104 protein-coding genes, 3 tRNA genes and 2 pseudogenes (1 of these 109 running past the window's edge) are annotated in these 115,343 nt (G+C 69.2%); 49 read left to right on the plus strand and 60 right to left on the minus strand.

Annotated elements, in window-relative coordinates; genetic code table 11:
* Positions 1–308, plus strand: a pseudogene (locus MB1_RS26000) (hypothetical protein); the annotation flags it as partial.
* A 106-nt stretch (positions 309–414) separates the two neighbouring features.
* Here MB1_RS26000 and MB1_RS08300 read toward each other — a convergent pair.
* Positions 415–1,653, minus strand: coding sequence for a PucR family transcriptional regulator (locus MB1_RS08300; RefSeq protein WP_066905696.1), 1,239 nt, complete (start codon positions 1,651–1,653; stop codon positions 415–417).
* Positions 1,654–3,210: 1,557 nt separating this feature from the next.
* On the opposite strand from MB1_RS08300, the gene MB1_RS08305 reads away from it, so the two are divergent.
* Positions 3,211–3,561 (plus strand): HIT domain-containing protein, encoded by a 351-nt coding sequence (locus tag MB1_RS08305; RefSeq protein WP_218000209.1) that lies wholly within the window; start codon positions 3,211–3,213, stop codon positions 3,559–3,561.
* A 51-nt stretch (positions 3,562–3,612) separates the two neighbouring features.
* Here MB1_RS08305 and MB1_RS08310 read toward each other — a convergent pair whose 3' ends face one another.
* Positions 3,613–3,960 carry a hypothetical protein gene (locus tag MB1_RS08310; protein ID WP_066905700.1) on the minus strand — a complete coding sequence of 116 codons (348 nt, stop codon included), beginning with the start codon at positions 3,958–3,960 and terminating at the stop codon, positions 3,613–3,615.
* Between the two features lie 77 nt (positions 3,961–4,037).
* Positions 4,038–4,712 carry a TetR/AcrR family transcriptional regulator gene (locus tag MB1_RS08315; RefSeq protein WP_066905702.1) on the minus strand — a complete coding sequence of 225 codons (675 nt, stop codon included), beginning with the start codon at positions 4,710–4,712 and terminating at the stop codon, positions 4,038–4,040.
* 85 nt (positions 4,713–4,797) lie between these two features.
* Between MB1_RS08315 and MB1_RS08320 the strand changes: the two genes are divergently transcribed.
* Positions 4,798–6,243, plus strand: a complete 1,446-nt coding sequence (locus tag MB1_RS08320) for a DHA2 family efflux MFS transporter permease subunit (protein WP_066905704.1) — start codon at positions 4,798–4,800, stop codon at positions 6,241–6,243.
* A gap of 26 nt (positions 6,244–6,269) precedes the next feature.
* On the opposite strand, the gene MB1_RS08325 is transcribed toward MB1_RS08320, so the two are convergent.
* Genes MB1_RS08325 through dprE1 form a run of 4 tightly spaced genes read right to left on the minus strand, consistent with a single transcriptional unit; the run spans position 6,270 to position 13,803 of the window.
* Complete coding sequence (locus MB1_RS08325) at positions 6,270–9,587, minus strand: arabinosyltransferase domain-containing protein (RefSeq protein WP_066905706.1); 3,318 nt, start codon at positions 9,585–9,587, stop codon at positions 6,270–6,272.
* An 18-nt stretch (positions 9,588–9,605) separates the two neighbouring features.
* Positions 9,606–11,567 carry an arabinofuranosyltransferase gene (locus MB1_RS08330; RefSeq protein ID WP_439646931.1) on the minus strand — a complete coding sequence of 654 codons (1,962 nt, stop codon included), beginning with the start codon at positions 11,565–11,567 and terminating at the stop codon, positions 9,606–9,608.
* 33 nt (positions 11,568–11,600) lie between these two features.
* Entirely contained in the window at positions 11,601–12,362 is a 762-nt protein-coding gene (gene dprE2 / locus MB1_RS08335; RefSeq protein WP_066905708.1) for a decaprenylphospho-beta-D-erythro-pentofuranosid-2-ulose 2-reductase, read from the minus strand.
* A 25-nt stretch (positions 12,363–12,387) separates the two neighbouring features.
* Positions 12,388–13,803: a decaprenylphosphoryl-beta-D-ribose oxidase gene (dprE1, locus tag MB1_RS08340; RefSeq protein ID WP_084351330.1), complete on the minus strand. Its 1,416-nt coding sequence runs from the start codon at positions 13,801–13,803 to the stop codon at positions 12,388–12,390.
* Positions 13,804–14,138: 335 nt separating this feature from the next.
* Between dprE1 and MB1_RS08345 the strand changes: the two genes are divergently transcribed.
* The gene (locus MB1_RS08345; protein WP_084351235.1) at positions 14,139–15,209 is read left to right on the plus strand and encodes an alpha/beta hydrolase; all 1,071 of its coding nucleotides are present in this window, start codon (positions 14,139–14,141) and stop codon (positions 15,207–15,209) included.
* A gap of 132 nt (positions 15,210–15,341) precedes the next feature.
* On the opposite strand, the gene MB1_RS08350 is transcribed toward MB1_RS08345, so the two are convergent.
* The 14 genes from MB1_RS08350 to MB1_RS08415 form a co-directional block, all read right to left on the minus strand.
* Positions 15,342–16,319 (minus strand): ornithine cyclodeaminase family protein, encoded by a 978-nt coding sequence (locus MB1_RS08350; protein WP_066906238.1) that lies wholly within the window; start codon positions 16,317–16,319, stop codon positions 15,342–15,344.
* Entirely contained in the window at positions 16,316–16,951 is a 636-nt protein-coding gene (locus MB1_RS08355; RefSeq protein ID WP_245650103.1) for a GntR family transcriptional regulator, read from the minus strand. The genes MB1_RS08350 and MB1_RS08355 overlap by 4 nt, the downstream gene beginning before the upstream one ends.
* 135 nt (positions 16,952–17,086) lie before the next feature.
* Positions 17,087–17,920 carry a class I SAM-dependent methyltransferase gene (locus tag MB1_RS08360; protein WP_157083970.1) on the minus strand — a complete coding sequence of 278 codons (834 nt, stop codon included), beginning with the start codon at positions 17,918–17,920 and terminating at the stop codon, positions 17,087–17,089.
* Positions 17,921–17,949: 29 nt separating this feature from the next.
* Complete coding sequence (locus MB1_RS26005; protein ID WP_084351237.1) at positions 17,950–18,717, minus strand: class I SAM-dependent methyltransferase; 768 nt, start codon at positions 18,715–18,717, stop codon at positions 17,950–17,952.
* Positions 18,714–20,018 carry an MFS transporter gene (locus MB1_RS26010; protein ID WP_066905717.1) on the minus strand — a complete coding sequence of 435 codons (1,305 nt, stop codon included), beginning with the start codon at positions 20,016–20,018 and terminating at the stop codon, positions 18,714–18,716. The genes MB1_RS26005 and MB1_RS26010 overlap by 4 nt, the downstream gene beginning before the upstream one ends.
* Entirely contained in the window at positions 20,015–22,468 is a 2,454-nt protein-coding gene (locus MB1_RS26515) for an ATP-grasp domain-containing protein (RefSeq protein WP_084351239.1), read from the minus strand. Before MB1_RS26515 ends, MB1_RS26010 begins: the two co-directional genes overlap by 4 nt.
* Positions 22,465–23,661: an aminotransferase class V-fold PLP-dependent enzyme gene (locus tag MB1_RS08380; RefSeq protein ID WP_245650104.1), complete on the minus strand. Its 1,197-nt coding sequence runs from the start codon at positions 23,659–23,661 to the stop codon at positions 22,465–22,467. The genes MB1_RS26515 and MB1_RS08380 overlap by 4 nt, the downstream gene beginning before the upstream one ends.
* 66 nt (positions 23,662–23,727) lie before the next feature.
* On the minus strand, positions 23,728–25,068 hold the full coding sequence (locus MB1_RS08385) for a pyridoxal-phosphate dependent enzyme (protein WP_066905721.1): 1,341 nt from the start codon (positions 25,066–25,068) through the stop codon (positions 23,728–23,730).
* A 1-nt stretch (position 25,069) separates the two neighbouring features.
* Positions 25,070–26,590 (minus strand): type III PLP-dependent enzyme domain-containing protein, encoded by a 1,521-nt coding sequence (locus MB1_RS08390; protein WP_066905723.1) that lies wholly within the window; start codon positions 26,588–26,590, stop codon positions 25,070–25,072.
* The gene (locus MB1_RS08395; RefSeq protein ID WP_066905725.1) at positions 26,587–28,161 is read right to left on the minus strand and encodes an ATP-binding cassette domain-containing protein; all 1,575 of its coding nucleotides are present in this window, start codon (positions 28,159–28,161) and stop codon (positions 26,587–26,589) included. Before MB1_RS08395 ends, MB1_RS08390 begins: the two co-directional genes overlap by 4 nt.
* Complete coding sequence (locus tag MB1_RS08400; RefSeq protein ID WP_066905728.1) at positions 28,158–29,036, minus strand: ABC transporter permease; 879 nt, start codon at positions 29,034–29,036, stop codon at positions 28,158–28,160. The genes MB1_RS08395 and MB1_RS08400 overlap by 4 nt, the downstream gene beginning before the upstream one ends.
* Positions 29,033–30,004: an ABC transporter permease gene (locus tag MB1_RS08405; RefSeq protein ID WP_245650105.1), complete on the minus strand. Its 972-nt coding sequence runs from the start codon at positions 30,002–30,004 to the stop codon at positions 29,033–29,035. The genes MB1_RS08400 and MB1_RS08405 overlap by 4 nt, the downstream gene beginning before the upstream one ends.
* Positions 30,001–31,692, minus strand: a complete 1,692-nt coding sequence (locus MB1_RS08410) for an ABC transporter family substrate-binding protein (RefSeq protein ID WP_066905730.1) — start codon at positions 31,690–31,692, stop codon at positions 30,001–30,003. Before MB1_RS08410 ends, MB1_RS08405 begins: the two co-directional genes overlap by 4 nt.
* A gap of 258 nt (positions 31,693–31,950) precedes the next feature.
* On the minus strand, positions 31,951–33,189 hold the full coding sequence (locus tag MB1_RS08415; protein WP_066905732.1) for a PQQ-dependent sugar dehydrogenase: 1,239 nt from the start codon (positions 33,187–33,189) through the stop codon (positions 31,951–31,953).
* A gap of 84 nt (positions 33,190–33,273) precedes the next feature.
* On the opposite strand from MB1_RS08415, the gene MB1_RS08420 reads away from it, so the two are divergent.
* On the plus strand, positions 33,274–33,717 hold the full coding sequence (locus MB1_RS08420) for a GtrA family protein (protein ID WP_066905734.1): 444 nt from the start codon (positions 33,274–33,276) through the stop codon (positions 33,715–33,717).
* 67 nt (positions 33,718–33,784) lie between these two features.
* Here MB1_RS08420 and MB1_RS08425 read toward each other — a convergent pair whose 3' ends face one another.
* Together MB1_RS08425 and MB1_RS08430 are read right to left on the minus strand one after the other, a co-directional pair.
* Positions 33,785–34,204, minus strand: coding sequence for a hypothetical protein (locus MB1_RS08425; RefSeq protein WP_066905736.1), 420 nt, complete (start codon positions 34,202–34,204; stop codon positions 33,785–33,787).
* Between the two features lie 150 nt (positions 34,205–34,354).
* Positions 34,355–34,942, minus strand: a complete 588-nt coding sequence (locus tag MB1_RS08430; protein WP_066905738.1) for a dTDP-4-dehydrorhamnose 3,5-epimerase family protein — start codon at positions 34,940–34,942, stop codon at positions 34,355–34,357.
* A 50-nt stretch (positions 34,943–34,992) separates the two neighbouring features.
* Between MB1_RS08430 and rfbB the strand changes: the two genes are divergently transcribed.
* The 3 genes and pseudogenes from rfbB to MB1_RS26790 all read left to right on the plus strand — a co-directional run bounded on the left by rfbB (position 34,993) and on the right by MB1_RS26790 (position 37,596).
* Positions 34,993–35,997 (plus strand): dTDP-glucose 4,6-dehydratase, encoded by a 1,005-nt coding sequence (gene rfbB, locus MB1_RS08435; RefSeq protein WP_066905740.1) that lies wholly within the window; start codon positions 34,993–34,995, stop codon positions 35,995–35,997.
* A 244-nt stretch (positions 35,998–36,241) separates the two neighbouring features.
* Positions 36,242–36,712: pseudogene (locus MB1_RS26785) on the plus strand (DUF222 domain-containing protein); the annotation flags it as partial.
* A gap of 137 nt (positions 36,713–36,849) precedes the next feature.
* A complete protein-coding gene (locus MB1_RS26790; RefSeq protein WP_281189928.1) occupies positions 36,850–37,596 on the plus strand; it encodes an HNH endonuclease signature motif containing protein in 747 nt (248 codons plus the stop codon).
* Between the two features lie 72 nt (positions 37,597–37,668).
* On the opposite strand, the gene MB1_RS27065 is transcribed toward MB1_RS26790, so the two are convergent.
* Positions 37,669–37,851, minus strand: a complete 183-nt coding sequence (locus tag MB1_RS27065; RefSeq protein WP_084351243.1) for a DUF8730 family Cys-rich protein — start codon at positions 37,849–37,851, stop codon at positions 37,669–37,671.
* Between the two features lie 21 nt (positions 37,852–37,872).
* Complete coding sequence (locus tag MB1_RS08450; protein ID WP_066906242.1) at positions 37,873–38,250, minus strand: carboxymuconolactone decarboxylase family protein; 378 nt, start codon at positions 38,248–38,250, stop codon at positions 37,873–37,875.
* Positions 38,251–38,388: 138 nt separating this feature from the next.
* Between MB1_RS08450 and MB1_RS08455 the strand changes: the two genes are divergently transcribed.
* From MB1_RS08455 to MB1_RS08480, 6 genes are all read left to right on the plus strand, one after another.
* Entirely contained in the window at positions 38,389–38,631 is a 243-nt protein-coding gene (locus MB1_RS08455; RefSeq protein ID WP_439646932.1) for a metal-sensitive transcriptional regulator, read from the plus strand.
* Positions 38,632–38,653: 22 nt separating this feature from the next.
* Positions 38,654–39,886, plus strand: a complete 1,233-nt coding sequence (locus MB1_RS08460; protein ID WP_218000210.1) for a TerD family protein — start codon at positions 38,654–38,656, stop codon at positions 39,884–39,886.
* A gap of 91 nt (positions 39,887–39,977) precedes the next feature.
* Positions 39,978–41,207, plus strand: coding sequence for a COG4705 family protein (locus tag MB1_RS08465; RefSeq protein ID WP_066905749.1), 1,230 nt, complete (start codon positions 39,978–39,980; stop codon positions 41,205–41,207).
* Positions 41,204–41,917: a phosphatase PAP2 family protein gene (locus tag MB1_RS08470; protein WP_066905751.1), complete on the plus strand. Its 714-nt coding sequence runs from the start codon at positions 41,204–41,206 to the stop codon at positions 41,915–41,917. Before MB1_RS08465 ends, MB1_RS08470 begins: the two co-directional genes overlap by 4 nt.
* Before the next feature lie 125 nt (positions 41,918–42,042).
* The gene (locus MB1_RS08475; protein WP_084351245.1) at positions 42,043–43,515 is read left to right on the plus strand and encodes a sensor histidine kinase; all 1,473 of its coding nucleotides are present in this window, start codon (positions 42,043–42,045) and stop codon (positions 43,513–43,515) included.
* Between the two features lie 157 nt (positions 43,516–43,672).
* Entirely contained in the window at positions 43,673–44,932 is a 1,260-nt protein-coding gene (locus MB1_RS08480) for an MFS transporter (protein ID WP_066905753.1), read from the plus strand.
* 26 nt (positions 44,933–44,958) lie between these two features.
* Here the strand turns inward: MB1_RS08480 and MB1_RS08485 are convergent, their stop codons facing one another.
* Positions 44,959–45,636, minus strand: a complete 678-nt coding sequence (locus MB1_RS08485; protein WP_066905755.1) for a response regulator transcription factor — start codon at positions 45,634–45,636, stop codon at positions 44,959–44,961.
* A gap of 149 nt (positions 45,637–45,785) precedes the next feature.
* On the opposite strand from MB1_RS08485, the gene MB1_RS08490 reads away from it, so the two are divergent.
* Complete coding sequence (locus MB1_RS08490) at positions 45,786–46,151, plus strand: ArsR/SmtB family transcription factor (RefSeq protein ID WP_066905757.1); 366 nt, start codon at positions 45,786–45,788, stop codon at positions 46,149–46,151.
* Positions 46,148–46,639 (plus strand): SRPBCC family protein, encoded by a 492-nt coding sequence (locus MB1_RS08495; RefSeq protein WP_066905759.1) that lies wholly within the window; start codon positions 46,148–46,150, stop codon positions 46,637–46,639. The genes MB1_RS08490 and MB1_RS08495 overlap by 4 nt, the downstream gene beginning before the upstream one ends.
* A 39-nt stretch (positions 46,640–46,678) precedes the next feature.
* Here the strand turns inward: MB1_RS08495 and MB1_RS08500 are convergent, their stop codons facing one another.
* On the minus strand, positions 46,679–48,328 hold the full coding sequence (locus MB1_RS08500; RefSeq protein WP_066905761.1) for a DUF2142 domain-containing protein: 1,650 nt from the start codon (positions 48,326–48,328) through the stop codon (positions 46,679–46,681).
* Complete coding sequence (locus tag MB1_RS08505) at positions 48,325–49,521, minus strand: glycosyltransferase (RefSeq protein WP_084351247.1); 1,197 nt, start codon at positions 49,519–49,521, stop codon at positions 48,325–48,327. Before MB1_RS08505 ends, MB1_RS08500 begins: the two co-directional genes overlap by 4 nt.
* Before the next feature lie 191 nt (positions 49,522–49,712).
* Between MB1_RS08505 and MB1_RS08510 the strand changes: the two genes are divergently transcribed.
* The 5 genes from MB1_RS08510 to MB1_RS08530 all read left to right on the plus strand — a co-directional run bounded on the left by MB1_RS08510 (position 49,713) and on the right by MB1_RS08530 (position 55,740).
* Positions 49,713–50,306, plus strand: a complete 594-nt coding sequence (locus MB1_RS08510) for a GtrA family protein (RefSeq protein WP_084351249.1) — start codon at positions 49,713–49,715, stop codon at positions 50,304–50,306.
* Complete coding sequence (locus MB1_RS08515; protein WP_066905763.1) at positions 50,303–52,159, plus strand: glycosyltransferase; 1,857 nt, start codon at positions 50,303–50,305, stop codon at positions 52,157–52,159. Before MB1_RS08510 ends, MB1_RS08515 begins: the two co-directional genes overlap by 4 nt.
* Before the next feature lie 46 nt (positions 52,160–52,205).
* Positions 52,206–53,681, plus strand: a complete 1,476-nt coding sequence (locus tag MB1_RS08520; protein ID WP_066905765.1) for a glycosyltransferase family 39 protein — start codon at positions 52,206–52,208, stop codon at positions 53,679–53,681.
* Positions 53,682–53,840: 159 nt separating this feature from the next.
* Positions 53,841–54,617: a hypothetical protein gene (locus MB1_RS08525; protein ID WP_066905767.1), complete on the plus strand. Its 777-nt coding sequence runs from the start codon at positions 53,841–53,843 to the stop codon at positions 54,615–54,617.
* 19 nt (positions 54,618–54,636) lie between these two features.
* Complete coding sequence (locus MB1_RS08530; RefSeq protein ID WP_066905769.1) at positions 54,637–55,740, plus strand: hypothetical protein; 1,104 nt, start codon at positions 54,637–54,639, stop codon at positions 55,738–55,740.
* Positions 55,741–56,010: 270 nt separating this feature from the next.
* Here the strand turns inward: MB1_RS08530 and glfT1 are convergent, their stop codons facing one another.
* The 4 genes from glfT1 to MB1_RS08550 form a co-directional block, all read right to left on the minus strand.
* Positions 56,011–56,928, minus strand: a complete 918-nt coding sequence (gene glfT1, locus MB1_RS08535) for a galactofuranosyltransferase GlfT1 (RefSeq protein WP_066905771.1) — start codon at positions 56,926–56,928, stop codon at positions 56,011–56,013.
* Positions 56,925–57,746 (minus strand): galactan export ABC transporter ATP-binding subunit Wzt/RfbE, encoded by an 822-nt coding sequence (wzt, locus tag MB1_RS08540; RefSeq protein WP_066905773.1) that lies wholly within the window; start codon positions 57,744–57,746, stop codon positions 56,925–56,927. Before wzt ends, glfT1 begins: the two co-directional genes overlap by 4 nt.
* Positions 57,747–57,780: 34 nt before the next feature.
* On the minus strand, positions 57,781–58,635 hold the full coding sequence (gene wzm, locus MB1_RS08545) for a galactan export ABC transporter permease subunit Wzm/RfbD (protein ID WP_066906248.1): 855 nt from the start codon (positions 58,633–58,635) through the stop codon (positions 57,781–57,783).
* A 123-nt stretch (positions 58,636–58,758) separates the two neighbouring features.
* Positions 58,759–59,367: a bacterial proteasome activator family protein gene (locus MB1_RS08550; RefSeq protein WP_066906250.1), complete on the minus strand. Its 609-nt coding sequence runs from the start codon at positions 59,365–59,367 to the stop codon at positions 58,759–58,761.
* Positions 59,368–59,683: 316 nt separating this feature from the next.
* Here MB1_RS08550 and MB1_RS08555 point away from each other — a divergent pair, with 316 nt between their 5' ends.
* The 5 genes from MB1_RS08555 (at position 59,684) to MB1_RS08575 (ending at position 63,040) form a co-directional block, all read left to right on the plus strand.
* Complete coding sequence (locus MB1_RS08555) at positions 59,684–60,895, plus strand: cysteine desulfurase-like protein (RefSeq protein WP_066905775.1); 1,212 nt, start codon at positions 59,684–59,686, stop codon at positions 60,893–60,895.
* A 116-nt stretch (positions 60,896–61,011) separates the two neighbouring features.
* Entirely contained in the window at positions 61,012–61,503 is a 492-nt protein-coding gene (locus MB1_RS08560) for a MarR family winged helix-turn-helix transcriptional regulator (RefSeq protein ID WP_066905777.1), read from the plus strand.
* A gap of 34 nt (positions 61,504–61,537) precedes the next feature.
* Positions 61,538–61,622: transfer RNA gene (locus MB1_RS08565), tRNA-Ser, on the plus strand.
* 174 nt (positions 61,623–61,796) lie between these two features.
* Positions 61,797–62,438, plus strand: coding sequence for a hypothetical protein (locus MB1_RS26190; protein ID WP_174531941.1), 642 nt, complete (start codon positions 61,797–61,799; stop codon positions 62,436–62,438).
* A complete protein-coding gene (locus MB1_RS08575) occupies positions 62,435–63,040 on the plus strand; it encodes a hypothetical protein (RefSeq protein WP_157083972.1) in 606 nt (201 codons plus the stop codon). Before MB1_RS26190 ends, MB1_RS08575 begins: the two co-directional genes overlap by 4 nt.
* A 31-nt stretch (positions 63,041–63,071) precedes the next feature.
* Here MB1_RS08575 and MB1_RS08580 read toward each other — a convergent pair whose 3' ends face one another.
* Positions 63,072–65,111, minus strand: coding sequence for an ATP-dependent helicase (locus MB1_RS08580; RefSeq protein WP_066905781.1), 2,040 nt, complete (start codon positions 65,109–65,111; stop codon positions 63,072–63,074).
* 101 nt (positions 65,112–65,212) lie between these two features.
* The gene (locus tag MB1_RS08585) at positions 65,213–65,722 is read right to left on the minus strand and encodes a thermonuclease family protein (RefSeq protein ID WP_157083973.1); all 510 of its coding nucleotides are present in this window, start codon (positions 65,720–65,722) and stop codon (positions 65,213–65,215) included.
* Between the two features lie 137 nt (positions 65,723–65,859).
* Between MB1_RS08585 and MB1_RS08590 the strand changes: the two genes are divergently transcribed.
* The 5 genes from MB1_RS08590 (at position 65,860) to MB1_RS08610 (ending at position 72,357) form a co-directional block, all read left to right on the plus strand.
* Complete coding sequence (locus MB1_RS08590) at positions 65,860–66,633, plus strand: enoyl-CoA hydratase-related protein (RefSeq protein ID WP_066905783.1); 774 nt, start codon at positions 65,860–65,862, stop codon at positions 66,631–66,633.
* Between the two features lie 177 nt (positions 66,634–66,810).
* The gene (locus tag MB1_RS08595) at positions 66,811–67,737 is read left to right on the plus strand and encodes a cytochrome c oxidase assembly protein (protein ID WP_066906254.1); all 927 of its coding nucleotides are present in this window, start codon (positions 66,811–66,813) and stop codon (positions 67,735–67,737) included.
* Positions 67,734–69,197 carry an FtsW/RodA/SpoVE family cell cycle protein gene (locus MB1_RS08600; protein WP_066905785.1) on the plus strand — a complete coding sequence of 488 codons (1,464 nt, stop codon included), beginning with the start codon at positions 67,734–67,736 and terminating at the stop codon, positions 69,195–69,197. The genes MB1_RS08595 and MB1_RS08600 overlap by 4 nt, the downstream gene beginning before the upstream one ends.
* A complete protein-coding gene (locus MB1_RS08605; RefSeq protein WP_066905787.1) occupies positions 69,194–70,810 on the plus strand; it encodes an LCP family protein in 1,617 nt (538 codons plus the stop codon). Before MB1_RS08600 ends, MB1_RS08605 begins: the two co-directional genes overlap by 4 nt.
* A 134-nt stretch (positions 70,811–70,944) precedes the next feature.
* A complete protein-coding gene (locus tag MB1_RS08610; protein WP_066905789.1) occupies positions 70,945–72,357 on the plus strand; it encodes an NAD(P)/FAD-dependent oxidoreductase in 1,413 nt (470 codons plus the stop codon).
* 60 nt (positions 72,358–72,417) lie between these two features.
* On the opposite strand, the gene MB1_RS08615 is transcribed toward MB1_RS08610, so the two are convergent.
* Positions 72,418–74,577 carry a putative bifunctional diguanylate cyclase/phosphodiesterase gene (locus MB1_RS08615; RefSeq protein ID WP_169801625.1) on the minus strand — a complete coding sequence of 720 codons (2,160 nt, stop codon included), beginning with the start codon at positions 74,575–74,577 and terminating at the stop codon, positions 72,418–72,420.
* A 611-nt stretch (positions 74,578–75,188) separates the two neighbouring features.
* On the minus strand, positions 75,189–76,364 hold the full coding sequence (locus tag MB1_RS08620) for a PucR family transcriptional regulator (RefSeq protein ID WP_245650106.1): 1,176 nt from the start codon (positions 76,362–76,364) through the stop codon (positions 75,189–75,191).
* A 111-nt stretch (positions 76,365–76,475) separates the two neighbouring features.
* On the opposite strand from MB1_RS08620, the gene MB1_RS08625 reads away from it, so the two are divergent.
* The 3 genes from MB1_RS08625 to MB1_RS08635 all read left to right on the plus strand — a co-directional run bounded on the left by MB1_RS08625 (position 76,476) and on the right by MB1_RS08635 (position 79,415).
* Entirely contained in the window at positions 76,476–77,594 is a 1,119-nt protein-coding gene (locus MB1_RS08625; RefSeq protein ID WP_066905795.1) for a ferredoxin reductase, read from the plus strand.
* A gap of 64 nt (positions 77,595–77,658) precedes the next feature.
* Positions 77,659–78,930, plus strand: a complete 1,272-nt coding sequence (locus tag MB1_RS08630; RefSeq protein WP_066905797.1) for a fatty acid desaturase family protein — start codon at positions 77,659–77,661, stop codon at positions 78,928–78,930.
* 140 nt (positions 78,931–79,070) lie between these two features.
* Entirely contained in the window at positions 79,071–79,415 is a 345-nt protein-coding gene (locus tag MB1_RS08635; RefSeq protein WP_066905799.1) for a hypothetical protein, read from the plus strand.
* 55 nt (positions 79,416–79,470) lie between these two features.
* On the opposite strand, the gene MB1_RS08640 is transcribed toward MB1_RS08635, so the two are convergent.
* From MB1_RS08640 to MB1_RS08650, 3 genes are all read right to left on the minus strand, one after another.
* Positions 79,471–80,616 (minus strand): metallophosphoesterase, encoded by a 1,146-nt coding sequence (locus MB1_RS08640; RefSeq protein WP_066905801.1) that lies wholly within the window; start codon positions 80,614–80,616, stop codon positions 79,471–79,473.
* A 108-nt stretch (positions 80,617–80,724) separates the two neighbouring features.
* Positions 80,725–81,819: a WD40 repeat domain-containing protein gene (locus MB1_RS08645; RefSeq protein WP_157083974.1), complete on the minus strand. Its 1,095-nt coding sequence runs from the start codon at positions 81,817–81,819 to the stop codon at positions 80,725–80,727.
* Positions 81,820–81,865: 46 nt separating this feature from the next.
* Positions 81,866–82,948: an alpha/beta fold hydrolase gene (locus MB1_RS08650; RefSeq protein ID WP_066905805.1), complete on the minus strand. Its 1,083-nt coding sequence runs from the start codon at positions 82,946–82,948 to the stop codon at positions 81,866–81,868.
* A gap of 133 nt (positions 82,949–83,081) precedes the next feature.
* On the opposite strand from MB1_RS08650, the gene MB1_RS08655 reads away from it, so the two are divergent.
* Positions 83,082–84,599 (plus strand): APC family permease, encoded by a 1,518-nt coding sequence (locus tag MB1_RS08655; protein ID WP_066905807.1) that lies wholly within the window; start codon positions 83,082–83,084, stop codon positions 84,597–84,599.
* A 1-nt stretch (position 84,600) separates the two neighbouring features.
* On the opposite strand, the gene MB1_RS08660 is transcribed toward MB1_RS08655, so the two are convergent.
* The gene (locus MB1_RS08660; RefSeq protein ID WP_066905809.1) at positions 84,601–85,956 is read right to left on the minus strand and encodes a serine hydrolase domain-containing protein; all 1,356 of its coding nucleotides are present in this window, start codon (positions 85,954–85,956) and stop codon (positions 84,601–84,603) included.
* 224 nt (positions 85,957–86,180) lie between these two features.
* Between MB1_RS08660 and ygiD the strand changes: the two genes are divergently transcribed.
* The 4 genes from ygiD to upp all read left to right on the plus strand — a co-directional run bounded on the left by ygiD (position 86,181) and on the right by upp (position 90,377).
* A complete protein-coding gene (ygiD, locus tag MB1_RS08665; protein ID WP_066906256.1) occupies positions 86,181–86,960 on the plus strand; it encodes a 4,5-DOPA-extradiol-dioxygenase in 780 nt (259 codons plus the stop codon).
* A gap of 129 nt (positions 86,961–87,089) precedes the next feature.
* Complete coding sequence (locus MB1_RS08670; RefSeq protein ID WP_084351257.1) at positions 87,090–88,346, plus strand: GTP cyclohydrolase II; 1,257 nt, start codon at positions 87,090–87,092, stop codon at positions 88,344–88,346.
* Positions 88,347–88,471: 125 nt separating this feature from the next.
* Positions 88,472–89,686, plus strand: a complete 1,215-nt coding sequence (locus MB1_RS08675; RefSeq protein ID WP_066906258.1) for a URC4/urg3 family protein — start codon at positions 88,472–88,474, stop codon at positions 89,684–89,686.
* A 52-nt stretch (positions 89,687–89,738) separates the two neighbouring features.
* Positions 89,739–90,377, plus strand: a complete 639-nt coding sequence (upp, locus tag MB1_RS08680; RefSeq protein WP_066905813.1) for a uracil phosphoribosyltransferase — start codon at positions 89,739–89,741, stop codon at positions 90,375–90,377.
* 12 nt (positions 90,378–90,389) lie between these two features.
* Here upp and MB1_RS08685 read toward each other — a convergent pair whose 3' ends face one another.
* The 8 genes from MB1_RS08685 to hisC form a co-directional block, all read right to left on the minus strand.
* Positions 90,390–91,184 carry a MerR family transcriptional regulator gene (locus MB1_RS08685; protein WP_066905815.1) on the minus strand — a complete coding sequence of 265 codons (795 nt, stop codon included), beginning with the start codon at positions 91,182–91,184 and terminating at the stop codon, positions 90,390–90,392.
* A 173-nt stretch (positions 91,185–91,357) separates the two neighbouring features.
* Positions 91,358–91,747 carry a hypothetical protein gene (locus MB1_RS08690; protein ID WP_245650108.1) on the minus strand — a complete coding sequence of 130 codons (390 nt, stop codon included), beginning with the start codon at positions 91,745–91,747 and terminating at the stop codon, positions 91,358–91,360.
* Between the two features lie 183 nt (positions 91,748–91,930).
* Positions 91,931–92,266, minus strand: a complete 336-nt coding sequence (locus MB1_RS08695) for a hypothetical protein (protein WP_066905819.1) — start codon at positions 92,264–92,266, stop codon at positions 91,931–91,933.
* An 89-nt stretch (positions 92,267–92,355) separates the two neighbouring features.
* Positions 92,356–93,291 (minus strand): hypothetical protein, encoded by a 936-nt coding sequence (locus MB1_RS08700; protein WP_066905821.1) that lies wholly within the window; start codon positions 93,289–93,291, stop codon positions 92,356–92,358.
* Between the two features lie 36 nt (positions 93,292–93,327).
* Positions 93,328–95,007 (minus strand): PH domain-containing protein, encoded by a 1,680-nt coding sequence (locus tag MB1_RS08705; RefSeq protein WP_066905823.1) that lies wholly within the window; start codon positions 95,005–95,007, stop codon positions 93,328–93,330.
* Positions 95,004–95,495, minus strand: coding sequence for a PH domain-containing protein (locus tag MB1_RS08710; protein ID WP_066905825.1), 492 nt, complete (start codon positions 95,493–95,495; stop codon positions 95,004–95,006). Before MB1_RS08710 ends, MB1_RS08705 begins: the two co-directional genes overlap by 4 nt.
* Positions 95,496–95,670: 175 nt before the next feature.
* Positions 95,671–95,940 (minus strand): hypothetical protein, encoded by a 270-nt coding sequence (locus tag MB1_RS08715; protein WP_066905827.1) that lies wholly within the window; start codon positions 95,938–95,940, stop codon positions 95,671–95,673.
* A 290-nt stretch (positions 95,941–96,230) separates the two neighbouring features.
* Positions 96,231–97,301 carry a histidinol-phosphate transaminase gene (hisC, locus tag MB1_RS08720; RefSeq protein ID WP_066905829.1) on the minus strand — a complete coding sequence of 357 codons (1,071 nt, stop codon included), beginning with the start codon at positions 97,299–97,301 and terminating at the stop codon, positions 96,231–96,233.
* Positions 97,302–97,452: 151 nt separating this feature from the next.
* On the opposite strand from hisC, the gene MB1_RS08725 reads away from it, so the two are divergent.
* The 4 genes from MB1_RS08725 to MB1_RS08740 all read left to right on the plus strand — a co-directional run bounded on the left by MB1_RS08725 (position 97,453) and on the right by MB1_RS08740 (position 100,919).
* Positions 97,453–98,154, plus strand: coding sequence for a dienelactone hydrolase family protein (locus MB1_RS08725; RefSeq protein WP_066905832.1), 702 nt, complete (start codon positions 97,453–97,455; stop codon positions 98,152–98,154).
* A gap of 124 nt (positions 98,155–98,278) precedes the next feature.
* Positions 98,279–98,369: transfer RNA gene (locus tag MB1_RS08730), tRNA-Ser, on the plus strand.
* Between the two features lie 56 nt (positions 98,370–98,425).
* Positions 98,426–98,498: transfer RNA gene (locus tag MB1_RS08735), tRNA-Arg, on the plus strand.
* A 462-nt stretch (positions 98,499–98,960) separates the two neighbouring features.
* A complete protein-coding gene (locus MB1_RS08740; RefSeq protein WP_066905833.1) occupies positions 98,961–100,919 on the plus strand; it encodes a 3-oxoacyl-[acyl-carrier-protein] synthase III C-terminal domain-containing protein in 1,959 nt (652 codons plus the stop codon).
* Between the two features lie 81 nt (positions 100,920–101,000).
* Here MB1_RS08740 and MB1_RS08745 read toward each other — a convergent pair whose 3' ends face one another.
* From MB1_RS08745 to MB1_RS08765, 5 genes are all read right to left on the minus strand, one after another.
* Positions 101,001–101,987, minus strand: coding sequence for an ABC transporter substrate-binding protein (locus MB1_RS08745; RefSeq protein ID WP_245650109.1), 987 nt, complete (start codon positions 101,985–101,987; stop codon positions 101,001–101,003).
* Positions 101,988–102,035: 48 nt separating this feature from the next.
* A complete protein-coding gene (locus MB1_RS08750; RefSeq protein ID WP_066905835.1) occupies positions 102,036–102,908 on the minus strand; it encodes an ABC transporter ATP-binding protein in 873 nt (290 codons plus the stop codon).
* The gene (locus tag MB1_RS08755) at positions 102,905–104,020 is read right to left on the minus strand and encodes a FecCD family ABC transporter permease (protein WP_084351259.1); all 1,116 of its coding nucleotides are present in this window, start codon (positions 104,018–104,020) and stop codon (positions 102,905–102,907) included. The genes MB1_RS08750 and MB1_RS08755 overlap by 4 nt, the downstream gene beginning before the upstream one ends.
* Entirely contained in the window at positions 104,017–105,048 is a 1,032-nt protein-coding gene (locus MB1_RS08760) for a FecCD family ABC transporter permease (RefSeq protein ID WP_066905837.1), read from the minus strand. The genes MB1_RS08755 and MB1_RS08760 overlap by 4 nt, the downstream gene beginning before the upstream one ends.
* Positions 105,049–105,269: 221 nt before the next feature.
* The gene (locus MB1_RS08765; RefSeq protein ID WP_066905839.1) at positions 105,270–105,665 is read right to left on the minus strand and encodes an MmcQ/YjbR family DNA-binding protein; all 396 of its coding nucleotides are present in this window, start codon (positions 105,663–105,665) and stop codon (positions 105,270–105,272) included.
* A 67-nt stretch (positions 105,666–105,732) separates the two neighbouring features.
* On the opposite strand from MB1_RS08765, the gene MB1_RS08770 reads away from it, so the two are divergent.
* From MB1_RS08770 to MB1_RS08780, 3 genes are all read left to right on the plus strand, one after another.
* Entirely contained in the window at positions 105,733–106,110 is a 378-nt protein-coding gene (locus MB1_RS08770; RefSeq protein WP_066906265.1) for a RidA family protein, read from the plus strand.
* Positions 106,111–106,331: 221 nt separating this feature from the next.
* Entirely contained in the window at positions 106,332–106,904 is a 573-nt protein-coding gene (locus MB1_RS08775) for a GNAT family N-acetyltransferase (protein WP_169801626.1), read from the plus strand.
* Positions 106,892–107,824, plus strand: a complete 933-nt coding sequence (locus MB1_RS08780; RefSeq protein ID WP_066905843.1) for a nicotianamine synthase family protein — start codon at positions 106,892–106,894, stop codon at positions 107,822–107,824. The genes MB1_RS08775 and MB1_RS08780 overlap by 13 nt, the downstream gene beginning before the upstream one ends.
* Here MB1_RS08780 and MB1_RS08785 read toward each other — a convergent pair.
* From MB1_RS08785 to MB1_RS08800, 4 genes are all read right to left on the minus strand, one after another.
* The gene (locus tag MB1_RS08785) at positions 107,796–109,037 is read right to left on the minus strand and encodes an amidohydrolase family protein (protein ID WP_218000211.1); all 1,242 of its coding nucleotides are present in this window, start codon (positions 109,035–109,037) and stop codon (positions 107,796–107,798) included. The genes MB1_RS08780 and MB1_RS08785 overlap by 29 nt on opposite strands.
* 77 nt (positions 109,038–109,114) lie before the next feature.
* Positions 109,115–109,483: a DUF427 domain-containing protein gene (locus MB1_RS08790; protein ID WP_066905849.1), complete on the minus strand. Its 369-nt coding sequence runs from the start codon at positions 109,481–109,483 to the stop codon at positions 109,115–109,117.
* A 114-nt stretch (positions 109,484–109,597) separates the two neighbouring features.
* Positions 109,598–110,068, minus strand: coding sequence for an anthrone oxygenase family protein (locus MB1_RS08795; RefSeq protein WP_066905851.1), 471 nt, complete (start codon positions 110,066–110,068; stop codon positions 109,598–109,600).
* Positions 110,065–110,880: a Rossmann-fold NAD(P)-binding domain-containing protein gene (locus tag MB1_RS08800; RefSeq protein WP_066905853.1), complete on the minus strand. Its 816-nt coding sequence runs from the start codon at positions 110,878–110,880 to the stop codon at positions 110,065–110,067. Before MB1_RS08800 ends, MB1_RS08795 begins: the two co-directional genes overlap by 4 nt.
* A 172-nt stretch (positions 110,881–111,052) precedes the next feature.
* Here MB1_RS08800 and MB1_RS08805 point away from each other — a divergent pair, with 172 nt between their 5' ends.
* Positions 111,053–112,009, plus strand: a complete 957-nt coding sequence (locus MB1_RS08805; RefSeq protein WP_066905855.1) for an AraC family transcriptional regulator — start codon at positions 111,053–111,055, stop codon at positions 112,007–112,009.
* A gap of 29 nt (positions 112,010–112,038) precedes the next feature.
* Here MB1_RS08805 and MB1_RS26300 read toward each other — a convergent pair whose 3' ends face one another.
* The 3 genes from MB1_RS26300 to MB1_RS08815 are packed head-to-tail and all read right to left on the minus strand — an operon-like array spanning position 112,039 to position 113,373.
* Positions 112,039–112,197: an NUDIX hydrolase gene (locus MB1_RS26300; protein ID WP_218000212.1), complete on the minus strand. Its 159-nt coding sequence runs from the start codon at positions 112,195–112,197 to the stop codon at positions 112,039–112,041.
* Positions 112,197–112,505, minus strand: a complete 309-nt coding sequence (locus tag MB1_RS08810) for an NUDIX domain-containing protein (RefSeq protein WP_218000213.1) — start codon at positions 112,503–112,505, stop codon at positions 112,197–112,199. Before MB1_RS08810 ends, MB1_RS26300 begins: the two co-directional genes overlap by 1 nt.
* 16 nt (positions 112,506–112,521) lie before the next feature.
* On the minus strand, positions 112,522–113,373 hold the full coding sequence (locus MB1_RS08815; RefSeq protein WP_066905857.1) for a TIGR03621 family F420-dependent LLM class oxidoreductase: 852 nt from the start codon (positions 113,371–113,373) through the stop codon (positions 112,522–112,524).
* 102 nt (positions 113,374–113,475) lie between these two features.
* Between MB1_RS08815 and MB1_RS08820 the strand changes: the two genes are divergently transcribed.
* Together MB1_RS08820 and MB1_RS08825 are read left to right on the plus strand one after the other, a co-directional pair.
* Positions 113,476–114,720, plus strand: a complete 1,245-nt coding sequence (locus tag MB1_RS08820) for an allantoate amidohydrolase (RefSeq protein WP_066905859.1) — start codon at positions 113,476–113,478, stop codon at positions 114,718–114,720.
* Positions 114,717–115,343, plus strand: partial view of a formimidoylglutamate deiminase gene (locus tag MB1_RS08825; protein WP_066905861.1) — the 5' portion only. The gene runs 768 nt beyond the window's last position; the window shows 627 of its 1,395 coding nt (coding positions 1–627); the start codon lies at positions 114,717–114,719; its stop codon lies beyond the right edge, outside the window. Before MB1_RS08820 ends, MB1_RS08825 begins: the two co-directional genes overlap by 4 nt.

Consider the following 115,343-nt stretch of genomic DNA (forward strand, 5'->3'; position numbering starts at 1 on the left):
CCCGGCCGTTCCCGGCCCAGCCGGTCCCGGCCCGGCCCGCACCCGCGCGGCCGACCGCGCAGCCGGTGGCCGCCGGCGCGGCGGCGCCCACGCACCTGGATTACCCCACCGAGATCGCGCCCCCGACGGATCCCTTCCGCGCCGCGGACGCCCCGCCGACGGTGCTGCTCAACATCCCGCTTCCGGACGGCCTGGTCGATCCGTGGAATCCGCTCGACGCCACCAGCGAGTTCACCGGCAGCTTCCCGGCGATCGCGCTGCCGGCCGAGCCCGCCGAGGACGAGCAGCAGTTCCGCCCGCGCCGCTGACAACGACCGGGACCCGGACCATCCCGGCGGTCGCGCGCCCGTCGACCGGCGGCCCGACCGTCCCGCAGCCGCGGTCCCGCAATCCTCGTGGCCCCGACGGTCCCGGCTAGGACTCGGATGCCGGGGTGAGGCCGGAGACGATCAGCGCCGCGTGCAGCGTGGCCAGGTCCTGCGGTTTGGTCACGCTGAGCCCGGTGAGTTCACCGATCCGCTTGAGTCGGTTGTCGAGGCTGTTCGCATGCAGGTGGAGCTGCCGCGCCGAGCGCTGCCGGTGCAGGTCGTTCTGGATATGCACGCGGAGCGTATGCACCAGCTCGGGGTGCGGCCGGAGCGGTTCGAGGACTTCGACGAGGTGGTCGCGCCCCGGTCCGGGCTGCATGAGTTGGAATGCGAGCGCGAGGTCGCGAAAGCGGTAGAGGCCCGGCGGCCGCTCGAGTCGCTGCGCCACGTCGATCAGCTCATGAGCCTGGGCGACCGCCCGCGGCAGATCCTCCGTCCGCGCTTCGACGAATGCGGCGACTATGTCGACTCTCGCCTCCGCTGTCATTCGGTCGATGATCACCCGTAGCCATTCGAAGGATCGGGTGCCCGGGATCAGGACGATGCCGCCGTACAGACCCACCAGGCTCATCACGTCGGTGTCCTCGATCTCGTCGAGGACCAACTGAACCCTGCGCTGGGTTCGGCGCAGCACGTAGTCCCGCTCGGGCCCCTCGGCCGATGGCACGTCCTGGCTGCTGATCGCGAGGGCCAGCAGCGTGTAGGACTCGGCCACGTAAATACCGCTCAAACGCGCGGTCGACGACACGGGATGGCCGCCGACCAGCGCGGTAACGGCAGCCTGTTCCGCGATCCGCTGCGATCGTTGCGCGGTCCGGTACTCCTCCACATAGGCGGCACCGATGGTCTCCGTGACCGCACTGAGCAGGTCGATCAGCGTATCGATTATCCCGGCGAGGTCGGACGCACCATGCTCGCCGCTCATGTCGATGAGGACCCTGCTGGCGATTCGAAAACCCTCGAATACCCCTCCGATCACCGACAGAACGGGTACTCCCTCGCGGGCCCAATGATCTGCCGAACGTCGCAACTCCGCGTAGGCCTCGTCGGCCTCACCATCGGCCACGAGGGTGGCAACCGCAGCCTTCATCGACGCTTCCACGATCCGCTGACTGTCGCGTTCGAGCCGACCCGCCCGCGCATAGTCGTTGGACCGCAGGACTGCTTCGACATGCTCGAACAGGGCGGCCGACAGCGGCCCCGCGTCCCGGAAGAACGGGAGGATCTGCTCGCCGGTCCAGGAATCCTCGACGGGGTCCCGGTCGACCTCCGGATTCTCCTCCATGCAAACACCTTTCGCGCTGAGGCGCCAAACCCAACCGACCGGCACGATACTGCGACTTGCGGTTACAGGATATCAAGTCATCTCGGCCGTATAACAGGCGGATAATGTAGGCAGTGCCCAATTTGGGCTTCTCCACATCCGTCCGGACCGACCGTGCAGGTCGAATGTCGATCCGAGCACCGATCCGAATCGGGTGACACAGATTACCGAACGAGTTCCTATTCGAACGTCGAACACCGCTGCCCGGCACGGTGTTTGTGAAATCGACCGATTGATCACACCTCGGCGGAAATGCTTATGCGACGCCCAGATCGAGGCAATCAATTCTCGGTCGGAATACTTCAGTAATGCCACCTGATCACACACGGATCACGGGACCGAATTACGCGAATTGCGGCCGAATAGTAGCCCATTCCCTCGTCACGCCACCGTGAATGTCGTCGGTCGACGTCACGCACGCCTGTCACGGAACCACCGCGTCTCATGTCGTCGAGTGCCGTTGCGCGCATGGGATCCCTGAGCCACCAACCGCCGACGCCCACCTCGACCGGGGCCCGGTCCTGCCGGTGCCGATCGCGCGCCGGGCACCAGACTCCGCCACCCGGGCAATCGAAACGATCCCACAATCAGTGGCACAGCCGAACCGCTCATCGGCACGCAGACCCGTTTCCAGTTCCATCCGGTCCCGGCGCACCGCCATCCCGGATCCTCCGCCGGCACCACCACACGATCCCTGGTGATACCGAGGAAGACCGTGTCACCACAGGGCGGCGTCATCAGCAGGTCCTCGCCGGCTCGGGACGAAACGGCGAGAACATTCATCGCCCCCTCCCTCGACGTACCGGGACAACACCGCATCGAGCCATAGCGGGTGTTCGCAGCCGCGATATCGCGCGCGCAGGCCGGCGAACACGGCTGCCCGATTTCCCACGCTTTTCACGGCGCCGACACCGCCGGGGCCGGACCGGTGATGTTCGCATTCGACCGGACCGGAGGTGCCGATGGAATCGACCAGCATCTCGTGGTCGCCGTTCGGCCTGCCCCCGCTCGCACGTGCTCGGCCCCGACCATGTCCACCCCTGCGATATGCCATAACGTGCGGCCACGAACGCCGTCGCCGCCGAAACCGTTGCCCGGCAGGGTGTGCCATCATCGCCGAACTGCGCCGACCACGTTCCATCGCCCGCCGTGCCACCGAATGCCACCGCCACGTTCGCGTCGTCCACCGAACCTGCCGAGCTCCGGAGCGCCTACGCTCACCGCTCCTCCCCACCCGGAATCGCTGCCGCATCGAAACGGGATCAGCTCTTCCGCAGGCACCATGAGACCATGCCGCGAACCGGTTCCAGGTGTACCGGACTGCACTCTGGTATGACTCACTGCTGCCCCGACAGCCCTGCTGTGACCGGTCACTCGAATCCGCAGCGGAGAACATCCGGAATGGAATCCGGTTCCATAAGGACGCGACGGCATATGCCTGGAATGCGACTTCGCGCCCGGTCTTCCGACAACGTCGGCAGCCCCTCCGTCACGGGCGCCGCGGGGTAGATTGCCGGTGTGGACACCAGCGACGACTGCCTCTTCTGCCGGTTCACGACCGGCGATCTCGCCCCCGACGTGGTTGCCGAATCCGAACTCAGCCTGGCATTTCGCGATATCAACCCGCAGGCGCCGACACACGTCCTGGTGATTCCCCGGCGGCACGTACCGAATGCGGTCGCACTCGCGCGGGCCGACGCCGGGGAAATCGCCGACCTGTTCGATCTCGCCGGGAAGGTCGCCGACGCCGAAGGGCTCGGCGGCCATTACCGCACGGTCTTCAACACCGGTTCCGGAGCCCAGCAAACGGTATTCCATGCCCACCTGCACGTCCTGGGTGGACGCGAATTCACCTGGCCACCGGGCTGACCGGAAAACCCCGCCGAACCACCCGGCAGCGTTACCCCGCCGGGGGAACGATCAGATCCACTCCCCGAGCGGGAACGGCGGCAGCGCCCGCACGCCGGCCATCGCCAGGTTGCACAACGGGTCGGTCAGGAACGCCAGCGGCGTCGTGCCCCCGCTGGTGCACACGAAGTTGCCCAGCTTGTCGTAGTTGGAGCAGACCCCGCGGTAGCACCACGACAGCTCATCCTCGGACGGCTGCACCGGGCACGCTCCCGCGTCGAGGTCGCGGCACGGCCGCTCGTCGACCACCGGTGTCGGCGCCACCGGCTGAGCGCCCGCGGACATCGGCGCGACCAGCAGTCCGGCGCCGGCGATGCCCAGAGCCAGGGCACAGCGTGCGATCGCGGTACGTAGAGCCATCGGTTCCCCCCGAAGGTAGAGATCGGTCGGGCGCCCCCCACTGCGCGGCACCCGGTTGAATCGAACCCTACCGGTCGTCAGGGTATGACCGCGCCGATGTGGTTGGTTCCGGCCGCATCCGGGCGGTCGGACCGGCGGTCGGGCTCCGCCGCATAGGCGGCCAGAAAGGTCTCGACGCCGGCGTCGACCGCCGCCCGCAGCCGCTGCTCGTCGACATCGCTGCTCCCCAGCCCGGTCAACTCGCCCAACTCGGCGCCGATCAGCGCGATGAACTGGCGCGCGGCCACCTGCGGGTTCACCACTCGCAGGAAGCCGGCGTTGCCGAGCATCGCCAGCCGGCCGGCGAGCGTATCGGTGATCGGGCCGCCGCTGCGCTCCCACACCCAGGCGAACAGGCCGGGGTCGCGGCCCACCTCGGCGGAGATCAGTCGGCTCAGGTGCCGATTGCAGTCGCTGCGCTGGCATTCCGTCAGCTCCCAGCCGAGGGCGTAGAGCCCGTCCCGCCACCGATCCGGCGCGAGGTCGAGGCGCCGAATCGCCACGTGGGAGCCGGCATTCAGCCGTTCGGCGGAGTCGGCCACCGACTCGCGGAAGAGCTGTTCCTTGCTGCCGAAGTGGCTGTACACCGTCGGCTTCGAAACCCCGGCGGCGGCGGCGATCGCGTCGATACTGGCCCGCTCGTAGCCGTCGCGGCCGAAGACCGGAGCGGCCGCGGCCAGGATCTGTTCCCGCTTGCTCGCACGTCCTGCCACCGGGCAACTCTACCCCGAGTGGACCGCGAGCCTTATCGAGCCGAACCCTTGCCTTTACTTTACGGTGTAGTTTAGTTTCTTGCCCATGTCAGTAAGCAATGCGGCCGCTCCGAACGACCGCCTCACCCGACGTCATCTGGTTGTCATTGCCGCCCTGGGGATCTCGGCCTTTCTGGCCGTCCTCGACGGCACCCTGGTCACCGTCGCCCTCGACTCGCTCACCACCACTTTCGCCACCACCTTCGACGTCGTCGTCTGGGTGACGGTGGGATACCTGCTCGCCGCGGCGGCCGTGCTGCCCACGCTGACCTGGCTGACCGCCCGCTTCGGGCCGCGACGGGTCTTCCTCGGCGGGCTCGTCCTGTTCATCCTCACCTCCGCGGTGGTCGGATTCGCGCCGTCGATCGGCTGGCTGATCGCCCTGCGCGTCCTGCAGGGCGCGGCCGGCGGCCTGCTCGAACCGGCGTCGATCACCCTGACCGCCTCGGTGGCGCCGCGGTCGCGGATCGGCACCGTGATGGGGCTGTTCTCGCTGATCATCAACATCGCCCCGGTGGTCGGACCGGTGCTCGGCGCCTATCTGGTCACCGCGGCGGACTGGCCGTGGCTGTTCTGGGCGAAGATCCCCCTGGGCCTGATCGCGCTGATCCTGGTGTACCGCTTCCTGCCGGAGGACGAGGCGAACGAGCCCGGCTCGCCGGCCGCGGGCCGCCCCGACACCGGCGCGGTACCCGACGTCCTCGGGATCGTCGCCCTGTCCACCGGCGTCCTGGCGGTGCTGTTCGCGGTCAACCGGGTGGGCAGCTTCCCGCCGGCGGCGATCGTGGCCCTCGCGGCCGGCGGCGTGCTGGTCCTGGCCGGCTATACCCGCCGCACGCTGCGCAGCAGCGATCCGAAGGTGGCGCCGCCCTTCGATGTTCGACTGCTGCGCTACCGCGCGTACACCACGAGCCTGGCGATCATGAGCGTCACCGGCGTCACCATGTACGGCCTGCTCACCCAGCTTCCGCTGCTCGCCGAGCGGGGGTATGGCCTGACCGGGACCGCGACCGGCGCGCTGGTCACCGCCTTCGGGATCGGCCTGCTGATCGTGATGCCGATCGCCAGCCGCGTCAGCGACACCATCGGTCCGCGGCCCCTGGTCACCACCGGGGCGGTCGGGTTGACCGCGGTCATGGCGGCGCTCACGGTGCTGATCTCCGGCCAAGCGGCGCCGCTGCCGGTGGTCGTGGTGGCGCTCATCGCGGCCGGGATGAGCCTCGGGGCGATCGCCTCACCGACCTTCGGCAACGTCTACCGCACCCTGCCGGTCGAGGCGGCGGCGCAGGGCACCACCGGGCTGTTCATCTGCGTGCAGTTGGCGGCCTCGGTGGGGGTCCTCGCCGTCGGCTTCCTCGACGACGGCGGCTCGGCGGTCCTCTTCGGCATCCTTGCGGTCCTGGCGGCGATCGCCGCGGGGCTGTCCCGCCTGCTGCCCGGTCGACCGGAACGATCCGGCCGACCGGAGCAGGGGGAGACCACCGCCGGTTGAGCAGCGCCGGTTCAGCAGCCGCCGGGTCAGTAGCGCCGGATCTGTCCCGGAGTCCACCAGCCCCAACGGGTTTCCTCGGAGGTCACCGGTACCGCCGGGGTCGCGGGGTAGTAGGGCACATAGCGCTCGAGCGAACCCCAGTCCCGACCCCAGTCGTTGCGCAGATAGGTCGGCACGGTGACCGCCTCGCTGAGCATCTCGGCCCACCCCAGCGGACCGCCGTTGTCATTGGACTGCCAGGTATCGGTCGAGGACACCGCCAACGGGCGGTCCGGCAGGATCCGGTATTCGGGAACCTCGGCGATGCCGTACCGATGGTCGAAGGGCCGCTGGCAGGGGAACTGCAGGCCGACCGCCCAGTCGAGCAGGATCGGCTGATCGCTGCCGAGATAGTCCTGCAGGCTCTCGACGTACGGCACCCGCGGCGGGGTGAACGCCAGCCACTGGTCGCCGGTGAGGTTCGGATCGTTGGCGACGATCCGCACGACGTCGGCATCCGGGGCGATATCGGCGATCGGGACGCGCAGGTTCCGCCAGCTCGGCGCCGGGCCGATATCACGCGGCAGATAGTCGCCCTGCACGGTGACATCGCCGTTGGGCTCGCGCTTGCCGTATTCGAGCATCAACGACTGCCCGTAGGTCGACGCCCCGGTGTCGTCGATCGACCAGATCCGCCCGGCGGCGGTGATGACGATCAGCGGTCGATCGTCACTGCGCGGCGGCAGGGAATACCAACTCGAGGTCGCCTTGGCGGGCTCCTGCACCCCGCTCTGGTAGGAGCCGATCACCGGGGTACGGGCCGGATCGAGACCGAACGGCAGGCGGGCGGTGCTGCCGTTGATGCCGACCGCGCCGGTGCCTCCGGAGGTGCCGGCAGACTGTCCCTCGGCGATCGTCGGACCGACACTCTGCTGTTCGGTATTGCCCATCCCCGGGTCGACCGCGATGGCGTCGGCGGCCAGATCGGTCGCGATGCCGTTGGGCGAGAAGTTGACCGGGCCGGCGCCACCCAGGGGGCCGGTCGTCGGATCCGGCGGGTTGGCCGGGTCGAGGATCGGTACCAGGGCGCCCGAGTTCGGGTCCGGTTCGACCAGCACGTCGTAGGCCAGCCCGCACGGCCGGCCGAGCACGGCATCGATATTGCCGCGGGCGATCGAATAGGCCGGGTACTGCGATACCGCGCCCTTGAGCAGCGAGAGCACCATGAAGGCGACCAGGCCGACCACCACCACCGCGAGCGGGACGCCGGCGAGGCGCTCGAGCACCCGCAGCGGCCCGCGCAGCTTCCGCGGTTTCGGCGGCGCCGCGACGTCGTCGCGCAGGTACTGCCAGGTACCGATCGCCGCGACGAGCAGGAAGATCCCCAGCAGCAACGTGGTGGCACCGAAACCGTTGTAGGACACCGGCTTGTCGAACCACGGCACCCCGTACGCCGAGACGTACCAGTAACCGTTGATGCCCGAGAAGGCCAACGCCACCAGCAGGATCAATCCGGCCGCGAAGTAGGTGCGGTTGCGCCGCGCCCGCATCACCGCCGGCGACACCAGCACCGCCGCCAGCGCCCCGAGCGCACCCGCGATTCCGGCGTAGGCGCCGAAGTGGTGGGTCCACTTGGTGGGGTTGAACATCATGAAGAACATCGTTCCGAGCACGATCGCGACCAGCCGCCACGACGGTCCGCGGGCGATACCGCGAATCGCGGGCTTGCGCACCAGGGTCAGGATCGTGACCAGCAGGCACAGCACCATCATCAGGAAGGCGAACCGGCGGGTCAGCGAACCGTCGACCGTCTCGACGAACAGGTAGTAGTAGCGCAGGAAGTCCTCGTACCACCCCTCCGCGGGGCCGACGAGGTTGCGGATGCGGGTCGCCTCGGAGACCGCGGCCCAGGTCTGGTCCCGGAACACCGCGACCAGCACGATCGATCCCGCGGCCGCGATCGGCGCGAGGATCGGCACCAGTCCGAGGTCCCTGGACCGCCGCAGGACCAGTCGGGTGATCGGACGGATCGCCGCCAACAGCGCCGCGACGCACATCAACCCGGTCGGCGCGGCCGCCAGGGTGAAGGCGCCGACCAAACAGGCGATCGCAATCGGTAGCAGACGTCCGGTCGCGATACCGCGCTCGATCGAGCACCAGGTCAACAGGGCGCCGAGCGCGACGATCGGCTCCGGCCGCAGGCCGTTGTTGTAGGCCAACCAGAACGCCAGGAAGATGAAGCCGCCGGTCCACAGCGCCGGGGTGGACCGGCGCACCGCACCGCCGAGGCGCGGGATGACCTCGCGGCTGATCACCATCCAGCAGAGCACCGCCGCGATCAGCGCGGGCAGGCGCATCCACGGGCTTGCGGTCGACACCTTCGCCATCAGGGCCAGCACGTCGTAGTACCAGCCGAACGGAGCCTCGGGCACGCCGTACCAGCGGTAGTAGTTCGCCAGATAGCCGGAGTGCTCGGCGGCGCGGGCCATCGTCAGGATGTAGCCGTCGTCGGAGGTATTCGCGCCGACAAAATGCCAGAGTCCGAGGACACCGATCACGGCGGCGTCGACACCGGAGAACTTCCACCAGTTGGCGGGCACGATCCGACGGTGCGAACGGCCGTCGGTCACATCGAGGGACGCCAGGGCGAACAGCGAGATGATCGTCGCCAGAACGGCGATCACCATCGCGAGCATCTTCAGCAGCGTCGGGGTGGTCGAGAATCGCGAGTCGACCGTCATGCTCAGCGAGATACCCGAGGTGGTCGGCAGGTCCGAGAAGATCCCGACCACCTGCGGTCGCTCGTCGCGTTCGACCTGCTCGCCACGCACCGGCTGCCCGGTCTCGTCGGTCAGGCCGACGTACTCGACGCTGGTCAGCGTCGAGGTCGAATTGATCTCGATCGTGCTGCAGCCGCCGGTTTCGACCTGCTCGCGCGGCGCGCTCGCCAGCACGACATTGCGCACGACGACGTCGACATTGGTGCCGACCCGCACGAACATCGCGTTGACCGCGGCGTCGGTACCCTGCGCCGGCGCGGTCGCCAACAGCAGGCCGCCCTCGGGCGGCAGCTGGGCGACGGCGGTGCAGTCGATCGTCGCGGTCAGCGAGATCGGTGTCTGGGTGACCAGCGGGGCATCGATATTGCCCGGCACGCCGGCCGCCTGCGGCCATTCGACCACCGCGACGGTTTGGGTCACCGGCAGCAGCGGTGTGGCGATCGCGAAGAGCAGACCGATCAGGCCGCTGACCGCGGCCAGCAGCCGACGGGTCGCGAGGGGGAAGCGGTCACGCCGGGACGGCTCCCGCAGCGGCGGAACCGCGGACCCGTGGGTGCGGCGGGTATCAGTCGGAGAGTCGGGCATCGTTTTCCGTCGGGGGTATCAGCGCCTGATCACGACCGCGAACGGCCCGACCAGTTCGGTGGCGAAATTGTTGTTGTCGAACAGCGAAGCCGGGAACGTCACGGTATAGCGACGCACATTCGGATCATTGGGGTACACATCCTCGGCCAACCGCAGGGTGTACCCATCGGGCGAGGTCCGGAAGACGAACACATCCGGTGCCCGCCACGGTGATTCGTCCATCGCCGCGAGCAGCTCGTCCGGTCCGGTCAGCTTCGACCAGGCGGCGATCTGCGCGGCCCGCTCCTCGAACCGCGCCATCGGATTGGCGTAGTGCGAGGTCAACGACTGGTAGCCGAAGTAGGGGTACAGGCTCAGGAATCCGTAATCGGCAGTCAGCACGACGGTCTCGTCGCGCGGCCGCTGGAGGTTCTCGGTGATCACCCGGTCGATCTCCGGATAGAAGGCCACCGAACTGGGCGGGCGCATATCGGCGCGCACCCCGTTGCCGTCGGTGTCGGTATAGGCGGTGTCGATATCGCCGCTCAACGTCGCGGGCACCGATTGGGTCAACCCGGCCCCGGCGATGCCGCCCAGTACCAACAGCATCGCCAGGGTGCGGGCCGACTCGTTGGTCGCCAGGTGGATCGCCCGGACGCCGTCGACGAATCCGAAGACGCCGGCGGTGGCGAGCAGGGCGATCACCACCGGCTCGAGGCGGAAGCCCAGCAGAGTCGTGCCGATCACGGTCGCGGCCATCGACAGCAGTACCCATAGGTAGACCGCGACGATGCCCACGCCGAGCGCGGCCGCCCGCCGCGACGAGCGTGCCAACAGCACCAACCAGCCGGTGCCGAGCAGGCACAGCAGCCCGAGCAGGCTCGCGGAGAGCATCGGCAACGGCAACGTCGCGCCACCGCCGGGCAGATAGTGCATCGCGCTGCCGCCGCCGGGCAGGCCGCCGCCGCGCACCACCTGCCACAGATAGGGCAGCCACCACGGCAGCGCGATCACCACGGCGATGATCCCGATGGGGATCAGCCGCAGAAACGGCCAGAAGATCGCGTCGGCCGGGGCGGAGCGCCGATAGTTGCCGAACGCGGCCGCCGAGGCCATCAGCACCAGGGTCAGCACCAGCCAGAACAGGTAGAGCGTGTAGGTGGCGGCCACCATCCCCAGGAACAATCCGGTGCCGACGATCGCGGCCCACCCCTCGCCGGGCGAGCGGGCCAGCGCCCCCCAGGCCAGCAGCAGCACCGGTGGGATCAGGACCACCAGGATCGCCGCATAGGGTTCCGGGGCGGCGTGGGCGAGCGTCACCACCGCCACGGTCGTCGCCGCGAGGATCGCGACATCGGTGTTGATCAGGTGGGTCCACAGCACCAGCGCGAGCACCGCGCATACCGCCAGCGCCGCAATGGAATACGGGGCGAAGAAGGCCCACCCGTCGATGCCGGTCAGCGCGGCCAGTCGCCCGCCGACCCAGAACCAGCCGGCCGGATAGAAGGGCGGGATGTCGATGTAGTTCATATCGCGCAGCGCCGCGGAATCGACGAAGCGCGAGAGGTACTGGGTGCGGAACTCCTGGTCGACCGAGAGCCCACCGAGGTAGAGCGAGGTGGCGCCCAGCGGCATCGCGAGGGTGATCGTCACCAGCGTGGACAGGCCCACCCAGGACAGCGGGCGCGCCAGCATCGGCCACCGTGTCGTCGCCGGTCGGCGGGCCCACAGGATGGCGACCACCAGCATCGCGAGCGCCACGAACTGGCCGACGGTGGTCAGCGCACGCAACTGGTTCGACGACGGATAGGCCGGCCACTGCACCTGGCGGATGGCGACGATCAACACCACCGCGACCACCGCGGCGATCACCGCCGCCGGTACGGCCTCGGCGACGGCGCGCCCGAGCTTGCGCCATTGCCGGGACCGGTCGGCCGCCCGGGGCGCGTCCGCACCGCTCGGATCGGCCGGGCTCTCCGCGTCGGTCCCGGTCACCGGCACGGTCACCCGGACACTCCGATCACGGTCACCCGGTCAGATGGGCAGGCGTCGGAAGATCGGCCGCGGGATATGCCGCAGCACCATCATCACGAACCGGAAGGGCGGCGGAGCCCAGACCAGATCCTTGCCCTTGGCGGCGGAGACGACCACCAGTTCGGCGACGTCCTCCTTGTCCACCGTCAGCGGGGCTTCCTTGACGCCGGCCGACATGCGGGTGCGCACCTGGCCGGGGCGCACGACCAGCACGCGGGGGCCGTATTCGCGCAGGGCCTCGCCGAGACCCAGGTAGAAGCCGTCGAGGCCGGCCTTGGTGGAGCCGTAGACGAAGTTGCTGCGACGGACCCGCTCGCCGGCGACGGTCGACATCGCGATGATCTGGCCGAAGCCCTGGGCGCGCATCCGCTCGCCGATCAGCACGCCCACCGAGACGGCGGCGGTGTAGTTGATCTGTGCGATCGCGACCGCCTTGACCTGATCCTGCCAGAGTTGCTCCGCGTCGCCGAGCAGGCCGAAGGCCACGATCGCGACGTCGACGTCACCGCCGGCCCACGCCTTGGCGATCACCTCGGGGTGCGAGGCGGTCTGAGCGGCGTCGAAGTCGATCAGTTCGACCGAGCGGGCGCCGGCCTCGGTCATCTCGGTGACCGCGGCGTCGCGCAGCGGGTCGTTCGGCAGCGCGGCGAGGATGACCCGCGCGGGTGCGTCCGCCAGATACCGCTTGATGATCGCCAGACCGATTTCGGACGTCCCACCCAGCAGCAGGATCGTGCGGGGGCTCCCCACTGCATCGATCATCGTGTCGTCCGCCGCTCTGCCTCGATCACACCAGCTCCAGTCGTCGTGCCATGTCGGAAACGAATACCCCGTCCGGGTCGACCGAGCGGCGCAGCTTGATCCACTCGTCGATCCGCGGGTACATCGCGTGGAAGGTCTGCGCATCGGTGCGCGAGTCCTTCGCGGTATAGAGCCGGCCACCGAATTCGAGAACGCGGCGGTCGAGATCGCGCAGGAACGGCCCGAGCCCCGGCTTGATCTGGAAGTCGACACAGATATTCCAGCCCGGGATCGGGTAACTCAACGGCGCCTGGTTGCCCTCACCGAAGAGCTTGAAGACATTGAGGAACGAGTAATGCCCCGAGCTCTGGATATCGCCGATGATTCGCTTGAATTCTTCGACGGCGTTCATCGGAACCACGAATTGGTACTGCAGAAAGCCGACGGAACCGTATGCGCGATTCCAGTCCCCGAGCATGTCGAGCGGGTGATAGAACTGCGTGAGGTTCTGCGGCTTCCCGCGATAGGACGCCGATTTCCGGTACCACAGTTCGGTCATCGCCCCGAAGATCAGCTTGTTGCCCAGACCGTTCGGGAAGACATCGGGCACCGTCTTGATCAGCTGCGGGGCGTCGAAGCGCAGCGGATCCTTGCGCAGCTTCGGCGGCAACTGATCGAGGGTGGCGAGGCTGCCGCGGGAGATCGCGGCGCGGCCGAGCTTCGGCGGGCCGGAGATCGCGTCGAACCAGGCGGACGAGTAGTCGTACTTGCTCTCGCTGCCGTCGCTGTGGAACTCGATCGTCTCGTCGAGACTCTTGGTGACGTCGCCGTCGGCGATGAAGTAGGCCGTCTCGGTCGGCGTCATCTTGATCGTCGCGCGCAGGATGATGCCGGTCAGACCGTTGCCGCCGACGGTTGCCCAGAACAGCTTCGCGGTGCGGCCGGTGGGGGTGAGTTTGCGCACCTGCCCGTCGGCGGTCAACAGGTGGATCAGCTGCACGTGGTTGCCGAAGCTGCCGGCGCTGTGGTGGTTCTTGCCGTGGATATCGCAGCCGATCGCACCGCCGATCGTCACCTGGCGGGTGCCCGGCAGGACCGGAACCCACAGGCCGAAGGGCAGCGCGGCCCGCATCAACTGGTCGAGGCTGACACCACCGTCGACGTCGACCAGGTGGGTATCGGCGTCGATCGTGTGAATGGTGTTCAGCGCGGTCATGTCGACCACGACGCCGCCGGCGTTCTGCGCATTGTCGCCGTAGGAGCGGCCCAGACCGCGCGCGATGATGCCGCGCCGCAGGTGGGCGGGCTTGTCGGCGTTCCGGTCGGCGACCGCGGTGACCGCGTCCACGATGCGCTGCGGATCCGGGGTGCTCAGGACGTGAGCGGGGGTCGGCGACGTGCGGCCCCAGCCGGAGAGGGTGCGAAGTTCGGTGGCCGCCAGCGGCCCGGGCGCGATAGACATCTCGTAGAGCGTACCGCTGCGCATGCGGCCGCCCACCGCCCCCGGGCACCCATCCGATGTGTGCTCCTTCACGGAGTAATCGACGAATAACCGACGAATTCCCCAATCCTCGGCAAGCAACTGCTGTTACGGATGGTGTTTGGTATGGAGGGGCTGGTACGGTCCTTCCAGGTTTGCCAACCATGCGCGCCCCGTAGCCACCACCACCCTTCGGGGGACACGCCTCCGCCACCACCACTGAGCAGGGCGTTGTTCGGTCCGGCAGCACGACGATCGCCTCTCGGCGATCGAGCCGGTAGGGCCGCATGAGATACAGCTGACGAAAGGTCCGATCCATGCGACGAGCGACCCGGACGCGGTCCCGTGCCTCCTGGCTCAAACGGGCGGTTATCGCCACTTCTCTGGCGTTGATCGCACCGCTGTGCACGGCGGTTGTCGGCACGGTGCCCACCGCTTCGGCCGCCTTCAACCCGGACGGCTTCGACTTCTGGGTCGACACCGAGATGGGACCGATCAAGTCGCGCATCTTCCGCGCGGCCGACGGCAACACCGACCGCGTCGTGTACGCGCTCGACGGCATGCGCGCCCGCGACGACCTCAACGGCTGGGAGATCGAGACCGAGGTCTCCCGCGCGTTGACCGCCGCGAATATCAACGTGGTGATGCCGGTCGGCGGACAGTCGAGCTTCTACCTCGACTGGGCCACCCGCAGCACCTTCCTGGGCCTCGACTCGCTCGGCGGCTCCTCGACCGGCTCCGCCGCGATCGGCTCGGCGGCCATCGGCTCCGCGGTCGCGCCGACCGACGTGGCGGGCAAGCGCAACCGCTACGTCTGGGAGACCACGCTGACCCAGACGCTGCCCGCCGCGCTGCAGAGCCAGCTCGGCTTCAGCCGCACCAACAACGGCGTCTTCGGCCTGTCGATGGGCGGCTCGGCCGCGTTGACGCTGGCCGCGTACTACCCGCAGCAGTTCAGCTTCGCCGGTTCCTTCTCCGGCTTCCTGAACATCTCGGCGCCCGGTATGCGCGAGGCGCTGCGCGCGGCGATGATCTCCGCCGGCGGTTTCAACATCGACGCGATGGCGACGCCGTGGAGCCCGCAGTGGCTGCGCATCGACCCGTTCGTCTTCGCGCCGCAGCTGCAGGCCAACGGCACCCGCCTCTGGGTGGCCGCCGGCAGCGCGCTGCCCGGCCCGGGCGACATCAGCGGCCCGGCCGAGGTCGTCCAGGGCATGCCGCTCGAGGCGTTGTCGCTGGCCGGCACCCGCGCGTTCGAGCTGCGGATGCGCTCGATCGGCGCGAACAACATCACCTACAGCTACCCGGCTACCGGTATCCACAACTGGAAGAACTGGGAGAACGAGGTCTACCAGATGATCCCCGACCTCTCGGCCCATATCGGCTGACGCTCGGACCGTCCGTGCACGCGGCCCGGTTGCTGCTCCCGCTTCGGTGGGACGCAACCGGGCCGTTGTGTATGCGCAGGCCGTCTGGGTATACGGGCACTCGCCGGCGCGGCCGAGCCGGTCGAGCGTCGCTCAGTTGCGCCCGCGGTAGCGGCGGCTGATCTCCCCGGCGACCACCAGGTCCTCCCAGGCCATCCCGACCCCGGAGAAGACGAGCGGACGCCCCGGCGTCGGGCGAACGGCGCCGGTGACCAGGTCGGCGAGGTTGGCGGGCGGGACACCGTCGGGGTCCTCGCCGGACCACCAGGCGGCCGGCCGGGCCAACAGCAGATTGCCCGCCTCGCGCAGCGCGGAGGCCCGCCCCTCCACCACGATGTCGGCGCGCCGGATCAGCTCCGGTGGCAGCTCGCGCTTGTCCGGGCCGTGCACACCGACCCCGCAGACGACGGCGTCGTCGCGTACGACGTCCGGGAACAGCGGCATCGGCGAACCGGTGACGCAGACGATCAGGTCGGCGGCGGCCAGGTCGCTCGTCGGGTCGGCAGCGAGCCGCGTCGGGGTATCGGCGGTGTCGGCGAGCACCCGCTCGACCGCTTCCGGACGCCGGCCGGCGACGGCGATGTCCGTCGGCCGCAGCACGGCGTCGAGGCAGCGGATGTGGCGGATCGCCTGCGGTCCGGTGCCGAAAACCACCACCCGATCGGCCCGCGCCCGCTCCGGAGCGACGGCCTGCCGTGCGGCGATCAGGTGGCGGGCGGCGAGGACCGTGGTGGCCGGAGTGCGCACCAATGTCAGTTCGCCGGCGTCGAGGATCGCCACCGGGGCCAGATGCTCGGCCTCGAAGAGGACGTAGGAACCCTGCACGGCGGGAAATCCCTCGGCGGGGTTGTCCGGCGAGAGGGTCAATACCTTGACCCCGGCGATATCGCCGCCGTGGCTGGGCATCATCAGAAAGTCCCGGCCGCCGCCGGCCGCGGAGAACAGCCGGGGGCTGTCGTCCTCCGGATCGACCGCACCGGTGCGCAGCGCGTCGGCCAGCACGTCCACGGCGCCCGCGGCGTCGAGGGTCGCGGCGACGGCGGCCGCGTCGAGCACCACCGGAGCGGTCACGGCCGCACCCCCCACTGGTCGCGGGTGCTGTTGATATGGCTGTACATCAGTCGCTCGGCGGCCTCGGCGTCGCGGCTGCGGATCGTGTCGATGATCTCGAAGTGTTCGAGCCCGAGCGGGATCAGGTCGCCGCGGTCGCGCATCTCCGCCAGGCCGAACAGCCGCGTATGCGAACGCAACTCCGCGACCAGGGCGCTGAGCCTGCGGTTCTTCGCGTAGGAGATCAGCTGCAGGTGGAATGCCTGGTCGGCACGGGTGAAGCCGACGATATCGCCCTCACGGGCACTGCGGACGATCTCCTCTGCGGCGGTGCGCAATCCGGCGAAGTCCTCCTCGGGGATCAGCGGTGTCACCTCGCGCACGGTCGGCGGTTCGAGCAGCAGGCGCAGCCGGGTGATCTCGTCGAGATCCTGCTCGCTGACCTCGGTGACCCGAAATCCCTTGTTGGGCACGATCTCCACGAGGTTCTCGCGCACCAGATCGAGCATCGCCTCGCGGACCGGGGTGGCCGAGGCGCCGAACCGGGCTCCCAACGTGGGGGCGGAATAGACCACGCCGGGCGTCATTTCACCGGCGATGATCGCCGCTCGCAGGGCCTGACCGACGCGATCGCGGATCGAAATCTTGGTCACCGGTGCGAAGTTGTCGAGTCCCATACTCCCTGCCGTTCCGATTCGCCCCGCCGCCCGCAGCACCGGCGGTTCTTCACCTGTCCGGCTACCGTACGCCGCGACATCGGCCACGGCCCGAAGCCGGGTAGTCGGCGCCTATCGTTCGGGCCGACGGCCGGTCGCGATCAGGGTGTCGCAGTTGACCTCGGTCATATCGGCATCGGCCAGGTCCTGCAGGAACCCGCGTCGTACCTCGGCGATCGCCTCGGGCGACAATCCGTCCAGAGCACCGCGCAGGCCGCTGCCCAGGACCATCGACCAACCGAACGTGTCCGTACGGGGAATTCGTAGCCGCAGGACCGTCGCCCGGGTGTCCACCGCTCCCACCGATTCGAGCCACGCCGTGATCTTCTCGACGGTGTCGATCCGGGTGATCGGGTGGGGATCGTCGACGGGGTCGCGCGGCCCCGGTGGGGTGGGCTCTCCTGTGACCCGTGCGACCCGGGCGAAGTAGGCACCGGCGAAGTCGTAGAGGGCGTCGTCGTGCCATACCGCGAGGGACAACCGCCCGCCGGGTAGCAGCAGGTCGATCAGATTCCTTACGGCCGCGTCCATCTCGGGAAGGAAGAAGACTCCGTAGCCACACGTCAGGACATCGAAATGGCCGATGTCGTCCGCCCGGAGGTCGGTGACGTCGGCCACCCGGAATTCCACATTGTGCAGTTCCGCCGCCGAAGCCTTCGCGTGCGCCCGCGCCAGCAGGTCGCCGGCGAAGTCGACCGCGGTGACGCTCCCGGCCGGGCCGACCAGCCGGGCGGCCGCCAGGGCGCTCGCCCCCGTCCCGGAGCACACGTCCAGTACCCGTTGACCGGGCAGGATCCCGGCGCGCGCGGCCATCGCCTCGCCGGTGGGTCCCCAGACGAGGGGAGTCACCGCGTCGAAGTCGGCGTGGGTGGAGTTGAAGATGTGGGCGAGAGGTGGAGGGTCCACAGGTCCACCACCCCGCCCGGTCGTGTCGTTCATGGCGCCTTCCTTCCGACCAGGACGGTGCTGAATCCGCATTGCCAGACCGTGTCGGCAACCGCAAAACCGTTGTCACACATCAACCGCCGATGGTCATCGACCATCAGATCATTGTCCCCCGGATGGGGCGGTACCAGTCGCTTCCGGTCACGGAGCAGTTCGGCGAACTCCGGTACACGGTTCGCTGCCGCCCACCAGTGTTCCCAGTCCTCGGCGGCGGGCGGGGTATCCCGTCGGTGCGCCGATCGGGCGCCGACCAGGCGAGCCACCTCGCGCAGGTACGCACTCGGGTGCAGGTGGTCGGCGTTGACCATCACTCCTCCCGACGACAACACCGCGGCGCAGGTCCGGTAGATATCGGCCAGCGCCGATGGTGTCGGATAGTGCAGCGCGGTGCTCGACACGACGGCGCTGACCGCAGTCGACCGCAGGTGCTGCGTCCAGTCCGTCGTGGCCATGTCGGCGCGAACGAACCCGATACCGGGATGGGCCGCCCGCCCCAGCGCGATCAAGAACGGGTCGATGTCCACTGCGATCACCTCGCAGCGGGGGAAGCGGGCGGCCACGCGAGCAGCCAACGAACCGGGGCCGCTGCCCAGATCGACGATCACCCCGGGCCGGGGATTCACCGCCTCCACCGCATCGCAGATCACCTCGAACCGTTCGTCGCGGCCCTGCGCGTAGTGCCGCTGCTGGCCTTCCCACCGGCCGAACCACTCCCGCGCCTGCTCGGGGTTCATCCCGGGCGCATGCACGGGGCTCATCGGACCTCGGTCATCGGGGACCGCCGATCGGAACGTCCGCGGGCACCGCCCGGGGCGAACGCCGTCCACAGCAGCAGCGCACCCGCACACCCGACCGCGGCTGCGGCGGCGCACATCAGAAAGGACGATCGAACCCCGCCCGCGGTCTCGACCACCCGGCCGGTCACCGCGGCTCCCAACGCGGCGACACTCATGTTCACGCAGGTGAACCAGGTATAGGCCTCGGTGAGCATGCTCGCGGGCACCGCCGCCGCCACCATCTCGGCCAGCATGGCGGTCGCCGGGGCGATCACCGCGCCCGTCAGCAGCAAGACCACACCGAAGCTCGTCGTCCCGTCGACAACCGTCCACAGCGCATAGCCAACGGCCAGCCCGGCGAGCACGACCGTGGCGCGACCCGCGGGCACCCGCACGTCGACACCCACGCTCAGGGGAAGGGCGCCGTAGGTCAGGCCGCCGAACGCACTGCCGATACTCCAGACGGCGATCAGCAGACCGGTCGCCGCGGCCGGATTCCCCACCGCGTATATGTCGGCGAACGCGGCGATCGCCACCGGCGACGCACCGAACGAGAAGGCGACCGCCGCGGTGACGATCAGCATCATCGGAAAACCGCGGACCCGCAGCGGCCCGACGCCGACCGTCCGCTGCCCCGATCCGTTGCCGGTCAACCCGGCCAGGGCCCGCCCGCGGGCAACCACAACGGTGCCGATCGCCGTTGTCGCGGTGGCTAATACGATGGCGCTCGCCGTACCCGATAGCGACGGGTCGACCGCCCGCAGCGACGTCGCGGCGAGCACGAATCCCGAGACCAGCAGCGGTCCGACCACGAAGACCAACTCGAAGACGGTCGACTCGGCTGCCATCGCCGTCGTTCGACATCCCTCGTATCCGGTTCCGTCGCGGGTCAGGTGGGTCCATCCCGATCGAATCGCGGGTGACATCGGCGGAAAGAACAGGCCGGTGAACACCGCCGCCACCAGCAGCACCGTCGTGGAAAGATCGGCCAGAACGGTGATCAACAGCAGGATCTGGCTACCGGAGTACAGCAGCGCCAGGATCGGCAGGACCGTTCGGACCGCGAAGCGATCGACCAGTCGACCGGCCACCGGGGCCGCGAATGCCGTCGCCAACGAGATCGCCCCCGCGACGATTCCCGCCTCGGCATAGCTGCCGGTCACCGCCCGCACCAGCAACAGCCAGGCGACGATCGTCACCCCGTGGCCGATGCGGGCCACCGTTCCACCGACCAGAAGCAGAGGTGCGCCGGGGATTTCCCAGAGTCGCAGGTACCGGTTCACCTCGCCATCCTCGATGCGCCGGCGACGTCGATCGGCCGGCCCTCGATCGTCACCGTGCGCGCCACCGTTCTGATCGCCGATTCGACGGCGCGAGCGCTGAATCCGCGGAAGCGGTAGCGGCCACCCACGTGCTCGTAGTAGGCATCGGCATCGCTGATGACCTGACCGATCTCCGGCCGGTCCTGACCGTACAGCTCCGCGGGCGCCCAGTCGGTTCCCAACGCGGGAGTCATCCGGGTGACCACGCAGGGGCGGGTATGCGGTGCCGGGATCAGCAGCAGGCCCCCGAGTTCACGTTGATCCCGCAGCTGCGGCTCCGGCTCCGGTAGGACGCCGCGATCGCCGATGGCGAGGCCGAAAGCGGTATGCATCAGGTCGTGACCATGAATGTCGCGCCACAGGAAAGGGATTTCGGCGCCGCCCACGCGGGCACCGACCTCGAGAAAGGTGCAGGTGTACCGGCCGGCGTGCTCGGTGAGGAAGGTCTCCAGATGGAAGACCGTCGGCCTGTCCCCGGCCAGTCCCCGCATGATCGCGCGGGTGTGGTCGTGCACCGCTTGCAGGATCCGCGGATGCGCGACGTCGACCGACCCCACCCAGCCGCCCTGCCGGAAGCCCAGGGGCGTGCCGAGGTATCGACCGGCCCGCCAGATCGGTAGCTCGCGGTCGGCGTAGACCCCGTCGACGTGCAGCAATGCCCCCTCGGCCCGACACTGCACCATATGCGGGCCGAGGCGTTCGATACGTCGATCGAGGTCGACGGTGTCGAGATCCCCGGGTTCCACCATGATCACCCCGGCGCTGGAGCTGCCGAGCCTCGGTTTGACCACCACCGGCCACCCGTATTGCGCACCGAAGCCACGCAGATCCGCGATCGATTCGGCGGCAGCGTGATTCGGCACCGACTCGCCGGCGGCTGCGGCCGCCCGACTCATGACGAGTTTGTCGCGGAAGACCAGCAGGTCGTCGGGGTGGTCGCCGGGAAGTCCGCGGTCGACCCGGATGCGGGCCGCGACCAGCAGGTCGTCCTCCTTCAGGGCCACCACGGTGTCGATCGGGCCATTGCGCCCTTCGAGGCGATCGATCGCGCCGCCGACCTCGGTACGGTCGTCGGTCGCCGCCACCACCTCCACCCCCGGGGCGCCGGGCGGCACCCCGGCGAGGGCGCCGTCCGCCGGTTCGTCGGGGTCCGTCGGTTCGTCGACACGGTAGAAACCCTCCCCGTCGAGATACAGCACCGTGGCCAGGTCCCGGTCGAGTACGTCGCGCACCGGGTGGTTCAGGCCGATCATCATCGGTTCGGTGACGTCGGAAATCGTCACCGCGATCGGTTGTCCGGGCTGCACGATCGTGTAGTGGTTGTGGTAGCTCGCCAGTGTTCGGACCTCGTCGAGTTTGGGATAGGCACGCAGGATTCCGGCCTTCGGGGACGTCATGAACACCATCGCCGCATGGCTCCGCTGCACCCGCGGCTCGGTAGAACGCTCGACGAACTCCGCCGGTCGTACGAAAGCTACCGGTGTCCAAACGGTCTGGGACTCACCCACGGCCAGATCGGCGAAGTACGCGGTATCGGCACCACAGAGCCGGGCACCGATCTCGACCAGGGCCGGCCCATCGGGGGTCAGCATGATCTCGAGGTGCGCCGGCCCGAAGCGAATGCCCAGCGCGTCCAGGACCGCGACGGCATACTCGGTCAGTCGCTCGGAGACCGGATCGTCCACGGCGACCGAACCGGCCGCCACGACCCGATCGGACACGCCATTGGCCGATATCTTGGTGTACTTCCACATGTCGGTGACCCGGTGGTTACCGCCGCTGCTGACCGTGTTGACCACGAACTCGGCGCCGATCAGGAACTCCTGCACCACAACGCCTTCGTTGCGGATACCGAAGATGTTGTCGGTACCGGACACCTGCTCGACGGCCGCTCGGGTCTGCTCCGGGCTCTCGCAGAAGTGCACGCCGTCGTTGGCGGCGCTGCGGGTCGGTTTGACCACCACGCGGCCGCCCCGTCGTTCGTGCCAGAGCCGCGCCTGCTCCGGGTCGGCGGCACGTACCTGATCGGCGGTGTGCAAGCCGCATTCCCGCAGCCGGGCGATCATGCCGAACTTGTCGCGTCGCACGGAGCTCAGCGCGGTTCCGTTGCCCGGCAGGTCGAGTCGTTCCGCCAGGGCATCGGCCAGTTCCACGCCGGTCTCGCCGCCGGTGATCACCGCGACCGGCTGGTGTTCGGCCACCGCCGCGACCGTGGTTTCGAATCCCGGTCCGTCGAACATCGATCCGTGGTGCACGATCGGTGGGGCGAATCCCGGCTCGTCGAATCCGCCGTACACCGGCGGCACCTCGGGGGTGCTCTGTACCCGGATCACGGGATGTCCGGCATCGAGGAAGGCCCGCGCGAGCCGCATCGTGGGGGCGTACAGGTCGACCATCACGACCGGCTTCATCGCGCATCCGCCAGTTCGCGCATGACCTCGATCAAGCGTCCGATCTCGTCGAGCGACGTATAGGCGTGCATGCTGGCGCGTACCGACGCCGTCCGCTCCCCGTCGCTGCCCTGACAGTGACCGTCCGCACGGACCATCACCCCGCGGCTGTCCAGGATGAAGCCGAGATCGTTCGAGGACAGGTGTCGGTGCCGGAATGTCACGATGCCCACGCGGCGTTGCACTTTCGAGTCGAGGGTGAGGCTGGACTGGCAGCCGAGCACCTCGTAGGCGTCCATCGACTGCAGCGCATCGGTCAGCAGCGCGCCGAGCGCGGTGGTCCACGTGTGGATCCGCTCGATTCCGACGGTCTCGAGCCAGTCCAGGGCCGCGACCAAGCTCACGACGCCGCTGGTGTTGGGGGTACCGGACCAGCCGGCCGGAGTGAACGGCCGGCCCCGACGGTTGCGGGACCAGATCGCGCCGATCCCCGGAAGCGCCATCGCCTTGTGCCCGGCGAGCACGACGAAGTCGACGTCGAGAGCGCCCACATCCACCGGCAGATGCCCGACGCTCTGCGCCGCGTCGAGACAGATCACCACATCCGGTCCGACCGCCTCCCGGATCCGGTGGATGTTCATATCGTTGCCGTAGACGTGATGGACATGGGTGACCGCCACGAACGTCGTGCGGTCGCTCAGCACATCCTTCAAGCGCTCGATATCGTAGTCGCCGGTGCGGGCGCTCTCGTACGGAATCGCGTCCACCGTGATGCGAACCCCGTTCGCCGCCAACCGGTCCCGTGCCTCCAACCAGGGCAACAGGTTGGCCTGGTGGTCGGCGAAGGGAACCAGGATGTGGTCGCCATCGCGGACGTGATCGACCAACCAATCGAGCGCCAACCGGCGCAGACCGCCGCTGGCCCCCTCGACGAAGGTCACGGTGGATTCATCGGCGCCGCGCTCACCGGCGAGGCGGGGATCATCGGGGCAGCGCGGATCACCGAGGAATCGGGCGACGCGGGTGCGAGCTCGATCGATGATGGCGGTGGTCTCGTTCGCCCAGGAGTAGGTACCGCGCCCGGCGTTCGCGTTGATCGTGTTCAGATAGGTGTGCACCGCATCGAAGACCGCCGCCGGTTTCTGGGCCGTCGCCGAGCTGTCCAGGTAGGCCCAATCGGGTTGGGCGGTGAGAATGGGGAACTGCGCGCGCACGTCGTTGTGCCAGGAGTGCAGGCGCTCGAGGTTCTCCCAGAGGTCCGACGCCGAGATCCATGCGGGTCATCGGGCACCTCCGGCCGGCCGGACCAGCGGCGCACCGGCATCGCGCCAGGCGATGACGCCCCCGTCGAGGCTGCGCACGTCGCGGTGGCCCATGGCGGTCATCAGCGCGCCGTAGCGCCGCGACTGTTCTCCGACCGGGCAGACCAGCAGGACCGGCCAGTCGACCGATACCGGTAGGCCACCTCCGAGCAGTTCGCCGAAGACCTCGTCGACGATATTGATCGAGCCTTCGATATGTGCTGCGGCAAAGGCGAACCCGCCGCGCAGGTCGATGACCATCGGCGCGCTCTCGGCAATCCACTCGCGCGCGCTGCCGACGTTCACCGTGGCGGCGGCGGCAAGCGCGGCATCGTCGAGGGAGCGGACATCGTGCTGCCGCGCGGGCATCTTGAGCAGTTCGGGTCGACGCGTTCGTACGTAGCTCATATAGCTTTCGACCCGATCGCAGACGATGAATACGGCGCTTTCGCGGCGCCCCGATCCGGCGAGCTGACCGTCGACCTTGGCCAGATGGCGCACCGCGCCGAAGTAGGCGGCGCCCCCGGTGGGTCCGGCCAGCATGCCGCAGCGTCGAACCAGATCGAGCATTCCGTCGATCGCCTCGTCGGAGCCGACCGCCTCGATCGTGTCGTAGGTTTCCGGCCGGAACAGGCCCACCTCGTGGACCTCGTCGATATTGCGGATGCCGGGGATGAAATCGGACTTGGCGGCCACCAACCCCAGCACGCGCACCCGGTCGTCGACCGCGCGCAGGGCGGTGGCGACCCCGGTGGATGATCCCGCCGTGCCCACACAGGCGATGAAATGGTCCGGTACCCCACCGAGGTCGGCGATGATCTCGGGACCGGTTCCATCGATGTGGGACTGCACATTTCGGTCGTTGAAGTATTGGTCGGTGTGGAAGTACACGCTGCCCGGTTCGGATACCGCGCGGTGGATCCGGGTCAACGGATCGTCGGTATCGGTGATGTCCAGACACTCCGCTTGGCCGGGCAGCTCCTCGATATCCGCACCGATCAGCAGGAGCAGTTCCTTGATCTCGGGCACCTTCATGCGGTTGGTGACCGAGCGGAAGGTCACCTCGTGCATGCCCGCGATCACCGCCAAGGCCTTGGCGGTATTTCCGCTGGACAGCTCGATCATCGTGCGATTCGACGCGGCGGCGCCGTCGAGCCCCGGTTGCGCCATCGCCCAGGCCGCTCGGTCCTTCACCGATCCGAACGGATTGAGCATCTCGAGCTTGGCGTAGAGATCGATGTTCTTCAATCCGGTGATCCGTGGATCGATCCGCACCAGCGGCGTATTGCCGATGACGTCGGTGATCGTGTCGTACTTCACCTCAGCGCTCCTCGTGGTCGTCGTAGCGGGAATCGATATCGCCGGCCGGCCGCGATACCGTCGGCCAGTACTGCTCGTCGAGCGTCCATGCCCAACCGTCCGACCGTCGATACATCGCCACCTTGGCGGCGATCGGTTGTGCCAGTGCGTGATCGGCACTGAAGTCCATGAAGTAGCCGGCGGTGTTGGGGAAGGCGAGCAGATCGCCCGGCGTCGGCATCACCCGAAAGTCGATGCGGCGACGACTGATCAGGTCCGATTCGAGACACAGATTGCCGATCAGGTAGCCACTGCCGGGTCCCGGCGAATACTCTCCCCTCGGTGCACCCGAGCGCTCGCCCGGCGCCGCGACCACCACCGGGTCGAGCTGAACACCGTGCTCCTCGAGACTGACATCGCGAGCGTTCATGTCCAGCCGGATCAGGGTCTCCCCGCCGGCGGTCGCACGGACCTCGAGAACCCTCGCGAGGGCGAAGCCACATTGGTCGAGCAGCGCTCGACCGGGCTCGATGTACAGGTCGTACATGCTCTCGAGGATCATCGTCCCCAGCGGCCGCCGGGTCGCCGCCGCCGGGCTGTCCAGCAGGTCGGCGAGGTAGCTCGGACCGGCGACGGGACGATATGCCGGGTAGAGACCGAGGGTGCCGCGCAACCGCCCGCCGTCGTTGCGCAGTCCGTAACCGGCGCCCTGCCAGGTGATGTGATCGCGCCGACCCAGCAACGCGGCACCGAGAGCGGTGGTGAAGTTCTCCCATTCCTGCGCGTGGGCAAGGTAGTTGACACCGAATCCGCCGCCGATATCGATGACCGTCGGCGAGAATCCGCGGCGGGCGAACTCGCCGAGCACCCCCAGGCTGCCCTCGATCGCACGCGTCTTCTCCGCCGCGCCGACGGTATCGAGATGGAAGGCGACGCCGTGCAACTCCAGCGTGCCGCGGTGCTTGTCGAGAACGGCGACGATCGGATCGATATCGGCAGGGGTACAACCGAATCGGGACCGCTTGCTCAGCACGGTGGTACCGAGGGCGGGAAACTCACCGAAGCGTACGAGGACCCGCACCGGGGGGAGGTCGGCGGCGGAAACGGTGCGGGCCAACGTCTCGAGCTCGTCGACACCGTCGACGTTGATCGTGATGCCCACGGTCGCCCCGAGCCACAGCATCTCCGGGGTTTTCGGCCCGGTCGCCATGATGCGGTCGGGGCGAAAGCCGCATCCGAGGACGTGCTGGAGTTCGGCCAGCGAGGCCACATCGATCCGGGCGTTGGTGGCGGCGAGTTCTCGTACCAACGCGCTCGACCGGTTGGCCTTGTGGGCGTAGTAGACCTGCCCGGTGATGTGTCGGTCCGCGAGCACCCGCTGAAAACCGGCAAGATTCTCGCGTATCCGTTGGGGCACGATGATGTTCAGCGGTGATCCGAGCGCGGATACCAGGTCGTGCAGCAACGACCTCTCGGCCAGCAGCACCGTCGAGTCGTCGGACAGCGCTGCGGTCAGGTGCAGGGGGGCGGTAGCGGTGGTCACGTGGGAAGCTCCCTATCGGACGAGGGGACGAGGGACGGCTCGGTCGGACGGTCGATTCGGACGATGCGGCCGGCATGCACCACCACCACTCGGTGGACGTGGCGACGGACCAGGTCCAGATCGTGCGAGACCATCAGGTAGGCCAGGGCGTGCCGCTCGCGGAGGCGATCGAGCAGCAGCATGATCTCCGCACGCAGCGGTGCGTCGAGCGCCGAGACCGGTTCGTCGAGGACCAGCAGGTCCGGCCCCGCGGCGAGCGCCCGCGCGATAGCCACGCGCTGTTGCTGCCCGCCGGACAACTCGCGGGGTCGACGGGTGCGCAGGTCGGCGCTCAGGCCGACCTCCGCGAGCAGGGTGTCGATGTGCTCGGCGGTCACCGGCAGTCGGTGGATGCGCCGGGGCTCGGCCACCAATTCGGCGACCGACATGCGCGGGTTCAGCGAATCGCCCGGGTCCTGGAAGACCGCTCCGACCCGGCGGCGCACCCCGCCCGCTCGGCGCCGGTCGCCCGCGCCGACCGGTTGCCCGAACAGGTCGATCGATCCGACGCGTGGTGTGCGGAAGGACAGGACCTGGTTGAGGATGGTGGTCTTCCCGCTGCCCGACTCGCCGATCAGGGCGACCGCCTCTCCGGCGCGCAGATCGAGGTCGATATCAGCGCACCCGACCGTGCCGGGGCGGCGTCGCCCGATCGCGGATCGAGGTCTCGGATAGGTGACGGTCAACCCCCGAATCGCCAGCACCGGTGGAGCATCCGGGGGCAGTGGCTTCGGAGCTGCCCCATCGCCGGTTGGTTCGCGTGCTGATCCGGCGGCGATGCGGGGACGAGGGCGGATGCGGGGGCGGGCGATACCGTTCTCGATCACCAGCGCGCGGTCGCATAGTCGGTCGATGACCTTCTCGTCGTGGGAGATCAGCAGCATCGCCATCCGATGCTCGGTGACCAACTCGGCGAACAGGTCGAGGATGCGGGCACCCACCGTTACGTCGAGGGCGCTGGTCGGTTCGTCGGCGATCAGCACCTCGGGTTCATTGGCGATCGCGATGGCGATAGCGATGCGTTGGCGCATTCCGCCGGAGAACTCGTGGGGGTAGGCGCGATACCGACGGCCGGCGTCGGGGATGCCGACCGCCTCCATCAGCGACACCGCCGTGGTGCGAGCAGCTTTCCCCGAGGCGGGCCGATGAATGGTGATCGCCTCGGCGATCTGATCGCCGACGGTCATCGTGGGGGTCAACGAGGCCAGCGGGTCCTGACCGACCCAGCCGATGCGGCGCCCGCGAATCTCGCACCAGGCGCGCTCGTCCAGGCCGACCAGTTCCCGTTCGCCCAGTTCCCGGTTGCCCAGTTTCCCGTTGCCCAGGCGGATCGAGCCGGCGATCGTCGCGGCCGTCGGCAGCAGGCCCAGCACAGCCGAGGCGGTCATCGACTTACCGGAACCGGATGGCCCGACCACCCCCAATACTCGCCCGGGCCGCAGCTCGAACGACACGTTCCGCACAATCGGGCGACCCGCGATGGTCACCGTCAGATCGTCGACGGTCAGCGTGGCGGCCGATTCGGTGCTCATCGGCCGACGTCCGATCCGCCGCCGTCGGTCGGCTCCTCCAGGCGCAGCCGCAGCCCCTCACCGAGCAGTCCGACGGCCATCACCATCGCGACCAGGCTCCCCGCCGGGGCCAGGAAGATCCACGGAAAGGTGGTGGCCGAGGCGCTGCCGGCGGCCAGCAGGGTACCCAAGGACACGTCGGGGGCTTGGACGCCGAAGCCGAAGTAGCTGAGACCGGCCTCGGCGATCACCGCGGTCCCGACGGTCAGCGTGACGTCGATAACCAGCAGGGGCAACATATTCGGGATCAGATGCCGCCGGATGATCCGTCGGCCCGGGGCGCCCATCGCCCGGGCCGCGCGAACGAATCCGCTCTCGCGCAGCACCATCGCCCGCGAGCGGACCATGCGCGCCGGAAGCATCCACTGGAAGATCGCGATCGCTACCACCAGCAGCACCCAGGACCGACCGGCGAACAGTGGGGAGACCACCGCGACCACGACGATCGGTGGCAGGACCAACAGCACGTCGACCAGCCACATGATCGCCACATCGGTTCGGCCGCCGACCAACCCGGCGATCGAACCGATCACGGCGCTCATTGCCGTCGATACCAGCGCCACCGTGATGCCGATCAGCAATGACTTGCGCAGCCCGTATACCGTCTGGGCCAGAACGTCCTCGCCGAGTCGGCCGGTGCCGAACCAGTGCTCGAATCCCGGCGGCCGCAGGATCGCGTCGTGCCGCTGTACCGTGTGGTCCCCGTCCAGCACTATCGGACCGAAGCCGGCAGCCAGCGCGATGGCGCCGAGCAGAACCGCTCCGACCAGTATCGGAATCGTTCCGCGGCGCACCCCCGGACCGCTCGATGACACGATCGCCGCACGCAGCGTCATCGCGCACCACGCACCCGCGGATCGAGGCGGGAGATCAGGACATCGGAGGTCAACCCGGCGATGACCACCAGGAAGGCGAAGAACAACGTCACCGTGGCCACCACGGTCGCATCGTGATCGTGGATCGCGGTGACCACCCAGTCCCCCAGACCGTGCCACCCGAAGACGCGCTCGGTGAACACCCCACCGGCCAGGTGTATCCCGAAGCTGAACGCGAACAGCGACACCACGGGGACCAGCGCCGAACGTAACCCGTGCCGCCGGAATGCCTTCCGTAGCGGCAGGCCTTTGGCGCGCGCGGTCCGCATGTACCCGCTGTCGAGGACGTCGAGCGCCGCCGCGCGCTGATACCGGGCGAAGAACGCCAACTGGGGCAGGGCGATACAGATCGTCGGCAGCACCAGATGTCGGAGCCGATCGACCAGCGCCGCCCCGGCCGACAGATCCGCGCCCACCGTCCGCTCCCCGGAGAAGTAGAGGATCGGGAACCCGGCAGCGGTGTTGACCGGCAACCACAGGATCTTCAGCAGCGTGCCGATCACGAAGGTGGGAATCGCCAGGATGGTCAGCGTCCACAGCAACGACCACTGATCGGCACGCCGGCTCCCGGACAACGCCACCCGCACCCCGAGCGCCACCCCACCGGCCACCGCAACGATGGCGCCGATCGTGTACAGCCGCAAGCTGGTTGCGGCTCGGCGCCACAGCTCATCGGCGATCGGCCGACCCCCGACGGTCTCGCCGAAGTCACCACGGGGCAGCCCCGACAGCCACACCCAGAAGCGCTCGTACACCGGAAGGTGCAACCCGAGCCGCCGCGCCTGCGCGTCGATCACCTCCGGGGACGGGCGTGGCTGTCGGGACTGCAGATCCGCCAGCGGATCGAAGCTCCAGGCGGCCAGCGCGTAGGCGGTGAACGTCGCCGCCAGGCACAGGCCTCCCGCCGCGATCAGCCGGCGAACGATCACGGCAACCAGCCGGCGTTCTCGAAGCCGTACGATCCGAGACCGCGAGCACCGTAGTTGGCCAGCTCGGTGCGTACCGCGTAGGCGCCCGAGTCGGGATAGGTGGGCAGGTGGTGGGCATGTTCCCACGCCAGAACGTCTATCCGGTTGGCGATCTCGTTGCGGCGGTCGACGTCCAGTTCGGCCAGCCCCTCGTCGTAGAGCGCGTCGATCTCGGGGATGTAGATGCGGCCGAAGTTGCTGCCGAAGTCGTCACCGACGACCTCCTGGAAGACCGGACGATCGTGGGCGAACGGCGACGCCGACTTGGTCCACTCGAAGGCGGCGATATCGAAGTTTCCGGGCAGCAGATTGTCGTCGTAGAACTGATCGGGGGAAACCGAGATGGTCGTGACGCCCACACCGATGGCCGCCAACTGATCCCGAATGACTCCCGACACCGTGGTACCCACCGGCGTGTTCTGCACCAGCAGGCGCAGATTCAGGTCGACGCCATCCCTGGCGCGCTCCTCGCCATCGAGCGTCCACCCCGCCGCGTCGAGGGCCTGCTCGGCGGCTTCGCGGTCGAAGGGCGCGACGTCGGAGTTGTCGACGTAGCCCGCGTCCGGCGGTGGCAGGATGTGGTTGCCCACCGGCTCGGCACCCGGAACGATCTCCCCGAGAAGGATATCGGTGATCGCAGCCGGGTCGATCGCCTGCGCGATCGCGACGCGCACCTGTTCGTCGGCGAGCACGGCGCCCGGCGCACCATTGAAGGTCAACTGCCCGGCGCGGCGCTCGGTGGCCTGACGAATCTCGACACCGGGGATCGACTGCGCCCGGGTATACAGATCGATATCGCCGCCGATCGGGTAGATGTCGATCTCCCCGTTGGCCAGCGCGTCCGCGCGGGCGGAGGCGTCGAGCGCGATGAACGAAATGTTCTCCAACGGTGGGGTATCGGCCCACCAGTCGGGGTTGCGTTCGACGATCACGGTCTTGGCGGCATCGTCGATGCGCTCGACGACAAACGGCCCCGAGGTGATGGTCGGTTCGGCGAGCCAGCCGCTGTTGAAGGTCTCCGGGTCGCCGGTGATCTCCTGCGGCACGATCAGGTTGAACAGGCCCTGCCATTCGGCGAACGGTTCGGCGAAGGTGACGACGGCCTCGCGGTCGGCAGCGCCGCGCTCGACCGATGCGATCGAGGAGTATCCGACTGAACTGTAGCCCTCGTACGCAGGATCGTCGCCGCTCAGCGCGGCGGCCTGCGATGCGAGATCCTCCCAGCTCAGAGCGCGACCATTGGACCAGACGGCATCGTCGGCGATCGTATAGGTGACCACCTGCGGGGAGTCGGACGTCAGCTCGATGGAGCTGAAGAAGTCGTCGGCCAGGGTGTGCTGCCCGTCCGCTCCGTCACGGAAGGCGCTCGGCAGGATCGCCTCGGCCAGTTGCCACGTCACCACTCGGGCGCCGTTGACCTGGAGGGGGTTGTAGTTCGTGGGCAGCGCGTCCACCGGAATCCGCAACTGTCCGCCATCCCGGAGTTCCGAGACATCCACCGGATTGATGTCGGTCGTCTGCTCCGCGGCGCTTGCCCGATCCGTGGAGGATTCCGGCTGTGGACCATCGGTGCCCGTCGCGCACCCCGCGACCAGGACCGCGGCCAGTCCCAATCCCAGGACGGTGCGGTGGACCTTTCGAACTCTCATCGGCTGTGGACGTCCCTTCCCTCTGCGCGTCGCTCGAGCGCGCACCGCGACCGAGCCGGAGCAGGCACCCGTGGTCGGGCGCCGACGCGATCGCACTAACGATAATGATTATCACTATCATTAATTGCAAGGGTCTGCAGACCGCGGCGATCGGATCGACCGCAGGGGGACACGGACAGCCGGAGGTGACCGCGCGGTTACTTCGGATATCGCGCGGTGGTGCGGGTCCCGGATCACCCGGGCATCGTGGGGCGGAGGTCAGCCGGGTGTGACCCGCAACAGCACGTCGTCGTCACCGTTGTCGGTCACCACGTACAGCGCGCCGTCGTCGCCCTGGAGCACCTCGCGCAATCGTCCCCGGGTGCCGTCGAGCTCCGCAGGCCGCTCGACGGTCGCCACGGTGCCGTCGGGGGCCAACTCGACGAGCATCAGGTGGGATCCGCGGAGGGTGGCGATGGCCAACCACCCGTCGTATCGACCCCACTGCGGACCGTCGAGGAAGGTCGCCCCGCTGACCGCGACCGTCGGTGATCCGGAACTCCACACCGCCGGAATCGCACCGGGGATATCGAGGTCGGTCATCGGCACCGATTCGTCGTAGCCACCGGCTCCCGGATCCCAGCCGTAGTTTCCGCCGGGGACCAGCACGTTGATCTCGTCGTCGATGCTCGGGCCGTGTTCGGCGGCGACGATCTGCCCGCTGTCGGGGCGCAGCGCGAGGCCCTGCACATTGCGGTGACCGTAGGTGAAGATCAGCCGGGTGGCCGCGTCGGCGCTGTCGGCGAAGGGATTGCCGGCGGCCGGTGAGCCGTCGGCGGGATCGACGCGCAGAACCTTGCCGCCGAGGTCGGTCAGGCTCTGCGGGGTGGTCCCGATCGCGGCGTCGCCGGCGGAGATCAGCAGCGAGCCGGTGTCGTCGAAGGCGAGGCGGCAGCCGCCGTGTCGGCCGGTCGACAGGACCAGGCCGGAGACCAGCGGATCGTCGAGGCGTTGTGCGCTGCGCCTGTCGTCGGACAGCCGCCAGGAGATCACCCGGATGTCATCGGCGTCGGCGTTGCCCTGGCAGGTGTAGAACCGCCGATTGTCGTCAAAAGCAGGGTCGACGACCAGGCCCATCAGTCCGGTCTCGCCGCGGGCGAAGAGGTCGTCGAAGTCGGCGTCGACCTCGGTGACGGCGCCGTCGGGGTCGATGACCACAAGCCGTCCCGCGCGCTCGTCGACCAGGAAGGACCCGTCGGGCAGCTGGGCGACGTCCCACGGGTTGGCGAGGCCGTCCGCGACCACCTCGACGGTCCAGGCGCCGGTGGGATCGGAGGGTCCGCCACTCGTCGACGGCTGGGTCGTCGAGGATCGCTGCGGGGATGTGGTCGACTCGGCGGAATCCTCGGCGACGCCGCAACCGGCGAGCACTGCCGCCGACAGCAGTCCTCCCGCGATGGGCGCCGACCAGCGCCGTTGCCGACGCGCGCGAGAGCGGGTGCGGCCGGTGGGTGCCACGGTGACGGTCGCCCGGGGTTCGTCGCTACCATGAGCCGTCTTCGTCGGAAGAGTAAGTGGCGTCATTCGAGGTGAACTCACGTTATGGACGGTAGTCGCGACGACACCGGAGGGGTCGAGGTGCAGCCGCGCCCGACCGAGGTCGGCCTGCGCACCCAGATCGTCCGTTTTGTCCTGACCGGCGGCCTCAGCGCCGTCGTCGACCAGGGCTTGAACCTGCTCCTGCATTTTGTGTTCGGCTTGGGCACCACCCCGGCGAAGGCGTTGAGCTTCATCGCCGGGACGACGGTGGCCTACCTGATCAACCGACGCTGGACCTTTGCCGCCGAGCCGTCCCGGGCACGGTTTGCCGCCGTGGTCGCCCTCTACGCGACGACCTTCGCCGTCCAGGTCTTCCTCTACAAGGTGCTCTACGAGGCCTTCGACGACGGCGTCTGGTGGTCGACCGTCGCCTTCGTGATCGCCCAGGGCACCGCCACGGTGATCAACTTCGTCGTGCAGCGGGCGGTCATCTTCCGGATGCGCTGACCCATCTTCCGGGGGCGCCGACCGGGCCCCCGGGGCGGAGCCGTCGCGCCCGCCCCGGACCGGTGGATCAGCCCTTGGTCGGGTCGGTGGTCAGGTTGCTGCTGCCGGCGGCGGTCAGGCCCAGATCGACCAGGTCGAGCAGCAGATCGGTCTGACCGACCGTCACCTTCTTCTCGACCTCGAGGCCGCTCTCGCATTCGATCGACACATTCTTCTCACCGGGCGTGGCCTCGAAGACCCGCGACTCGGTCTCCCCGGCAGGGATGGTGACCAGGAAGGCCGCCTCGTTCTGCAGGGTGTAGACGCAGCGGTCGGGCGCGTCGTCGTCGGCGGTCACCGACACCTTGATGCGCTCCCGGCCCGCGAGGATCTCCGCGGTGGACTCCGCATGTGCCGGGGTGGCCGCCAGTACGGCGAGCAACGGCGCGGCCAGCAGGCCTGCGAGAGCGGTGGCGCCGAGCGAACGAGCGTTGGATGTGCGGGTCATTCCGTCCCCCTCCTGGGTGACACCGATACCGCCGGCTAGCCGTCCGGATAGCCGGTTTCGTGACGGATCGTTACCGGATTCCCGCCGTGTCGTCACGGGAACCCCACCGTGGCGGCCGGGCGCCGCACCGGCCGATCTGTCGCGATGAGGCTATTCGTCCGCTCTCGGGAGCAGACCGCCGGCCCTGGCTTCCCGCAGACCGGGCGCCGCCCGGTCCTTGTCGGAAAGCCGCGTGACCAGGGGTTGGCCGTCCCGGCCGACCGTCGGCCAGGCGATATCGATGTCCGGGTCGAGGGGATCGACCCCGTGCTCGGCGGTCGGGTTGTATCCGGTCGAACAGAGATAGACGACCGTGGAGTTGTCCTCGAGGGACAGGAAGCCGTGGCCGAGACCTTCGGTGACGAAGACGGCCCGCCGGTCGACGTCGTCGAGCAGAACCGCATCCCACTGCCCGAAGCCGGGCGAGCCGACGCGCAGGTCGACCACGACGTCCCAGACCGCGCCGCGGGTGCAGGTGACGTACTTGGCCTGACCGGGCGGCACGTCGGAGAAGTGGATGCCCCGCAGCACGCCGGCCGCCGATACCGAACAGTTGGCCTGCGCCAGGTCCAGCGTGCGCCCGGTCGCCGCCTCGAAGGGGCCCGCCTGGAACCACTCGAGGAAGACGCCGCGATCGTCCGGCCACTGCCGAGGGGTGAACTCGTAGGCTCCGGACACCGTGAGTTCGCGCAGGGTCACCCGGACATTTCAGCAGAAGCGCGTCCGGCCGCCTCGGTAGGGTGGACGCCATGCGGGTGGTCGTGACCGGAGGCGCGGGGTTCATCGGATCGAACTTCGTACGCTCGACCGTGGCGCAGCGTCCGGAGGTGGCCGTCACCGTCGTCGACCGGTTGACCTACGCCGGCAGCCGCGCGTCACTGGACACGGTGGCCGATCGCATCCGGTTCGTCGAAGGCGATATCGCCGATCCGGCCCTGGTCGACGCGGTGGTCGCGGACGCCGATCTGGTGGTCAACTTCGCCGCGGAAACCCACAACGACAACTCCCTGGTCGACCCGTCGCCGTTTGTGCACTCGAACCTGGTCGGCACCGCGACCCTGTTGGAGGCGGTCCGCCGGCACGAGGTGCGCTATCACCACATTTCGACCGACGAGGTCTTCGGCGATCTGGAGCTCGACGATCCGGCCCGCTTCACCGAGTCGACGCCGTACAACCCGTCCTCGCCGTACTCGGCGACCAAGGCGGGCAGCGATCTGCTGGTCCGCGCCTGGGTGCGCTCCTTCGGGATTCGGGCGACGCTGTCGAATTGCTCGAACAACTACGGGCCGTACCAGCACGTCGAGAAATTCATTCCGCGGCAGATCACCAACGTGCTCACCGGAATTCGCCCCCGACTTTACGGCGAGGGCCGCAATGTGCGGGACTGGATTCACGTCGACGACCACAACGACGCGGTGTGGACGATCATCGAACGCGGACGCACCGGCCAGACCTATCTGATCGGCGCCAACGGCGAGGTCGACAACCGCACCGTGGTCGAGACGGTCCTCGAACTGCTCGGGAAGCCCACCGACGCTTTCGATTTCGTGACCGATCGAGCCGGGCACGATCTGCGCTATGCGATCGATTCCACGCTGCTGCACACCGAACTGGGCTGGCAGCCCCGCTACGGCGACTTCCGCGCCGGGCTGCGGGCGACCATCGAGTGGTATCGGGACAACGAGTCGTGGTGGCGGGTGGCCAAGGACGCCACCGAGCGCGCCTACGCCGCCGCGGGGGAACGGATCGTCTGACGGACGCGGCGCCGACTCCCCCGGGGATAACCCTCGACACCCCGGCCGCCTGTGGATAACGTGTTTGACAGAACTCGCCCACCGTGCATGACTTTCCCGAATTGCGTTGCCGCAAAGGGTGACTCCGGAGAACCTGTCGGTGGTGTCGGCTATCGTTCGGATCATGAACTCGGGGGAGATCGAACGGGCGTACGCCGCGGCCGAACAGGCCATCGCGGCGCTCGCCGATCTGCCCACACACCGGATGACCGCCACCGAACTGCTCGACTCCCGCGCCCGCCACGAACGGTTGGCGCGACTGGTGGCCGCCGCGGACCGGGAGCCGCTCGCCCGGCTGATGGAACGGGGCACCGACGATTTCGGTGGCGGAGCGCTGAAGGCGATCCTCGCCGACCGGTTGCGCATCACCCGGACCGAAGCCGGGCGTCGCTTGCACGAGGCCGCCGACCTGGCATCGCGCACCACGGCGAGCGGGGAACGCCTGCCTCCGCTGCTCCCTCGGGTCGCCGAAGCCGAGGCGCGCGGCGCGATCGGGTCCGGACACGTGCACGTGATCCGCACATTCATGCACCATCTTCCCGACGCGGTCGACGTACACACGCGACGAAACGCCGAACGGGACCTGGTCGGGTACGCCGAGTACCTGCGGCCGGACCAGGTGGAGAAATGCGCCGAACATCTGGCCCTGCTGGTGAACCCCGATGGTGAGTTCTCCGACCGGGATCGGGCCCGGAAACGGTCGTTCACCATGCAGCCGCAGGGCCCGGACAAGATGCGGTCGGCCGATTCTGCGCCGACCCGGAGCTTGCCGCCTATCTGGAGGCGATCTTCGCGAAGCTCGCCGCGCCGGGCATGTGCCACCCGGACGATGTGCGACCGCTGGTCGACGGTATCCCGGACCGGGAGGCCGCCGCCCGGGACGGGCGCACCCCCGGTCAACGTCGCCACGATGCGCTGTCCACCCTCTGCCGGGATGCGTTGGCGTCCGGGCGGTTGGGGTCCCACCGTGGACTGCCGGTCACGGTGATCGCGACCGCGACGGTCGGGGAATTGCAGGCGTACGCCGCGGACGCGAGCGGTGCCACCACCGACCCGCCGACAGCCACCGGCTACGCCACCACCGCAGGCGGATCCCTCCTGCTGATCCGTGACCTGATCCGGATGGCCGGAAATACCTTGCACTACCTCTGCGTCTTCGACGACACCAGCAGCAGACCACTATATTTCGGGAGAGCCAAACGCCTCGCCACCCCCGACCAACGCCTCGCCCTGCACGCCGGCGACCGGGGCTGCACGTACCCCGGCTGCCCCGCACCCGGATACATCTGCGAAACCCACCACGTCACCGAGTGGGCCCACGGCGGCACCACCGATATCGACAACCTGACCTTCGTCTGCCCGTCGCACCATCGCATGATCGGCACCACCGACCACCGGTGGCGCACCACCAGGAACGGCCGGGGCCGCACGCAATGGACGGCGCCGCACCACATCGATCCCCACGGAACGCCTCGCACGAACAGCTACCACCATGGAGCCGACCACATCGACGAACAGATCGGCACGGCGGTCGCTCCGAGCGCCGATCGACCGCCGTGATCGTCACGCGGAAATCGCCGGGCCACACAGCAGGGATGATCTCGCGCTGCGATCTCCGTTGCCCGATTATGCTCAGCGCCCGAAGATGCGCCCGAGTATCCCCTTGCCCGAGCCGCTTTCGGCGGCCGATGGGTTATCGCTGTGGCCGGGGCACCAACGATCGGCGGGCACCGATGCCTGCACCTCGGCGATGTGGTTCCCACATCCGGCCCAGGTGGTCTTTCCGCAAGTCTTGCAGGGAACGGGACGACACATGACGGGTGGTCCTTTCGAGAGTCAGGAGGGGCTTTCGCCGGCCGCGGCGGCGTCGGCGAATTCACAGAACGCGTCGTAGGCGCGCGGGCCGTGGATGGTGGCGGGTCCACCCTTCATGAGGAAGGTGACCCCGATCGCCTCGGCGGCCTCCTGACGGCTCGCCCCCGCGCGCACGGCCGCCTGCGCGTGCGAGGCGATGCAGCCGTCGCAGCCCTCGACCACGCCGATCGCCATCGCGATCAGCTCCTTGGTCTTCGCATCGAGGGCTCCGTCGGCGAACGCCGCATGGTGTAACTCTCCGAATCCCTTGTACACCTCCGGAATTGCCCGGCGCAGCGACCGGTGCAGCGGCGACAGTTCGGCCAGCACGGCCTTTCCGTGCGATACGGCGGTGGTCATCACCCACACTCCTTTCAACATCCCCCTGGGGGGATATCCCAACAGCGACGCTAACACATCCCCCCAGGGGGTTGTAGCCTGTGTGATGCACTGACCGGTACCGGCGAGAGGATCACCGTGGAGCTACCACCGGACGAGATGCGCGCGATCATCCTGCGCATGAAGCGCGCCAAGGGGCATCTGGGCCGCGTCATCACCATGCTCGAGGAGGGTTCCGACTGCGAGGATGTGCTCACCCAGCTCGCGGCGGTCAACAAGGCGCTCAGCCGCAGCGGGTACGCCATCGTCGCGACCGGCCTGCAGCATTGCCTGGCCGACGGGGAGAGCGCGGACGGGCCGGACGTCGCCAAGCTGGAGAAGCTGTTTCTCGCCCTGGCCTGAGTCGGCCGGCACAATCGAGACAGTGCAGTCTCTGTCCAAGGGTGCCAACGCACCGCTCCCCGCCGGGCCGGTGACCGTGCGGGTCGCCTCGGGTGCGGCGATCGATGTCTCCGCCCTGCTCCTGACCGCCGACCGTCGCGTGCGCGGCGATGCCGACTTCGTCTTCTACAACCAGCCGACCGCCGTCGGTGTGACCTACCGGCCGGACGGCGTCGACATCGACCCGGCCCGCATCGAGTCGGCCATCGACGTCGTGGTCGTCACGGCAAGCCTGGACGGCTCGGGGCCGAAGACCTTCGGGGCGGCGGGATCGCTGCGCGTCGACATCGCCGTCGGCGGCGCCCCGACGGCGAGCTTCGTGCCGACCGGCCTCGGCCCGGAGACCGCCCTGCTCTGCGTCGAGATCTACCGTCGCGCGGGCAGTTGGAAGGTCCGTGCCGTCGGCCAGGGGTACGCCAACGGGCTGGCCGGCATCGCCACCGACTTCGGTATCACCGTCGACGATGCCCCGGCCGCGGCGACGCCAGCCCACCGGGCACCCGCCGCCACGCCGCCTCCGCGGTCGAACTCCGCCCGGTCATCCCGTGGGCTGACGCCGCCTTCGTCCTATCCGGCGCCCCCGACCCCGGCACCCACACCGCCCCCTTCTCCGACCGCGGCACCGCGGATCAACCTCGACAAGGGCCGCGTCTCGCTGGCCAAGCGGCAGACGGTCTCGCTGGTCAAGTCGGGTGCGCCGGCGCTGCGCAGGGTGGCGATGGGACTCGGCTGGGACCCGGCGGTCGGCGGGAAGGACATCGATCTGGACGCCTCCGCGATCGTCATCGGCCCGTCCGGCAACAAGGTCGAGTCGGTCTGGTTCATGAGCAAGAGCGCCTACAACTTCGCCATCCAGCATTCCGGCGACAATCTGACCGGCGCCGGCGAGGGCGACGACGAGACGATCGAGGTCGACCTCGGCGCCCTGCCGCCCGAGGCCGCGACGATCGTGTTCACCGTCAACTCCTTTCGGGGACAGAAGTTCACCGAGGTGCGCCGCGCCTATTGTCGGCTGATCGACCGGGACACCGGCCAGGAACTCGTGCGCTTCGACCTCACCGACTCCAAGCCCTCGACCGGCGTGATCATGTCGGTCCTGCGCCGGGTGGCCGACGGCACCTGGGAGATGATCGGCATCGGGGACTTCCACGACGGCAAGACCGCCCGCGCGATGTACAAGCCCGCCGAGCAGTTGGTCCGCGGATTGGGGCGCTGAGCAGGGACGATCAGCCGTCGCGACCCTCTCACCGCGAACCTGAACGCGAGTTCAGCGAATCCTCAGCGAAGCCCCCATAGGTTTCCGCGGTATGACCAACTCTTTGACATCCGAGACCGCGACGGCCCCACCCGTCGCGCTCAACAAGGTCCCGGAGATCACCGTCTGGTTCTGGGTGATCAAGATCTTGTGCACCACCGTGGGAGAGAGCTTCGCCGACTGGATCAACGTCACCCTCGGGGTGGGACTGGTGCCGACCGCCCTGGTCTTCACCGTCGTGCTGGTGGTGGTCCTGGTGTGGCAGGTGAGCCGGGAGCGCTACGAGCCGTTCTCCTACTGGTTGACCGTGGTGGTCCTCAGCGTGACCGGCACCCTGTACACCGACATCCTCACCGACACCTTCGGGGTGCCACTGGCGGTCAGCACCACGGTCTTCGCGGCGGTCCTCGCCGTCGTCTTCGGCATCTGGTACTCGCGCGAGCGAACTCTGTCGATCCACGGCATCGTGACGCTGCCTCGCGAATTGTTCTACTGGTTGGCCATTTTGGTGACGTTCGCGCTGGGCACCGCGGTTGGTGACTGGACGCTCGAACTCACCGGTTGGGGCCCGGGCACGGCGGTGCTGCTGCCGGCGGCGCTGATCGTCGCGATCGGCCTCGGATGGCGGTTCGGCGCGAACGCCGTCCTGTCGTTCTGGTTGGCCTACATCCTGACCCGCCCGCTGGGCGCCAATCTCGGTGACTGGCTGGGCTTCCCGACCGACCAGCAGGGCCTGGGCCTCGGGGTGGCCGCCACCAGCGTCATCTTCCTGCTCGCGATCCTCGCCACCGTCGTCTTCCTGACGATCACCCGTGCCGATGTCATCGAGCGCAGCCCGTCGCGCACCGCCCGCCCGCAACGCGAACGGGTCATGTACGGCTACCTCGCCGCGGTCGCCCTCGCCGCCGCGTCGATCCTGGGGTGGGCCCACGCCCAACCACATGCCTCCGCATCCGCCGAGGGCCCGGCGGCGATCGTCCCGATCGGGGCCGGTCAGGCGTCGGAGTACTTCCCGCCGTCGGACGTCGAGAACCTGCGCGGTATCGCCGACGAGACTCTCGCCGCGGTCCGATCCGATGACCGGGCGGGCTCCCTCAGTGGGGCCAAGGCTCTCGAAACTGCTTGGGACGACGCACAACCGACCCTGGAGGCCTTGGACCGCGCCACCTGGACGGCCATCGACGGGCGCATCGACGCGGTGCTGACCGCGATCCGTTCGAACAATCCGACGACCGATGCGCAGACCTCCGCGCTCGACACCCTGCTGGAGGCGCTGACATGACCACCCCGTCCATCCGCCGGACGACCACGATCGCCGAGACGGTCGGCGCGGTCACCGCGACCCTCTTTGTCGTCCTCGGGCTCATCTCCCACCACGCCCGGGCGGGTACGGCCTTCGACCACACCGTGCTGACCGATCTGATCGCCCACCGCACACCGGCACTGACCACCGTGGCGACCGCCATCACCACGGTCTTCGACCCGATGGGCACCCTGCTGCTCGCCCTGGCGAGCGCGATCGCGCTGTGGATATGGCTGCGCTCGGTGCAGTCCGCGCTGCTGGTGCCCGCCACCCTGGTGGTGGCCACGACGATCAGCACCTTCACCAAGCACCTGGTCGGGGCCCATCGGCCGCCCGCCGCGGTGCAGTTGATCACCGAGACGGATCCGTCGTTCCCGTCCGGCCACGTCACCGGGACGGTCGCCCTCTTCGGCGCGGTCGCGGTGGTGGTCGGCTACCACCGCGGGCGGCTGACCCGCATCGTGCTGATCGCGGTGACCGTGATCGCCGGTGTGACGGTCGCGGCCACCCGGTTGTATCTCGGCGTGCACTGGACCACCGATGTCCTCGGCGGCGGCGCGCTCGCCACCACGGTGGTCATGATCGCTCTGATCGCCTATCTGCGCGCCTTCGGACCGCCGACCGCGCCCTACGACGACGCTCCGACGACGGTCCTCGCGGCGCAGTCGACCCTCCGACCGCACCCCTGAGCGCCGGGCCGCGGCGGGACCCGAGCGACAACCAGCCGAGGGCCGCCGAAGGTCCCGCCGAGCGGATGCCGCCTGCTGCACACTGGGAGCCGATACGTTCTCGGCCGGCCTCGTCACGTCAGGAGATGCGCGCAGGTGCCCCTCACCTCACCGCCGCCGACGGGCGGCCGGTGGTGACGGCCGCACCCGCCGGGAGACTGTCGCTGCTCGGGCGAGCGGCGCACTGGTCGGTGCGGGTGCGCTCGACGGTGGCGGCGACCATCGTGGTGACCCTCGGGACCGCGATCGCGGTGTCCGGACTGCTGCTGGTGCTCTACCAGACCCTGGAGGGGTCGACCCGTACCGCCGCCGAGACGCGGGTGGGCCAGTTGGTCGGGGAGTTGGCCGCCGACGGGATCGGCCGACCCGACCCGGGCCTGCTGGGTACCGACGGGCAGATCGGTGTCGTGCAGATCGTCGATGCGACCGGCGCGGTTCGGGTCGGCTCGACCGGCGCGCCGACGACCCCGCTGACCACCGACGTGGTGCCGTTCGGGCGGACCGTCACGATCGGCCGGGTCCAGTCCCGCGAGGACGACGGCGACTACTGGTTGCTCGGCGAGGCGGTCGACACCCCGTCCGGACCGCTGACCGTGCTGGTCGGTGGTGATCGCGAACCGGTCGAGGCGACGGTGCGGACCGTGGGCGCGCTGCTGGCGGTCAGCGGTCCGCTGATCGTCGCATTCGTGGCGTGGGCGACGTATCTGCTGGTGGGACGAGCGCTGCGGCCGGTCGAGGAGATCCGGGCGCGGGTCGACGCGATCTCGACCGAGCAACTCGACGAACGCGTACCCGTCCCGCCGACCGGCGACGAGATCGCCCATCTCGCGCAGACGATGAATCAGATGTTGGCCCGCCTGCAGGCCGGGCATGCCGCGCAGCGCCGGTTCATCTCCGACGCCTCCCACGAGCTGCGCAGCCCGTTGTCGGCGCTGACCGCCGCGCTGGACATGGTGCACACCCATCCGGATCTGCTCGGCATCGAGTTGGTCGACGAATCGCTGATCCCGGAGACCCACCGCATGCGCGAGTTGGTCGACGACCTGCTGCTGCTGGCCCGTGCCGACGAACACCGGCTCAGCGTCGGCACCGACAGCGTCGACCTCGACGAGATCCTCGCCGCCGAGAAGGCCCGCCTGCGCGGCCATCCGACCCTCGCGGTGCGGGGCCGTATCGGCGCGGTCCGGGTGACCGGCGATACCGGCCAGATCTCCCGGCTGGTGCGCAACCTGGTCGACAACGCGGTTCGCCACGCCCACTCCGCGGTGGAGTTGGAATGTGAACGCGACGGCGATCTCGCGGTGATCCGGGTGTCCGACGACGGCCCCGGCGTCCCGGCCGACCAGCGCGAACGGGTCTTCACCCGGTTCGTGCGCCTCGACGCCGCCCGCAGCCGGGATGCCGGTGGCAGCGGGCTGGGTCTGGCGATCGTCGCCGAGATCGTCGCCGCCCATCACGGCGCCGTGCGCATCGACGATCGGCCCGGCGGCGGGGCCCGCTTCACGGTGACCCTGGCCGCCGATACCGACAGCTATGCACCGGCCGAGGACCTGTCCTAGCGACCTGCGAGGGTGGTTCTGGTAGTACCGGGTTGAACCGGATCTCCCGAACGCGCCCCGATCGGCGTGTGCTGGAGACTGTCCACGGCGGGCAGCGGGCCACCCGCGACCGGCGGCCGTCCGCGGACCGATCGATATCCGAAAGGACCGCAGCAGCGTGACCGCCACCGATCCCACCACCCAACCGTCGACCGCTCCATGCCCGGAGAACCCCGACACCCGGCAGGCGGAACCGACCCCGACGCGGGGTCGAGCGGCGACATTTGCGGTGGTCTCCGCCGCGCTCGTGCTCGTCTTCGTGTCGTCGGGGACCCCGATCCCGCTCTACAACATCTATCGCACCGAGGACGGGATCGACAGTGCGGCGTTGGCGATCACCACGGTCACCTATCTGAGCGTCACCGCCCTGTCGCTATTGCTGCTCGGGCGGCTGTCCAACCATCTGGGCCGCAAGCCGGTCGCGATCGGCGCGCTGCTCGCGTCGGCGGCCGGCTGCCTGCTGTTGACGCAGGTGGACTCGCTGCCGGTCCTGCTCTCCGGCCGGGCCCTGCAGGGCATCGCCTGCGGGATCGCGGCGTCGAGTATCGGCTCGTACGTCGTCGATGTCGCGCCCCGCCGACCGGCGTGGTTGGGGCCGCTGGTCGTCACCGCCGCTCCGACCTTCGGGATCCCGCTCGGAGCCTTGGTCTCCGGGATTCTAATCGTGCACGCTCCCGCGCCGCGGACCTTCGGCTACGTGCTGATCGCGGGCATCCTCGTCGTGGTGGCGATCCTGCTGCTCTTCGCCCCCGAGACCGTCACCCGCACGCCGGGCGCGCTGCGGGCGTTGCGGCCGCGGGTCCAACTGCCGACCGGCACCGATCGGCTCGCGGTGATCGCCGTGGTGGTCGCGGTATTCCTGGCGACGTGGTCCTACTCCGGGATGTACCAGGCCTTCGCCCCGTCGTTGACCGCCGATCACCTGGGCACCTCCAGCCCGATCGTGATCGCCTTGGTGTTCTCCTCGATCGTGATCCTCAGCCCCGTGGGCGGCTCCATCAGCGGTCGGCTGACCCCGAAGGCCGCGATCCGCGCCGGCCTCCTGCCGTTCCTGGTTGCGGTGATCGTCGCGGTGGCGGCGCTGTACGCGGGGTCGATCGTCGCCTTCCTCGGTGCGAGCCTGGCCGCGAGCCTCGCCCTCGGCGCCGCGACCACCGGGGCGATGCGACTGCTGCTCACCGGCGCGGCACCGAAGATGCGGGCGGGGCTGTTGTCGAGCGTCTACCTGGTCTCCTACGCCGGCGCCGCGCTCCCCGGACTCGTCGCCGGCGCCTTCGCCACATCCGTCGACCTGACCGATATCGCCGCCGGATACGCGGTCCTGGTGCTGGTCGCCACGGCGATCGCGATCATCGCCTCGCGCCGCCTCGAACGATAGCGCCGACTCGGACGATCGCCGACCCGTCAGGAGCCGGCCGCGGACATCCGGTAGCCGGCGCCGCGGACGGTGTGGATGGTGGTCGTGCCGAAGGGGACGTCGATCTTGCGGCGCAGGTAGCCGACGTAGACCTCGACGATATTGTCGTCGCCCTCGTAGTTGATGTCCCAGACCGATTGCAGGATCGCCTGCTTGGTCACGACGGTGCCGGCGTGCCGCATCAGGTACTCGAGGACCCCGTACTCGCGCGGGGTCAGTTCGACGTCGGCGCCGGCGCGGGTCACCCGATGGCGGGCCGGGTCGAGTTCGAGGTCGTCGACCCGCAGCACCACCGGCCGCTCCGGTGCTCCGCGGCGCAGCAGCGCCCGCAGCCGAGCGATCAGCACCACGAACGAGAACGGTTTGGTCAGGTAGTCGTCGGCGCCGAGATCGAAGGCGTCGGCCTGGTCGTACTCGCCGTCCTTGGCCGACAGCATCAGCACCGGCGTCCAGATCCGGGCGGCCCGCAGCTCGCGGACGATGTCGTAGCCGCTCATCGACGGCAGCATGATGTCCAGGATCAGCACGTCGTAGCCACCGCCGAGGGCCGCATCGAAGCCCGCGCGGCCGTCGCCGGCCACCTCGACCACGAAGCCCTCGGCCACCAGCCCGCGACGGATCACCTCGGCCAGCCGCGACTCGTCCTCGACGAGCAGAATGCGCACGTGCGCTCCTCCGGACGGCCTACGCGTGCGTCCAGTACAGCAGACGGCGATCACCCGGTTGTCGGCACGAACCTTCTTCAACCAATCGGTTGACAAGACATTCGGCCGCCACTACCGTTCTATTCAACCGAGAGGTTGAGGAGAATCGAATGGCCGCCGACCCGCTGGACAGGATGTTTGCCGCACTGGCCGATCCGACCCGGCGCGACATCGTCGCCCGGCTCGCGGTCGGTGATGCGACGGTCGGCGAACTCGCGGAACCGTACGACGTCAGCGTCCAGGCGATCTCCAAACACCTCAAGGTTCTCGAGGATTCCGGACTGGTCACCAAGACCAGGGACGCCCAGCGTCGTCCGGTGCACCTGGAAGCGGAGGTACTCGATCTGATGACCAAGTGGATCGAGCGTTATCGACGTCGAGCCGAGGAGCGGTACCAGCGTTTGGACGCCGTCCTCGCCGAACTCGACGCCCCCACCGAATCGAACGACCCCACCCGAAAAGGACAGGCATCATGAGCACCGACACCACGACCATCACCGAGGCCCGCATCGAGGCCGACCCGAATCTGCCGCTCATCCGCATCACCCGCGACTTCAAGGCCTCGCCCGCCGCGCTGTTGCGCGCCCACGTCGACCCGGAACTGTTCGTCAAGTGGATCGGCCCGAACGGCCTGAACACCACGATCGACTACTGGGACGCGCGCGACGGCGGCTCCTTCCGGTACGTCGCCGGCGACGGCGACCAGCAGTACGGCTTCCGCGGCTGCTTCCATCGCATCTCCGACGACCGGATCGTGCAGACCTTCACCTGGGAAGGAATGCCGGACGGGGTCTCGCTGGAGACCCTGCGCGTCGAGGATCTGGGCAACGGCTATACCCGGCTGCACGCCCAGTCGCTGGTCGACAGCTTCGAGGACCGCGACGCGTGGCTGCGCTCCGGCATGGAGGTCGGCGTCAACGACGGCTACGCGAAGCTCGACACCCTGCTCGAAGCCGAGGCCTGATACCCGACCCCAGTACCCGATCCCACACCGGGGCTTCGGTCAGACGACCGCTCCCCAGACGACGTGACCGTACTTCGCCAACGCGGCCGCTTGTGCGAGGACCACGGATCCGATGATCACCGCTGCGGCAGCCCGCCCCGGCCCGGCGGGCTGCCGGCGGCCGAACCAGGCCAACAGCACCGCGGAGGCCACGACGGCCAGCGGCATGAAGTAGCGCCCCTGCACCCCGTCGATGATGTAGAAACCGACCGGCGTGAACGACAGATAGAGCGTTCCGAAGATCATCCCGGTGGTGGCCAGCAGCGCCAGGAAGCTCACCGCGGTGACCCAGCGCGGCGTCTGCGGCCGCAGCGACCGTGACATCGCCACCAACCAGCCGACGATCGCCGCGACGATCGACACCGCGGGCACGTTGACGTAGCCGAAGCCGAGCTCGCCGAAGAACTGCACGAAGTAGAGCTGGTCGCGCAGCAGCACGGTGCGGATGAAGGTCTCCCCGAAGCCCAGCGGGTCGGCCAGCACGCCGGCCATCTGCTCGCTGGGGATCACCGTGTACCACTGCTCGGGACGGCGCATCAGACTCATGCCCTCGGTGGTGCCGGCCGACAGCCGCGTCCACAGGCCGAAGAGCACCAACCCGACGAGCACCGGCAGCACGATCGGCACCCGCCGCAGCCGCGGCCACGCGGTCAGCGCCGCCGGAATCAGCACCGCGAGCAGCGGCAGCAGGATGTACGACGGCTTGCACAGCGGCAACGCGATCGCGGCGGCACCCAGCAGCACCGTCTCGACCCGGCCGAGGCGGTCGCGGTAGAACAGCGCCTTGGCCAGCAGCGCCGAGACCAACAGCGCCAGGGCGTTGGTCAGCGTGTCCGCGGTGATCGTGCCGGCTTGGAAGGCGGCGATCGGCAGCATCGCGACGGTGAACGGCACCCAGGCGAAGGCACGGCGGCGCAGCACCCACAGCGCGATCGCGACGATCAGCGTGTACGCGAGCACGCCGGCCAGGCGGGTCATCAACACCGTCGTACCCACCGAAGCGTCGACGGCGCGGGCGATGACCAGCGCGGTGGCCGCGGGCGCGTAGGCGACCGGGGAGTAGGCGGCGGTATTGGTGAACCACACCGGTACGAGGTCGTCGCTCGGGGAGGCGTCCTCGAGGGCGGTGTAGGCGCCCGGGTTGTCGACCATCGGCTCGGTCTCGTCGCGGGCGCCGGTGTAGTCGTTGAGGGCCTGGCCCATCAGTCGGGAGAACTCGACCGGCAGATCGGAGCCGTAGGCGATCCCGCGGTCGTCCTCGATCTGCGTGGGCCAGAAGCCGCCCTCGCTGACCTGGTAGGCGCGCCCGAACTGGGTGATCTCGTCGTGTCCCCAGAACGGTGGGGCGGTCAGTGCCCAGGCGGAACCGAAGACCAGCGACACCACGGTGAAGGCGAGCACGATCCACGCGCCGGGACCGCGGTCGGGGGTCGAGGTGGGTGGGGTGGGGGTCTCCTCCGGAGCCGCTGGAACCTCGGTCGCGGCGGCTTCGGTCGCATCAATCTCGGTCGGCGCCGCTTCGGTTCCAGCGGGTTCGGTTCCAGCGGCTTCGGCTCCGGGCTCCGCCTGCTCGGCCGCGGCCTCCGGATCGCCGGAATCATCCGACGGCCGGTCGGTCACCTGCGACTTCGACGTCCCGCCACCGCTCACGCCCCGCCGGACCTCCGGGCCGACGCCTCGACTACATCGCCGTCGGGCAACTCCGCTTCGAGGTTCTCCGACTCGGCCGCATCGGCAGCGGTCATATCGGCGGCGGACTCGATCGGCACCCCGAACTCCAAGCCGGACTCCGCGGCCCGGCCCAGCGACGACTGCGCCTCGAGCAGCGCGGCGCCCGCCTCGTGCAGCGGCGACTCCTCGTCGTCGAAGTCGGCATCATCCGGGCGATCGACCGCGTCCGGGACGACGACGGCACGGTAGGTCAGATACGTCAGACGCGACGTCTCGTGGCGGGCACGGCGGATGCCGTCGAGCACCAACCCGGCCGTCCACGCCAGGAAGCCGACGATCACCAGGGTGCACGCCAGGAAGAACGTCGGGAAGCGCGGGACCAGGCCGGTCTCGGAGAATTCGACCACTATCGGGATGACCAACGCGACCGCGACCAGCAGGCTCAGCGTGCCGAAGAGGCCGTAGAAGGCGACCGGCCGCTCGTGCCGGGCCAGGCCGATGATCAGCGACAGGATCCGCGAGCCGTCCCGGTAGGTACGCAGCTTCGATTCGCTGCCCTCCGCGCGATCCCGGAAACCGACCGGGACCGAGGTCTGTGGGACGCGCAGATTCAGGGTGTGGACCGTCAGCTCGGTCTCGATCTCGAACTCGCGGGCCATCGCCGGGAAGCTCTTGACGAAGCGCCGGGACATCACCCGGTAACCGCTGAGCATGTCACCGACGTTCTCGCCGAAGGTCTTGGCGACCACCCAGTTGAGCAGCCGGTTGCCCGATTCGTGGCCCGCGCGGTACGCCTCGGAACCCGAGGACGCCTTGCGCACCCCGAGCACGTGGTCGTAGGGGCCGGACTGCAGGGTGCGGATCATCTCCGGCGCGGCGAAGGCGTCGTAGGTGTCGTCCCCGTCGATCAACAGGTAGATATCGGCATCGACGTCGGCGAAGGCGCGGCGCACGACGTTGCCCTTGCCCTTGACATGCTCGGTGCGCACGATCGCACCCGCGGCCCGCGCCATCTCGGCGGTCGCGTCGGTGCTGCAGTTGTCGTAGACGTACACCGTGATGCCCGGCACCGCGGCGCGCAGATCGGCGACGACCTTGCCGACGGCTACTTCCTCGTTGTGGCACGGAACCACTGCGGCGATGCGAGGGGCGGTCTCCTGCACGGTCTCCATCTCCCGATCGTCTTGATTGGTGGACGGTCGTGTGAACCGACCCGCCCGATGCGGTCCATCCGGACCCGGAGCGCCCGTCGGCCACTGAACCTCGCGCGCAAGGCTAACCGACGAGCCGGCGGTGACCACGCGCGCCGTCGGCAGTGTCGCGTCTCGGTTGTCACATTCGGTGGCGTGTACCGTCACCCAGCGTGACCAACACCGAGTCGGCCGGGCCTCGGCCGGCCCGCGAGAGCTGGTCGACGCGCCTGTGGGAAGGCCTCGGACGCCTGCGCAGGGGTGGCGCTTTCCTCGTCGTCGGACTTCTGGGCTTCGCCATCGACGCCGGCACCTACAACCTGCTGGTCTTCTTCGGCGGTCGCGGTCCGATGTTCGAGCAGCCGCTGATGGCCAAGATCATCGCGATCGTCGTGGCGACGGTCGGCACCTACATCGGCAACCGTTTCTGGACCTACGGCGACCGCCCGCCCCCGCAGAACCGGATGCGACAGTATGTGCTGTACGCGGTGCTCAACGTGGTGGCGATCGGCCTGCAGCTGTCCTGCCTGGCCTTCTCGCGGTACGTGCTCGACCTCGCGACACCGCTCGCCGACAATATTTCCGGCACGCTGATCGGCCAGGCGGTCGCGGTCGTGTTTCGATATTGGGCGTACGGCCGGTTCGTCTTCGTCGACGAGGGCCGAACCGCGACCGATCCGGACGGCGACGACGCCTCGGGAGCCGGTCGCGGAGACATCTCGGGCACCGAGGGTGACAACGATTCGAAAGTGGGGCAGCGCCGATGAGTTCGGCACCGGCGACGGCAATTTCCGAAGGGTTCGACAGGCCGGGCGATGCCCGCTTGCTGGTCCAGCGCGGGGTCTTCCTGGGCCCGTCGCCGCGGGTCAACGGTGAGCTCTACATCCGCATCGAGCGAGGCCACGGGCATCGCACCCGCGAGTACCTCGAGCTCGACAAGCATTCGCACGCGCACGGCAATACCTACTTCGGCCGGTTCGCCGCGTCCTATTGGCAGCGGTGGACCACCGTCGACCGGCTGCAGGTGCGGGTCCGGGTGCGGACCACCGCCCGGGTGCGCATCCGGCTGATGGCCTCCGATATCGCCGGCCACCGTCGCATCGTCGACGGGCTCGAGCCCGAGTCGGATTGCACGGTCGTCTTCGATACCCCGCTCGACCGGTTCATCGACGGCGGTGCGCTGTGGCTCGAATTCGAGACCTTCCGCTCGGGGGCGATCTTCGACGGGCTGGAGTGGACGGTCGAGGCGCCGCAGCGCATCCGGCCGCTGTCGATCGCGATCTGCACGTTCAACCGCGCGGTCGACTGCGCCCACACCGTCGCCGCGCTGGCCTCCGATCCGCTGGTCCGCGGCCTGCTCACCTCGGTCTACGTCGTCGACCAGGGCACCGACCACGTCGACTCCCAGCCGGAATTCCTCGGCGCCCGGGACGTCTTCGGGGACACCCTGCGATATATCCGGCAGCCGAATCTCGGCGGCGCCGGCGGCTTCACCCGCGGGCTCTACGAGATCACCGGCGACCCGACGATCTCGGGCGACGTGATCCTGATGGACGACGACATCCTCTGCGAACCGGAGACGGTGCTGCGGATGCAGGCGTTCGCCAATATGACGACGACCCCGACGCTGGTCGGCGCCCAGATGCTCTTCCTGCTCAACCCCGACTTCCTGAACGTCGGCGCCGAGCAGACCGATCTGCGGGCGCTGATGCACGGCCGCGTCGTGCCGAAGTCGCTGGTCAACAAGTCGATGCTCAAGCGCAACCAGGAGCGCCGGGTCGACGCCGAGTACAACGCCTGGTGGACCTGCCTGATCCCCTCCGAGGTGATCGACTCGATCGGCCTGCCGCTGCCGATCTTCTTCCAGTGGGACGACGTCGAGATCGGCCTGCGCGCCCGCGAGGCCGGACATGTGACGGTCACCCTGCCGAACGCCGGGGTCTGGCATGCCGACTTCTACTGGAAGGACTACGACGACTGGGCGCGGTACTTCAGTACCCGCAACTCCCTGATCGTCGCGTCCCTGCACGGTGGCCTGCTGCCCAAGGAGCAGGCGAAGATGTTCGCCCGGCAGATCCTCGAGATGCTGGTCGCGATGCAGTACGGGCTGGTCGCGACGATGCTGCGGGCGATCGAGGACTTCCTGAGCGGACCGTCGATCCTCGACGATGGCGGTATGGCCGCGATGAAGGCGATCCGCGAGGAGCGCAAGGCCTACGGCGAGACGATCATCCACCCGGCGGCGAGCGCACCGGTCCGTCCGTCGCAGATGAAGACCGAACGTGCCGGCGGCGAGCCGAGCATGATGCGCGCGGTGCTGATCAAGCGGTTCATCGGTCAGTGGACCGGGAAGCTCTGGGGAACGCCGGTAGCGATCACCCGCGAGGACGCGCATTGGTGGCATATCGCGAAGTTCTCCGACGTCATGGTCACCGACGCCTCACAGGGCGGGGTGCGGGTGCGCCGGCGCGATCCGGCCCTGTTGCGCGGACTGCTCCAGCGCAGCATCCGGGTGCTGCGTCGGTACCGCAACGAGGCCGACGGGGTCTCCGAGCAGTACCGGCGGGAGTACCCGCGGTTGATCTCCCGTGAGAACTGGGCGCGGCTCTACGATCAGTAGCCCCGCCATCCGCAGGTCCTGGTGGCCACCGACCGCGATCGGTCTGGTGGCCGCCCTGATCGGCGCATGCCGCGGTGGGGTCCCCTCGTTGTGGTACGACGAAGCGGCGACCCTGGCGGTGGCCCAACGCGATCCCGCCGGCATTCTGCGCACTCTCGGCGCGAGCGATGCGGTGCACGGCCTGTACTACCTCGGCATGCACCTGTGGATCTCGGTCTTCGGGGCCTCCGAGTGGTCGGTGCGGCTGCCGTCGGCGATCGCCTGCGGGGTTGCCGCCGCCGGTGTGGTGGTGGCCGGCCGACTGCTCGCCGATACCCCCACCGGGATCTACGCGGGCCTGGTCTGCGCGGTGCTGCCCCGGATGACGTGGGCCGCCGTGGAAGCGCGGTCGTACGCGGCCACCGCCGCGGTCGCGGTGTGGACGGTGGTCGTCTGGTGGTGCGCGGTCCGGGCCCGCCGCGAGGGCCGACCGTCGCGCTGGTGGTGGGTGGGCTATGCGGCCCTGTTGACCTTCGGTGGGGTGCTGTTCGTCTATTCGCTGCTGCTGGGCATCGCCCTGGTGGCGGCGCTGCTGATGCTGCCGGAGTATCGGCGCGCGCTGCCCGGCTGCCTGGCCGCGTCGGCCGCCGCAGCGGTGGCGTTGACACCGTTCCTGGTGATCATGCTGCGCCAGGCCGGGCAGGTCGCCTGGATCCCGGCTCCCGATGCGCGCATGGTGCGGATGATCGGCGAGTACCAGTACTTCCTCGGTGCCCCGTTGGCGGCGATCGCGGCCGCGGCCCTGGTCGTCGTGGTGCTGGTGCGCGACCGGCGCGCGGTGCGTGCGCCGGCGCCGGTGATCGCGCTGGCTTGGATGCTGGTGCCGACGATCGTGCTGGTGGCGGTCTCGCTGCTGCTGCGACCGATCTACCTGGACCGCTATCCGACGTTCACCGCCCCGGCGGCGGCGCTGCTGATCGGCTGGGCGATCGCCGAGGTCGCCCGCACGCTCCGGTTGCGGGCGGTGGCAGCGGGGTTGCTGGCGACCCTCGTACTGCTGTCGGTGCCCGGCTACGCCGCCGCCCGCGAGCCCGGTGCCAAGCCGAGCGCCATGGATATCAGCGAGGTCGCGAACTACCTGGCCGACCGGGTCGCGCCGGGTGACTGTGCCCTCTACGCGCGGGTGCCGTGGCTGCCGACCTCGCTGCGCGTGGTCACCGAGGCCCGACCGCACACCCTCGGCGGCCTGGTCGATCCCGATCCGCCGCTCTCCGCCGCCGCGCACGGCTGGCTGTGGGATCAGGGGGCATCCGCCGACGTCGGGGTGCACAACCTGTCCGGTTGCTCGACGGTCTGGCTGCTCACCGACGCCCAGCGCGATGCTCCCGAAACCGTGGAACACACCTCCGGCGAGGTGTGGCACCTACCCGTCCATCACCTGGCGGACGACGACCTCGCCCGAGCGGTCGAGGCGGCCGGTTTCCATCCGACCGACTCCGAGCAGTTCCGCCGCACCCTCGTGGTTCGCTACGCCCGCTCCTGACCGCAGGCGCGCCCCGGTCGGATCCCCCGGGTGATTGCCGCCCGTGGCACCTGAGTAGTCCCACCTGCCCATCGGGGTACCCGCACGGATGATGCGGTAGCCGCCCGACCCGCACGATCGAGGGAAGCGACCACCGCACCTTTGTGAACGGGAGATCCCATGTCGGACTTGATGATCGGGATGACGTTGGGTACCGGACTGCTCGCGATCGCCATCGCGTGGACGGCGTTGCGGCCGGCCGCCCGGTCGGCCGTCGCGTTCCCGGACGCCCTCGTGCACGAGTTGGTGTCGATCGGCGACGGCATCGGCGGCGGCGCACCCGGCGGGATTCCCCGGCACCGGATCGTCGACGCCACGCCCGGCCGAAAGGTCGCCTATGTGGTCGGCACCCGGGTGGTCGTCGGCGCGCAGTGCGCCGAGCCGACCGGGGACAGCACCACCTTCTGCGCGATCGTCGTCGACCCCGAGCGGGTGGGAAAGCTGACCGCCGAGGTCACCTCGACGTTGGCGGCGACCGAGCACCTCGGGGATCCGATATACCGCGACCTCGATCTGCTGCGCCGTCTCTCCCGCAGCGGCGCGAGCTGTGTCTACGTGCGCGGCGGCGATGTCGACGGCGAACGGGAGGCCGACCGGCAGCGGATCGTGTGCTCGTATACGTTGATCGAGGCGCTGGCCGCGGTCGGCGTCGGGCGGATGGTCATGGCGACCGGCACCTACCCGCGGGTGCGCGACCTCGACGTGCGTGCCCATCACGATGCGGCGGGCGATGCGATCGAGCTGGTGCACCACACGGTGGGCGAGGACCCCATCCTGGAGATCGGCTACGCGCTCGACTGGGCGTTGCGGCACGACCGGGATCAACCGGCCGACCGTCGGATCCTGCCGGGCGAGGCGGTATCGGCTCGGTTGCGCATCATCGACGTCGCACACTGATCGGTATGCGTACCCGGGGATGGCCGCGCCAACGCCCGGACGCATCCTCGGAACGATCGGAATCACCTTGTCGGCCTTCGTGATCGGACTACTGATGGCAGTGGCCTGGCTGCCGATCGGCGTCGCCGTCCGGTTGGTCGGCCTGTCCGGTGCCACCGCGATCGGGAAGACCACGCCGGGACGACGCCTGCTGCGGCCGGTGGTCCTCATCGGGGATCTCCTGAACGCCGGCACGTTCTACCTGGCCATCGTCATCGGCGTGGCACCCGTGGTAGCCGCGGTTGTCGCGGGGGTCGTTCTGCTGACCGGCGGCGGGCACGCCGGGATATGGGGATTGCTGATCGGCTCGCTGATCGGGTTGGCGGCGGTGGTTCCCTACGAACTCGGGGTGATCTTCACCGCCGGCGATCCGCTGGACGAATTGCGGCCCCGGCGGAGCCCGACAGGGCCGAGACCGACACCCGCGACCGAGACGCCGCCCGGCGCACCGACCGCTCACCGCGGCGGTTCGAGTCTCCCGCCGGGCCGGATCGTTCCGGATCGCCCGGGGATCGACATCGCCTATGTCCACGGCTCGTACCGGTCGGCGGCCGGCGGTCGACTGATCGACGGCGACGACCGCGCCACCTTCACGGCGCTGGTGGTGCCGGTGGAACGGGTTGCCGCACTGGAGGAGTCGACCGAGGCGGCGATCACCGCGACCACACATATCCCCGACTCGATGTACCTGACCTTCGAACTGCTCGAAGTGGTGCGGGACAACGGGATCGAGGCGATCGTGGTCACCGCCGAGGATGCGGCGCGCAGCCTCGCGGATGCCGAGCGCCAACGCGCCGACTGCTATCGGGCCCTGCTGGTGACCCTCGCCGCCGCCGGGGTCGGCGCGATCGTCATCGCCGAGGACGCCGGCCCGGGGCGGCGGACCCATGACGAACTGACCGGTGGTGCGATAACCCTGCGGGACAACGAGATCAGACCATTCCCGATCCTGCGACTCGCCGAGGCGACCGCATGGCTCCTGCGAATCGAGCGCACCGGCCCGAGGCGGTCGCGCCCGCGTCAACGGTCTCCGAGGAGGACGCGGACGATCACCGTCCCCCGCGGGCCGGTGCTCCCGCCGTGACGAGGATGCCGAGCGGCCGCGCGCCGGTCAGCTCCCCAGGTCGGAGAGATCGGCCGAGCCGCTGAACAGCAGTCCGACGCCGTCGAAGATATCCGAGATGGCCGAGAAGAAGTCCGAGATCGTAGCAAAGTCCATGATGTAGTCCCTTCCGGTCTGTAGTGGGCGTACCCACGCGGATGTCCCGACAGACCCGACGGTACGCGGAACCACCCGGCCGCGCGTAACCGAACGGTTAACAGTCGCCGGCAGATTGCCGCGAAGCCACGCGGATCAGGGTGCGCGGCGGAAGATCTCGCGCCGACCGAGCCGACGCAGCCGCACCCATTCGATCAGCCCGGCCGGATTGCGGGTCGTCACCAGGAAGTACCAGCCGAAGCGCACCCACTCCTGCGGCAGCAGCTTCCGATTGCCCGGCTGCGCAAGGACATAGCCGCGGTTGCGGTAGGTGTAGTACCGCTTCGTCGGGTTGTCCGGGTACTGGGTGTGCATGCGTCCACCGAGGATCGGCTTGAACTCGTCGGTGCCGTAGGGGTGCAGGTAGGCCGTCCGCAGGCAGGTGCCGAAGCGCAGTCCGGAGCGCACCAGCCGCCGGTGGATCTCCACCTCGTCGCCGCGCACGAACAGGCGCAGATCGGGGACGCCGACCGCGTCGATCGCATCCGCGGCGAAGAGCGCGCCGTTGAACAGCGACGAGTACGACGGCAACAGGTCGGCCTCGCCGAGTTCCTCGCGGCGTCGGTGCCAGGTGGTGCCCTGCCGCAGCGGGAACGCCAGTCGCTGCGGATCGTCGATATCGCAGACCACCGGCGAGACCTGCTGCAGATCGTTGCGGCGGGCGCAGTCGCGCAGGATCTCGAGGACCTCGGGCCCCTCGGGGCGGCCGTCGTCGTCGGCGAGCCAGACCCAGTCGGCACCGAGCGACAGGGCGTAGAGCATGCCGAGGGCGAAGCCGCCGGCGCCGCCGAGGTTGTGCTTCGACCCGAGGTAGGTCGTCGGCACCGGCTGGGCGGCGACCATCTCGGCGACCTCGGGTTCGTCGGCGTTGTCGACGACGATCAGATGGTCGATCGGCCGGGTCTGCGTGGAGAGCACCTTCAGCGAGGCGCCGAGCAATTCGCGGCGGCGATGGGTCACCACGACCGCGACGATCGTTTCCGGCGCGCCCGCGCCGTTGTCAACCGAGCTCACGCGACACCGTTCTGTTCGGCTTCGAGTTCGCGGACGATCTTCGCCACGTGGTCGCCGGCCTCGGGGCCCTCGTAGGCCCGCACGACCTCCTCGATGCCGCCGTGCATCCGCACCCGACCGTGGTCGATCCACAGCGCGGAGTCGCAGAGCTGGGCGAGGAATTCGTTGCTGTGGCTGGCGAAGACCAGGATGCCGGACCGTTCGACCAGCGCCTGCAGCCGGCCGCGCGCCTTGCGCATGAATTCGGCGTCGACCGCACCGATGCCCTCGTCGAGCAACAGGATCTCGGGGTCGATGCTGGTGACCACGCCCATCGCGACGCGCACCCGCATACCGGTCGAGTAGGTGCGCAGCGGCATGTCGAGATAGTCGCCGAGTTCGGTGAAGTCGGCGATCTCGTCCATCTTGGCGAGCATCTGCTTGCGGGTCTGCCCGAGGAACAGGCCGCGGATGATGATGTTCTCGTACCCGGAGATCTCCGGATCCATGCCGACGCCGAGGTCGAAGACCGGCGCGACCCGGCCGCGGATGTCCGCATAGCCGCGGGTCGGCTCGTAGATCCCGGACAGCAGGCGCAGCAGGGTCGACTTGCCGGCACCGTTGTGTCCGACCAGGCCGATCCGGTCGCCCTCGCGCAGGTGCAGCGTGATGTCGCGCAGCGCCTCGACGACCACGACGTCCGAGGTATTGCGGCCGATCGCGCCGCCTGCCCGCCCCATGAAGGCCTTCTTCAGCGAGCGGGACTTGGCGTCGAAGATCGGGAAGTCGACCGATGCGTCCTCCACATCGATGCCGACGGTCGTCGTGGCTACCGCCATCGCGGGCCCCCTCCCTGATCGGTGTCCGGTGTTGTCATACCCAGTACGGCACCCGTGCGCGGCACTTGACCAGCGCGAAGAGCGCGATCGCCCACCCGATGATCGTGATCGCGATCACGATGTACCAGTGGTAGAGATCCTGGTGGGCGCCCAGCAGCGGATCGCGGATGATCGCCAGATAGTGGAACAGCGGGTTGAGCTCCGCGATGCGGGCCCGGTCGGCCGCCTCGCCGCCGCGCTGCTCGAGCACCTCGGTGCTCCACATGATCGGGGTCAGCACGAACAGCAGCAACGTCAGCGAGCCGAGGATCGGCGCGATATCCCGGTAGCGGGTGGCCAGGATGCCGAAGACGAACGCGACCCACAGGATGTTGAGCATCAACAGCAACAACGCCGGAATGGCCGACAGCGATGCCCACGTCAAATGGCGCCAGGTACCAAAAACTGCCGCCACCACGACATAGATCACCATGTTGTGGCCGAGCAACAACATCTGTCGCCATACCAGTCGGTAGACGTGCACGCTCAATGCGGACGGCAGCTGTTTGATCAGGCCTTCGTTGGCGATGAAGACGTCCGCGCCCTCGAGGATTCCGGCATTGATCAGGTTCCAGATGATCAGCCCGACGGTGACATAGGGCAGAAATTCGGTGAGCGAGAACCCGAAGAGCGCGGAGTACAGCACGCCCATGGCGAGCGCCTGGACGCCGGTGGCGATCGTGATCCAGAAGGGCCCGATCACCGATCGCCGGTAGCGCTGCTTGATGTCCTGCCAGCCGAGCGAGAGCCACAGTTCACGCTGCTTGTAGCCGCCGACGAGGTCGGCGATCGCCCGTTCGAAGGATCGGCTTCCCGCCGCCCGGCCGGCCGGGGTGGTGCGGCGCGCCATCTCCTCGGCGGGATCGTCGGCGTCGAACGTGCCCGCGGCACCCTCGTCGGGAGCCGTCGAAGCCGCCCCGTTGGTGGTTGGTGACCTATCGGACACGTGCGTTCAATCCGTCCCGGTCGCGGTCTACAGGTATTGGCCGTGTCCGGAACCCTGCTGGGGTCCCTGACGCGGATCGCGCGACTGTACACCGGGAGGCAGCGCGCCCTGGCGCATCTGTTCGAGCTGTGAGCGCGCCGCCATCTGCTGCGCGAAGAGCGCGGTCTGGATGCCGTGGAAGAGCCCCTCGAGCCAGCCGACCAGCTGCGCCTGGGCGATGCGCAGCTCGGCGTCGGAGGGGACGGCGTCCTCGCCGAACGGCAGGGCCAGACGCTCGAGCTCCTCGCGCAACTCCGGGGCCAGGCCCTGCTCGAGCTCGCGGATCGAGCTGGAGTGGATCTCCTTGAGCCTGGTGCGGCTGGCGTCGTCGAGCGGAGCGGCCCGAACCTCTTCGAGCAATTGCTTGATCATCGTGCCGATGCGCATCACCTTGGCGGGCTGCTCGACCATGCCGGCCACCGACTCCGCACCGTCGACGGGCTCGCCGTCGGCGCCCACCGAAACGCTCGCCTCCGCGGCCGCCGCGGCGACCTGGGTAGCGTCGAGCGAGACCGGCTGGCCGTCCGGGCCGATCACCACGACCTGTCGGCCTTCTGCGCCGTCCGTGGAAAACGCCGAGAAAGTCATGCGGCCCATCATCGCGCGCCCGGCCGGCCGCGCTCCCCTCGGGGTCGAACGCCGGCGACCGGAGCGCTCCGACGCCCCTGCCGACGCCCGCGCCGGGGCACGGTCCGCGCCGGGGTCCGGCGCCGGGTCGGACGCCGGGTCTTCGAGGGTGCAACACCACGAACCGGAGGCCGTTGTGATGCAAATCTCAGTAAACGCATTGTTCGGGGAACGTCAACGGTACAAGCAGTCGGTTCGGTTTATCGGGCCGGATTCGGTAAGACACCGCTACTAATCCACGGATGCCAATGCCACATCCGGGATCGGGAAGCCTAGAGTGTCGGTCATGAGTTACGACGTCGCACGGGTTCGGGGGCTCATCGCCTCCCTCGGCGATGGCTGGATTCATTTGGATCCGCAGCACGGAATGCTCGTTCCCGACCGGGTCTCCACGGTCATATCCACGGCATTTCGCAGTTCGGCATCATCGGCGGCGGGACGCCATTCTTCGGCGCGACGCAGCGCAGAGATCGTCGACAGCGCGCGACAGGCGGTCGCCGACCTGGTAGGGGGCACCCCCGAAGGGGTGGTGCTCGGCGCGAGCCACGCCGCGCTGCTCGGCTGGCTGGCCGAGTCGACCAGTTCGAGGCTCGGGCTCGGCACCGGACTGATGCTCTCCCGGCTGGACGACGAGGCCAACGTCGCGCCGTGGCTGCGCGTCGCAAGCCGGGCGGGCGCCCGGGTGCGCTGGGCCGAGGTCGACATCGAGACCTACGAGGTCCCGAGTTGGCAGTTCGCCGAGTTGATCGGCCCGACCACACGACTGGCCGCCCTGACGGCCGGTTCGGCGATGATCGGCTCGATGCCGGATGTGCGCGCCGCCGCCGAAAAGATCCACGAAGTCGACGGTCTGCTGGTCGTCGACGCCTCCGCCGTCGCTCCGTACCGGTATCTCGACATCCAGGAATCGGAGGCCGACGTCATCGCGGTCAGCGGACCCGCCTGGGGCGGGCCTCCGGCCGGGGCGTTGGTCTTCCGCGACCCGTCGCTGCTCGATCGGCTGCCGTCGATGTCGCTCAACCCGCGGGCACGCGGTCCGGAGCGGCTCGAGGTCGGCGGCCACCAATTCGCCATGCTCGCCGGGCTCGAAGCGTCGATCGACCATCTCGCCGGCCTCGACGACCGCGCCACCGGCGCCCGGCGGGCCCGGCTGGAGCAGTCGATGACCTCGTTGCAGAACTACCACCGGGACCTGCTGTCCTATCTGACGCGGTCGTTGGCCCGCGTCCCCGATCTGGCGATCTTCGGTCGCACGCAGGGACCGCTGCCGACGCTGAGCTTCGCGATCGACGGGATTCCCGCCGACAAGATCGCCGCGCATCTGGCGCAGCATCGAGTGGGTGTGGTGCACGGACTGCCCAGTGGTGGACGGTTCTTCGACGCGCTCGGCGTCACCGAGATCGGTGGAGCGGTCACGATGGGGCTCGCGCCCTATACGACCCACTTCGAGATCGATCAGTTCATGGACGTGCTGTCCGGTCTGGACGCCGCCGACTGAATCTCCCGCTCGGGCGGAGCGGGTGATCCGCTTGGTACAAACGGGCCGGCGGGCGACGGATCGCCCAGTAAAGGGCCATCTCGGCGGGTGGAGACGGGGAAACATACACTCATCGAATGACAGCCCCCCGGCCAGACGGTGACAGGGCCCGCCCGACGCGGTGGCTCGACGAGGACCAGCAGCACGCCTGGCGGTCCTACTTCGACAACAGCCGTCGCCTGACCGACATGCTGCACCGCAGCCTGCAGTTCAACAGCGATATGGCGCTGGCCGAGTACCGGATCCTGGTGCTGTTGTCCGAATCGGAGGACGGTTCGCTGCGCATGAGTTCGCTCGCGGACGGGGTGATCTCCTCCCGCAGCCGCCTGACCCACCAGATCCGCCGCATGGAGAGCGCCGGCCTGGTCGAACGTCGCGGAGTCGCCGGCGACGGTCGTGGCGTGCGGGCGATCCTGACCGACAAGGGCCGCGAGAAGTTGGTCGCCGCCGCCCCCGGCCACGTCTCGGATGTGCGGGAGTACCTGATCGACCTGCTCGACCCGGAGGACGTGCGGGCCCTGGGCCGCATCTTCGACAAGGTCGGGGGAGCCCTCGATACCATCGAGTAGCCGTCGGGGCTCCATGGCCTAGCATCACTGCCAGGGAAGCGTGGCAGAGCGGCCGAATGCACTCGCCTTGAAAGCGAGCGTCGTGAAAGCGACCGGGGGTTCAAATCCCTCCGCTTCCGCACAGGATCCCCTCGAGAACCGGCTTGTATGCCCGGGCGCCACCATCGTCGGCGTACGCGTACGGCACCCGGAATCTCCGACCCCAAGACTCAATGGTCTTATTCTCGAATGGTTGCCCGGCCCCGATCGACTCCGTCCACAGGGTGTGCGGATGAGCCCCGCACCCCGTTCGGGTGCTGATGTCCACCGCCGACGCGGACGCCACCGCTCCGGACGAGCGGGGCACCTGCCCGATCTGCGCATCCGACGACGTCACCCATCTGGTCTCCGGGATCACCGATCCGCTGACCGCCGGCGATCCCGACTGGGTCCGCTACGTCGGGTTGCTGGGTCTCGCCCACGACCGCGAATGCGGTTCGTGCGGGGCGACCTGGAATCGACGGCAACGGACGCCGCCCGGGCCGATTCGGCTGCTGTCGAGCGACGGCGCCTCCCTCGCCCTGCTGCCCGTCCTCGGCCCGGACAGCGTCGATATCCCCGACGTGCATTCGGTGGACATCGAGTTGCTGTCCCCCACAAGGTTGGTCCGCTATCTCGGCCGGCGCCTGTCGCGGCGGTCGCTCCTCGACCTCTCCGCCGCATGGATGCAAGCGGCGTTGGACGTGCACCCGGAACTGACCGTGTCGACGGTCCAGGACGACGAGGCGGGACTGGCGGTTCAGATCATCGAGTCCACACCGTTCACCGTGACGATCGATGTCCTGGTGGTGATCGATCCCGACGACGATCTTCTCGAATACGACGGCCTGTCCTTCGAGATCCTGCGCTCGGTGCTGATCGATGCCACCCATGCGGCGGCCGGGTGGGTGCGGTGACCGGCCTGGTCACGGCCCTCGCCGTCGAGGAGGGGTCCCGACTGACCTCCATCGCGCTGCGGCCGCTCGCGGGGACATCCGCCGAGCGGGACGGGTCGATCTATATGCACGTGGTGATGCTGCCGGGCGGCGACAATGCGGCAGCCGCCGCCGGCGCCGTCGCCACGTTCCTTCCGGCCGCGCTGTCCACCTTGGAGGGCACGTCGCCGGACGGCGGTACGTGGTTCGCGACCTTTCAACTCGTGGTCGACGACCGGGATTGGGTGCGGACCCGTCGACTGGCGGACGCCGCGATCCGACGGGCCCTCGCCCTCGCCGGCATCGACGACGACACCATGCGCGGCTGTCACCTCTCCGGCGCGGCGTTGCGCGAGGAGTACAGCGAAGTCGGGGACGTCGGCGACTGGTCTCTCATCCACCTGCTGATCGGGCTCGTCCTCGAACTCGCCGACCGGGACCTGGCGGAGGTGGTCGCAGAGGTCGCGGCGGAGGTACTCGCAGGCGTCGAGCCCGCATCCGGGCCCGCCGTCGAACGCCGCCACGAATCGCTGCTCCGCCTGCTCGCCACGTGGGCGATCGAACTCGGCGGCACGGCGTCGTAGCCGGCGACCCGACCGCGATGCCGACCCCTCGCTAGCTGAACAGGTGGTCGACGACCGGAACGGCCACCCGCCGCTGTACCGGCGCGCGGCCGGCGACGGGTGTCGGTTCGCTGATCGGTTGCTCGTCGCACATCACCGCGCGGGCGGCATCGGTGAGGAAGCGGCTCGGTTTGGTGAGCACCATGCGGGCGGTGAAGCTGCGCGGGTGGGTCGGCAGCCGGGTCGGCAGGTAAACGCGCAGGTCGTCGCGTGCCCGGGTGACCGCCACGTAGAACAGCCGCGCCTCCTCCGCCAGCCCGGCGGCGCTGGTCAGTGCCATATCGGAGGGGAAGGACCCGTCGGTGGCCCGCAGCAGGTGGACGGTCTCCCACTCCAGACCCTTTGCGGAATGCACCGTGGACAGGGTCAGGTAGTCCTCGTCCAGCATCGGGTTCTTCGCCCAGTCGGAGGCCATCGGCGCAGGATCGAGGGTCTGCTCGGCGACGAACACCGACAGGTCGTGCTGCGCGGCGGCCGCCCCGGCCAATCGCTCGACATCGGCGGCCCGCCGCTCCCAGTCGGGATAGTGCTGCCGCAGCAGCGGTGTCAATGCCTCCCGACAGTTGGCGACCACCTCGGCGACATCGCGCTCGTCGCGGGCCCGGTCGAAGCAGCGCAGGGTCGCGGCCAGCGCGGTACGCGCCGACGGCGGCGCGGCGGCCACGATCTCGTCGGAGTGGTTCTCCCCGGACGCCAGCAGGTCGGCGAGGGTGCGCGCGTGGGCCTTGCCGATCGCCCGGTGCCGGGTCAGCAGCCGGTACCAGGACACCTCGTCGGTCGGGTTCAACGTCACCCGGAAGGCGGCGAGCATGTCGCGCACGTGCGCGGTCTCGAGATAGCCGATGCCACCGAACTTCAGGAACGGGATGTTGCGTACCTTCAGTTCGATCTCGAGCTGGGCGCTGTGGCTGCCGGTGCGCATCAACACCGCCTGCTCCCGCAGCGGCCTGCCCTCCTGATGCGCCTCGAGCACCGCGGTCGCGACCGCCCGCGCCTCGGCGTCGGCGTTGGTGACCGTCACCAATCGCGGGCGCGCGCCGGCGGCCCCGCGGTCGGCGACCAGCTGCAGCCGCAGGTCGCCGGGGCGGACCTCGTTCGCCAGGTCGAGCACCGGCTGGGTCGATCGGAAGTTGCGCTCGAGCCGCACCAGGGTGGCATCCGGGAAGTGCTCGGCGACGTCGAGCAGCCGACCCGCGTCGGCGCCGCGGAAGCCGTAGATCGCCTGGGCGTCGTCCCCGACGACGGTCAGACCGCGGCCGTCCGGGCGCAGCAGGTGCACGATGTCGGCCTGCACCTGGTTGACGTCCTGATATTCGTCGACGAGCACCCAGTCCCAACGGGCGCGCAGCCGGGCGCCGATGTCCTCGTCGGCGAGCAGGGCGCGCCAGTAGAGCAGCAGATCGTCGAGGTCGAGCAGTCCACGTTCGCGCTTGCGGGCACCGTAGGCGCGCAACAGGTCGGTGATCTCGCCCGCGACGTCGAGGCACCACGGGAACTGCTCGGCCATCAGCTCCCGCGCCGGGGTGCCGGTATTGATCGCGCGGGAGTAGATGTCGGCGATCGCCTGCGTCGTCGGGAGCCGCCGCTCGGCGCCGACCAGCCCGTGCTCGGCACGCATGATGTCGAGCAGATCGGCGACGTCGCCGGGGTCGAGCACGGTGACGTCGGCCAGGCCCAGGTGCTGCGCGTGCTCGGCGACCACGCGGTGCGCGATCGCGTGGAAGGTGCCGCCCCAGACCCGCGTGCCGGTCCCGGCGCCGGCCAGCGCGGCGGCCCGGCCGGTCATACTCGCCGCCGCCCGACGGGTGAAGGTCAGCAGCAGGATCCGCTCGGGCACAACCCCGGCGTCGAGCAGGCGAGCGACCCGCGACGTCAGCACCCGGGTCTTGCCGGTGCCGGCGCCCGCGGCGACCAGCAGCGGCCCGGCATCGTGCTCGACGGCGGCCCGCTGCGCGTCGTCGAGCCCGACCTGCCAGTCCGGCTCGTCGATCACTTCGGGTCGCGACCCCGAAGGCGCACCGCGTTCGCTCATGCGTTCGATACTAGGTGGCCGGTCCGACAGGCAGCCCCGAACGCGCCGGTAAGGCACCCCGCTCGATGCTCCGGCGGGCGCCGGACGCCACGGACCGTGCGCTACGGCTGCTGATAGGGGCAGGCGCCCCACAGACCGCGCCCGCCGGCCTGCGCCTCGAGTTCGGCCTCCTTGATGCGGTCGGCCCGCTGCACGCCGAAGCGGTCGGACCGGGCCATCCCGGCGCGGGCGGCTTCCACCGAGTAGTCCCAGTCGCCGATCATCACGTACGCCAACGCCCGGTCGTAGCGGTCGATGTCGTCCTGGGTGGGATCGGAGACGAGGGTGACCGTCTGCCCGAGCAGCTGATACGTCGCCCAGTCGGTGGCCTCGTCGCCGTAGCATTCCACCTCTTCGTCGTCGGTCTCCGGCGAATCGATCCCCAGGATGCGGATGCGGTCGCGGCCGAAGAGTGGGTCCGCGACACGAATGGTGTCGCCGTCGCTGACCCGAACGACGGTGGTGGTGATGGTCGTCTGCGCATGGGCCGGCGACGCGAACCCGATCCCCACGGCCGCGACGGCAGTCAGGACGACGGAGATGACGGCGGCCGAACGCATACGAGGGAGCATGGGCCGAACAGTAGACCCCGGATCCGACAATTCCGACTGAATGGTCCGAAACGGTATCCGGTTGATATCCGACAACTCGGACAGCCCGGCCCGTCCGCCCGGGTCCACATTTCCGGATCGCCTGCCAGACTGTGACGATGGGCACTGAATACTCGCATATCCGGATCGATCACAAGGACACGGTCACCACCGTCACCCTCGACCGCCCCGAGAAGCGCAATGCGCTGGCCCGCGACGTCCTGCTGGAGTTGACCGACGCCTTCGAGGAGATCGGCCGCGGCGACGCGCTCGGCGTCATCCTCGCCGCGACCGGGCCGGTCTTCTCCGCCGGCCACAACTTCGGGGACATGCGCGACGCGTCGTTCGCGCAGGCCCGCGAACTGTTCGAGATCTGCGCCCGCCTGATGACCACCGTCCAGGCGATCCCGCAACCGGTGATCGCGAGGGTCCACACCCTGGCGACGGCGGCGGGGTGCCAATTGGTGGCCTCCTGCGATCTGGCGATCGCCGCCGATACCGCGGGCTTCGCCCTTCCCGGCGGCAAGGGCGGGCTGTTCTGTCATACGCCCCTGGTGGCGGTGGCCCGCAATATCGGCCGCAAGCGCGCCCTCGAGATGGCCCTGTCCGGCGATGTGGTCGACGCGGTCACGGCCGCCGACTGGGGACTGATCAACCGCGCGGTACCCGCGGAGGACCTCGACGACGCCGTCGACGACCTGATGGCCCGGGTGACCCGCGGTTCGGCTTTGTCGAAGGGTATGGGCAAGCGGACGTTCTACACGCAGATCGATCTGCCGCAGCCCCTCGCCTACCAGTACGCCACCGAGGTCATGGCGGCCGGCGTGACGACCGAGGATGCGCAGGAAGGAATCCGGGCATTCCTGGAGAAGCGGCACCCGACGTTCCGATGAGCGGGGCGGCGGCGACCACACATATCCGACACTGCGGACGCAACGGAAGAATGACCGACAAAGACCTGGTCAAGAACGGTAAATAAGTCAAACCCGTTCGCGGCCAGTATCTCCGCGGACGCGCACAATGACTCTGTGTCGTTCGTCGAGACCCCGCTGACGCTGTCCACTGCCGCGATGTCGTGGCAGTGGGACGTGCCCGCACTGGTGATCACCGCCGGCCTGGCCGTCGGCTACGGGCGCGCTCTGATACGGCGGAACGGCCACGGTGTCGGGTGGGCGCGCGGGGCCTGCTTCCTGATCGTCGGATGCGCGACGTGGGCGTTGGCGACAACAAGTTTCGTCGGCGTCTACGCCGACACCCTCTTCTGGGTACGCGCTCTGCAGGTCGTCCTGCTGCTGTTCGTGGTGCCCTTCGGTCTGGCGCTGGGCAAACCGGTCACGGTGCTGCGCACCACCCTCGATGCCGGCGGAGCGGAACGCCTGGACGCGATGCTCGCGGGGCGACCGGCACGCATCCTCCTGCATCCGGCGACGACATCGGTCGCCATGTTGGCGACTCCCTGGCTGCTCTATCTCACCGCGTGGTATCCGGCGGCCCTCCACTACGGGTGGGTCGACCAGCTCACGCGGCTGGTCCTGGTGGCCGTCGGTTTCGGCTACTTCTATGCCCGGCTGCAGGCGGACCCGGTGCCGCGCCGGTACTCCCAGATGATCTCGCTGACGATCACCACCGCCGAGATGATCGGCGACGGCCTGCTCGGGCTCGTGCTCTGGCTGGGCCCCGATATCGCCGCCGAGTACTACGACCGGTTCGCCCGCGGTTGGGGGCCCGATCCGCGGACCGATCAGATCATCGGCGCCGGAATACTCTGGCTGCTGGGTGATGTGATCGGCATTCCCTTCCTCATGGCGTTGATGCGCGCCTTCGTCGTCGACGAACGTGCGGCGGCGATCGCGATCGACGCCCACCTGGACGCGGCCGAACCGCCGCCGACCCCCGACGTCGACCACCGACCCCCGGCGGAGTCGTCATCGAGCGGTCCACCACTGTGGTGGGAACACGATCCGCAACTGCAGGAACGATTCCGGCGGCGCCGATGATTCGCTCGAAACGTGCGGGCGGCGGCGGCCGCGCCGCCGGCGCAACGGTCACCCGCCACCCGCGATACGTCGAACTGCTCCTGTTGGCCGGCGCCACCGTGGTGACCACCGGCGGGTGGGCCCTCGTCGATGCGGCGGACGCGACCCCGCTGCCCCGGCAGCCGGTGATCTATGGGCTGATCTTCTTCGGCCTCTACGCCGTTGCCTGTCTGGCGGTGCACCGGTTCGCCCCGCAGGCGGATCCGGTCATCCTGCCCTGCGTCGCGCTGCTCAACGGGCTCGGACTGGTGGTGATCCACCGCCTCGACCTGGCCGCCACGGACGCGGCGACCCTGGCGGGGACGGCGATCCCGTCGGGGAATGCCGGCCACCAGATGTTGTGGACCGCTGCGGGGTTGGTGTTGTTCGTCGGCGTTCTGGGTACGGTCCGCGACCATCGCGTCCTGGCCCGCTATGCCTACACCCTGGCGGCGGCCGGGTTGGTGCTGCTGTTGATCCCCGCGATCCTCCCGGCACGATTCAGCGAGGTCAACGGCGGAAAGAATTGGATCCTGTTGTTCGGCTTCTCCATCCAGCCGGGTGAATTCGCGAAGGTCACCCTCCTGGTGTCCGCGGCGGCATTGCTGGTGGCGCAGCGCGACCTGTTCGTGGGGGCGGGGCGCCGGGTGCTCGGCCTCGTCCTGCCGCGGGCCCGCGACATCGGACCGTTGCTGCTGGTGTGGCTGGTCTCGATCCTCATCCTGGTCTTCGAGAAGAACCTGGGATTCCCCCTGCTGATCTTCGGCACCTTTCTCGCGATGCTCTACATCGCGACCGAACGGATCAGCTGGGTGGTGGTCGGCTTGGGATTCCTGGCGATCGGCTGCTGGATCACCTACCACCTCTTCCCGCATGTACGCGTCCGATTCGATGTGTGGAGCGATCCCTTCGCCGACTATGCGACCACCGGATATCAACTCTCCCAGGCACTTTTCGGTATGGGTACGGGCGGTCTGGTCGGGACCGGACTCGGGCAGGGCAGCCCGCAGATGGTGCCATTCGCCGATACCGACTTCATCATTTCCAGTATCGGTGAGGAGCTCGGTTTGTTCGGCCTGACCGCGGTGCTGTCGCTCTACCTGGTGATCGTGATGCGCGGATTCCGCACCGCGATCTCGACGCGCGATTCGTTCGGCAAGCTGTTGTCGGCCGGACTGTCCTTCACGGTCGCCTGGCAGGTCTTCGTGGTGGTCGGCGGGGTGACCACCCTGATCCCGTTGACCGGTCTGACCTCGCCGTTCCTGTCGTACGGCGGGTCCTCGCTCATCGCGAACTTCGCGCTGATCGCCCTGCTGCTCCGGATTTCGGACGGCGCCCGCAGCGCCCCGACGATGCCGACGATGCCGCTCGCGGACTCCTCGCCGCTCTCCTCGTCCACCGGCGTGATCTCCACGGCCGGCCGATTCCAGCGGTCGCGTTGACCGTCCGACGCATCGGCTCCGAGCCGACCCGACCTCGGCACCGTGCGGCCCCGCCGCTGCTGCCCCCGACGATCGGCCTGCGGGCGGCCCGGGTGCTCACGGCCGTCCTGTCGCTGCTGATCCTGGTCGGTGTCGGGGTCGGATGGACGGTCGAGTCGGATGTCGCATCCGGCTTCATGGTCTCGGATGCATTGGGGGCGGGCACTTCCGACGGATCAGCGAACGGTGACGTCAACATCCTGTTGATCGGACTCGACAGCCGCAAGGCCATGGACGGCAGCGATCTGCCCGCCGAGGTCGTCAGCGATGAACTGCACGCCGGGGACAGCGACGTGGGCGGCTACAACACCAATACATTGATCCTGCTGCATGTCCCGGGGGATGGCAGCCGCGCCACCGCCGTGGCGATCCCTCGCGACGACTGGGTCGATGTGCCCGGCTACGGCATGCACAAGATCAAGGAAGCCTACGGCCTGGCGAAGTTCGACGAGGAGAAGCGGCTACAGAACTCGGGGATCACCGATCCCGCGACGTTGGAACAGCGTTCGCGCGATGCGGGGCGCAAGTCGACACTGGCGACGGTGCAGAATCTGCTGCGCGTTCCGATCGATCATTTCGCGGAGGTCAACCTGATCGGCTTCTACGACATCGCGCAGGCATTGGGTCCGATCGACGTGTGCCTCAACGCCCCGGTCCAGGATTCGTACTCGGGGGCGGACTTCCCGGCCGGCCCGCAATCGTTGAACGCCTCGCAGGCACTGGCATTCGTCCGGCAGCGGCACGGACTCGACAATGGCGATCTCGACCGTACCCACCGCCAGCAGGCCTTTCTCTCCGGAGTGATCGCCAACCTCGAGAGCACCGGGGTGATCGGGGATATCGGCAAGCTGCAGTCCCTGCTCGACGCTATCCGGCAGGACATCGTGATCGACTCCGGCTTCGACCCGCTCTCGTTCGTCTCACGAGCCGAGAATCTGACCACGGGCGACCTCGACTTCTACACGCTGCCGATCACCGGATACGAAACGATCGGCGGCCAGGACGTCAACACGGTCGATCCGGCACGTTTGCGGACCGAGATCGCGGCCCTCTTCGGGACACCCGCTACCACCGTCGATACGGTATCGGGGGCCACCGCGCCGACGGGCCACGAGACGGTCGACGTGATCAATGGGACCGCACGCGACGGGCTGGGAGCGGCGACGTCGGCCGATCTGACCGCGCAGGGCTACCACACCGGAACGATCCGGACCGGACGGGCGACCGCCACCACCACCGTTGTCTACGGCGCGGGAGGCGAAACGGACGCCACCGCGCTCGCCGCCCGGTACGGGGTAACCGCGACCTCCGACCGGGCGCTGGCCGCGCATCGCATCGTGCTGACCCTCGGCGCCGACAGTCCCGATACGCCACCGGGGGACGGCTCGGATACCGCGGCGACCCCGGCCGCGGACACCGCGACCGGCACCGACGCCATAGGGACAACGGATACCGGAACGTCGGACACGACAACGACGGACGCGGGAGCACCAGCGGCGCCGCCCGGGGTCGATCCCAATGGTCCGCAGGGCACGGTCGTGAAGGCCGACAACGGAATACCCTGCGTCGACTGATCCGAGTCCGTGCGGAATCTGCCCGGATACGGCGAGGGTCGGTCGCCAGTGTTCGACGCGTGGCGAAACGCCGCCGATAGGGTGGCACGTACCGTAGCGTCGGGGTACATATCGGACAGACGAAAGGGCGGGCCATGCCGCCAACAGTTTTCGAACGGCAACCGGCGGACCATGCGGCGGTCGGTCTCTCCCTTGCGGATACCCGGCACGACGTGCTGTGGTTCGAAGGGCTCGATCGCCCCCGTCACGACTCGCTGTCCGGGCGGATCGACGCCGATCTGGTGATCGTCGGCGGCGGGTACACCGGACTGTGGGCGGCCGTACACGCCAAGCAGCGTCACCCCGATACCCGCGTCGTCCTGCTCGAGGGCGAGCGGGTCGGCTGGGCCGCTTCCGGCCGCAACGGCGGCTTCTGCGAGGCCTCGCTGACCCACGGCCACGAGAACGGCGTCCGGCGCTGGCCGGACGAGATCGACGAACTCGAGCGGCTCGGTCGGGAGAATCTGGCCGGTCTGGTCGCCGATGTCGAGTCCTACGGGATCGACGCCGAGGTCCAGGCGACCGGTGTTCTGGCGGTGGCCGTCGAACCGCACCAGCTGCCGTGGCTGCAGGAGGAGACCGGCGATCACGCGGTCTACCTCGACCGGGAGCAGGTGCGCGCCGAGGTCAACTCCCCGACCTATCTCGCGGGACTCTGGGATCGGTCGGAGGCGGTGCTGGTCCAGCCGGCAAAACTGGCTCTCGGACTTGCCCGTACGGCCGCCGATATGGGCGTGACGATCTTCGAGCACTCCCGGGTGACCGAACTCGACGACAACGGCAACGGGGTGGTCGTCCGGACCGGCGCCGGATCGGTGCGCGCCCGTCAGGCGATCCTGGCCACCAACGTCTTTCCTTCGCTGCTCAAGCGCAATGCCCTGATGACGGTGCCGGTCTACGACTACGTCCTGGCCACCGAACCGCTTACTCCCGAACAGCTCTCGGAGATCGGTTGGAACAACCGGCAGGGCCTGACCGACCTGGCCAACCAGTTCCACTACTACCGGATGACGGCGGACAACCGCATCGTCTTCGGCGGCTACGACGCGATCTACAACTACGGCCGCAAGGTGCGCCCGGACTACGAGGACCGGCCGGAGACGTATACCCGTCTCGCCGAGCACTTCCTGACGACCTTTCCCCAACTCGCGGGGATTCGGTTCACCCACAAATGGGGTGGGGCGATCGACACCTGCACCCAGTTCTGCGCGTTCTACGGGACGGCGAAGGGCGGAAAGGTCGCCTATGCGTCCGGGTTCACCGGGCTGGGGGTGGGGGCCACCCGATTCGGCGCCGACGTGATGCTCGACCTGCTGTCCGGTGCACAGACCGAGCGCACCACCCTGAAGATGGTCCGCAAGCGGCCGCTACCGTTCCCGCCGGAGCCGATCGCGTCACTGGGCATCAACGTCACCCGCTGGTCGCTCGACCGGGCCGATCACAACGAGGGCAACCGCAACCTGCTGCTGCGCGGCCTCGACGCGATCGGGCTGGGTTTCGACTCCTGACCCCCGCCGCGCCGGCCCGCTCCCGCACGTCCTGTGCGAGCGGGCCGGCGCGTCGTTCGGTCAGACGACCTTGGCGGCCAGCGCGATCCGGGTGACCTTGGCGCGGCCCGCGGACATCGCATCGAGCTTCCCGGCGACCTCCTCGGCCGGCACCGGCGCACCGAAGAGGTAGCCCTGCCCGACCCGGCATCCGGCGCGGCGCAGGATGTCGCGCTGTTCGACCGTCTCGATGCCCTCGGCCACCACGCCGACCGACAGCGCCGGTCCCAGTTCCGCGATCGCCTTGACGATCGCCAGGATCGGCTCCTCGTCGACCATGCGATTGACGAAGCCGGGCGCGATCTTCAACTGGTCGACCGGATAGTCGCGCAGGTGGGCGAACGACGAGTGCCCGGTGCCGAAATCGTCGAGAGCGACCGAGATGCCGCGCTTCTTGAGCTGGGCGAGCGCGCGGGTCACCGACTCGGCGCCGCGTTCGAGCAGCACGTGCTCGGTCACCTCGATCTCGATCAGGCTCGCCGGGATGCGGTGCTCCTCGAGCCGCGCCAGCAGGCGCGCCGCGAACGAGTCCCGCAGGAACTCCACCGGCGCGGCGTTGATCGACACCGGCAGCAGCGGCAGTCCGCGATCACGCCAGGTCGCCATATCCTCGAGGACCTTCGCGTGCATCTGCGCGGCCATGCCGGCGGCGAGCTCGTAGTCCTTGAACGCCTCCGCCACCGTCGCGGGCAGCTGCGTCTCGGTGCTGAACGGATACCGCCAGCGCAGCAGCGCCTCGAAACCGACGATCTCGCCGGAGTCCAGATCCACCTTCGGCTGGTAGTGCGGGACGATCGCGTTGTCGCGCACGATCTGCCGGGCCGTATTGAGCTGGCGGGCGGCGAGTTCGGCGCTGTCGAGCATCGTCTTGTCGAACATCCGGATGCCGCCGCGGCCGCCGGCCTTCAGGTCGTTGAGGGCGGTGTCCGCCCGCGACATCAGGCTGGTGGCGTTCGCTCCGTCGCGCGGGAAGATCGCGCAGCCGATGCTCATGCCGCCGTTGATCTCGCGACCGCCGTAGGTGATCGAGGCGTCCAACTGCGGCAGCACCAACTTCGCCGCTGCCATCACCTGGCTCTCGTCGATGACCCCGTCGATCAGGATCGCGAACTCGTCGCCGCCGAGGCGTCCGACATAGGCCGACCGCGGCATGCACGCACGCAAGCGGCGCGCGAGAACCCGCAGCAGGTGGTCGCCGGCGGCGTGGCCGAGGGTGTCGTTGACGTTCTTGAAGTGATCGAGGTCGATCAACATCAGACCCACGCCGGTGCCGGCCTTGCGCGCCCCGGTGATGCGGCGCTGCAACCGGGTCTTGAACGACCGCCGGTTGAGCAGCCCGGTGAGGGCGTCGATCTCTCCTGCGATGCGGAGGCGCTTCTGCGCTTCCCGGGCGACGGTGACGTCCCGCGAGACGCACAGGATCGCCTCGGTCTTGCCGTCGTCGTCGAGGACCGGGGTAAGGATGTTGTCCCAGTACTGGGCCGGTGCGTCGCCGACGACGCTCATGCCGGCGAACCGGGCGTTGTGCCCCTTGCGCGCCTGCTCGAGCGCCCGCTGTCCGCGGGAGCGGATCGACGCGGGCAGCAGGTCGAGCCAGCGCATACCGAACTTGCCGTCGGTGCCGTCGACTCCGAGCGCGATGCAGCCCGACTTGTTCATGTGGATCACGTCGCCGTCGGGGTCGATGATCTTGATGCAGTCGACGCTGACATCGAGCATGTCGTTGCGCTGCTCGGCCATCGCGCCGTGGAACATATCCGACAGCATGCGTTCGTTGATGTCGGTGCAGCTCGCGAACCACAGGTCGGGACCGGAGCGGCGCGCGAAGACCTGATGCCACCGATACGAACCGTCGTGGCGGCGCAGCCGCACCTCGCTGGCGAAGAAGACGTTGCCGCCCCGCGCGGCGATCCAGTTGGCCCGGTACTGCTCGTGGTCGTCCGGATGGACGATCTCACCGCAGGCCGGATGCTCACCGCTCTCGTCGGTCCCGGTGTACTCGTTCCACGCCTGGTTGCCCCGATAGATGGAGGCGTCGTCACGCAGGATGACCGTCGGCAACGGCAGCTGGTCGAGAACAGCCAGGTGAGCGACCCACTCGGCGTCGGTGTCCGGCGCCGTCCACGCCCGACTCTCCGACGAAGAAAGCGGTGCGCCCGCTTCCCGATCCAAAGTCCTCACACGCATTCACCTTTGCACTCACGTGATCGAATGTCCGGTTGGTTTCGACGGCAGAGACCACCGGTGGGGTGGCAACCGGCCTGGTCATCGGATGCATCCGGGAAACCGACCGATACTCGACACCCGATCGGCCGATGGGTTCGCCACGCCGACGTCTCGAAGCCGAGCCGCCCGCCTGACGCGATCCCCGTCGACCGCGTCGCCGAAAAGGCAACCCAACCGTCGAAATCAATGCCGCCAGTATGTCCCGGGCCCTCCTGAGATAGCCAATTTATCCATAAAAAAGAACATGTCGACCACTACCGCACGCATCAACAGCATCCTTCGTCCGGAATATGCCATCCATAACCAACCGATGGTCGGTTTGTTCATCGGCGCCTACGCGCAGGAGCCGCATAAACGGTCGTTAACCAGCACTTTTAATCATCATTGCAGGTCGCCGACCACGCACCTTCGACCGGCTGCACTCCGCCGATATCGACGATCGGAAACAACAGGCGATACACAATGCACGCTCGGGATAATTTCTGCGCACGCAATTAAATACCGCAGGCGGATAACTCGACTCCGACTTGGAATTCACACGATCCGGCGATTACCCGCACATTCATTCAACGGATCGACAGATCGGCATCCACCGCGAGGGCCAGGGTCAGGTCACGCACCCATACCGGGTCCTCGAGATGCTCGCCGTAGAGATCGCGCAGCTGACCGAGGCGGTACCGAACGGTCTGCGGATGGATGAACAGCGAACCCGCGATCGACTCGCGCCGACCGTGGTGCAGCAGCCAGGCCCGCAGTGTCTCGGCGAGCTTCTGACGCTGGGTCGCGGTCAGGTCGTCGAGCGGCGCGAGCACCCGGGCGCGCAGGTCGGCCAGGGCCGCCTCGTCCGCCGACAGCACCAGCTCGGCCAGCCATTGCTCGGTGTCGACCGGCCCGGATCCCATGGTGACCCCCGGCGTGGTCATCGCCCGCAGGGCACGGCGATACGACACCTGCACCCGCGGCCAGGGCCGGTCCGGCCCGACGACGGCGTGCCGACCCTCGAGCGCCTGGAGCAGTTGGGCGCGGCGGCGGCCGTCCATGTCGGCGATCAGCAGCACCTCCCGGCCGTCCGCCAGTCCCGGCGCCTCCGAGGCGGCGAGCGACTGCGGGGTGACCTGCGCCAGGACCGGTCGCACCTGGGCCTCCGGCACGATCACTGCGGTCAGCGTGGTCGTGCCGTGCCACTCCGCCCGCTCGGCGGCCGCCTCGAGCACGTCCGGCGCCGCCCCGTCGAGCAGATAGCGCGCCAGCGCCGCCCGGCGGCGTTCGACCGACCGTTTGGCGGTCTCCACCTCGTCGCTGTGGCCGGCGACGCTCGCCGCCGACAGTTCGTCGATGTAGGCGAAGACCAACTCCGCGAAGCGGGCCACCCCGGCGGCGTCGACGCCGGCCCGCACGCAGGTGGCGGACAGATCGCGCCAGGACACCCGCGCGCCCACCCGGTAGGCGGACAGCAACGCCTCGGCGCTGCGGCCGCTGCGAGCCTCGCCCCGCCCCAGCCGGTAGGCGCCCTCGATCGCCGGCGAGCGCGGGGCCCGATCCCCGCGTCCGCGTACCGCCAGGACGAGGAATCCGGCGAGAGCCACCTCGACCGCGTTCGCGATCGTGACACCCATCACGCCGTCGAGCGCGCCGCGATAGGCGGGCACTTCGACCATGATCGCCTCGATGGTGTTCGTGGCGATGGTCGGCAGGTCCGCTCGCAGCAGCTCAACGACCTGCGGTTCCAGCAACTCCGACACGCTGCAACCTCCACATTCCTCGCGAATTCATCCCCTGCGAACAAAATAGCAACTTCTTTTCACGCACACGTGTCATGAAACTGACTCGCGGCGTCAGTCATGATGGTCCCTATGAGTGTGACGTTGCCCCGACCCGCCGGCGGTTGGCGAAACAGCGCGTGGCGTCTGGCCGAAACGGTCACCACGCCGCTGGTACCGGCCGACTACCTCGACCTGTTCCACCCGCTGCGCCCCGGCGCCGATCTGCGGGCCCGGATCGTCAAGGTGATCCCGGAGACCCCGGACGCGGCGACCATCGTGATGAAGCCCGGCGCCGACTGGGAGGGCCACAAGCCCGGCCAGTACATGCGCATCGGCATCGACATCGAGGGCGTTCGACATTGGCGCGCGTACTCGTTGACCCACGGTCCCCGCGAGGACGGTCTGATCTCGATCACCGTCAAGGCGGTTCCGGACGGTCTGGTGAGCAACCACCTCGTGCGGCGCGCCCGCGCCGGCACCCTGGTGCACATCGCGGCGGCCGAGGGCGAGTTCGTCCTGCCGCCCGCGGGCAAGCTGCTGTACATCACCGCGGGGTCGGGCATCACCCCGGTGATCGGCATGCTGCGCAATCTCTACCCGGTCACCGACTCGGGGGTGCTCAAGCTCGGCCGCAGCGCCGGGTACGACATCGTGGTGATCCACGTCGCCCCCAGTCGACCGGACTCGATCTTCGTGCGCGACCTCGAGGCTCTGGCCGAGGCGGGCGCGATCCGGCTGGTCGCCCGGTACAACGACCGCGACGGAGGCTTCGACGTCAGCCGCCTGGCGGAGGCCGTCCCCGACTTCGTCGACCGCAAGACCCTCGCCTGTGGGCCCGCCGGTCTGCTCGACGCGCTCGCCGAGCACCATGCCGCCTACGGCCTCGACGTGGTGACGGAGCGATTCCGCACCGCCCGCGTCGAAGCGGGCGAGGGCGGTGTCGTCTCCTTCGAGAAGACCGGCACCGATCTCGATCTCGACGGCTCGACCACGATCCTGGACGCGGCCGAGGAGGCCGGTGTCCTGATGCCGAGCGGATGCCGCATGGGCATCTGCATGGGCTGCGTTATTCCTCTGGTGGAGGGTTCCGTGCGCGACCTGCGCAATGGAGAGATCACCACCGCCGTCCCGGGCGAAACCGAGCCCGGCGGCATCAAGGTGCAAACCTGCGTCACCGCTGCCGCGGGTGCCTGCCGACTCGATCACTGACTCGATCGTCGCCGGCCCACCAACCAACGAACCCATTCCCACCACGCCCCCGAGGGAGGCAATCATGACTGCGATTCAGAACCGCTCCGACAACCCGATCGAGCACCTCAGCCGCGAGGACATCGAGCAGATCGGTCTCGAACTGGACGCGATCCGGCAGGCCGTCATCGACTCGCGCGGCGCCGACGATGCCGCGTACATCCGTCGCGTGATCACCGCCCAGCGCTACCTGGAGCTCGGCTCGCGCGCGGTGCTGCTGTTCTCGTCGTTCAAGCCGGCGTGGCTGGTCGGCACCGCCGGTCTGTCGATCGCCAAGATCCTCGAGAACATGGAGATCGGCCACAACGTCCTGCACGGACAGTGGGACTGGATGCGCGACCCGAAGATCCATTCGTCGACCTGGGAGTGGGACTCCGCCTCGCCGTCGGCGCACTGGAAGCACAGCCACAACGAGCTGCACCACACCTACACCAACGTCATCGGCCACGACAATGACCTCGGCTACGGCATCATGCGCGTCGACGAGGATCAGCGCTGGCAGCCGATGTACATCGCGCAGCCGGTGTGGAACTTCGTGAACGCCTGCTTCTTCGAGTACGGCATCGCCGCCTACGACCTCGAGCTCGGCAAGGTCATCCGGGAGAAGCGGACGGGCGACCCGGAGTTCCGTCAGCGCCTCAAGGAGGTCGGCGTCAAGATCCGCCGACAGGTCGTCAAGGACTACGTCGCCCAGCCGGCGCTCGGTCTGGCGACCGGATCCGCGCGCTCCTCGTTCACCGCCACCTTCATCGCCAACGTGATCCGCAACTGGTGGACCCAGTCGGTCATCATCTGCGGTCACTTCCCCGAGGGCGTCGAGACCTTCGAGCGCACCACGATCGAGGGCGAGACCAAGGGCGACTGGTACGTCCGTCAGATGCTCGGCTCGGCCAACATCTCCGGGTCGAAGTTCATGCACCTGATGACCGGCAACCTGTCGCACCAGATCGAGCACCACCTCTTCCCGGACCTGCCGTCCAACCGGTACGCCGAGGTCTCCGAGAAGGTGCGCGAGCTGTTCGACAAGTACGACCTGAACTACCACGAGAAGCCGCTGCCGGTCCAGGTTGCTTCCGCGTGGCACAAGGTGATTCGCCTGTCGTTCCCCAACGACTGGCTCGCGACCACCAACCGCAAGAACCTGCCCAAGAAGCTCGGGGTGCTCCGGAAGATGGTCACCGGTAGTCGCGCGACCCGCAAGGAGCTGCAGGCGCAGCTGACCGCCGAGGCCCGCGCCGCCGAGGCCGCCGCACAGGCCACCGCCCCGGCCGTCGTGCGCGAACGCGTCCCCGCCTGACACCACATCACACAACACGAAACGATCCCGGCTGACGAGGGTACAGCCGGGATCGTTTTGTGTTTAGTACCCTCGACACGCGATTGGGAGTCCGTGCGCCGGTACGGATCCCGTGGGGTGTCGAGCGACGGGGAGAATCGATGGCAGACGAGGCCGGCAAGTCGAAGTCCGGGCCGGGGGCCTGGGGGATCGGCGCCGCTTCGGGCTTGGTGGTCGGCACATTCGTCTACATCCCGCTGGCGAATCTACTGCTGGGCACCTTCGGATTGTCGATGCCACGAGCCGACGATCCGGAGGCCGGCCTGTCGATCCTGCATTGGGTGGTCTGGGTGCTGGCACTGTTGCTGCTGCTTATCCCCGGGATCGGCATGATGGTGAGCCACCGGCTGCGCCACGCGGGGATCGCCTACCTGGGGATGACCCTGGTGGTCGGCGGCATCGCCGCCTACGCGATGATCTCCGGCATCTCGCCCGCCTCGCCGTAGCCGCCGGTCGACCGAATGCCGAAGATCATGATCGAAAACGGCTTTCGCGCAGACCCTAGTCGCCGACCACCGTGACGATCGGGATCTCGGGATCGGCGAGCACCCGCACCGGCGGGCCCCAGGAGCCGACGCCGCGGCCGGTGACGACCACCGTGTCGGCGACGACGCCGACCCCGTCGATCAGGGGCTGTTCGAGCAGGACCGCGTAGCGCAGCGGCCACAGTTGGCCGCCGTGGGTATGGCCGGATACCTGAAGATCAACTCCGCGACCGGCGGTCGCTTCGGCCATCGCCGGTTGATGACCGATCTGCACGATGAAGTCGCTCGGGTCGGTATCCGCCAGCGCGGCGTCGGGGTCCATCCCATCCTCGAACGGATCGTTGATGCCGACGACCCGGATCTGCGCTCCGTCGCGTTCGACCACCGCCGAATCGTTGAGCAGCGGGACGATCCCGAGCGACCGCCAGGTGTCGATCCAGGCGTCGGTATCTCCGGAGATGTACTCGTGGTTACCGGTGGCGGCGTAAACGCCCAGGGGCGCGGACAACTCGGCGAGCGGGGCGAGCGTCGAACCCACCTGCCGCACCAGCCCGTCGGCGAGGTCGCCGGCCAGCAGGACCAGGTCCGGCCGTGCCGCATTGGTCATCTCGACCACCCGCCGGGTGAACGCCTCGTCCCGGATCGGACCGGCGTGGATATCGCTGATCACCGCGATGCGCATGCCGTCGAACTGCTCGGGCACCCCCTCGACGGCGACGGTGACCTCGGTGGTGGTCGGGTCGTTGGCCCGCACCAACCCGTAGCCGACGATCGCGGCGGTGGCCACGATCACCACCGGCGTCGCGATCCGCATGAAAGCCGCTCGGCGCCTCCGGTATACGACCTTGCGGGGAGATTCGTTGTGGCGCGGCACCATCAGTCGGATGCCCAGGCAGATCACGCCGGTGATCACGATGCCCAGCAGCAGGTAGAAGACGGCGGCGACCCAGCTCATACCGATCCAGGCCACCCACCGGATCGGGGTCGGATCGATCGTGCCGCCCAACATCATCAAAGCGAGGACCGCGCAGCCGGTGCACGCCGCGATCACCGCGGCGATGCCGAGCCGGACCGGCCGCGGGTACTCGGGGACACGGGCGAAACGGCGGTAGAGACCGAAGCCGACGAGCACACCGATGGTGCCGAGAATCAGGGGAAACACCGGCGATCAGACCCGAACGGTGGAGTCGGAACGGGGACCGTGTTCGCCGATACGCATCCCGCCACCCTACTCGAGAGCCGCCGAGGACGGACGAACCGGACGATTGCCCTAGGAATCGCCGGGCTCCGGCACCCGCATGACCAGGCCGGGCCGACCGTCGGTGCGCGCTTCGACCACGATCCCGCGATCGGTGCGGGCGAAGGCCGGGAAGCTGCGGCTGTGCCCCCGGGCCGCGACGGGCGTGATCGACCGTTCGGTCGGGGTGAGGTCCTCGGCGATGTCGTAGACCGCGACCGACGCTTGGTCGCCGCCGATCAGCAAGGCGGCGAGCGATCGACCGTCGGGAGCGAGGTCCACCGCCCACACGGTCGCCTCGCCGGCATCGAGCACCGCCGATCGACCCCGCAGATCCCGCAATTGCGGGGGCGGCGCGGCATGCGTATCGAGAAATCGGGTGACCACCCGGCCGTGGACCGGATCGGCGGCCAGCGGTTCGTCGGTGACTCCGAACGCCGGCAGCAGCACCTCGCCGGGCCCGGCGGAGCTCCACCGCCGCGTCTCGATGGCGCCCGCTTCGGTGTCACCGGTGACGATCAATCCGTCGGCGTCGACGCCCAGACCGGCGACCGTCACCCCCTCGACCACCACCGGAAGATCGACATCGATTGCGGTGGAGTCGTTTACCGGTCCTTCACTCGTGGAGACCAGGTAGCGGCGCTCGCCGTCCGGCCACAGGTACACCAGATCGCCGGCCGGGGTCCACGCCGCGTACGGCGCAGCGGGCAGCCAGAGATCGACCGGCGAGACCGGCCACGACCGCAGGCCGGCGACCTCGAGGACACGCACCACGTCGTTGCGCTCGCCGCGTCGTTGCGAGCCGGCGTGGGTGAAGGCCACCCGATCCTCGGCCGGACTCCACGACACCGACCACACCGCACGGTCGGGCAGCGCGACGCAGTTCACCGTCTCGTAGCGCTCACCCGAGCGCACGCAGACATCGGAGACCAGTTCGTCGTTCTCGACGCGGGTGGCATCGCTCGCGGTCAGCAGATACCGGCCCGAGGGGGAGATCGACGCGACCATCTCCCGGTCGGCCAGGACCGTCGCGGCTTCCTCGGCGCGGATGGGCGGGCCGTCATCCGGTTGCGGCCGGCCCGCGCCGCAGGCCGCCACCAGCGCCACGATCAGCGCCGGACCGACCACGCCCGCGACGAGGCGCCGGCCGCAGCGGTACCGGCGGACGCCCCGATCAGCCGGCCCGGGCACCGGCCCAGGCGGACATGGTCGCCGCGTACTCCGACGACACCGGCAGCGGTGCGATCAGGTCGAGGGGGCTCGGCGGCAGCGGACCCAATTCCTTGAGCATGTGGTCGGCGGTGCGGAAGTGGGCGTCGTCGAGGTCGGTATGGCCCAGCGCCTCCCGCAGTCGGTCCAACTGGCCGCAGGAGACGTTCAGATCCTTGTCCGAACAGGTCAGCAACGTCGGTAGGCCGGCGGGCAGCCGCGCGGCCAGGGCGGCGGGATCGTAGGCGTCCGCCTCGGCGAGGAAGCGTGCATTGGCCGGCGCCAGGCCGAGTTGCTGCAGTTCCGGCGACAGATCGGTGGGGATCGTGCCGGAGGTCCGCAGCGAGGTGATCGCCCGGTCGGTGTCGGCGGTCAGCCGCTCGCGATCCGCCGCCGGCAGCCCGGGATCGGCGGCGATCGTGGCGATCTGCGCGGCCATCAGGTCCAGGTAGCGCATCGGGAGCGGTTGCAGCAGCGCGGTACCGCCGCCGGCCGCCCCGCGGGTCGCCAGCACCAGGGCGGTCAGCCCGCCCTCGCTGTGCCCGACGACGAGCAGATCCGCCGGCGCCACCCCGGTCCGGGCCGACAGCAGCGCGGCCGCGGCGGCGGCGTCGTCGACCTGGTCCTCGAATCCGTAGTCGGCGAGTTGTTCGACCGTCAACCCGGCCAGCCCGGTCTCACCGCTGCCGATCTTGTCGAAGCGGTAGCTGGTGATGCCCTGCGCGGCAAGCAGATCGGCGGTGCGCCGCAGGGTTTCGCCGACGACCTGCTGCTGGTTGCCGTTGCGGTCGGTGGGGCCGCTGCCCGGAAGCAGCAGCGCCGCAATCCCCGGCGCCGGGTTCTCCGGCACCCGCAGGCTGCCGAAGAAGGCCAACCCCCGCGACTCGAATCCGATCGATTCGTCGACACCGACACCGGTCGGTGCGGACGACCCGACATCCGGCACCGGAATGCCGTCGGACGGTTGCGCGCCGGCGACCGACGGGGCTCCGGTCACCAGCAGGACGGCGGCGGCACAGACGGCCAGGGAGCGACGAAGGGGCGTCATGCCCGAGACCCTACTCGGGCCGAGATATCCGATAGGTCCGCTATCTATTGCGGATGCGCCCGGACAGGCTCACCATTGTCGGAAGCTCGATGCCCGGTTCGAACCGCGAATGCTCGTTCGGTGGGAGGCTCTCATGTCGGAAACCACAACGACCGATCAGGAAAACCCGCACGAACTCAAGCGAGTTCTCGGTCCCGGCCTGCTGCTGTTGTTCATCGTCGGCGACATTCTGGGCGCCGGGGTCTACGCGGTCACCGGTCAGATGATCCAGAACGTCGGCGGAATGGCCTGGTTGCCGTTCATCCTGGCGTTCACGGTCGCGACCCTCACCGCGTTCTCCTATCTGGAACTGGTGACGAAGTATCCGCAGGCCGCGGGCGCTGCGCTGTACGCGCACAAGGCATTCGGGATCCATTTCGTGACCTTCCTGGTCGCCTTCGCGGTGATCTGTTCCGGCATCACCAGCGCCGCGACCTCGTCGAACGTCGTCGCCGGCAACCTGCTGATCGGCCTGAACGAGACGTTCAGCGACGAGAGCGGTATGGGATGGTTCAACGTTCCCACCGGGCCGACCGTGCAGTTGATCATCGCGATGGGTTTCATGCTGCTGCTCGCGGTGATCAACCTGCGCGGCGTCGGGGAGTCGGTCAAGTTCAATGTCGTTCTGACGCTTGTCGAAATGACCGCCCTGGCGATCGTCATCACCATCGGCTTCGTGGTGATCGGCCGCGGAACCGGCGAGGGCGATATCGCCAATCTGGTTGTCTTCGAGGACCCGAACGAGAAGGGCTGGTTCCTCGCGGTCACCATCGCGACCACGATCGCCTTCTTCGCGATGGTCGGTTTCGAGGACTCGGTCAACATGGTCGAGGAAACCAAGAATCCACAGAAGATCTTCCCGAAGATCATGCTGACCGGCCTGGGCATCACCTGCCTGATCTACATCCTGGTGGTCGTCGCGGTGATCGCGGTCCTGCCACTGGATTACGACTCCGGCGACGAGGGCATCCTGCTGCACGTCGTGCAACTCGGCGCCCCGAACTTCCCGATCAACGAGATCTTCCCGTATCTGACGGTCTTCGCCGTGGCGAACACCGCGCTGATCAATATGCTGATGGCCAGCCGTCTCATCTACGGCATGGCCCGCCAGGGCGTGCTGCCGAGGGCCCTGGGCGCGGTCCTACCCAGCCGCAGATCCCCCTGGACGGCAATCATTTTCACGACCGTCCTGGCGCTGTGCCTGCTCTTCGCGGTCAACCGGCTGTCCGGCAATTCGGTGGTCGGCGCCCTGTCCGGCACCACCGGCCTGCTGCTGCTGTGCGTCTTCGCGGTGGTCAACGTCGCCTGCCTGGTCCTCAAGCAGCGCAACGACAAGACCTTCTTCCGCGCCCCGTTCTGGGTTCCGGTGGCCGGCGCGGCGCTGTGCCTCTACCTGGCGGGACCGTGGGCGCGCACCTCGGCCCAGATGATCCAGTACCAGATCGCGGCGGTGATGATCGGTCTCGGCATCGTGCTGTGGGTGGTCACGTACTTCTTCCACCGCGCCGAGCACCAGGCCACCGGATTCTCCGATATCGACCATCTCGCGGACAGCGAGGTGCCGAACGGCGACACCGACGACCAATCGAGCGACCGCGACACCAGTCGCTGAGCTATCGACTCGGTTCGCCGGGGATCGGCGCGGCCGGATCGTACGGGGTGCGGGTGAGGATGAAGGTGCTCGCGTCGAGGTGATTGACGCTGCCGTCCGGGTTGCGCACGACGACGAGCCGTTCCCCGGCGTGGTAGCCGCTGACCCCGATGAAGACCATCCCGTCGGACCCGTCGACCGGCTGCCAGCGGGAGAGTGGATTGTCGCCGCCCAGATTGAGATAGGCGCCGTCCCACGTCATCCGGTACGCACTCGCCCCCCAGTGCCAGACGCCGACCAGTTCGCGCACGGGCTCGGGGACAACCGCGGTGGGTACCCACGGCGGGGGAATCGCCGGTTCGAGGCGCTCGAGTTCGACCAGCAGGTCACGGGCGAGGCTGAGCGGATCGAGCCCGATCGTCGCATTTCCCAGGCAGACGACCGCGGTGCGGCGGGGGCGGTCGATCATCAGCGCCGCCTGGAATCCGGGCATCGACCCGAGGTGGCCGACCATCGTGCCGGGCGCGCCGGCCGGGCCGGGGATGCCCGGGAACATCTGCAGACCCCAGCCGTAGGCGAACGACAGCCCCTGGTCGGCGATCCCGGCACGCGGGGTCAACGCCCGCACCAGCCATTCATCCGGCAGAATCTCGGCGTTGCCGCCGCCGAGGAAGCGTGCCCACCGCCCCAGATCCCCGACGGTCGACCACAGTTGACCGGCCGGCGCCATCGCCCCGGTGACCGATGCGGGTTCCGCGCGCGCCTCCCCGGTGAACGGGTCGATGCTCCACCCGGTGACCGCGCCGGGCCCCGGTTCGAGGGTGGTGGCCGACATGCCCAACGGCTCGAGCAGCCGGGCCCGGGTCGCCTCCCACCAGGTCGTGCCGCGCAGCCGGGCGACGATCTCTCCGAGCCAGGCGAAGCCGAGATTCGAGTAGTGGAAGTGGATTCCGGGGTCGAAGGCCCGTGCGGTCGCATCGTTGGCGACGGCCAGGTCGGCGAAGCCCTCGGCGCGACCGGCGCGCTCCCACCACGGCCCGGACGGTTCGGCCTGCAGCCCACCGGTATGCGAGAGCAGTTCACCGACGGTGACCTCGCCGTAGCCGATGTCCCCGAGCACCTCCCGCACCCGAGTCGCCGGCTCGATCGTTCCGTCCGCCATCGCCTGCAGAACCAGCACGGCGGTGAACGTCTTGCTGATCGATCCGATGCGATAGCCGGCGGTGGGATCGGCGTCGGCGCCGTGCGCGGCCGCCCAGATCTGGGTGCCGTCCCGCACCAGGGCGGCCGCGATCGACGGCACCCGCCCCGATCGCTGCCGAAGCGCGACGATGCGCCGCAGCGAGCGATCGGTCGCCGGGTCGAGATGCTCGGTCACAGGTTGTGGTCCCTTCGAAGGTTCGACGCCGGGCCCGGGTGCGGGCGGCGACACCCTATGCGGATTGTGGCGCCGATCGCAGCCGCCGCGCCGTCGGACTCCGACCGAGCCAACCGCGGGGCGGACGGGACGTCTCCGCAGGTACCGTATGTGGAGTGCGACCTGCGCACACCTCGAGCCAGATGAGGGGAACGTCAATGTCCGGCGCCAGCACTCCCGACGTGATGCCGGTGGCCTTCTTCGGCCACGGCAGCCCGATGAACGCGATCGAGTCCAACCGCTTCACCGGGGCCTGGGAAGAGTTCGGACGTTCCGTTCCGCGCCCGCGCGGCATTCTGGTGATCAGCGCCCACTGGTACATCAACGCCACGGTGGTCACCACCATGCGGCGCCCGCGCACCATCCACGACTTCTACGGATTCCCGAACGAGCTCTTCGAGGTCGAGTACCCGGCGCCCGGGATGCCGGAATTGGCGCAGCGCATCGCCGATCTGGTCGAGCCGACCTGGGTGGGTAGCGATGTCGACAGCTGGGGCATCGACCACGGCACCTGGTCGGTGCTGGTGCACGCCTTCCCGGATGCCTCGATCCCGGTGGTCCAGTTGGCGATCAACGCCGCCAAGCCGCTCGAATACCACATGAAGCTCGGCGCCAAGCTCGCCGAACTGCGGCGCGAGGGCATCCTGATCCTCGGCAGCGGAAATATCGTGCACAACCTGCGCGGGATGGCCGGGGGGATGGGCGATGCCGGCTTCGACTGGGCCGAACGCTTCGACGACTCCGCCCGCGATCTGCTCACCCACCAACCCGGCGATGTCCTGAAGTTGCAGGAGCACCGGGACTTCCACCTGTCGGTGCCGACACCGGACCACTTCATCCCGATGCTCTACTTCGCGGGGCTCGCCGCGGCCGATCCCGACGATCCGTCGGTGCTGGTCGACGGGTACGCCTATGGGTCGGTGTCGATGACCTCCTACGCCATCGGAGCACCCGCCGGCGCCTGATCCGGACGCCGCCGACGGTCGGGGTCGGGCTGTGATGCGCACCATTCGGACAGTCGAGCAGTCCCCGGGCGCCACCGGGTAACTGTCGCTATGCTTGCGCCTTCCACAGATCCCGATCGAGGGAGCACGATGGCCGCCGACACGTCCGCAACACCTCGTCATATTCGGCTGACCTCGCATAGTCGGGGCCGCAATGCGCCCGCCGTGCAGTGGGCGGCGACCACCGCCGCCGAGCGCGGCCCGCTGATCGGCACGACGGGAGAACCGGCGCACCGCAACGTCATCGGCACGCACAGCGGCTCCTACTCGGTGTACCGCGCGCTGGCGATCGCCTCGGGAGCGCTGTCGCGCAGCCACCGCGCCGACCTGACCAATACCTCTCCGACCGATGCGATCGGCCCCTACCCGCAGTGGAGCACCCCGGGGGCGATCGTCAGCCTCGATCCGTGGGGCGCCGCGGTCGCCGACGTCTTCGCCGATCGACTGGCGGAGGGGTTCGACATCCGGCCGACCATCGCGGTCACCCGGGCGCACGTGATCCTGCCGGAGGTCATCGAAGCGATCGCCAAGGGCCGCCTGCAACCGGACGGCCACTTCCTGTTGCCGACCGGCGCGGCGGTGGTCAGCAAGGCCGCCATCGAGCCGGTCTGGTACCTGCCGGGGGTCGCCGAACGGTTCGGCTGTTCGCAGACCGAGTTGCGCCGGGTGCTGTTCGAGGAGACCGGCGGGATGTACCCGGAGCTGGTCACCCGCCCCGACCTCGAGGTCTTCCTGCCCCCGATAGGCGGGCAGACGATCTACATCTTCGGCAACCCGGCCGACCTGGCCGACCCGTCGGTCGAGCTGACCGCGCGCGTCCACGACGAGTGCAACGGGTCGGACGTCTTCGGTTCCGATATCTGTACCTGTCGCCCCTATCTGACCCACGCGATCGAGGAGTGCATCCTCGGCGCGCAGAACGGTGGTGTCGGGCTGGTGGCCTACTCGCGCAAGGAGGGTCGCGCGCTCGGGGAGGTCACCAAATTCCTGGTCTACAACGCCCGCAAGCGGCAGCTCGGCGGCGATACCGCCGACCAGTACTTCGCCCGCACCGAATGCGTCGCCGGGGTCCAGGACATGCGCTTCCAGGAACTGATGCCCGATGTGCTGCACTGGCTGGGCATCACCAAGATTCACCGGCTGGTGTCGATGAGCAATATGAAGTACGACGCGATCACCGGGTCGGGTATCGAGGTCGGCGAGCGGGTGAACATCCCCGACGACCTGATTCCCGCGGACGCCCGGGTGGAGATCGACGCCAAGACCGCCGCCGGCTACTTCACGCTCGGACCGGTCCCGGACGTCACCGCGCTGCGGGAGGTCAAGGGGCGGGAGCTGCATTCGTGACCGATCGATCGTCGGCCCCCGAGCCGACCTCCCCAGAGCTGATTTCCGCCGAGCCGAATTCCGCCGCCGGCGATTCGGGTTCCGCCGTCGCACCCGACCCGAACAGCGCCGCCGGAGCCGCCGAGCTGCTGCGGACCACCACCGCGATCCGGGAACGCGCCCGCGGCCTGCTCGCCCGCGCGCGCTCCGGGCGGTCGGAGTGGTTCACGGTGGACGACACGGCCCTGGCCGCGGCGGCGGACATCGTCGCGGAGGTCACGCAGCGGCGCTACCCCGACCTGGACATCCCGTACCACAGCCGCTGGCGGCATTTCGAGGCCGGCGGCATCGACCGCAACAGCGTTCTGCGCAAACAGCTCTCACATCTCGAGCCCGCGGACGGCGCGGCCGCGTTGATCGACCTCGCCGTGGTCAGCGTGCTGCTCGATGCCGGCGCCGGGCCGGACTGGTCGTACCTCGAGCCGGACGCCGGCGGTACCTACGCCCGGTCCGAAGGACTGGCGGTGGCGAGCTGGCATGCCTTTGTCGGTGGCCTCTTCTCCGGCAACCCGGCCGACCCGCTGCGGGTGGACGCCGCCGGGCTGCGCTCGCTGACCACATCCGCACTCGCGGAAGCCTTTCAGGTGAGCGATGCCAATCCGCTGGTCGGCCTGGACGGTCGCGTCGAGTTGCTGCGCCGGCTCGGCGAGACGCTCGCCGCGACCCCGGAGGTCTTCGGACCCGACGGCCGGCCGGGCGGGCTGTTCGCCGCGCTCGCCGACGAGGGCGGGGTCGCCGCGACCGACATCCTCGGCCTGCTGCTGCGTTACCTGTCACCGATCTGGTTGGCCGACAACATCATCGACGACATTCCGCTCGGAGACTGCTGGCGTCACGATGCGGTACCGGGCCCGGGCCGCACCGCCGGCTGGATGCCGCTGCACAAGCTGTCCCAGTGGTTGACGTACTCGCTGCTCGAACCGTTCGAGTGGAACGCGGTGCCGGTCACCGACCTCGACGCGCTGACCGCGCTCGCCGAGTACCGCAATGGCGGCTTGCTGCTCGACACCGGGGTGCTGCAGCCGATCGATCCCGCCGCCCTGCATCCCATCGACGCGGCCGGTCGCCCGGCCGGCGTCCCGGTGGCGGCGCAGATCGTCGTCGAATGGCGGGCGTTGACGGTCGCCCTGCTCGACGAGGTGGCGCCGCTGGTGCGTGCACGGCTCGGGGTCGACGCCGCCCGACTGCCGTTGGCCCGCATCCTCGAGGGCGGCACCTGGGCGGCGGGCCGCGAGCTCGCCGCACGGTCCCGCGGCGGCCTGCCGCCGTTCGATATCGTCAGCAACGGCACCGTTTTCTAGCCCGCCCCGCGCCCCACCGCCCCGCGCGCTCCCTCTGCGACAAGGAAGTCCGATGCCCACCACCACCGGTCCCACCGTCATCGATCACCCGCTGGTGCAGCACAAGCTGACCCTGCTGCGCCGCAAGGAAGCGTCGACGAAGACCTTTCGCGAACTGTTGCGGGAGATCTCGGCGCTGATGGCCTACGAGGTTCTGCGCGATATCCCCATGCAGGAGATCGACATCGAAACCCCTCTGGAGACGACCACCGGCCGGGTGATCGACGGCAAGAAGCTGGTCTTCGTGTCGATCCTGCGGGCCGGCGACGGCATCCTCGAAGGGATGCTCGACGTCGTTCCCGGCGCCCGGGTGGGCCATATCGGGCTCTACCGGGATCCGGCGACCCTGGTGGCGGTCGAGTATTACTGCAAGCTGCCCGGTGACCTGGACGAGCGCGACGTGGTGGTCGTCGACCCGATGCTGGCCACCGGGCACTCGGCCGTGGCGGCGGTCGACCGCATCAAGGAGTCCCATCCGCGGTCGATCCGGTTCGTCTGCCTGCTGACCTGTCCGGAGGGGATCTCCGCCCTGCAGGAGGCACATCCGGACGTGCAGCTGTTCACCGCGGCGGTCGACCGCAAGCTCGACGAACACGGCTACATCGTGCCGGGTCTCGGCGACGCCGGCGACCGCATCTTCGGGACCAAGTAGCGCCCTCGCCGGCTACCCCCAGACCGCCTCCGACGCCGGCGGCGCGCCGTGGCGATCCGCGTTGGCGTGGATGGCGTCGTGAACCCATTGGGCCAGACCGGTTTCCAGGTCGTCGTAGGTTCGGGTGAACCGTTCGTCGGCAAGGTACATGTCGGCCAGGCAGCGCTGCTGCGCGTAGCTGCAGTCGTAGAACTGCTCGATGCTCGCGCGGTGCCGCTCGGCCAGGGCGGCCGCCTCGTCGCTCGCCGGATCGACACCGCGCCGCTTGGCGGCGGCGAGGTCGGCGTTCAACGCATCGGTCTCGGCCTTGATGCGGCGGTAGTCGTCCGCACCCAGCGTGGCGCTGCGCTCGGCCGATTGGCGCCAGGCGCCGGTCTCGCCCCACCGCTGCCGCGCCTCGATCTCCCAGTTCGGGTCGTATTCCGAACCGAAGATCTCCAACTTCTCCTCGGGGGTCAGGCTATTGCCCATCGCGTGGGCCTCCAGTTCTCGTTCGACCGCATCGAGGAGCTCCCGAGCCCGTTTGGCTTTGCGTTCCAACAGGTCCCGTTGGCGACGCAGATGCACGACCGTGTCGGCAGCGGGGTCGTCGAGGATGCTCCCGATGTCGGGGAGGGTGAACCCGAGTTCGCGGTAGTACAGGATCAGCCGCAGCCGATCGATGTCGCCACCGGAGTACATCCGGTAACCGGCGGCACTGCGCCCCCGTGGCACGAGCAAACCGATGTGCTCGTAGTGGTGCAATGCACGGACGGTCACCCCGGCCAGCGAGGCCACCTGCCCCACCGAGTATTCGGTTTCGAGCATGTCGACCTCCTGGTGCGGTGTCGGGATCGCCTTTCCACGGACGCTCCCGACTGTCGGGTTCGGGCGCCGGCCGTTCCGGTGCCCATGGACGACTGTGGCCCCTGACGCTGCGTGAGGGTCAAGACGATTATCCGAGTTTCCCCGATCCCGCGTCCGACAGGCGGGTGAAGGGGTCAGGCGCAGCGCACCGACAGCCCGACTCCGCGCCAGACCGGGGTCTCGATGCGGTCGCCGTCCAGGTTGGTGTGGCCGACCAGGACGGTGCCCAGGTCGCTCTGCGCGGTGACGATGCACGGCGACGCCCCGCCGATGCGGACCATGTTCCGGTAGGGAACTCCGGTGGTGGCCAGCGCTTCGTGTGCCTGCTGCTCGGTCATACCCACCACATAGGGCGCGATGGGGTCGGCGGCGGCGGTCCCTCCTCCGGTGAGGACCGCCGCCGCCGTTCCGGCTGCAACGAACAAGGCGACCAACGCGGTTCGGCCGCCACGCAGCGACCGAAGAGAATTCGAACGCGCGGCGCTCGAAAAGGCGGTGCTCGGAGACGCGGTTGCTGAAGTCATGTGGAACACTCTGCCCCCCACGGGCATTTCGGACATCGGGTGTCCCCCCGATGTTGACCCGGAGCTTTCCCACTCCGAGCGGTTACCCGAACAGGGTGTCCACAGCCGATCGCCCATCCCCCGGGACCGATCGGATCAGCGGGCCGCCGCCTATCGCACACCACCAGTCGAACGAAAAGGCTCTCAGGCGGAACAGTTCTCCCAGAGGCCCAGGCCGTTCCAGGTTCCGTTGGTGGAGCCGAGGTCGAACTGCTGGGTGATCGTGCAGTTGGAGCCGGATCCGACCGTCAGGAGTGTCTGGTAGGAGATCCCGTCCGCAGCCAGGGTGGAGTGGGCGTCCGAGGCGGTCATGCCGACCACGACGGGGTAGGAGTTGGCGGCCGAGGCGATCCCGCCGCCGGTGAAGATCGCGGCCGCGGTGGCGGCGCCGAGCACGGCGGTCGTCGCGGCCAGCCGTCCGGAACGCGCGATGCGGCGGAGCTTCGACGGCGCTTCCGAGGTCTTGATGTCCGTAGTCATGCCAACTACTTTGCTCCCGGAAGCTCGCCGTTAACTCCGTGCTCGCCTCGAGTTACCCGGGAATACGCCGGCAGGCCCTCAGGCTGCGCTCAGAAGAGCGCGTCCTGCAGCGCTGGGAGTCGGGTTCTGAACCGGCCCAAAGTGATTCGTCGTCCCACCGTCGCGGACAGATCGACGACGAAGGTGGTATCCGGGTCGTCGTCGACGGCGACCAGGGCCGTGGCACCCAGACACTCCCGGACGACGAATCCGTGCTCGCCGACCGCGATATCGAGGGGGTAGGCCAGCCTCCGCGTCGAGGCGCGCAGGGCGTCGAGCGCCGGGGCCTCCCATTGCCGATCGACCACCTCGACCGCGTCCTGCCCGTCGATGTCCCCGATCAGCTCCCGGACGAACCCGGCGATATGCCGATGCCGGTCGAGCACCGTCGTCGGATCGATCGGCGCCGCGATCGCAGCGACCTTGGCCGACGGGCGGATCGACTGCGACAGTCCGGCCTCGGCGCCGACGGCATCCTCCAGGCGTCGGATCGCCCAGCCGTCGTCGCAGCGCGCGACGATGTCGGCCACCAGGGCGCCCTGTTCGGCCAGCCGCTCCTGTTCGCGCCCGTCGATGACGGTGCCCACCTTGTGCAGCTTCTCGGAGAAGCTCGCGACGTACAGCCAGTGCGGTCGCCGCAGACTCTCGGCGAGCTCGGGGGTGACGAAGTCGACGCGGTGGGAGATGTGCATGAACCGGTAGATGTCGCGCTGTTGGCAGTTCGCGCACTGCCGTCCGAGGTCGACGGTCGCCCGGTCCGGGCACGGCACGTGGACCCGCGCCCCGTCGATCTGCTCATCGCGGCCGAGGCAGTAGCGCCGGCCGGGTGGATCGATCGCCCGGAAGCCGACCCGACGGTCGCGCAGCGCGATCCGCTCGTCCGGCCCGCCGGCGGGATCGGTGATCACCCATTCCGGGGCTCCGCTGCGCCAGGAGACCCGGCGGACCAACCGCGCGGAGGCGGCGCCCGCGGATGTCGTGGTCATCGGGGACCTCCTCTCCGTCGGTGTGATCGTTCCAAATTACTCATCGCCCGCCGCTATTCCTCGCCCGCCGACCGCCTGTCGGGCCGGAGTGCGCGCCTGCCGGGCCCGGCGGGCCTGCTCGTCGACGAGGTGGGCGGCGACGCCGACGTCGAGGTGGCGCATCCGCGGCCGGATCGGGCCGGGCGTCGAATGACTGGCCACGCTCGCGAGCCGCAGACCGCGCTGGATGGGCCCGCGCGCGACGCCGATGCTCTGGGTGCGGGCGTGCGGGACGACCACCAGGCGGCGCGTCAGGACACCGGAACGCAGGAACAACGCCGCCGGGGTCACCGCGAAACCGTTGCGCCGCCAGCCGATCGGATCGAGTAGCCGCGATCGGCGGGGCGCCCCGACAAATCCGTCCGCTCCGGGCGTGCCCGCGTCGTCGGTACGCCCGGTCAGCCCGGCGGCGACCAGGGCGAGTGGATCGTCGACTCCGGGCTGCGGGAGGACCCGGGCGAGCATGGTGACCGCCTCGGCGCGGGTGCCGACCGGCAGCAGGATCTGCCCGGAGGAGGCGTCGGTGCCGTAGCCCGCGATGTTGACCTCGACGGTCCACCAGTCGAACACCCGCCACAGCAGGGTTTGGCTCAGCGCCACCGCCTGAACCCGATCGACCGGCACGGTCTGGGTGCGCGTCTCGAGCAGGCCGTAGCGCAGCCGAAGGCCGTCGGGCCCCTCGGCGGCGGTGAAGCCGAAGACGCCGGCCACCCGCTTCGCTGCGCCGGCCACCATGCCGAGCACTGCGGGGATCGACGCGATCACCACGCCGGGCAGCAGCACCGCGGCCGGGATCACCGCCGCCAGGACCAGCACCGAGGCCACCGTCGCGCCGCCGAGCAGCCAGGACCCCACCAACCGGCCGGGCGGAACCGCCACCAGCACCCGTTCGGGCGATATCCCCAACCCACCCGACATACCCGGCCCGCCGGACATACCCGGCCCGCCCGGCGCCGCACCGGTCATCGGCGCTCCGACGGGACCCGCCTGCCCGACTGCGGTCGATGAGCCTGCGGCGCCCGCTTCGACGTGGCCCGTCGAACCGACGGCGCCCGACGCATTGCTGCCGGGGCCGGTCGGAGAGGCGGTTGCGGTCGACCCCGCCACGGTCGGCGAGCCGCCCCGTGTCGGACCCGTCCCGTGGTCGGCGGCCGCCGCCCGTGCCAGCACCGCCTCCCGCAGGCGGTGGGTATCGTCCGCGCGCAGATATTGCAGGCGCACGTCCGAGCCCGAACCGCCCGCCACCTCCAACCGCAGCTCCGACAGCCCCAGCAGCCGTGCGATCACCGGCCGGACCACGTCGACGGCCTGCAGCCGGTCCAACCGCGCCTGCCGGTGCTGCCGGAAGACCACCCCGACCTCGTACTCGAGCGCGTCGTCGTCGAGGCGGTACCGCGTCATGCGCCAGGACAGCACCGCCCACGATGTGTAGAGCGCCAGCGCGACCAGGCCGCCGAGCACCGACCACCCGATCGCGGCCGGCGCCGCCCGCTCGTCCCCGAAGACGTCCTCGACGGTGCCGGTGATGCTCGACAGGTTCGCGACGACGCCGGCGACCACGGCGACCACGACCGCCCAGGACCGCAGATAGGGCGTCAGCGGGTGCAGTCGATGCCACCGCGACGGTTCGAGGCCGGGCGGCGGTCCGGTCGGCGGGGTTGCGAACGGCGGGGTCACAGACCCGCCAATCGGGACTCCCCACGCGAGGCGAGGCGATCGCGCAGTCGACCGGCCTCGTCGACCGGTACGCCCGGAATCTCGGCCATCGTCCCGGTCGAGGCGGTGTGCAGTTGGACGGTGGCCAGGCCCGCCAATCGTTGGATCGGTCCGGCGGTGACGTCGACGTACTGCATGCGGCCGTAGGGGACCACCACGAGGACGCGGCGCAGGATGCCCCGCCGGACCAGCAGGTCGTCGTCGCGCTCGGCGTAGCCGTGCGCGTTGACCCGGCGCGGTTCGGTCGCCACCCAGAACGCGGTGCCCAGGAGGACCACCACGACCACCGACCACAGCCACCACCGGCCGGTCAGCTGCGCGGCGGCGGCGACGGCCACCGCGGCCACCAGCCCGATCGCACCGTTGATGACACTGGTGACCAGGATCAACCGCGGCGACGGCCGCCTCCAGGTCACTCCGGGCGGATCAAAGGGGTCGGCGTCCGGCATGTCCCGATCGTGTCATGCCCCGGTGACGCGCTCGGCTCCCGCGTCGGCTCGGGGCGCCGCCCCGGACGGCCGACGGGCCCGGTGTCCGCGCAGATCGTCGGGGCAGATCGTCGGGTCAGATCGTCGGGTCAGATCGTCAGGGCCGGTGTTCGGGCCAGACCGTCGGGGCAGGCCGTCAGGGCAGACCGGCGACCGCCCCGTAGCCGACCACCCGCGAGGGGGTCTGCTCGAGGACCTGAAGTTCGAGTTCGGGCAGGTCGATCACCACCGGCTGCGGGCAGAAGCGCATCACACCCGATCGGCACATCAGATCCCCCAGGGGATTGCCGAACGGTAATGGGGAGGTCAGTGCGGCTCCGGCTACCAACAGCCCGCCGATCACCAATCCGCCTATCGCCAATCGAGCTCCGGGGGCGGCCGCGTCCGACACCATTTCCTCCGACATATTCGGACTATCCGTTCGGTGGACATCGTGCACGGTTTCTCCGGGTTTTGCAGCGGAATCGTCCGGCCCGATCCGGCGGCGACCGGGACGGAAGCAGTTTTATGCGCGGAAAGGCACTTGCCATTTCGGAGAATAGTCACGCTCCAAACCGCAAAGGCTGCGATCGGTATGTGACGCAGGGGGACGTCCGGAACGAGTCGACCGTCCATTACCTGCAGTTTTGCCCGTAGCAGCCGCCACGAGGGACGCGCGTCGACGCGCCCATCACACCCCACCAATGGTGGCGTATGTCACACCGCTCGCGCGGCCGCCCGGGTCCGCGCAAAGGCGATCAGGGCGTCGTTCTCGTCCGCGTGCCCGATCGTCACCCGCACACCGTCGGTGCCGTAGCCCCGCACGAGCAGGCCGTTGTCCGCGGCGTCGGCGGTGAACGCCGCCGTGTCCTCACCCAGGGGCAGCCACACGAAGTTGCCCCGCGACGACGGGACCGCGTAGCCGGCCTCGCGCAGCAGGCCGGTGACCCGCTCCCGTTCGGCCACGACAACCGCGGCCCGTTCGCGCATGACGTCCGCCGCCCCGAGCGCCGCGATCGCCGCCGCCTGGGCCGCCGCGTTGACCGAGAACGGAATCGACACCTTGCGCAGGGCGACGATCGCCGCCGAGTTTCCCACCGCATATCCGACCCGCACCCCGGCGAGGGCATAGGCCTTCGAGAAGGTGCGCAGCGTGATCACGTTCGGACGTTCCATCGCGAGGGAAATACCGTCGACACGATCCGGATCATCCGCATCGCCGTACTCGACATACGCCTCGTCCACGACGACGAGTACCCGCTCCGGCACTTTATCGAGGAATTTCCCTATTTCGGTCGCGGAAATAGTTGTCCCGGTCGGGTTATTGGGGGTGCAGACAAATACCAGCCGGGTCCGTTCCCCGATCGCCGCGGCCATCGCGTCGAGATCGTGGCCGTGCTCGGCGGTATTCGGCACCGGGACCGGCGTCGCGCCCGCCACCCGGGTCACCACCGGATAGGCCTCGAAGGACCGCCAGGAGAAGACGACCTCGTCGCCGGCCGCGCAGGTGATCTGCACCAGTTGCTGGCACAGCGCCACCGATCCGCATCCCGCGACCACATTCGCCGCCGGGACGCCGATCTTCTCCGCGATCACCGAGGTCAAGGCGACTGCAGCATTATCGGGGTACCGGGATACCCCGGCCGCAGCGGCGGTGATCGCCTCGACGACGCCCGGCAGTGGACCGCCCGGCGACTCGTTGCTGGCGAGCTTGATCGCCCCGGGTACCGAGCGACCCGGAACGTAGGCGGGAATCGCGTCGAGGTCGCTGCGCAGTTCGGCGGTCACCGGAGAAAAATATCCCCGCACCGGCCGAGCGTCGACGTCGGGCCCGTACGCACGCCGGCATGCGAGCCGCCGGGAGAGCCATTGTTCGGCCGAGTCCAAGCCGCAACCGGAAGCGGCGGACAATTCCGCCCCGGCCAACTACTGTGGGTTCATGGTGAAGTCTTTCACTGATTCCGCCCACCTGGTGTCCGCCGAGGGCGAGGTACTGGTCGAGGTTCCGCTGACGATCTGCGCTCCGGATGGTGCCGCCCGCGGGGGAATCGTGGTGCTGCACGAGTCGCGCGAACTGACCGACGCCTTCCGCGAACTGCTGGTCATGCTCTCCGACGACGGCTGGTTTGCCGTGGCCCCCAACCTTTTTCATCGGGACCAGGATCCCGGGGCGGAGGTCTTCGGCAGCGATCTGTTCGAGGACTTCGACGCCGCCTGGCAATGGTTGACCGAGCAGGGGGTGCCCCGCGATCTGATCGGGGTCCTCGGCTTCGACGACGCGGGAACGGCGGCGGCCCTGGTGGCCACCGATCGCCCGGTCGGAGCGGCGGTCAGCGTGGCCGCCCCCGGCATCCTCGAACCGCTCACCACCGATGCGGAGGCACTGGTGACCGCCCTGCCGTCGCTCAAGGCGCCCTGGCTGGGCCTCTACGGCGAGGACGAACGGATCCCGTCCGAGCAGATCGAACAGTTGCAGGACGCCGCCGCGACGGCGTCGGTGGCGGTGCTGGTCGTCCAGTACACCGGCTACGGCCACCGCGCCGACTACGAGAACAGCGCGGTGCCGATCGACCCGGACGACGACACGATCATCCACGCGCGCAGTCGGATCTTCGATTGGTTCAACTCGCACCTGCGCTGATCCGAGCCCGATCCAACCGGCCGGCACCCCCTCCGACGTGCGCTTTTGGTGCTGAGCCCGCAGTTGTGTAACCTCTTTCCACGGCGGTTCTCGACAGGGACCCGACCGTCCTCGCAAGAGGTCAGGAGGCGTGCCAGAGCGGCCGAATGGGACTCACTGCTAATGAGTTGTCTCCGTCAAGGGGACCGGAGGTTCAAATCCTCTCGCCTCCGCCACCCGGTACCCCGGTACCGGACACCATCCCTCGGGATGGATAATTGAACACAGGCATGCGCCCGTAGCTCAACGGATAGAGCATCTGACTACGGATCAGAAGGTTAGGGGTTCGAATCCCTTCGGGCGCACTCTCCACGAGGCCCTCCACCGGCACCCCCGGTCGGAGGGCCTTCGTCGATGTACAGGCCGTTCGCGCCCGGGCCGGGCGCGCTCCGCTTCCACACGCGAGGGCCCGCGACGTCACACCGGCGACGCCGACGGATGAGAAGTCGACGCGCGAGCGATACCGACGGCCCTGCTGCCCGAGCCCTGCCGCGAGCCCCGGAACGCTCCGACCGATCCCCCGGTTCCGACTCCCGTTCGCCTACCGAACGAGTTGTGACACAGATGTCGAATTATGACTTGGCGCAGCATTATTCGATCCCGGCCGATCGATCGTTCCCGGGGCGCCGTGCAACCCGTCCGATCGGGGAGGTCTGAGCGAAAGTCACCTGCACGCGCGCCCACCCCACTCATAATGGGCGCACCATCCCAGGGGAGGAGAGGCTCTTGCTCTATCCACACCACACACTTTGTGCAGGTGATCGGCCATGCACTCCTACGAACTGAACGCCAACGGGAACATCGTCTTTCCGGCGAATTGCTTTCCCGTCCTTGACTTCTCGGCATTCAACACCCTCGACGAGCTCGACGCCGTCATCCAACGGGATTTCGACGCCAAGGCGCCGTCGGGGAACAGCATCCTCGAGCGCATCACGACCGGTGGTTACTCCAGCAAGTTCGAGTTGATGCGTGATGTCGCACTCAATCTCTTCTGGGCCAACCGGTTCAAAATCACGATGTATGACGTACGTCCGACCCGCTGGGCCGACGTGCCACGCCGCCGGTCGGACGTCTTCGTGCCGATCCAGACGCCGTGGGCCGACCGCGAACGGAAGGTCTCCGCCGTCCGCGATGCCTACCGCGCCCTGCCGGCGCGCTGGGACAACGACGTCGAGGACAGCATCGCCGAGACCCTGTACGACGTCTTCGCACATCGCCGCAACCACGCGACGAAGCTGTCGGCGGTCGTTCCGACGGTCGCCGAGCTGACGGCGAATCCGGCCAACCAGACCCTCCGGATCAACAAGTTCGATCCGGACTACCCGATGTTCACCTACCAGGAGATCATCGACAGCCACGAGGACGTCCCCGAGCTCGAGGCCCTGCGCCGCTGGTCTCGGGTATTGCACAACCAGTACCCGTGGTCGCGCAACGAGGCGCAGTTGACGCCGGTCAGCGAACTGCGCGACGACGACTATGTCGTGGTCTTCCATCCGCGCGACAGCGACGTCGCGCAATTCCTGAGCAGTGTGACCACGAGCGGGGCCTCGGCGAGCTCCTCGATCGGGACCGCCGCGCCGCCGCGGCAGGCGGTGGAACCGGTGCGCCCCTACCGGCCGATCGACGTCCGCAACGATCTGAAGGTGCTGCCGGCGGTCAAGGCGATCGCCGCGGTGCACGGCGAACAGATCTGCACGAACGCCGACCTGATCCGCAACAGCGCCTACAACTGGTCGCAGATGTCCGCCGACGAGATCAGCCACAAGACCGGTATCGAACAGCGCCGGTATACCCGCGAGAGCCTCGAGGAGATCTCGTTGCGCGCGGCGAAGGCCGCGCTCGAGCATGCGGGTGTCGGGCCGGAGGAGGTCGGTGCGGTCATCGTCTGCACCTGCACCAGCTCCCGCCTGATCCCGTCGATCGCCTGCTGGCTGTCCGGCCAACTCGGTATCCAGCAGACGCACGCGTCGTTCGATCTGGTGGCCGCGTGCGCGGGTCTCAGCTACGGGCTGGCGGAGGCGACTCGGGTATTGCAGACCGTCGAGCGGCCGGTCCTGCTGGTGTGCTCGGAGAAGTTCTCCGACAAGATCGGCAATGTGCGGCCCTCGCGCATGATCTTCGGTGACGGCGCCGCGGCGATCGTGGTCGCGCCGGCGGAACCGGGGGCGACCCCGGATATCGAGTTCATCCAGACCTACGCCAGCGGGCCGGTCAGCCAGGTGAACTCGATCCTGTGGCCCAACCCGGACTTCGCGAACAACATCACGGTGTTCGGGCCGGAGGTCAAGAGTCTGGCGGGCCGGTACCTGGTGCAGATGCTCGGCGATATCCGGGCGCTGCCGGATCCGGACGGCAAGGCCGAGTCGCTGCTCGACAGCATCGGGCTGATCATCCCGCATCAGGCGAACAAGACGATGGTCGTCGATCTGGCGAAGAAGGCCGGTCTCTCCGAGGACCAGCTGTACTTCAACATCGAGCAGGTGGGCAACGCGTCGTCGGCCAGTATCCCGCTGGCGATCCACGACGCGGTGCGCGACGGGGTGATCTCCGAGCCGACCCGCATCTTCGCGCCCGGTTTCGGTGCGGGCGCGGTGGCGGGGTACTCGATTCTGCGGGTCGACCCGGCCGTCGTGGTGTCCGGGGAGAGCGCCGAGGTGGCGCGCGCGACCGTGCCGGAATCCTTGAAGGTACCGTCCGGCTCCGATGTGGAGATGGCGTTCGGCTGACCCGGTCGGGGGTGGGCGTACGAACGGGAAAAGGCGGCGGGCCCGAATCATTCGGACCCGCCGCCTTCCTCGTGAGTGAAATCAGTTGACGCGCGAGACCGCCTGGACGAGCTGCGGCTCGATGCCCTCGAGCGCGAACTTCAGCGAGACCGGGGTACCGGCGGCCATCGCCTGCACGATCGGGTCGTCCTCGGCCAGCAGGATCGCGCGGCCGTCGACGATCACCGGCAGGGTATTGAGCAGCGTGTCACCCTGCAGCTCCGCCAGCGGCTTGGAGATCGTGGTGAACACGGCGACCTGGGAGTCGAGCGCGGAGACCTGCTCGACGGGCACCGACGCGAAGAAGCCCTGGCTCTGCAGCGCGGCGACCGGCGGGAACTCGGCGAATCCCAGTTCGGCGAAGGTGTCGAAACGCGCGTCGCCGGGCAGGTAGGCGCCGTAGGCATCGCCGAACTTCACCCCCCAGACGAAGGTCTTGCCGTCGAAGTCGGGGTTGTTGTCCCGGATCGTCTGCTGCACGCTCTGGGTGTCCTCGATCAGGGAGGTGCCCTCGTCGCTCTTGCCGAGCGCGTTGGCGATCAGTTCGGTCTGCACCGTCCAGTTGACCGCGTAGTCCGGGGTACCCGCGGGGGCGGTGACCACCGGGGCGATCGCGGAGAGGCTGTCGGTGATCGCGCTGTCCGAGGTCGAGCGCACGTTGAGGATCAGGTCGGGGTTGAGCTCCTGGATCTGCTGATAGTTGAAGTCGCCGGTGCTCGCCGCGGAGATGATCTCCGGGCTGTCGTCGCCGAATTCGTCGGTGATCCACGGGCCGACGCCCTTGTTCTGTTCGCCGAAGGACATCCAGTCGTAGATCGCCACCGGCTTGACGCCGAGGCTCAGCGCGATCTCGCCGTCCGACCAGCCGAGGGCGACCACCCGCGGCGAGTCCGGCAACTCGATGCCCGGGTCCGCCGACGGGTCGTTGTAGACAACGTTCTCGGTGGTGTCCGACTGGATGCAACCGGTCATCGCGAGCGCCAACCCGACGGCGCCGGCGGCGGTGAACATGCGGCGGAGGGAAATCACTGGGTCACTTCTCCCGGGGGTACGGCCGATGGACGGCGGATCGATGGGTCATGTGCCCTGTGACGCACGCAGGTTCGCGGTGTCACCGGGGACGGTGTCGAACGAGATCGCTCCCGTACCGAGCGGAATCACCAGCGGTGTCGACGATTCGGGGTCGGTGATGATGCGCGAGCGGACGCCGAAGGTGCGTTCGACCATCTCGGCGGTGATGATCTCCACCGGCGGTCCCTGCGCGATGATGTCGCCGGCGCGCATCGCGATGATGTGGGTGGCGTAGCGGGCGGCCTGGTTGAGGTCGTGCAGCACCGCGACCAAGGTGGTGCCCGCGCGGTTGAGGCTGGTGCACAGCTCGAGTACCTCGATCTGGTGGGCGAGGTCGAGGTAGGTGGTCGGCTCGTCCAGCAGCAGGATCGGGGTCTTCTGGGCCAGCGCCATCGCGATCCACACCCGTTGCCGCTGACCGCCGGAGAGCGCCTCGACCGGCCGCTGCGCCAACTCGGTCAGCCGGGTGACCTGCAGGGCGAAGTCGACGGCGGCCTGGTCGTCGTCGGTCCACTGCCGGAACATCGTCTGGTAGGGGAAGCGGCCGCGGGAGACCAGATCGATGATCGTGATGCCGTCCGGGGCGATCGACTGCTGCGGCAGCAGGCCGACCTGCTTGGCGAATTCCTTGCCGCCGTAGGACTTCACATCCCGCTCGTCGAGGTGCACCGCACCGGTCTGCGGGACGAGCAGCCGCGACAGGGTGCGCAGCAGGGTCGACTTGCCGCAGGCGTTCGGCCCGACGATCACCGTGAACGAGCCGTCGGGGATCGCGACATCGAGGTCGGCGATGATCGTGCGGTCGCCGTAGCCGACGCGCAGCCCGGCGCCGGTCAGGCGTTGCGTGCCGGTTGTCGCCCCGGTGGGGGTATCGGTCATGACCCGGCCTTTCGCGCTTGAACGAGGAGCAGTCCCAGCAGGTACGCGCCGCCGACGGCGGTGGTGACGACGCCGACGGGCAGCTGGGTGGTCGGGGCGAGGATCGTGCGGGCGATCGTGTCGCAGATGACCAGCAGCGCGGCGCCGACGGCGGCCGAGGTCACCAGCGGGATGCCGGGCGCCGGGGAGATCCGGGCGGCAACCTGCGGGGCGACCAGTGCGACGAAGGCGATCGGTCCGGCGACGGCGGTGGTCGCCGCGGCGAAGCCGACGCCGAGCAGCAGCAGATAGAGCCGGGCGCGGCCGACGTCGACGCCCTTGCTCTGCGCCGAGTCGGGACCGAGCTCGAACATCCGCATCCGCGGCGCGACGATCACCAGCAGCGGCACCAGGATCAGCAGGGTGATCAGGATCGGCACGGTGTCGGCCATCCGCAGGTCGCGCAGATTGCCGATCCCCCAGGCGGCGGCCGAGGCGGCGTTCTGCAGGTTGGACGTCGCGATCAGATAGCCGTTGAACGCGGTGAGCATCGCCGCGATGCCGACGCCGACCACCACCAGGCGGTAGCCGCCGGTGCCGCCGCGCATGCCGAACCAGTAGACCGCGACGCCGGTGAGCAGCGATCCGAGCAGCGCGCCGATCATCGCGCCCGAGGAGCCGGCGTTGAGTACCAGCAGCGCGATCAGCGCGCCGGTATAGGCGCCGGTGGTGAAGCCGATGATGTCCGGGCTGCCGAGCGGGTTGCGGGTGATCGTCTGGAAGATGCCGCCCGAGAGGGCCAGCGACGCCCCGCCGAGGGCGGCGACCAGCACCGCGGGCAGCGCCGCGGCCACCCGTTTGGCGGGATCGCCGGCGACCTGGCCGACCAGCACGCCGAGGATCTCCCCGAAGCGCAGGTGCGGGCTGGCGGTGGTGCTGACGCCGAGCGCCCAGGTGCCGACGACCAGGGCGATCAGCAGGAGCGCCACGGTGATCGCGACCGTCGCCAGGTCGATCTTGAGGCTGATACCACCGATCCGCAGGAAGCGGATGCGGCGCGGCCACTGCGCCGGCACGCGGGTGCGCGCCGCGGGTGGCGGTGGGGCGGCGGGGAGGTCCTGCTGCGCGGTCACGAGTCGGAGACCCCCTTGCGTCGGACCAGGTAGATCAGCACCGGGGCGCCGATGAACGCGGTGATCATGCCGACGGGCAGTTCGTTGGGTGTCGCGATGCGGGCGATCAGATCGGAGCCGACCATCACGATCGGCCCGACGAGCATCGTCGTCGGGATCAGCCATTTGTTGTCCGGGCCGAAGAGCATGCGCACCGCGTGCGGGACCATCAGGCCGATGAAGGTGATCGGGCCGAGCGCGCCGGTGGCGGCCCCGCAGAGCACGGTGACGATCACGAAGCCGGCCAGCCGCACCCGCCCGACCGGGACACCGAGCGCGCGGGCCCGGTCGTCGCCGAGGGCCAGGCCGTTGAGGTAGGGAATGAGCAGCAGCGCGGCGAGCAAGCCGATGAAGACGGGGATCCACACGATGTCGAGCTGCGGCCAGCCGCGCCCGTCGAGGGTGCCGACCTGCCACGAGCGGATCGCGTCGAAGGTCTTGGGGTCGATCATCGTCAATCCGAAGCCGACGCCCGCGAAGATCGACCCGGCGGCCACCCCGGCGAGCACCAGCTTGGCGGGCGAGGCCCCGCTGGCCCCGCGCGATCCGACGAAGTAGACCAGCGTGGCGGCGAGGAAGGCGCCGACCATCGCGGAGGCGACGTAGCCGGTGGTGCTGGCGATTCCGAAGGCCAGGGCGCCGACGATCATCGCGAAGTAGGCGCCGGCGTTGACGCCGAGGATGCCCGGGTCGGCCAGGGGGTTGCGGGTCAGGCCCTGCATGATCGCCCCGGCCGCGCCGAGGGCGGCGCCGACCACCGCCGCGAGCAGGGTGCGCGGGACGCGGGAGTTGCGGATGACCTCGAGGGTGGTCGCGTCGCCGCGGCCCCACAGCGCGCCCCAGGCGTCGGCGATCGTGTAGTTGCCGGAACCTACGAAGAATCCGGCGGCGATCAGCGCGATCAGGCCCGCGGCCAGCGCGGCGAGGACCACCGACCGCGACAGCGTGCCGGGCCGCGTCGGGACCGGCGTCGCGACGGCAGTGGACATCGGAACTCCTGAACTCCGTGACATCCGGCGGCGCGAACGCCGAGGGATATGCAGCGACGCGAACGCCGAGGGACAGCAGGATCCGGACCGACACCACTCCGGGACCTCGTGTTCGGCGAGCCTAGCCTATGTCGTTTCGGCTCGGACGATATCCGACACCGCCGGTCGCCGCGATAGGTAGCTGCCGCGACCGGCCCCCTGCGTCGAGGCATCGAGGCGGATCAGTCGGCGGCGTCGAGGCGCCGGATGCTGCGTTTCGGCGCGGTCAGCCGGTAGGAGGCGTCGAGCAGCTCGGCGACCTCGTCCCAGTCGGCGCCGATGTGGAGGTCGAGGCCGAGCCAGCCGGACGGCCCGAGATAGGCGGGCACGTAGCCGCGGACGTCGTCGCGCAGGGCCCGTTCGTCGCCGGGGTCCGGTCGGACCACCAGCGAATGCGGATGCTGGGTCCAGACCCCGTCGACCCGGACCGATCCGCCGTAGTAGGCGAAGACCTTGGTGGTGAAGAAGGCGGGGCGGCCGTGCGAGACCTTCTCGTCGCTGTCGGGCAGCGCCAGGGCCAGCTCGCGCACCCGCGCGAGGATCGGATCGTCGTCGGCGAACATCCGGGGATGGCCCATGGCCCCGAGCCTAGGGTGGAATCGGTTTCGCGGGACGGGTTGCGCGGCGACTGGCACGATGACGGTCATGTCGCAGCGGCGGAAGGTGTCCTCGGGGGCGGTCTGGGAGGACCAGGTCGGCTACTCGCGCGCGGTGCGCGTCGGCGACCACGTCTGGGTATCCGGCACCACCGGCATCGGCGTCGGCCCCGCCGAGCAGACCCGCAGCGCGCTCGAGCGGATCGGGGCGGCGCTCGCCGAGGCGGGAGCGGAGCTGTCGGACGTGGTGCGCACCCGCATCTTTGTCACCGACATCACCGCGTGGCCGCAGATCGGCGCCGAACACCGCCGCGTCTTCGGCGAGATTCGACCGGCGGCGACGATGGTGCAGGTCGCCGCGCTGATCGCACCGGAGCTGTGCGTCGAGATCGAAGTGGACGCCGTCGTCGGATCGTCCCACCCTTAATGATAACGATTGTCGACAAAGTGCTACGGTAGCGCGCGAGCGCGACGACGGGCGCCATCGACCCGGGGAGCACCCCCATCGACAAACCGTCGGCGGTACCGTTTCCCGGACGGAAGTCGGCGCGAAGCACAGTCGACCCGATGGTTGCCGGACCGGTTCCCGGCGCGCGACCGTTCGACACCGAATCACCGTTCGACACCGAATCACTTGGGGGGACAACGATGGACCGCACATTGGCTGCGACGCGGCGCGGAGGTCTGACGGCCGGCCGCGCCCGCCCGGAGGATCTCGCGGAGGCGAGCGCGATCATGCGCGAGGTCCTCGACTCCGACCTCGGCGGCTACCAACCGCGCTGGCATCGCGACCTGGACGATCTGCGCGCCGCCTACCTCGACCGGCCGGGGTGGGCGCTCTTCGTCGCCCGGGATGCCGACGGAAAGATGTTGGGGACAGCGGGGATTCGGCCCTGCACTCTCGCCTGCCCGCCCAACCCGCAGTGGCTCGCCGACCGCTACAACCGCCCCGAGGTCTGCCAGCTGGTGCGCGTCTGGATCGCCCCGCGGGCGCGCCGACAGGGGGCCGCCCGGGCGCTGACGGTCGCGTCCGCCGACTGGGCGGTGACCGACGGCGGCTACCGCACCGTCTACCTGCACACCGACGCGTCCGTGCCGGGCGCCGAAGCGTACTGGCGGTCGATGCCGACGACGATGGTGCACGACGCGCGACCCGACCCGCACAACACCGTGCACTTCGAATTGGACGTTGCCGCAACACTTCGCGAGTGTCGCCGGTGACGCCCACCGCCCTCGAGGAACGGATTCCCGCGGCCCCGATCCCGACCGAGGCCGCTCCCGCCGCCACCGATGCCGCTGCCACTGCCACCGACGCCGTGCCACCCACCATCGTGGAACGGATCGTCGCCTGCCACGACCAGCTCGCCGCCTGCCCGACGCTGGATCCCGGCCCGCAGACCGATCGATTGTTCACCGAGCTCGTGCGTACCTGCATCGCCGCACCGGGCGTCGGGGCGGCTGCGGTCCTGGCGGATCAGCGGCTGATCGACCTGCGCTCCGACCTGCTGCGCATCTGCGCCGAGGGCGAGGGTCGGCTGGAAACGCGCTGGGCCCAACGGGTCTGCGCGTCCGCCGACCCGGAGACCGAGCTGGCGGCCTTTCCCTATATCGAGAACTATCACCGGTTGGTGCGCCTGGAACTCGGCGCGCTGGCCGGCGCCGGCTGGTCCGGCGGCTCCCACAGCCGTATCGCGTTCCTCGGCGGTGGCCCACTTCCGTTGAGCGCGCTGCTCACCCATCGGGCGCTCGACTGCCGGATGGACGTCATCGACAATTCGCCGCCCGCGATCCGGCGCGCGGAGCGTCTGCTGGCCCGGGTGCAGCCCGGCGGCTCGATCCGCACGGTCGAGGCGGACGCGTCCCGGCCGAGTGACATGGCCGCCGCACTGACCGACTGCGACCTGGTGATCGTGGCCGCGCTGGTCGGGATGGACCGGGTCGCGAAGCGCCGGGTGCTGCGCGCGGTGTCGGCGGCGGTCGCCCCGGGCACCCATGTGGTGATCCGCAGCGCGGCCGAACTGCGCACGATGCTCTACCCGGATGTCTCCGTCGACGACGTGATCGCCGGTGGGCTGACCCCGGTGTCGCTGGTGCACCCGATGGACGAGGTGGTCAACTCGGTGTGGGTGACCCGCCGCTGACCGGTGCGGTGATCGGGGTGCCGGCGAGGATGATCGTGTCGGGGCGCAGCAGCGCGGCCGGGTCGGTCGCCGGGTCGCCGTCGAGCAGGAGCAGGTCGGCGCGGGCACCCCGGCGCAGCACCCCGTGGCCGGCCAGTCCGATCCCTTCCGCCGCGGCCCCGGTCGCGGTCGCGAGGGCGTCGGCGACCGGCAGTCCGCAGCCGACCAGTTCGAGCACCGAAAGCGGAAGTACACCATGAGGTTTGGCGGGGTGGATACCGGCGTCCGAGCCCGCGGACAGGCGCACCCCGGCCCGGTGGAAACCGCCCACCTGGGTGAAGCGATCGGCGAGGGAGAAGCCGGTGGCCCGCGACAGCGCCTCGGCCTGCGGTGAGGGCGCCAGTTCGGGCAGGCGGCCGAACGTCGGGGTGACCAGCACCTCGGAGCGGGCGAGCGCGCCGCCGAGGTCGGGTGGGTCGACCACCCCCGTCTCGGTCAGGCAGGAGCAGTGCTCGATCGCGTCGACGCCGGCGCGCAGGCAGAGGCGGACCGATTCGAGCGAATGGGCGTGCGCGGTGACCGCGAGCCCGCGGCGATGCGCCTCGTCGACCACCAGGCGCACGTCGTCCTCGGAGTACTGCAGGGCGAGCAGATTGGAACCGGCGGTCATCGCGCCGCCGCTGACCATGATCTTGACGATGTCGGCGCCGCGTTCGGCCCGCTCCGCGACCGCCGCCCGCAGCTGATCGGTGCCCGCGGCGGTTCCGCCCATCGCCGCGCAGTGCCCACCGGGGATGGTGATCGGCGGGCCGGAGGACAGCACCGTCGGCTCGCCGGGGCGGGCGCCGCGTTCGCCGACCGCCCAGTCGGTGTCGCCGAGGTCGCGGACCGTGGTCACGCCGGCCGCGAGCTGTTGGGCCAGCGACCGCTCGATCACCTCCGCACGCTGCTCCGCGGTTCGATCGATGTCGACCCGCAGGGCGTCGGGCTCGCCGCTGCCCACCAGGTGGACGTGGGTATCGATCAGCCCGGGCAGGATCGCGGCGGCGGAGAGGACCTCCCAGCCGTCCGGGGAACCGGCGGCCGCGGGGAGCACATCGACGATGCGGGTGCCCTCGATCAGGACGGTCGCGCCGCCGGCGAGGAAGCGAAATCCGTCGAAGGCCACCGTCGCGGTGACGGCCGACCGGCCGGTCCCCATCCCACCGAGACCGCTGCGGCCGTTGTCACTCACGGCCTCCATAGTGGAGATCGCCGCCGATCTGCGCATCGACGCAGATCAGCCGCGTTTCCCAGAGCCCTCGGCGCGGATCAGTCCACCACGATCGTCACCTTGTCGGGATACCAGGCCAGGTGGTTCGCGATCGGCGCGACCGAGGGATAGGCATCGACATAGCTCCACGCGGCGTCCGGGATCGTGCCGCTATCGGTGACGACGTCGACGTACGACGCGTCGCCCTTGTACGGGCAGTAGGTGGCGGTGCCGCTCGGCCGCAACACCTCGGCCGCCACATCCTCGCGTGGGAGGTAGTAGGTCACCGGATACGACGCCTCGCGCAGTGCGAGCGCGTTGGTGGTATCGGCGATCACCCGATCGCCGGCCAGAACCCGCACGCGGGTTCCCGCCGGTTCGATCGTGATCGGATGGGTCTCATCGGGAACCAACGGAGTGCGAGTCATCGGCGATCCCTTCTCTCGACTCTCGTTCACCGGTTCCCATCATGCTCCGCTCGCGGCGCCTCACCCGATCGTCGGCGGCCACAGGGGGCCGCCGAAGTTGCGGGGCGGTCGCGCTCATCGCAGGAACGCCACCAATGCCAGCGCCGAGGCCGCGGTCCGGGCGTGGTTGGCGACCACCCACTGACCGAGCAGATCACCGGCGGTCCGCAGGTCCGCCGCCGACAGCGGGTCGAGGCCGGCGAGGGCGTTGTTGCGCGGCACGTTGAGCACCACCGTGATCGCGAAGCCGGCGAGCGCGAGACCGGCGCCGGCCGTCGCCCAGCCGCTCCGGGCCCCGCCCGGCACCCAGTTCAGGGCCAGGGCGGCGGCCGACGCGGCGGCCGAGGCCCAGAAGATCAGCATGAAACCGGGTTGCAGGGCGTGCACATTGATCCGCTGCATCACCGTCAGCGCCTCGGCGGGCGGGCCGGACCGCAACGCCGGCATCACCATCGTGGAGAACGCCGCGTAGACCCCACCGACCAGGCCGGTTGATACCGCGGCGACGGTGGTCGCCACCTCCGCGGCCCGCGCCAGGCCGGTCACGACCAGGCCCCGGCCGCGGCGGCCGATCGGGCGTAGTCGGCGAAGGAGCGCGCCGGGCGGCCGAGGACCTGCTCGATCGTCGAGGTGGTCGCAACATTGCGCCCGTCGAGGACCTCGTCGAACAACCAGGCCAGCGCCCCGGCCTCGTCCGGGTGCACCCCGGCGGCGACCTGTTCGAGGACGAAGGTCTCCCCGTCGACGGACTCGTAGGAGATCGGCCGGTCGATCGCCCGCGACAGCTGGTCCGCCGCTTCGGTGAAGGTGATCGACTGCGGGCCGGTCAGTTCCAGGACCTGGCCGTCGTAGCCGCCGGAGGTCAGGGCCAGGGCCGCGATGTCCGCGACGTCGTCGAGGCTGACGAAGGGTTCGCGCACATCGCCGGCGGGAACGGCGATGCGGCCGGCGAGGACGGAGCCGCGCAGGAAGTGTTCGCTGAAGTTCTCCTGGAACCAGGAGCACCGCACCACCGTGGCGGTCGGTGTTGCCGCGAGCACGATGTCCTCGCAGGCGCGGGCGCCGTCCTCGCCGCGGCCGGACAGCAGCACCAGTCGGTCGACCCCCAGGGCGCCGGCCCGCGAGACGAACCGCTTGATGATGTCGTCGACCCCGGGCAGGGCCAGGTCGGGGGAGTAGCAGAGGTAAGCGGCCGAGCAGCCGTCCAGGGCGGCATCCCAGGTATCGGGGTCGTCCCAGTCGAAGGGGGTCGGGCCGCTGCGGGAGGTGATCCGCGGGTTGTGTCCGGCAACCCGATCGGCGACGCGTCGTCCGGTGCGGCCGGTACCGCCGGTGATGAGAATCGTTGAAGTGGTCATGGCGATGAGTCAACCCGCCCCGGTCTGGACTCTGAATATCTCTACGTCCCGATTGCATACGAGTTCGTCCAGATCGCTCTCGAGGCCTGCCACCCGCCGGGCCCACGTCACCGTTCGGACGAATCATCAGGATCTGCCCGAATTTCATACGCGATGATCTAGCCTGAGGTGCATGGACCCCCTGTCGCACGTCCTGCACCCCAACGCCCGGGGCGCCTTCGCCCTTCTGATGTCGATGCGCGGCCCCTGGGCGGTCGACATCCGCGACGGCGCCGCCCTGACCGTGATGGTGGTGACGTCGGGATCCTGCCGGATCACGATCGGCTCGCGCCACGAATCGTTGACCGTCGGCGATATCGCCCTGGTCCGCGGTCCGCGCCCCTACCGCGTCGCCGACGCCGCGGACAGCGCGACCATCGCGGTGATCGAGCCCGACCAGCGATGCGTCACCCCCGACGGAGCGGCGCTGGATCTTGCTTTCGCGCACGGACTTCGGCAGTGGGGCAACGATCCGGCGGGCCCGGACACGGTGATCGTTGCCTCCTACGCCGATGTCGGCAGCGTCGGCCGCCTGGTGACCGATGTGCTGCCCGAGGTGGCGGTGGTGCCCGCCGGGACGCTGGACGCCGCGCTCACCGATCACGTTGCCCGACAACTGGTTACCGACGGCCTGGGGCAGAGCGTGGTGCTCGACCGGCTGATCGACGTGCTGACCATCGAGGCGATCCGCGCCTTCGCCGCCGCGCAACCACCGGCCGACGCCCCGTGGCTGGCCGGCGTGGACGATCCGGTCGCGCGAATCGCCTTGGAGGCCATGCACACCGAGCCGGAGCGGGCGTGGACGGTCGCCTCGTTGGCCGATCGGACCGCGGTCTCCCGCGCGACCCTGGCCGCCCGGTTCACCGCGTCGGTCGGCCTGCCGCCGTTGCGCTATCTGACCCGGTGGCGCCTGGCGCTGGCCCGCGACCTGCTCGTCGACCGTTCCCTGACGCTCGACGCGATCGCCGCGCGGGTCGGCTACTCCTCCGGCCTCGCCCTGAGCGCCGCGTTCAGCCGCGAATACGGCACCAGCCCCGCCGCGCACCGCCGTCGAGCCGCCGCACCCACCCCGGTCCCCGCGCCGGTGTGACGATCACTGCGGTTCCCGAGCGGAAAGTGTCACTCCGGGGGACTGGGGGCGGTGCGCCAGCCGTACTCGGAGAAGGAGCGGCCGTCGCGCAGGGCGGCGAGGATGGCGAACCGCACGTACGCGATGGTGTTGTCCGGAAGGGCATCCAACGGAAACCAGCGCACCTCGTCGCACTTGTTGGGCTCCATCACCCGCGGGAGCCCTCCCACCGGTCGGCGGTCAGGAAGAAGTCGATCCGCTCGTGGCCGCCGCCGGGGATGTTCCGATGCATGACGTGCACGGTCCGCAGGTCCTGCGACGTGAGGCGAATGCCGGTCTCCTCCCGCGCTTCGCGCACGATCGCCGCCGTGACGGTCTCCTCGCCGTCGAGATGGCCGGCGGGCAGACCGTAGTTGCCGTCCTCGTATCCGGTGTTGAAGCGCCGCAGGAGCAGGATGCTGTCGCGGTGCACCAGCAGGAGGTGGACGGCCGCCACGACGCGGAAGCGGTCGGTCATTGGTTCTGCGCCCGGCTCAGTGTTCGCGCAGCCGGTCGATGACACGGGCCAGGCCGCGCAGGTCGTCGTCCGACGGCTCGATCGCGGTGAAGTAGGACAGGCCGGTCTGCGCCTGCAGGTCCCGGATGTGGTCGGCGACCTCCTCGGGCGAGCCGGACAGGCCGTTCATCGACCCGAGTAATGCTTCGTCGGGAGTCCCGGGCGACACCGAGCGCAGGGCCTCGAGGTTCGGTTCCCGATCGATCGCGAGGTCGAAGATGATGATGTTCAGCTCCGGCTGCGTCTCGCGGTCCGCCGCCTTGTCCCAGACGTACTGCGCCCGTTCGATCAGGACCTCCCGGCTCGGGACCGCCGACAGCGCGACGATATCCGCCTTGCGCGCCGCCATCGACAGCACCCGATTCCCACTGCCCGCCACCATGATCGGCGTCGGCGACTGGGCGAAACTCGGCGCCAGTTCCGGATCTTCCCTGGCCGCGATCAGATAGTCGAGGGTCTCCTCGAGGTGCGTGACGCGCTGGCCGGCGGTACCGAACGGGATTCCGGCACGGTCGAATTCCGCTTCGACGTAGCCCGCACCGAGGCCGATTTCGAGCCGGCCGTCGGTCAGCTGATCGAGCGTCGCCAGATCGCGTGCCAGCAGCGCCGGGCGGTAGAAGCCGGCATTGAGCACAAACGTTCCCAGCCGCACCCGCGGCGCCACGGTCGCGGCCGCCACCAGCGCGGGCATCGGGGCGATGAACCCGAGATGGTCGGGCACCATCACCACGTCGACCCCGGCGTCGGCCGCCGCGCGCACCCGGTCGAGAAATTCCACCCCGGTTCCGGCCCCCATCAGGTTGACCCCGAAACGCACCTGTTCCGCCATGTGCCGCCCCTCCCGCTATCGATAGTTCAATGCCTTCGACAACCGTTCGAGGACACTACCGACGGTCCCGGCCGAGTCGGCGGCCGGCAGTAAGCTCGAGCCGTGGCCGCCTTCGACTCCCTGTGGACCGAGATCCTCGACGTGGGTCGCGACGGCGATTCCGGAGGATATCGGCGGTTCGCCTGGTCGACCGCGGACGCGACCCTGCGCGAGTGGTTCGTCGGCGCGGCGACCACCCGTGGGATGGACGTCGAGGAGGATCGCAACGGCAACCTCTGGGCGTGGTGGCTGCCGCCCGGCTGGACCGGCGATCCCCGCGGCGCCTTCGTCACCGGCTCGCACCTGGATTCGGTACCCGACGGTGGCGCCTTCGACGGCCCGCTCGGTGTGGTCTCGGCCTTTGTCGCCGTCGACATCGTGCGCGAACGCGGCATCGTGCCGCGGGTGCCGGTGGCGGTCACCGCGTTCTCCGACGAGGAGGGCGCCCGCTTCGGGGTCGCCTGCGTCGGGTCGCGATTGGCCACCGGGTCGCTCGATCCCGACGCCGCCCGCCGGCTGACCGATATCGACGGCACGACGCTGGCCGAGGCGATGACCCGCGCCGGCCGCGATCCGCAGCATATCGGCGTCGACCCCGGGCTCGCCGAGCGTGTCGGGGTCTTCGTCGAACTGCACGTCGAGCAGGGCCGCGCGCTCGATCTGGTCGACAAGCCGATCGCCGTCGCCTCGACGATCTGGCCGCACGGCCGGTGGCGCTTCACCTTCGGCGGCGAGGCCAACCACGCCGGCACCACCCGCCTGGTCGACCGGCACGACCCGATGCTCGCCTTCGCCACGACCGTGCACGCCGCACGCTCCGCGGCCCGCGACCACGAGGCGGTCGCGACCTTCGGCAAGATCCTCACCGCACCGAACGGCACCAACGCGATCCCCTCGGAGGTCCGCGCCTGGCTGGACGCCCGGGCCGCCGACGAGGCCGCGCTGACCGCGATGGTCGACCTGATCCGGGCACGCGCCGCGGAGGCCGCCGCCGGCGACGGCATCACCCTGGAGGTCACCGCCGAATCGGTGACCCCGATCGTCGAATTCCCGGAGGCCCCGCGCACCCGACTGCGCCGCGCGCTCGCCCACCTCGGGGACATTCCGGTGCTGCCGACCCAGGCCGGGCACGACGCCGGGATTCTGGCGTCGACCGTGCCGACCGCGATGTTGTTCGTGCGCAATCCCACCGGGATCTCGCATTCGCCCGAAGAGTTCGCCACCCTCGAGGATTGCCGCACGGGGGCGGCCGTCCTCGCCGATGTGATGGTCGATTGGACCACCACCGATCACGGAGAATCCACGTGACCACTGCCCCCGCCGTTCCTGTCGCAGCGCCGCGGACGGAGTCGACCGACAGCACCTGGTGGTGCGAATATGCCTGGCTCGGCGGCGATCTCGTCGAATCCGGGGTGACGATCACGGTCGCCGACGGGTACATCCTCACCGTGACCGCCGGGACCGACGCCCCGGCGGACGCACATCGGCTGCCGGGCCTGACGATTCCGGGTATGGGCAACGCCCACTCGCATGCCTTCCATCGGGCGCTGCGGTCGCATACCCAGCGCGAGCGCGGCACCTTCTGGACGTGGCGCGACACGATGTACCGGGCGGCGGGGCGCCTCGACCCGGACAGCTACTACGCGCTCGCCCGGGGTGTCTACGCCGAGATGGCGCTCACCGGAATCACCTCCGTCGGCGAGTTCCACTATCTGCACCACGCCCCTGGCGGCACGCCGTACGCGGATCCGAACGAGATGGGGCACGCCCTGGTGCGCGCGGCGGCGGACGCGGGTATCCGGCTGACGCTGCTCGATACCTGCTACCTGTCGTCGGCACCGGACGGCTCCCCGCTGGCCGAGGGGCCGCAGCAGCGCTTCGGCGACGGCAGCGGGGTCGACTGGGCGCTGCGGGTCGACCAGTTGGCGAAG

The sequence above is a fragment of the Millisia brevis NBRC 105863 genome (assembly GCF_001552615.1).
In the GTDB taxonomy this organism is placed as follows: Bacteria; Actinomycetota; Actinomycetes; order Mycobacteriales; family Mycobacteriaceae; genus Millisia; species Millisia brevis.

Bases quoted from the DNA above. Each gene is read 5' to 3' on its own strand.
- MB1_RS08395 (WP_066905725.1), bottom strand. From the start codon at position 28,161: ATGAGCACCGAATCGGCCGCCACGCTGACCGTCGACGATCTGACGGTG.
- MB1_RS08470 (WP_066905751.1), top strand. From the start codon at position 41,204: ATGACCACCCCGTCCATCCGCCGGACGACCACGATCGCCGAGACGGTC.
- MB1_RS08610 (WP_066905789.1), top strand. From the start codon at position 70,945: ATGCCGCCAACAGTTTTCGAACGGCAACCGGCGGACCATGCGGCGGTC.
- MB1_RS08630 (WP_066905797.1), top strand. From the start codon at position 77,659: ATGACTGCGATTCAGAACCGCTCCGACAACCCGATCGAGCACCTCAGC.
- wzm (WP_066906248.1), bottom strand. From the start codon at position 58,635: ATGGCGCGCCGCACCACCCCGGCCGGCCGGGCGGCGGGAAGCCGATCC.
- MB1_RS08670 (WP_084351257.1), top strand. From the start codon at position 87,090: ATGGCCGCCGACACGTCCGCAACACCTCGTCATATTCGGCTGACCTCG.
- MB1_RS08525 (WP_066905767.1), top strand. From the start codon at position 53,841: ATGTCGGACTTGATGATCGGGATGACGTTGGGTACCGGACTGCTCGCG.
- MB1_RS27065 (WP_084351243.1), bottom strand. From the start codon at position 37,851: ATGTGTCGTCCCGTTCCCTGCAAGACTTGCGGAAAGACCACCTGGGCC.
- MB1_RS08590 (WP_066905783.1), top strand. From the start codon at position 65,860: ATGGGCACTGAATACTCGCATATCCGGATCGATCACAAGGACACGGTC.
- MB1_RS08710 (WP_066905825.1), bottom strand. From the start codon at position 95,495: ATGCCGGACGCCGACCCCTTTGATCCGCCCGGAGTGACCTGGAGGCGG.
- MB1_RS08310 (WP_066905700.1), bottom strand. From the start codon at position 3,960: ATGGCTCTACGTACCGCGATCGCACGCTGTGCCCTGGCTCTGGGCATC.
- MB1_RS08685 (WP_066905815.1), bottom strand. From the start codon at position 91,184: ATGCTCGAAACCGAATACTCGGTGGGGCAGGTGGCCTCGCTGGCCGGG.
- MB1_RS08805 (WP_066905855.1), top strand. From the start codon at position 111,053: ATGGACCCCCTGTCGCACGTCCTGCACCCCAACGCCCGGGGCGCCTTC.
- MB1_RS08650 (WP_066905805.1), bottom strand. From the start codon at position 82,948: ATGACGCCCCTTCGTCGCTCCCTGGCCGTCTGTGCCGCCGCCGTCCTG.
- rfbB (WP_066905740.1), top strand. From the start codon at position 34,993: ATGCGGGTGGTCGTGACCGGAGGCGCGGGGTTCATCGGATCGAACTTC.
- MB1_RS08475 (WP_084351245.1), top strand. From the start codon at position 42,043: ATGCGCGCAGGTGCCCCTCACCTCACCGCCGCCGACGGGCGGCCGGTG.
- MB1_RS08530 (WP_066905769.1), top strand. From the start codon at position 54,637: ATGGCCGCGCCAACGCCCGGACGCATCCTCGGAACGATCGGAATCACC.
- upp (WP_066905813.1), top strand. From the start codon at position 89,739: ATGCCCACCACCACCGGTCCCACCGTCATCGATCACCCGCTGGTGCAG.
- MB1_RS08740 (WP_066905833.1), top strand. From the start codon at position 98,961: ATGCACTCCTACGAACTGAACGCCAACGGGAACATCGTCTTTCCGGCG.
- MB1_RS08635 (WP_066905799.1), top strand. From the start codon at position 79,071: ATGGCAGACGAGGCCGGCAAGTCGAAGTCCGGGCCGGGGGCCTGGGGG.
- MB1_RS08725 (WP_066905832.1), top strand. From the start codon at position 97,453: ATGGTGAAGTCTTTCACTGATTCCGCCCACCTGGTGTCCGCCGAGGGC.
- ygiD (WP_066906256.1), top strand. From the start codon at position 86,181: ATGCCGGTGGCCTTCTTCGGCCACGGCAGCCCGATGAACGCGATCGAG.
- MB1_RS08690 (WP_245650108.1), bottom strand. From the start codon at position 91,747: ATGACTTCAGCAACCGCGTCTCCGAGCACCGCCTTTTCGAGCGCCGCG.
- MB1_RS26005 (WP_084351237.1), bottom strand. From the start codon at position 18,717: ATGAGCCCCGTGCATGCGCCCGGGATGAACCCCGAGCAGGCGCGGGAG.
- MB1_RS08580 (WP_066905781.1), bottom strand. From the start codon at position 65,111: ATGAGCGAACGCGGTGCGCCTTCGGGGTCGCGACCCGAAGTGATCGAC.
- MB1_RS08600 (WP_066905785.1), top strand. From the start codon at position 67,734: ATGATTCGCTCGAAACGTGCGGGCGGCGGCGGCCGCGCCGCCGGCGCA.
- MB1_RS08700 (WP_066905821.1), bottom strand. From the start codon at position 93,291: ATGACCACGACATCCGCGGGCGCCGCCTCCGCGCGGTTGGTCCGCCGG.
- MB1_RS08790 (WP_066905849.1), bottom strand. From the start codon at position 109,483: ATGACTCGCACTCCGTTGGTTCCCGATGAGACCCATCCGATCACGATC.
- MB1_RS08465 (WP_066905749.1), top strand. From the start codon at position 39,978: ATGACCAACTCTTTGACATCCGAGACCGCGACGGCCCCACCCGTCGCG.
- MB1_RS08815 (WP_066905857.1), bottom strand. From the start codon at position 113,373: ATGGCGGAACAGGTGCGTTTCGGGGTCAACCTGATGGGGGCCGGAACC.
- MB1_RS08595 (WP_066906254.1), top strand. From the start codon at position 66,811: ATGTCGTGGCAGTGGGACGTGCCCGCACTGGTGATCACCGCCGGCCTG.
- MB1_RS26300 (WP_218000212.1), bottom strand. From the start codon at position 112,197: ATGGAGCCCAACAAGTGCGACGAGGTGCGCTGGTTTCCGTTGGATGCC.
- dprE2 (WP_066905708.1), bottom strand. From the start codon at position 12,362: ATGATCGATGCAGTGGGGAGCCCCCGCACGATCCTGCTGCTGGGTGGG.
- MB1_RS08455 (WP_439646932.1), top strand. From the start codon at position 38,389: ATGCGCGCGATCATCCTGCGCATGAAGCGCGCCAAGGGGCATCTGGGC.
- MB1_RS08625 (WP_066905795.1), top strand. From the start codon at position 76,476: ATGAGTGTGACGTTGCCCCGACCCGCCGGCGGTTGGCGAAACAGCGCG.
- MB1_RS08695 (WP_066905819.1), bottom strand. From the start codon at position 92,266: ATGACTACGGACATCAAGACCTCGGAAGCGCCGTCGAAGCTCCGCCGC.
- MB1_RS08425 (WP_066905736.1), bottom strand. From the start codon at position 34,204: ATGACCCGCACATCCAACGCTCGTTCGCTCGGCGCCACCGCTCTCGCA.
- MB1_RS08800 (WP_066905853.1), bottom strand. From the start codon at position 110,880: ATGACCACTTCAACGATTCTCATCACCGGCGGTACCGGCCGCACCGGA.
- MB1_RS08750 (WP_066905835.1), bottom strand. From the start codon at position 102,908: ATGACCGATACCCCCACCGGGGCGACAACCGGCACGCAACGCCTGACC.
- MB1_RS08550 (WP_066906250.1), bottom strand. From the start codon at position 59,367: ATGGGCCGCATGACTTTCTCGGCGTTTTCCACGGACGGCGCAGAAGGC.
- wzt (WP_066905773.1), bottom strand. From the start codon at position 57,746: ATGGCGGTAGCCACGACGACCGTCGGCATCGATGTGGAGGACGCATCG.
- MB1_RS08325 (WP_066905706.1), bottom strand. From the start codon at position 9,587: ATGCCCGACTCTCCGACTGATACCCGCCGCACCCACGGGTCCGCGGTT.
- MB1_RS08410 (WP_066905730.1), bottom strand. From the start codon at position 31,692: ATGAGAGTTCGAAAGGTCCACCGCACCGTCCTGGGATTGGGACTGGCC.
- MB1_RS08560 (WP_066905777.1), top strand. From the start codon at position 61,012: ATGACAGCCCCCCGGCCAGACGGTGACAGGGCCCGCCCGACGCGGTGG.
- MB1_RS08420 (WP_066905734.1), top strand. From the start codon at position 33,274: ATGGACGGTAGTCGCGACGACACCGGAGGGGTCGAGGTGCAGCCGCGC.
- MB1_RS08760 (WP_066905837.1), bottom strand. From the start codon at position 105,048: ATGTCCACTGCCGTCGCGACGCCGGTCCCGACGCGGCCCGGCACGCTG.
- MB1_RS08715 (WP_066905827.1), bottom strand. From the start codon at position 95,940: ATGTCGGAGGAAATGGTGTCGGACGCGGCCGCCCCCGGAGCTCGATTG.
- MB1_RS26515 (WP_084351239.1), bottom strand. From the start codon at position 22,468: ATGAAGCCGGTCGTGATGGTCGACCTGTACGCCCCCACGATGCGGCTC.
- MB1_RS08450 (WP_066906242.1), bottom strand. From the start codon at position 38,250: ATGACCACCGCCGTATCGCACGGAAAGGCCGTGCTGGCCGAACTGTCG.
- MB1_RS08400 (WP_066905728.1), bottom strand. From the start codon at position 29,036: ATGACGCTGCGTGCGGCGATCGTGTCATCGAGCGGTCCGGGGGTGCGC.
- MB1_RS08765 (WP_066905839.1), bottom strand. From the start codon at position 105,665: ATGGGCCATCCCCGGATGTTCGCCGACGACGATCCGATCCTCGCGCGG.
- MB1_RS08775 (WP_169801626.1), top strand. From the start codon at position 106,332: ATGGACCGCACATTGGCTGCGACGCGGCGCGGAGGTCTGACGGCCGGC.
- MB1_RS08300 (WP_066905696.1), bottom strand. From the start codon at position 1,653: ATGGAGGAGAATCCGGAGGTCGACCGGGACCCCGTCGAGGATTCCTGG.
- MB1_RS08585 (WP_157083973.1), bottom strand. From the start codon at position 65,722: ATGCTCCCTCGTATGCGTTCGGCCGCCGTCATCTCCGTCGTCCTGACT.
- MB1_RS08655 (WP_066905807.1), top strand. From the start codon at position 83,082: ATGTCGGAAACCACAACGACCGATCAGGAAAACCCGCACGAACTCAAG.
- MB1_RS08555 (WP_066905775.1), top strand. From the start codon at position 59,684: ATGAGTTACGACGTCGCACGGGTTCGGGGGCTCATCGCCTCCCTCGGC.
- dprE1 (WP_084351330.1), bottom strand. From the start codon at position 13,803: ATGTCTATCGCGCCCGGGCCGCTGGCGGCCACCGAACTTCGCACCCTC.
- MB1_RS08515 (WP_066905763.1), top strand. From the start codon at position 50,303: ATGAGTTCGGCACCGGCGACGGCAATTTCCGAAGGGTTCGACAGGCCG.
- MB1_RS08345 (WP_084351235.1), top strand. From the start codon at position 14,139: ATGCGACGAGCGACCCGGACGCGGTCCCGTGCCTCCTGGCTCAAACGG.
- MB1_RS08810 (WP_218000213.1), bottom strand. From the start codon at position 112,505: ATGACCGACCGCTTCCGCGTCGTGGCGGCCGTCCACCTCCTGCTGGTG.
- MB1_RS26790 (WP_281189928.1), top strand. From the start codon at position 36,850: ATGTGCCACCCGGACGATGTGCGACCGCTGGTCGACGGTATCCCGGAC.
- MB1_RS08320 (WP_066905704.1), top strand. From the start codon at position 4,798: ATGTCAGTAAGCAATGCGGCCGCTCCGAACGACCGCCTCACCCGACGT.
- MB1_RS08770 (WP_066906265.1), top strand. From the start codon at position 105,733: ATGTCGCAGCGGCGGAAGGTGTCCTCGGGGGCGGTCTGGGAGGACCAG.
- MB1_RS08490 (WP_066905757.1), top strand. From the start codon at position 45,786: ATGGCCGCCGACCCGCTGGACAGGATGTTTGCCGCACTGGCCGATCCG.
- MB1_RS08495 (WP_066905759.1), top strand. From the start codon at position 46,148: ATGAGCACCGACACCACGACCATCACCGAGGCCCGCATCGAGGCCGAC.
- MB1_RS08505 (WP_084351247.1), bottom strand. From the start codon at position 49,521: ATGGAGACCGTGCAGGAGACCGCCCCTCGCATCGCCGCAGTGGTTCCG.